Annotated in this window: 94 protein-coding genes, 1 tRNA gene and 5 pseudogenes (2 of these 100 running past the window's edge); 36 read left to right on the top strand and 64 right to left on the bottom strand. The window is 66.8% G+C overall.

The genetic code is table 11. The features are described 5' to 3' along the window. From kdpB to IPN02_09385, 8 genes are all read right to left on the bottom strand, one after another. Positions 1–1,694, bottom strand: partial view of a potassium-transporting ATPase subunit KdpB gene (gene kdpB, locus IPN02_09420; protein MBK9297038.1) — the 5' portion only. 415 nt of this gene lie to the left of the window's left edge; 1,694 of the gene's 2,109 nt are visible here — the first part of the coding sequence; it begins with the start codon at positions 1,692–1,694; its stop codon lies off the left edge, out of view. 5 nt (positions 1,695–1,699) lie between these two features. Next, positions 1,700–3,436 (bottom strand): potassium-transporting ATPase subunit KdpA, encoded by a 1,737-nt coding sequence (kdpA, locus tag IPN02_09415; protein MBK9297037.1) that lies wholly within the window; start codon positions 3,434–3,436, stop codon positions 1,700–1,702. After that, the gene (gene kdpF / locus IPN02_09410; GenBank protein ID MBK9297036.1) at positions 3,436–3,525 is read right to left on the bottom strand and encodes a K(+)-transporting ATPase subunit F; all 90 of its coding nucleotides are present in this window, start codon (positions 3,523–3,525) and stop codon (positions 3,436–3,438) included. Before kdpF ends, kdpA begins: the two co-directional genes overlap by 1 nt. Beyond that, positions 3,522–3,689 carry a hypothetical protein gene (locus IPN02_09405; GenBank protein ID MBK9297035.1) on the bottom strand — a complete coding sequence of 56 codons (168 nt, stop codon included), beginning with the start codon at positions 3,687–3,689 and terminating at the stop codon, positions 3,522–3,524. The genes kdpF and IPN02_09405 overlap by 4 nt, the downstream gene beginning before the upstream one ends. 169 nt (positions 3,690–3,858) lie before the next feature. Further along, a complete protein-coding gene (locus IPN02_09400) occupies positions 3,859–5,187 on the bottom strand; it encodes a cytochrome P450 (GenBank protein MBK9297034.1) in 1,329 nt (442 codons plus the stop codon). Next, positions 5,184–6,320 (bottom strand): nitronate monooxygenase, encoded by a 1,137-nt coding sequence (locus IPN02_09395; protein MBK9297033.1) that lies wholly within the window; start codon positions 6,318–6,320, stop codon positions 5,184–5,186. The genes IPN02_09400 and IPN02_09395 overlap by 4 nt, the downstream gene beginning before the upstream one ends. A 43-nt stretch (positions 6,321–6,363) precedes the next feature. Then, positions 6,364–6,984, bottom strand: coding sequence for a helix-turn-helix transcriptional regulator (locus IPN02_09390; GenBank protein MBK9297032.1), 621 nt, complete (start codon positions 6,982–6,984; stop codon positions 6,364–6,366). A 127-nt stretch (positions 6,985–7,111) separates the two neighbouring features. Next, positions 7,112–8,089, bottom strand: a complete 978-nt coding sequence (locus IPN02_09385) for an LLM class flavin-dependent oxidoreductase (protein ID MBK9297031.1) — start codon at positions 8,087–8,089, stop codon at positions 7,112–7,114. Between the two features lie 387 nt (positions 8,090–8,476). Here IPN02_09385 and IPN02_09380 point away from each other — a divergent pair, with 387 nt between their 5' ends. The 6 genes from IPN02_09380 (at position 8,477) to ugpC (ending at position 14,714) form a co-directional block, all read left to right on the top strand. Beyond that, positions 8,477–9,463 carry an ATP-binding cassette domain-containing protein gene (locus IPN02_09380; GenBank protein MBK9297030.1) on the top strand — a complete coding sequence of 329 codons (987 nt, stop codon included), beginning with the start codon at positions 8,477–8,479 and terminating at the stop codon, positions 9,461–9,463. Then, complete coding sequence (locus tag IPN02_09375) at positions 9,460–10,350, top strand: ABC transporter permease (protein MBK9297029.1); 891 nt, start codon at positions 9,460–9,462, stop codon at positions 10,348–10,350. Before IPN02_09380 ends, IPN02_09375 begins: the two co-directional genes overlap by 4 nt. Before the next feature lie 167 nt (positions 10,351–10,517). Next, positions 10,518–11,774 carry an ABC transporter substrate-binding protein gene (locus IPN02_09370; protein MBK9297028.1) on the top strand — a complete coding sequence of 419 codons (1,257 nt, stop codon included), beginning with the start codon at positions 10,518–10,520 and terminating at the stop codon, positions 11,772–11,774. 65 nt (positions 11,775–11,839) lie between these two features. Then, positions 11,840–12,679 carry a sugar ABC transporter permease gene (locus IPN02_09365; GenBank protein MBK9297027.1) on the top strand — a complete coding sequence of 280 codons (840 nt, stop codon included), beginning with the start codon at positions 11,840–11,842 and terminating at the stop codon, positions 12,677–12,679. Position 12,680: 1 nt separating this feature from the next. Continuing rightward, positions 12,681–13,526 (top strand): carbohydrate ABC transporter permease, encoded by an 846-nt coding sequence (locus IPN02_09360; GenBank protein MBK9297026.1) that lies wholly within the window; start codon positions 12,681–12,683, stop codon positions 13,524–13,526. 9 nt (positions 13,527–13,535) lie between these two features. Beyond that, on the top strand, positions 13,536–14,714 hold the full coding sequence (ugpC, locus tag IPN02_09355) for a sn-glycerol-3-phosphate ABC transporter ATP-binding protein UgpC (GenBank protein ID MBK9297025.1): 1,179 nt from the start codon (positions 13,536–13,538) through the stop codon (positions 14,712–14,714). 19 nt (positions 14,715–14,733) lie between these two features. Here ugpC and IPN02_09350 read toward each other — a convergent pair. Further along, positions 14,734–15,693 (bottom strand): annotated as a pseudogene (locus IPN02_09350) (sigma-70 family RNA polymerase sigma factor). Between the two features lie 56 nt (positions 15,694–15,749). On the opposite strand from IPN02_09350, the gene IPN02_09345 reads away from it, so the two are divergent. Beyond that, positions 15,750–16,793 carry a 1-aminocyclopropane-1-carboxylate deaminase gene (locus IPN02_09345; GenBank protein ID MBK9297024.1) on the top strand — a complete coding sequence of 348 codons (1,044 nt, stop codon included), beginning with the start codon at positions 15,750–15,752 and terminating at the stop codon, positions 16,791–16,793. A 74-nt stretch (positions 16,794–16,867) separates the two neighbouring features. On the opposite strand, the gene IPN02_09340 is transcribed toward IPN02_09345, so the two are convergent. Continuing rightward, the gene (locus IPN02_09340; GenBank protein ID MBK9297023.1) at positions 16,868–17,935 is read right to left on the bottom strand and encodes a Rho termination factor N-terminal domain-containing protein; all 1,068 of its coding nucleotides are present in this window, start codon (positions 17,933–17,935) and stop codon (positions 16,868–16,870) included. Positions 17,936–18,070: 135 nt separating this feature from the next. After that, positions 18,071–18,670, bottom strand: coding sequence for a pentapeptide repeat-containing protein (locus tag IPN02_09335; protein MBK9297022.1), 600 nt, complete (start codon positions 18,668–18,670; stop codon positions 18,071–18,073). Positions 18,671–18,768: 98 nt separating this feature from the next. Between IPN02_09335 and IPN02_09330 the strand changes: the two genes are divergently transcribed. Next, positions 18,769–20,631, top strand: a complete 1,863-nt coding sequence (locus IPN02_09330) for an NAD(P)/FAD-dependent oxidoreductase (GenBank protein MBK9297021.1) — start codon at positions 18,769–18,771, stop codon at positions 20,629–20,631. Positions 20,632–20,659: 28 nt separating this feature from the next. Here the strand turns inward: IPN02_09330 and IPN02_09325 are convergent, their stop codons facing one another. After that, positions 20,660–22,030, bottom strand: a complete 1,371-nt coding sequence (locus IPN02_09325) for a hypothetical protein (GenBank protein MBK9297020.1) — start codon at positions 22,028–22,030, stop codon at positions 20,660–20,662. Here IPN02_09325 and IPN02_09320 point away from each other — a divergent pair. After that, entirely contained in the window at positions 22,029–23,063 is a 1,035-nt protein-coding gene (locus IPN02_09320; GenBank protein MBK9297019.1) for a hypothetical protein, read from the top strand. The genes IPN02_09325 and IPN02_09320 overlap by 2 nt on opposite strands. A gap of 6 nt (positions 23,064–23,069) precedes the next feature. Here the strand turns inward: IPN02_09320 and IPN02_09315 are convergent, their stop codons facing one another. The 3 genes and pseudogenes from IPN02_09315 to IPN02_09305 form a co-directional block, all read right to left on the bottom strand. Then, complete coding sequence (locus IPN02_09315; protein ID MBK9297018.1) at positions 23,070–24,146, bottom strand: DUF2817 domain-containing protein; 1,077 nt, start codon at positions 24,144–24,146, stop codon at positions 23,070–23,072. Between the two features lie 36 nt (positions 24,147–24,182). Next, positions 24,183–25,625, bottom strand: a complete 1,443-nt coding sequence (locus IPN02_09310) for a glycosyltransferase family 39 protein (GenBank protein MBK9297017.1) — start codon at positions 25,623–25,625, stop codon at positions 24,183–24,185. A 149-nt stretch (positions 25,626–25,774) separates the two neighbouring features. Next, a pseudogene (locus IPN02_09305) lies at positions 25,775–27,678 on the bottom strand (HNH endonuclease). 293 nt (positions 27,679–27,971) lie between these two features. Here IPN02_09305 and IPN02_09300 point away from each other — a divergent pair. The 5 genes from IPN02_09300 to IPN02_09280 all read left to right on the top strand — a co-directional run bounded on the left by IPN02_09300 (position 27,972) and on the right by IPN02_09280 (position 32,971). Beyond that, positions 27,972–28,454 (top strand): transcriptional repressor, encoded by a 483-nt coding sequence (locus IPN02_09300; protein MBK9297016.1) that lies wholly within the window; start codon positions 27,972–27,974, stop codon positions 28,452–28,454. Between the two features lie 44 nt (positions 28,455–28,498). Next, on the top strand, positions 28,499–29,446 hold the full coding sequence (locus IPN02_09295; protein ID MBK9297015.1) for a zinc ABC transporter substrate-binding protein: 948 nt from the start codon (positions 28,499–28,501) through the stop codon (positions 29,444–29,446). Between the two features lie 80 nt (positions 29,447–29,526). Then, the gene (locus IPN02_09290; protein MBK9297014.1) at positions 29,527–30,390 is read left to right on the top strand and encodes an ATP-binding cassette domain-containing protein; all 864 of its coding nucleotides are present in this window, start codon (positions 29,527–29,529) and stop codon (positions 30,388–30,390) included. 62 nt (positions 30,391–30,452) lie between these two features. Beyond that, the gene (locus IPN02_09285; protein MBK9297013.1) at positions 30,453–31,292 is read left to right on the top strand and encodes a metal ABC transporter permease; all 840 of its coding nucleotides are present in this window, start codon (positions 30,453–30,455) and stop codon (positions 31,290–31,292) included. Between the two features lie 101 nt (positions 31,293–31,393). Next, positions 31,394–32,971: a DUF3459 domain-containing protein gene (locus tag IPN02_09280; GenBank protein ID MBK9297012.1), complete on the top strand. Its 1,578-nt coding sequence runs from the start codon at positions 31,394–31,396 to the stop codon at positions 32,969–32,971. A gap of 29 nt (positions 32,972–33,000) precedes the next feature. On the opposite strand, the gene IPN02_09275 is transcribed toward IPN02_09280, so the two are convergent. Further along, a complete protein-coding gene (locus IPN02_09275; GenBank protein ID MBK9297011.1) occupies positions 33,001–33,708 on the bottom strand; it encodes a hypothetical protein in 708 nt (235 codons plus the stop codon). A gap of 97 nt (positions 33,709–33,805) precedes the next feature. On the opposite strand from IPN02_09275, the gene IPN02_09270 reads away from it, so the two are divergent. Both IPN02_09270 and IPN02_09265 read left to right on the top strand, forming a co-directional pair. After that, positions 33,806–36,004, top strand: coding sequence for a helicase-associated domain-containing protein (locus IPN02_09270; GenBank protein ID MBK9297010.1), 2,199 nt, complete (start codon positions 33,806–33,808; stop codon positions 36,002–36,004). Further along, positions 36,001–37,674, top strand: a complete 1,674-nt coding sequence (locus tag IPN02_09265) for a DEAD/DEAH box helicase (protein ID MBK9297009.1) — start codon at positions 36,001–36,003, stop codon at positions 37,672–37,674. Before IPN02_09270 ends, IPN02_09265 begins: the two co-directional genes overlap by 4 nt. Positions 37,675–37,722: 48 nt before the next feature. Here IPN02_09265 and IPN02_09260 read toward each other — a convergent pair. Continuing rightward, positions 37,723–38,978 (bottom strand): annotated as a pseudogene (locus IPN02_09260) (S-layer homology domain-containing protein). 242 nt (positions 38,979–39,220) lie between these two features. Between IPN02_09260 and IPN02_09255 the strand changes: the two are divergent. After that, on the top strand, positions 39,221–41,305 hold the full coding sequence (locus tag IPN02_09255) for a cellulase family glycosylhydrolase (GenBank protein ID MBK9297008.1): 2,085 nt from the start codon (positions 39,221–39,223) through the stop codon (positions 41,303–41,305). An 8-nt stretch (positions 41,306–41,313) separates the two neighbouring features. Here IPN02_09255 and IPN02_09250 read toward each other — a convergent pair whose 3' ends face one another. Then, positions 41,314–42,123, bottom strand: a complete 810-nt coding sequence (locus tag IPN02_09250; protein ID MBK9297007.1) for a sugar phosphate isomerase/epimerase — start codon at positions 42,121–42,123, stop codon at positions 41,314–41,316. After that, complete coding sequence (locus tag IPN02_09245; protein MBK9297006.1) at positions 42,120–43,577, bottom strand: NADH:flavin oxidoreductase; 1,458 nt, start codon at positions 43,575–43,577, stop codon at positions 42,120–42,122. Before IPN02_09245 ends, IPN02_09250 begins: the two co-directional genes overlap by 4 nt. Before the next feature lie 222 nt (positions 43,578–43,799). On the opposite strand from IPN02_09245, the gene IPN02_09240 reads away from it, so the two are divergent. Then, a complete protein-coding gene (locus tag IPN02_09240) occupies positions 43,800–44,051 on the top strand; it encodes a hypothetical protein (protein ID MBK9297005.1) in 252 nt (83 codons plus the stop codon). Further along, a complete protein-coding gene (locus IPN02_09235; protein MBK9297004.1) occupies positions 44,048–44,347 on the top strand; it encodes a type II toxin-antitoxin system PemK/MazF family toxin in 300 nt (99 codons plus the stop codon). Before IPN02_09240 ends, IPN02_09235 begins: the two co-directional genes overlap by 4 nt. 82 nt (positions 44,348–44,429) lie before the next feature. On the opposite strand, the gene IPN02_09230 is transcribed toward IPN02_09235, so the two are convergent. Both IPN02_09230 and IPN02_09225 read right to left on the bottom strand, forming a co-directional pair. After that, positions 44,430–45,353: a dihydrodipicolinate synthase family protein gene (locus tag IPN02_09230; GenBank protein MBK9297003.1), complete on the bottom strand. Its 924-nt coding sequence runs from the start codon at positions 45,351–45,353 to the stop codon at positions 44,430–44,432. 131 nt (positions 45,354–45,484) lie between these two features. Continuing rightward, the gene (locus IPN02_09225; protein MBK9297002.1) at positions 45,485–46,465 is read right to left on the bottom strand and encodes a hydroxyacid dehydrogenase; all 981 of its coding nucleotides are present in this window, start codon (positions 46,463–46,465) and stop codon (positions 45,485–45,487) included. A gap of 177 nt (positions 46,466–46,642) precedes the next feature. Here IPN02_09225 and IPN02_09220 point away from each other — a divergent pair, with 177 nt between their 5' ends. Beyond that, positions 46,643–47,293, top strand: a complete 651-nt coding sequence (locus IPN02_09220) for a DUF1206 domain-containing protein (protein ID MBK9297001.1) — start codon at positions 46,643–46,645, stop codon at positions 47,291–47,293. Positions 47,294–47,531: 238 nt separating this feature from the next. Here the strand turns inward: IPN02_09220 and IPN02_09215 are convergent, their stop codons facing one another. The 8 genes from IPN02_09215 to IPN02_09180 all read right to left on the bottom strand — a co-directional run bounded on the left by IPN02_09215 (position 47,532) and on the right by IPN02_09180 (position 58,561). Continuing rightward, a complete protein-coding gene (locus IPN02_09215; protein MBK9297000.1) occupies positions 47,532–48,017 on the bottom strand; it encodes a hypothetical protein in 486 nt (161 codons plus the stop codon). After that, on the bottom strand, positions 48,014–49,294 hold the full coding sequence (locus tag IPN02_09210) for a prepilin-type N-terminal cleavage/methylation domain-containing protein (protein ID MBK9296999.1): 1,281 nt from the start codon (positions 49,292–49,294) through the stop codon (positions 48,014–48,016). Before IPN02_09210 ends, IPN02_09215 begins: the two co-directional genes overlap by 4 nt. Continuing rightward, a complete protein-coding gene (locus IPN02_09205; protein ID MBK9296998.1) occupies positions 49,291–52,731 on the bottom strand; it encodes a ricin-type beta-trefoil lectin domain protein in 3,441 nt (1,146 codons plus the stop codon). The genes IPN02_09210 and IPN02_09205 overlap by 4 nt, the downstream gene beginning before the upstream one ends. Beyond that, positions 52,721–53,353 carry a prepilin-type N-terminal cleavage/methylation domain-containing protein gene (locus tag IPN02_09200; GenBank protein MBK9296997.1) on the bottom strand — a complete coding sequence of 211 codons (633 nt, stop codon included), beginning with the start codon at positions 53,351–53,353 and terminating at the stop codon, positions 52,721–52,723. Before IPN02_09200 ends, IPN02_09205 begins: the two co-directional genes overlap by 11 nt. 171 nt (positions 53,354–53,524) lie before the next feature. Beyond that, on the bottom strand, positions 53,525–54,307 hold the full coding sequence (locus IPN02_09195) for a hypothetical protein (protein ID MBK9296996.1): 783 nt from the start codon (positions 54,305–54,307) through the stop codon (positions 53,525–53,527). Next, positions 54,304–55,179, bottom strand: coding sequence for a DUF1295 domain-containing protein (locus IPN02_09190; GenBank protein MBK9296995.1), 876 nt, complete (start codon positions 55,177–55,179; stop codon positions 54,304–54,306). Before IPN02_09190 ends, IPN02_09195 begins: the two co-directional genes overlap by 4 nt. Positions 55,180–55,284: 105 nt before the next feature. Continuing rightward, a complete protein-coding gene (locus IPN02_09185; protein ID MBK9296994.1) occupies positions 55,285–55,881 on the bottom strand; it encodes a hypothetical protein in 597 nt (198 codons plus the stop codon). 724 nt (positions 55,882–56,605) lie between these two features. Beyond that, entirely contained in the window at positions 56,606–58,561 is a 1,956-nt protein-coding gene (locus tag IPN02_09180; protein ID MBK9296993.1) for a CRTAC1 family protein, read from the bottom strand. A gap of 107 nt (positions 58,562–58,668) precedes the next feature. On the opposite strand from IPN02_09180, the pseudogene IPN02_09175 reads away from it, so the two are divergent. Continuing rightward, positions 58,669–60,098 (top strand): annotated as a pseudogene (locus IPN02_09175) (transposase). Between the two features lie 448 nt (positions 60,099–60,546). Continuing rightward, the gene (locus IPN02_09170; GenBank protein MBK9296992.1) at positions 60,547–62,040 is read left to right on the top strand and encodes an IS1380 family transposase; all 1,494 of its coding nucleotides are present in this window, start codon (positions 60,547–60,549) and stop codon (positions 62,038–62,040) included. 265 nt (positions 62,041–62,305) lie between these two features. Here the strand turns inward: IPN02_09170 and IPN02_09165 are convergent, their stop codons facing one another. From IPN02_09165 to IPN02_09120, 10 genes are all read right to left on the bottom strand, one after another. Continuing rightward, positions 62,306–62,779 carry a hypothetical protein gene (locus tag IPN02_09165; protein ID MBK9296991.1) on the bottom strand — a complete coding sequence of 158 codons (474 nt, stop codon included), beginning with the start codon at positions 62,777–62,779 and terminating at the stop codon, positions 62,306–62,308. 89 nt (positions 62,780–62,868) lie between these two features. Beyond that, entirely contained in the window at positions 62,869–65,754 is a 2,886-nt protein-coding gene (locus tag IPN02_09160; GenBank protein ID MBK9296990.1) for a prepilin-type N-terminal cleavage/methylation domain-containing protein, read from the bottom strand. A 48-nt stretch (positions 65,755–65,802) separates the two neighbouring features. Next, positions 65,803–67,551 (bottom strand): PKD domain-containing protein, encoded by a 1,749-nt coding sequence (locus IPN02_09155; protein MBK9296989.1) that lies wholly within the window; start codon positions 67,549–67,551, stop codon positions 65,803–65,805. Between the two features lie 67 nt (positions 67,552–67,618). Next, positions 67,619–68,704, bottom strand: a complete 1,086-nt coding sequence (locus tag IPN02_09150; GenBank protein MBK9296988.1) for a type IV pilus twitching motility protein PilT — start codon at positions 68,702–68,704, stop codon at positions 67,619–67,621. Between the two features lie 158 nt (positions 68,705–68,862). Further along, positions 68,863–69,249, bottom strand: a complete 387-nt coding sequence (locus IPN02_09145) for a type II secretion system protein (protein ID MBK9296987.1) — start codon at positions 69,247–69,249, stop codon at positions 68,863–68,865. 94 nt (positions 69,250–69,343) lie between these two features. Next, positions 69,344–70,561 carry a type II secretion system F family protein gene (locus IPN02_09140; protein MBK9296986.1) on the bottom strand — a complete coding sequence of 406 codons (1,218 nt, stop codon included), beginning with the start codon at positions 70,559–70,561 and terminating at the stop codon, positions 69,344–69,346. Continuing rightward, positions 70,558–72,516 (bottom strand): type II/IV secretion system protein, encoded by a 1,959-nt coding sequence (locus IPN02_09135; GenBank protein ID MBK9296985.1) that lies wholly within the window; start codon positions 72,514–72,516, stop codon positions 70,558–70,560. Before IPN02_09135 ends, IPN02_09140 begins: the two co-directional genes overlap by 4 nt. Before the next feature lie 262 nt (positions 72,517–72,778). Then, positions 72,779–73,411, bottom strand: a complete 633-nt coding sequence (locus IPN02_09130) for a hypothetical protein (protein MBK9296984.1) — start codon at positions 73,409–73,411, stop codon at positions 72,779–72,781. Positions 73,412–73,860: 449 nt separating this feature from the next. Further along, entirely contained in the window at positions 73,861–74,004 is a 144-nt protein-coding gene (locus tag IPN02_09125; GenBank protein MBK9296983.1) for a hypothetical protein, read from the bottom strand. Between the two features lie 632 nt (positions 74,005–74,636). After that, positions 74,637–76,157 (bottom strand): M1 family metallopeptidase, encoded by a 1,521-nt coding sequence (locus IPN02_09120; protein ID MBK9296982.1) that lies wholly within the window; start codon positions 76,155–76,157, stop codon positions 74,637–74,639. A 57-nt stretch (positions 76,158–76,214) separates the two neighbouring features. Between IPN02_09120 and murA the strand changes: the two genes are divergently transcribed. Continuing rightward, positions 76,215–77,618, top strand: a complete 1,404-nt coding sequence (gene murA / locus IPN02_09115; GenBank protein ID MBK9296981.1) for a UDP-N-acetylglucosamine 1-carboxyvinyltransferase — start codon at positions 76,215–76,217, stop codon at positions 77,616–77,618. Between the two features lie 183 nt (positions 77,619–77,801). Here murA and IPN02_09110 read toward each other — a convergent pair whose 3' ends face one another. The 7 genes from IPN02_09110 to IPN02_09080 all read right to left on the bottom strand — a co-directional run bounded on the left by IPN02_09110 (position 77,802) and on the right by IPN02_09080 (position 83,028). Beyond that, the gene (locus tag IPN02_09110) at positions 77,802–78,185 is read right to left on the bottom strand and encodes a type II toxin-antitoxin system VapC family toxin (protein ID MBK9296980.1); all 384 of its coding nucleotides are present in this window, start codon (positions 78,183–78,185) and stop codon (positions 77,802–77,804) included. Further along, on the bottom strand, positions 78,186–78,443 hold the full coding sequence (locus IPN02_09105) for a hypothetical protein (protein ID MBK9296979.1): 258 nt from the start codon (positions 78,441–78,443) through the stop codon (positions 78,186–78,188). Between the two features lie 46 nt (positions 78,444–78,489). Next, positions 78,490–79,467: a ParA family protein gene (locus IPN02_09100; GenBank protein MBK9296978.1), complete on the bottom strand. Its 978-nt coding sequence runs from the start codon at positions 79,465–79,467 to the stop codon at positions 78,490–78,492. Positions 79,468–79,481: 14 nt separating this feature from the next. Beyond that, the gene (locus IPN02_09095; protein ID MBK9296977.1) at positions 79,482–80,258 is read right to left on the bottom strand and encodes a TetR family transcriptional regulator; all 777 of its coding nucleotides are present in this window, start codon (positions 80,256–80,258) and stop codon (positions 79,482–79,484) included. A 160-nt stretch (positions 80,259–80,418) separates the two neighbouring features. Then, a complete protein-coding gene (locus tag IPN02_09090; GenBank protein ID MBK9296976.1) occupies positions 80,419–81,390 on the bottom strand; it encodes a prepilin peptidase in 972 nt (323 codons plus the stop codon). 141 nt (positions 81,391–81,531) lie between these two features. After that, on the bottom strand, positions 81,532–81,843 hold the full coding sequence (locus IPN02_09085; protein MBK9296975.1) for a hypothetical protein: 312 nt from the start codon (positions 81,841–81,843) through the stop codon (positions 81,532–81,534). Between the two features lie 120 nt (positions 81,844–81,963). Continuing rightward, positions 81,964–83,028: a DNA-protecting protein DprA gene (locus IPN02_09080; protein MBK9296974.1), complete on the bottom strand. Its 1,065-nt coding sequence runs from the start codon at positions 83,026–83,028 to the stop codon at positions 81,964–81,966. Between the two features lie 107 nt (positions 83,029–83,135). On the opposite strand from IPN02_09080, the pseudogene IPN02_09075 reads away from it, so the two are divergent. The 4 genes and pseudogenes from IPN02_09075 (at position 83,136) to IPN02_09060 (ending at position 88,996) form a co-directional block, all read left to right on the top strand. After that, positions 83,136–85,398 (top strand): annotated as a pseudogene (locus IPN02_09075) (NADP-dependent isocitrate dehydrogenase). Positions 85,399–85,440: 42 nt separating this feature from the next. After that, a complete protein-coding gene (locus IPN02_09070; protein ID MBK9296973.1) occupies positions 85,441–86,721 on the top strand; it encodes an FAD-binding oxidoreductase in 1,281 nt (426 codons plus the stop codon). Positions 86,722–86,777: 56 nt separating this feature from the next. Continuing rightward, a complete protein-coding gene (locus tag IPN02_09065) occupies positions 86,778–87,569 on the top strand; it encodes a class II aldolase/adducin family protein (GenBank protein ID MBK9296972.1) in 792 nt (263 codons plus the stop codon). A 125-nt stretch (positions 87,570–87,694) separates the two neighbouring features. Continuing rightward, entirely contained in the window at positions 87,695–88,996 is a 1,302-nt protein-coding gene (locus IPN02_09060; GenBank protein ID MBK9296971.1) for a DUF222 domain-containing protein, read from the top strand. A gap of 32 nt (positions 88,997–89,028) precedes the next feature. Here the strand turns inward: IPN02_09060 and IPN02_09055 are convergent, their stop codons facing one another. The 10 genes from IPN02_09055 to dnaA all read right to left on the bottom strand — a co-directional run bounded on the left by IPN02_09055 (position 89,029) and on the right by dnaA (position 100,760). Then, the gene (locus IPN02_09055) at positions 89,029–89,997 is read right to left on the bottom strand and encodes a hypothetical protein (GenBank protein MBK9296970.1); all 969 of its coding nucleotides are present in this window, start codon (positions 89,995–89,997) and stop codon (positions 89,029–89,031) included. A 210-nt stretch (positions 89,998–90,207) separates the two neighbouring features. Continuing rightward, positions 90,208–90,281, bottom strand: a tRNA-Ile gene (locus IPN02_09050). 77 nt (positions 90,282–90,358) lie between these two features. After that, on the bottom strand, positions 90,359–91,339 hold the full coding sequence (locus tag IPN02_09045; protein MBK9296969.1) for a DUF3566 domain-containing protein: 981 nt from the start codon (positions 91,337–91,339) through the stop codon (positions 90,359–90,361). Positions 91,340–91,349: 10 nt separating this feature from the next. Next, positions 91,350–91,721: a hypothetical protein gene (locus IPN02_09040; GenBank protein MBK9296968.1), complete on the bottom strand. Its 372-nt coding sequence runs from the start codon at positions 91,719–91,721 to the stop codon at positions 91,350–91,352. Positions 91,722–91,775: 54 nt separating this feature from the next. Then, complete coding sequence (gene gyrA, locus IPN02_09035) at positions 91,776–94,319, bottom strand: DNA gyrase subunit A (GenBank protein MBK9296967.1); 2,544 nt, start codon at positions 94,317–94,319, stop codon at positions 91,776–91,778. A gap of 12 nt (positions 94,320–94,331) precedes the next feature. Continuing rightward, positions 94,332–96,332: a DNA gyrase subunit B gene (locus tag IPN02_09030; GenBank protein MBK9296966.1), complete on the bottom strand. Its 2,001-nt coding sequence runs from the start codon at positions 96,330–96,332 to the stop codon at positions 94,332–94,334. Between the two features lie 135 nt (positions 96,333–96,467). After that, on the bottom strand, positions 96,468–96,827 hold the full coding sequence (locus IPN02_09025; GenBank protein ID MBK9296965.1) for a DUF721 domain-containing protein: 360 nt from the start codon (positions 96,825–96,827) through the stop codon (positions 96,468–96,470). After that, complete coding sequence (locus IPN02_09020) at positions 96,824–97,939, bottom strand: DNA replication/repair protein RecF (GenBank protein MBK9296964.1); 1,116 nt, start codon at positions 97,937–97,939, stop codon at positions 96,824–96,826. The genes IPN02_09025 and IPN02_09020 overlap by 4 nt, the downstream gene beginning before the upstream one ends. 21 nt (positions 97,940–97,960) lie before the next feature. After that, positions 97,961–99,055: a DNA polymerase III subunit beta gene (dnaN, locus tag IPN02_09015; protein MBK9296963.1), complete on the bottom strand. Its 1,095-nt coding sequence runs from the start codon at positions 99,053–99,055 to the stop codon at positions 97,961–97,963. Positions 99,056–99,287: 232 nt separating this feature from the next. Further along, positions 99,288–100,760: a chromosomal replication initiator protein DnaA gene (dnaA, locus tag IPN02_09010; protein MBK9296962.1), complete on the bottom strand. Its 1,473-nt coding sequence runs from the start codon at positions 100,758–100,760 to the stop codon at positions 99,288–99,290. Between the two features lie 341 nt (positions 100,761–101,101). On the opposite strand from dnaA, the gene rpmH reads away from it, so the two are divergent. From rpmH to IPN02_08965, 9 genes are all read left to right on the top strand, one after another. Next, positions 101,102–101,236, top strand: a complete 135-nt coding sequence (gene rpmH, locus IPN02_09005; GenBank protein ID MBK9296961.1) for a 50S ribosomal protein L34 — start codon at positions 101,102–101,104, stop codon at positions 101,234–101,236. Further along, positions 101,233–101,562, top strand: coding sequence for a ribonuclease P protein component (rnpA, locus tag IPN02_09000; protein MBK9296960.1), 330 nt, complete (start codon positions 101,233–101,235; stop codon positions 101,560–101,562). The genes rpmH and rnpA overlap by 4 nt, the downstream gene beginning before the upstream one ends. Then, the gene (gene yidD / locus IPN02_08995) at positions 101,562–101,861 is read left to right on the top strand and encodes a membrane protein insertion efficiency factor YidD (protein MBK9296959.1); all 300 of its coding nucleotides are present in this window, start codon (positions 101,562–101,564) and stop codon (positions 101,859–101,861) included. Before rnpA ends, yidD begins: the two co-directional genes overlap by 1 nt. Next, complete coding sequence (locus IPN02_08990) at positions 101,854–103,020, top strand: YidC/Oxa1 family membrane protein insertase (GenBank protein MBK9296958.1); 1,167 nt, start codon at positions 101,854–101,856, stop codon at positions 103,018–103,020. Before yidD ends, IPN02_08990 begins: the two co-directional genes overlap by 8 nt. 2 nt (positions 103,021–103,022) lie before the next feature. Further along, positions 103,023–103,922 (top strand): Jag N-terminal domain-containing protein, encoded by a 900-nt coding sequence (locus IPN02_08985; protein ID MBK9296957.1) that lies wholly within the window; start codon positions 103,023–103,025, stop codon positions 103,920–103,922. Between the two features lie 141 nt (positions 103,923–104,063). Beyond that, entirely contained in the window at positions 104,064–105,200 is a 1,137-nt protein-coding gene (locus IPN02_08980; GenBank protein MBK9296956.1) for a hypothetical protein, read from the top strand. 43 nt (positions 105,201–105,243) lie between these two features. Beyond that, the gene (locus tag IPN02_08975) at positions 105,244–106,380 is read left to right on the top strand and encodes a hypothetical protein (GenBank protein MBK9296955.1); all 1,137 of its coding nucleotides are present in this window, start codon (positions 105,244–105,246) and stop codon (positions 106,378–106,380) included. A gap of 260 nt (positions 106,381–106,640) precedes the next feature. Then, entirely contained in the window at positions 106,641–107,492 is an 852-nt protein-coding gene (locus IPN02_08970) for a ParA family protein (protein ID MBK9296954.1), read from the top strand. Then, positions 107,479–108,459, top strand: a complete 981-nt coding sequence (locus IPN02_08965; GenBank protein ID MBK9296953.1) for a ParB/RepB/Spo0J family partition protein — start codon at positions 107,479–107,481, stop codon at positions 108,457–108,459. The genes IPN02_08970 and IPN02_08965 overlap by 14 nt, the downstream gene beginning before the upstream one ends. Before the next feature lie 80 nt (positions 108,460–108,539). Here the strand turns inward: IPN02_08965 and trxA are convergent, their stop codons facing one another. From trxA to IPN02_08925, 8 genes are all read right to left on the bottom strand, one after another. Further along, positions 108,540–108,866, bottom strand: coding sequence for a thioredoxin (gene trxA / locus IPN02_08960; protein ID MBK9296952.1), 327 nt, complete (start codon positions 108,864–108,866; stop codon positions 108,540–108,542). An 80-nt stretch (positions 108,867–108,946) separates the two neighbouring features. After that, a complete protein-coding gene (gene trxB / locus IPN02_08955) occupies positions 108,947–109,912 on the bottom strand; it encodes a thioredoxin-disulfide reductase (protein MBK9296951.1) in 966 nt (321 codons plus the stop codon). Continuing rightward, entirely contained in the window at positions 109,909–110,262 is a 354-nt protein-coding gene (locus IPN02_08950; protein MBK9296950.1) for a hypothetical protein, read from the bottom strand. Before IPN02_08950 ends, trxB begins: the two co-directional genes overlap by 4 nt. Positions 110,263–110,323: 61 nt before the next feature. Further along, positions 110,324–110,851 carry a hypothetical protein gene (locus IPN02_08945; protein ID MBK9296949.1) on the bottom strand — a complete coding sequence of 176 codons (528 nt, stop codon included), beginning with the start codon at positions 110,849–110,851 and terminating at the stop codon, positions 110,324–110,326. Next, on the bottom strand, positions 110,848–111,498 hold the full coding sequence (locus IPN02_08940; protein ID MBK9296948.1) for a sigma-70 family RNA polymerase sigma factor: 651 nt from the start codon (positions 111,496–111,498) through the stop codon (positions 110,848–110,850). The genes IPN02_08945 and IPN02_08940 overlap by 4 nt, the downstream gene beginning before the upstream one ends. Beyond that, positions 111,495–113,033, bottom strand: a complete 1,539-nt coding sequence (locus IPN02_08935; GenBank protein MBK9296947.1) for a serine/threonine protein kinase — start codon at positions 113,031–113,033, stop codon at positions 111,495–111,497. Before IPN02_08935 ends, IPN02_08940 begins: the two co-directional genes overlap by 4 nt. A 41-nt stretch (positions 113,034–113,074) precedes the next feature. Next, positions 113,075–115,249, bottom strand: a complete 2,175-nt coding sequence (locus IPN02_08930; protein ID MBK9296946.1) for a hypothetical protein — start codon at positions 115,247–115,249, stop codon at positions 113,075–113,077. A gap of 44 nt (positions 115,250–115,293) precedes the next feature. Next, on the bottom strand, positions 115,294–115,343 hold the final stretch of the coding sequence (locus tag IPN02_08925; GenBank protein MBK9296945.1) for a GNAT family N-acetyltransferase. The gene runs 685 nt beyond the window's last position; 50 of the gene's 735 nt are visible here — the last part of the coding sequence; the start codon falls outside the window, past its right edge — the gene reads right to left on this strand; the stop codon is at positions 115,294–115,296.

The following is a 115,343-nucleotide window of genomic DNA, read 5'->3' as shown; positions in this document are numbered from 1 at the left end:
GCCTCCTTGGCGGCCTGGGTGCCGGTGTTCATCGCCACCCCAACGTCCGCCGCCGCCAGCGCCGGTGCGTCGTTGGTGCCGTCCCCGGTCATCGCCACCAGGCGGCCACCGGCCTGCTCGGCTCGGATCAGCTCCATCTTCTGCTCCGGGGTCGCCTCCGCCAGGTAGTCGTCGACCCCCGCTTCGGCTGCGATCGCCTTGGCGGTCAGCGGGTTATCGCCGGTGATCATCACCGTGCGGATGCCGAGCGCCCGCAGCTCGTCGAAGCGCTCGCGCATGCCGGGCTTCACGACGTCCTTGAGGTGCACCACGCCAAGCACCCGGGTGCCGTCGGCCACGACCAGCGGTGTGCCGCCGGAGTTGGAGATGTCGGCCACATGGGTGAGCAGCTCCGGGGGCGTCGACCCGCCGAGCTCCTCCACCCATCGACGCACCGAGTCGGCGGCGCCCTTGCGCAGCTGGCGACCGTCGACGAGGTCGACGCCGCTCATGCGGGTCTGGGCGGTGAACGGCACCAGCTCGGCGCCCGCCTCCAGCTCGGCGGACAACGAGAACTGTTCGGCGGCCAGGTCGACGATCGAGCGACCCTCCGGGGTCTCGTCGGCCAGGCTGGTCACCAGCGCCGCCTCGGCCAGCTCGGCATCGCCGACGCCGTGCACCGGCACGAACTCGCTCGCCCGGCGGTTGCCGAAGGTGATCGTGCCGGTCTTGTCCAACAGCAGGGTGGACACGTCGCCGGCGGCCTCGACCGCCCGGCCGGACATGGCCAGCACGTTGCGCTGCACCAGGCGGTCCATGCCGGCGATGCCGATCGACGACAACAGGCCGCCGATCGTGGTGGGGATCAGGCACACGAGCAGGGCGGTGAGCACGATCAGCGACTGCCTGTCGCCCGAATAGGTGGCGAAGGGCTGCAGGGTGACCACCGCCAGCAGAAAGATGATCGTCAGGCCGGACAACAGGATGCCGAGCGCCACCTCGTTGGGGGTCTTCTGGCGTTCGGCGCCCTCGACGAGGGCGATCATCCGGTCGAGGAACGACTCGCCGGGACGGGTCGAAATGCGCACGACGATCTCGTCGGACAGCACCCTGGTGCCGCCGGTGACCGCCGAGCGGTCGCCGCCCGACTCGCGGACCACCGGTGCGGACTCGCCGGTGATCGCCGACTCGTCGACGGTGGCGATGCCCTCGACGATGTCGCCGTCACCGGGGATCACCTCGCCGGCGACGACCACCACCTCGTCGCCGATGTCGAGCTCGGTCGAGGCCACGTCAGAAATGCTGCCGTCGGCGTTGCGGCGGCGCGCCGAGGTCTCCTGGCGGGTGGCTCGCAGGCTGGCCGCCTGCGCCTTGCCGCGGCCTTCGGCCATCGCCTCGGCGAAGTTGGCGAACAGCACGGTGAACCACAGCACGACGGTGACGATGACGTTGAAGACGTTCTCCGACGCAGACGAGCTGCCCATGCCGGTGAACAACAACACGGTGGAGAGCGCAGCGCCCACCTCGACGATGAACATCACCGGGTTCTTGGCCATCGCCCGCGGGTCGAGCTTGCGCACGCTGTCGCGGAGAGCGGGACCGATGATCGATCGATCGAGCACCGAGGCCTTGGCCGGGCGCCGGGTGTCGCCCGGATCGTGGGCTACCGGCTCGTCAGGGGATTGGGGTGTTGGAATTGCGGTGGCGGTCATCAGGCTCCTCAGCGCATCGCCAGCGCCTCGACCACCGGGCCGAGCGCAAGTACGGGAAAGAAAGTGAGTCCGGCGACGATCAGCACGACGCCGGTCACCAGGCCGCCGAACAGCGGGGTGCCGGTTGGGAACGTGCCGGCGGTGATCGGCACCCGTTCCTTACGGGCCAGCGATCCGGCGATGGCCAGGGCCGGGATGATCAGCCCGAAGCGGCCGAGCAGCATGGCGATGCCCTGGGTGATCGTCATCCAGTTGGTGCTGGCGTCGAGGCCTGCGAACGCCGAGCCGTTGTTGTTGGCGGCCGAGGTGAAGGCGTAGAGCACCTCGCTCAGGCCGTGCGCCCCCGGATCCTGGATCGACTGGTCGAGCACGGTGCCCAACCGGATGCTCACCGCGCTCAGGCCCAACACGGTGAGGGGCATGACCACGATGAAGAGCACCACCAGCTTCATCTCGGTCGCTTGGATCTTCTTGCCGAGGTACTCCGGCGTTCGCCCGACCATCAGCCCGGCGATGAACACCGCCAGCAGGGCGTAGATCAGCAGCCCCATCAACCCCACTCCCACGCCGCCCGGGCTCACCTCCCCGAGCAGCATGTTGACCATGGTGACGCCGCCGCCGGCGCCGGTCATCGAGTCGTGCATGCAGTTGACCGCGCCGGTGGAGGTTCCGGTGGTGGTGCCGGCAAAGAGCCCACAGGTCCCCGGGCCAAACCGGGTCTCCTTGCCCTCCATGTTGCCGCCCGACTGCTGGGCGGCCACCGCCTGGTCGGCGCCTCGATCGGTCAGCATCGGGTTACCGGCGGTCTCGGCAGTGCTGGCCAGCAGCACCGACCCGAGCCACAGCACCATCATCACGCCGAGCAAGACGTTGCCCTGTTTGCGGTCCTTCACCATCCGCCCGTAGGCGAGCGGGATGGCCAGGGGCAGCGACAGGATCAACCAGATCTGCAGCAGGTTGGTCCAGCCGTTGGGATTCTCGAAGGGGTGGGTCGAGTTGGCGTTGAAGAACCCGCCGCCGTTGGTGCCCAGCTGCTTGATCGCCACCTGCGAGGCCGCCGGGCCACCGGGGATCGACTGGGAGACGCCGGCCACGCCCGACACCGTTTGGGTCCCCGAGAAGTTCTGGATGACGCCCTGGCTGACCAGCAGGATCGCTGCGATGAACGCCATCGGCACGAGCACCCGCACGACGATCCTGGTGAGGTCCACCCAGAAGTTGCCCAGGGTGGACGACCCCCGCCGGCTGATGCCCCGGATGATCGCCACGATCACCGCCATGCCGGCGGCCGCCGACACGAAGTTCTGCACGGTCAGGCCCACCATCTGGCTGAGGTGGCTCATCGTGGTCTCGCCGCCGTAGGCCTGCCAGTTGGTGTTGGTGAGAAACGAGATGGCCGTGTTGAACGCCACCGTCGGGCCGACGCCCGGGCGGCCATCGGGGTTCAGCGGTAGCACCCCTGGCAATCGGAGCAGGGCGTACAACCCCACAACCGATGCGAGGCTGAACGCCAGGAGCGACATGGCGTACCCGGTCCAGCGCTGCTGTGATCCGGGGTCGATGCGACAGGCCCGGTAGATCATGCGCTCGATAGGGCCAAACACCCGCTCGCCGGGGGTGGGCTCGGGCTCGCCGCCCAGCTCCGGGTCGCCGAACACCCCCGCCAGGTAGCGCCCGAGCGGCGGCACGGTGACGCCGAGCAACACCAACAGGACCAAGATCTGAAAAATGGCTGCGGCGGACATCAGAAGCGCTCCGGCCAGATCAGGGTGACGACCAGGTAGACGAACAGTCCGGCGGCGATCACCAGGCCGGCGATGCTCTCGAGGTTCACGATCCCTCCCCTGCGGCGGGGCTCGCCACCGACGCCGAGGGCGTCGGTGGCGACGTCACGTCGACATCGTCGTCCGGACCGACGATGCGGTCGCACACGGTCACGTAACCGGCGAAGACGGCGAAGGCACCGATCAGCAGGATCAGCAGCAGCACATCTGTCATGCGAAGAGGTCTAGGCGCCCCTCGTCCTGCTGGGAATGGCCTTCACGCCTTCTTCACGGCCAATCGCCACATCTTGGCGTCGTGTTCGCGCTCGCCCAGCGTGGATGCCGACCTTTGGGATGATGACGGGCCAACAGGTGACCTCCAATCGTCCCAAAGGCGCACCGCCTCAGGCGTAGCGCACCGGAAGGCCCTTGATGCCGTTGATCCAGGCGCTGCGCAGCCGGCGGGGGTCGCCCAGCGGCTCGATGTCGGGTGCCAGGTCGGCGATGGCGTTGAACATCAGGTTGATCTCCATGCGGGCCAGGTTGGCGCCGATGCAGTAGTGCGCTCCGCCCCCGCCGAAGCCCACGTGATGGTTGGGGCTACGGGTGATGTCGAAGCGGTGCGGCTCGTCGAACACGGTCTCGTCGAAGTTGGCCGAGCTGTAGGACAACCCCACCCGCTGACCGGCCTTGATCTTCGTGCCGTGGATCTCGTGGTCGGTCGTGGCGGTGCGCTGGAAGATCACGATCGGGCTGGCCCAACGCACGATCTCATCAGCGGTCGTCTCGGGCCGTTCCCGCTTGAACAGCTCCCACTGGTCGGGGTTCTCGAAGAACGCCTGCATACCGTGGCTGATCGCGTTGCGGGTGGTCTCGTTGCCGGCGACCGCCAGAATCAAACAGAAGAAGGCGAACTCCTCCGAGGTCAGCAGCTCGCCGTCGAGGTCGGCGGTGAGCAACCGGGTGGCGATGTCGCCCTGCGGGTCCGCCTTGCGGGCCTCGCCCAGCCCCATGGCGTAGCCGAGGATCTCGGCGGCGGCGACGGCCGGTTCCACCTCGTACTCCGGGTCGTCGTAGGCCACCATCTGGTTGGACCAGTCGAAGATCCTCTTGCGGTCCTCCTGGGGGAACCCGACCAGGTCGGCGATCGCCTGAAGCGGCAGCTCACACGACACATCGGCCACCAGGTCGCCGCTGCCCTTGGCCACGGCGTCGGACACGATCTGACGCGCCCGCTGGTCGAGCGCTCCCTCGATCCGGCCGATCGCCCGGGGGGTGAAGCTGCCCCGGCCGATGATGCCCCGCAGCTTGGTGTGCCGGGGCGCATCCATGTTGAGGATCATCTCTCGCTGCATCGCCCGCTCGTCGGGGCCGACAGTCGCACCGTCGAAGCGGACGACCGCCGTGTTCTCCTCGGACGACCAGCCGTCCCGGGCGCCGGAGATCGCCCTCACGTCGGCGTGCCGGGTGACCATCCAGAAGCCGCCGTCGTCGAAGGACGACTCCTCGCGGGTCTGCGGGTTCCAGAAGATCGGGGCGCTTTGGCGCAGCGCGGCCAGCTCCTCGAGCGGGATGCGGTCGGCGATCAGATCGGGGTCGGTGAAGTCGAAGCCCGGCTCGACGGCGACCGGTTCGATCGGCCCACGGGCGACCGCGCCCGTGAAAGGACAGCCGCCGGTCGCGGGCGAACCGATCCCCTCGTCGCGGGAATCGGGGCTCGTCGTGGCGGTCATGCCGACGCCTCCGTGGTCGAGTTCATGAGGCCCTGGAGGCGCTCGGTGGCATCGATGCACTCGCTCACCAGGTCGAACACCACCTCGCGTGTCGGCCGCATCTTGTTCATGCGGCCGACGATCTGGCCGACCGGGTTGAAGTTCACGTCCTTGGCCTGCTCGGGATAGAGGTGGCCCCGCTGCACCGCGTTGGAGGTGACCATGAACTGCATCGGCATGCCGAGCGGCTTGGGGTTGCCCTCGGCCTCCCAGGCCTCGGTCCACTCGTTGCGCAGCATGCGGCACGGCTTGCCGGTCCACGATCGCGAGCGCACCGTGTCGCGGCTGGTCGCCTCGAGCAGCGTCTTCATCTGCGCCGGTGGCACGTCGGCCTCGTCGACGGTGAGCCACAGCGACCCCGTCCACACGCCCTGGGCACCCAGGGCCAGCGCCGCCGCCATCTGGCGGCCGCTGCCGATGCCTCCCGCCGCCAGCATCGGCGTGTCGCCGATGGCGTCGATCACCTCGGGCCACAGCACCAGCGAGGCGACGTCGCCGGTGTGGCCGCCACCCTCGGTGCCTTGGGCGATCACGATGTCGACGCCGGCGTTGGCGTGGCGGGTGGCCTGCGAGGCCGTGCCGCACAGGGCGGCGACCAGGCGGCCGGACTCGTGGATCTCGTCGATCACGTCCGGCGGCGGCGTACCCAGGGCGTTGGCGAGCAACTTCACCTTGGGGTGCGACAGCGCAACCTGCACCTGCGGGCCGGCGGTCGCCTCGGTCCAGCCGAGCAGCTCTTGCATCTTGTCCTCGTCGGGGATGTCCGGCACGCCGTGGTCATGCAGGATGTCATCGACGAACTTGCGGTGCTGCTCGGGGATCAGGTCCTTCAGCTCCTGCTCGAGCTTCTCGGCATCGCCCTCGCCCATGCCCTCGTACTTGCCGGGGATGACGATGTCGACGCCGTAGGGCAGGTCGCCGATGTGCTCGTCGATCCAGGTGAGCTCGGTCTCGAGCTGCTCGGGCGTGAACCCGACCGCACCGAGCACGCCGAAGCCGCCCGCCTTGCTGACGGCGACCACGACGTCACGACAATGGGTGAAGGCGAAGATGGGAAACTCGATACCGAGGCGCTTGGCCAGTTCGGTCTGCATGGGATGGCTCCTGGATGGTGATGTGTCGGGTGTGGACGGGTGGTCAGATGGTCAGACGGGCCGGCTCGGGGGTCAATTCAAGAAGCCGGCGCAGCCCGGCGAGAACCGCCCCGGTCGAGATCGCGTCCGGGTCGAGCCGGTGCTGAAACGCCATGCCGGTCAGCAGGGCGATCAGCTGCGACGCCACCTCGTCGCTCGGGCCGGGAAGGTGGAAGCCGAACTCGATTGCCCAGTCCTCCAGCGCCCCGGCCAGTCCGGTGCGCATCTGACGGAAGCGCTCGGCGCCGATCTGGCCGATCTCGGGGTCGCGGACGGCGTGCAGCCACAGTTCAAACTCGAGGAGCAGCCAGGCGTCAGCGCTGGCGTCGTCGCTGGCGATCAGCCCGGTCCACATGCCGGCCAAGCGACCATCGAGGTCGGACAGGCTGGGAAGCCCGGCGGTGAGGCCGGCGACCGTCTGGGCGATCCAGTCCTCGAGCAGGGCGACCAACAGGCCGGACTTGCCGCCGAAGTGGTTGTACAGCGCTCCGGTGGTGCGGTCTGCCGCGGCGGCGACCGCCTCGACCGAGGTGGCGTGATAACCCTGCCGGGCAAACAGGTCGGTGGCGGCGTCGAGCAACCGGCGACGGGTCTCGGCGCGTCGTGCTTCCTGGGTGCGGCCCACGGCCGGACAGGTTACATAATGGTCGCTACGTATGTCGACCGCTTGATATATCTGCGGCTGGTCGGTGTGGCCGCCCGAGGTGCCTCGGGGCCGATGAGCCCTCACGAGTTACGCCCGTTCGAGGCGATCAGTTGGCGCGCAGACGAGGGAGTACGTCGGACTCAAACAATTCGAGGCTGGCCCATGACAGGTCGGGGTCCAGCCCGCCCATCAGCGGGTGCAGCGTCAGGGTGTGCACCTGCCGACACAGCTCGACGCACTCGTCGGGGGTGACCACCCGGTAGGTGCCCTCCAAGCGCAGATCGTGCAGCGTGGTCGCTGCGGAATCGACCAGCGAGCGGTTGCCGGCGGTCTGCCACGAGGCCATAACGGCGGCGTCGTCGAGGGCGATGGGACCGATCCGGGCCCAGTCCCGCTCGGGGTCGTCGCTGACGTGCACGAACATCGGACCGGACGGGATCATCGTCCAGCCGCCCTCGTGGCCCAGCCGGGCGCACTCGGCCTGATAGATCTCGCCCAGCTCCGGGTCGTTGTGACCGGCGAACAGCGGCAGCCCCAACCGCGCCGCCCGCTTCGCCGACGCCGCCACCGATCCGCCGACCGCCAGCATCGGCCCGCCCGGGGTGAGCGGCAAGGGCCGTACCACGATCGTCGCACCTCGGAACTCGAACGGCTCCCCCGCCCAGGCCTGGCGCAGCACGCCCACCAGCTCCTCGAGCAGCGGTCCGCGACGGCTGCGGTCGGCGCCGAACACCTCAAACTCGATCGGGCGATAGCCGATGCCGAGCACGGCCAGCACCCGGCCACTCGCCAGGTGGTCGAGCACCGCCAGGTCCTCAGCCAGGCGGATCGGGTGCTGCAGGCCGGCAACCAGCGCGGCGAGCATGATCGTGATGCGATCGGTCGCCCCGGCCACCGCACCGGCCATCACCAGCGGCGAGGGCAGATAGCCCTCCTCGCTGACGTGGTGCTCCGACAACACCACCGCGTCCAGCCCGAGCTGATCGGCCCAGCGGATCTGATCCATGGCCGTTTGGTAGAGCGCCTCGTGGTCCGCCCCGGTCGGGGTGGTCCGCATGTCGTAGCGAAGGGCGATGAAGGTCATGCGGTCCATCATCGCAAGAACTGCAAGGCGGCGCGCTCAAACGGGCACCGTCTCCCTGGTCACCGACCAGGCACGGCGGGAGAACCTGCCGACGTCACGACGATCACGCGGACACGGCGATCACGGTTGGAGACGGGGATGACGCAGCTCCCGGTGCTGCTGTCCCTTCGTGCAAAACTCTGACCGCCGATTTATGCATGGTGGTCATGCACAACTCGGCGGTCAGGCTTCTGCACGAAGGCTCCGGCCACCCACCCCGACGACCTCGTCCGTGCCGAGAAAGGAAGCCGCTGTGAGAAAAGCGGTCGCGCGTCGTCGGTTACTCGTGCCAGCATTTTCCAGTCCCGTTCGCACGTGGCGACGGGACGTGATCGTGGAGTCGCCCTCATGACATCTTCCTTAGCGGTCGAGGCCACCGGCCTCGTCAAGCACTACGGCGAGACGGTCGCCCTTTCCGGGGTGGACATCGACGTGCCCACGGGCACCGTCACCGGCGTGCTCGGCCCCAACGGGGCCGGCAAGACGACGGTGGTGCGTATCCTGACCACGCTCGCCCAGGCCACCGCTGGAACGGCGACTGTGGCCGGATTCGACGTGGCCACTCACCCGACCGAGGTGCGCCGCCGCATCGGTCTCGCAGCCCAGGACGCAACGGTGGACCCGCTGCTCACCGGCCACGAGAACCTGGTGATGAACGGTGAGCTGCACCAGCTGTCGGGCCGGGCCGCCAAGGCGCGGTCCCGGGAACTGCTGGAACAGTTCTCACTCGCCGATGCCGGCGACCGCGTGAGCTCCGGCTACTCGGGCGGCATGCGCCGGCGCTTGGACCTGGCGGCGACGCTGGTCGGCCGTCCGTCGGTGCTGTTCCTCGACGAGCCGACCACCGGGCTGGACCCCCGGGCCCGCACCGAGCTGTGGGGCGTGCTCGAGACGCTGGTCGGCGACGGCACCTCGATCCTGTTGACCACCCAGTACCTGGACGAGGCCGATCGTCTGGCCGACGACATCCTCGTCGTCGACCATGGTCGGGTGATCGCACGCGGTGATGCGCGCAGCCTCAAGCGTCAGGTGGGTGGCGACAACATCGGCGTGACGATCAACGATCCGTCGCAACTCGATGAGGTGGCTGCCATCCTGGCCCGAGTCACCGGCACCCATCCGGTGGTCGACCGCCCCGCACGCACCGCCACCTCACCCACGACCGAGGGCGTCGCCGCCCTCGCCTCGGTGGCCAACGCGCTGGCCGACAACCGGGTCGCCGTCGAGGACCTCAGCCTGCGCCAGCCCACCCTCGACGAGGTGTTCCTCACCCTGACCGGTGCTCCCGCCGAGGCCGACCAACCATCTGACGAGGCCGAGGAGGCCCACCGATGACCGCCATCACCAATCCAATCGAATCGAACGGCCGCCACGCCGCGAGCCGAGAAGGCGGCGAGGCCTTACCGAAGCCCAGAGGGGTGACCCACGACGTGTGGGTGATCGCACGGCGCGGCCTCATCCACATGCGTCGCCAACCCGAACAGCTCAGCGACGCCACGATCCAGCCGATCATGTTCGTCATCATGTTCGCCTACGTGTTCGGCGGCGCCATCGTCGTTCCCGGCGGAGGTGAGTCCACCCCACAGCGCTACCGCGAGTTTCTGATGGGCGGGATCATGGCCCAGACCCTGGTGTTCACCGCGTTCGGCGTGGCCCTCAGCATCGCCAACGATCGCAAGAACCAGGCGGTGGACCGGTTCCGGGCGCTGCCGATCTCCCGCGGTGCGGTGCTCGGCGGACACGCCGTCGCCAACGTCATCAAGGCCCTGTTGCCGATCGCGCTCATGTCGGCCACCGGCTACGTCGTCGGGTGGCGGATCCGCGGCAGCCTGTTCGACACGCTCAGCGCCTACGCCCTGATGGTGGCGTTTGCGTTCGCCATGATCTGGATCGGCGTGCTGTTGGGCAGCCTCGTTGCCACCCCGGAGGGGGTGAGCGGGATCGCGTTCGTTGCGCTGTTCCCGTTGACCTTCGTCGCTTCGACGTTCGTGCCGATCTCGTCGATGCCCGGCCCGCTGCGCACGGTCGCGTCGTGGAACCCGATCACAACCGTGGCCGACGCCCTGCGGACCCTGTTCGGCAACCCAAACACCCCGACCGAACCGGGCGCACCGTGGTCGCTCGTCCACCCGGTTGCGTACTCGTGGATCTGGATCGTCGCCATCGTCGTCATCTGCGCGCCGTTGGCGGTGCTCGCCTACCAGCGCTCGATCGACTCCTGACCACACGCCCGTGAGCGGCGAGGGGTGTGGAGGTGCCGGTTGTCGGCGCCTCCGAGTCACAACGATCGGGTTTGTTGTTTGGACGTTGCGACAGTGGGGTAGGTATTCGTCAGCTCCCCCCGGCTGTGCCCACTGTCACTCACTGTCCAACTCAAGGAAACTATGCGATGAGTCCCCGGGGACGTCCGCTGTGCACTGCGATTCTGGCGCTGGTCACGCTCGGTCTGAGCCTGTCCGCTTGTGGTGGCGACGAGGGCGGAGCCCCGACGCTCAACTGGTACGTCTTCGATGAGCCCGGCGGCTCGTTCACCAACGCCGCCAAGAACTGCTCGACCGACAGCTATGACATCAAGGTGCAGGTGCTGCCGGCAGACGCCGACCAGCAGCGAGAGCAGCTGGTGCGTCGCCTGGCCGCCGGCGACACGTCGATCGACCTGATCGGCATGGACGTCATCTGGACCGCAGAGTTTGCCGGCGCCGAGTGGATCCTGCCGCTGGAAGGCAAAGCGGCCGAAGCGGCGACCAAGGGCAAGCTCGAGGCCGCCGTCGAGAGCGCCACCTATGAGGACGAGGTGTACGGCGTCCCCTTCACCTCGAACACCCAGCTGCTCTGGTACCGCAAGGACCTGGTGAAGACACCACCCACAACCTGGGACGAGATGCTCGACATGTCGGCGAAGCTCGAGCAGGAGGGCAAACCCCACCTGATCCAGACGCAGGGCCAGCGCTACGAGGGGCTGACCGTGCTGTTCAACACCGTGTTGGCGTCGTCGGGCGGCAGCATCCTCAACGACGACGCCACCAAGGTGTCGCTCGAGGAGGAGCCCACGCGCACAGCGCTGGAGGTGCTGTCCAAGTACGCCCGCTCCGATGCGGCACCCGACACGCTGTCCACGTCGATCGAGGACGACAACCGGCTGAGCTTCGAGGCGGGCGAGTCGGCGTTCATGTTGAACTATCCCTTCGTCTATCCAAGCGCCGAGGCCAACGCCCCGGAGGTGTTCAAGAACCTGGGGTGGGCGATGTTCCCCCGGGTGACGGCCGACGAGCCGGCCCACGTCACGCTCGGCGGGGTCAACATCGGCGTCGGCGCCATGTCGAAGCATCCCGACGAGGCCTTCGAGGCGGCGGCGTGCCTGGCCGGCGAGGACAATCAGGTTTACGCCGCCACCAACGGCGGACTGCCCCCGACGATCGAGTCGCTCTACTCCGATGACACGGTGCGGGAGACCTACCCGTTCGCCGACGAGCTGGTGGCGACGTTCAAGGAGGCGACGCTCCGGCCCCAGACGCCGCTGTACAACGACGTGTCCCTGGCGGTGTCGGGAACGCTGCATCCGCTGGAGGACATCGACCCGGAGGCCGACGTGGACAAGCTGCGCGACGCCGTCACCCGGGCGCTCAACGGGGAGGGGTTGCTGTGAGTTCAACCGAGACGGCACACGAGGGCCGCAGCGCCCGGGCCAACGCCGAACGCCGCCTGGGGTGGATGCTGTGCGCTCCGGCGGTCACCGTCATGTTGGTGGTCACCGCCTACCCGATCGCCTACGCGGTCTGGCTCAGCCTGCAGCGCTACGACCTGCGCTTTCCCGACGACCGCGAGTTCATCGGCCTGGCCAACTACGCCTCGGTGCTGTCGGCCTCGCAGTGGTGGGACTCGGTGCTGAGCACGGTGATCATCACCGTCTTCTCGGTCATCATCGAGCTGGTGCTCGGCTTCACCCTGGCCTGGGTGATGCACCGCGCCATCTTCGGGCGCGGCCTGGTGCGGGCATCGACCCTGATCCCCTACGGCATCATCACCGTCGTCGCTGCGCTGGCCTGGAAGTTCGCCTTCGACCCGACCACCGGGTTCGTCAACGGGCTGCTCGGCACCGACACGGCGTGGTTCGGTGCACGATGGTCGTCGTTCTTCGTCATCATCCTCACCGAGATCTGGAAGACCACGCCGTTTATGGCCCTGCTACTCCTCGCCGGGCTGACGCTGGTACCCAACGACCTGTTACAGGCCGCACGGGTGGACGGAGCATCGGCATTCCAGCGGTTCACCCGGGTGACCCTGCCGCTGATGAAGCCGGCCATCCTGGTGGCGCTGCTGTTCCGCACGCTGGACGCCTTCCGGGTGTTCGACTCGGTGTACGTGCAGACCCGCGGCGCCGAGGGCACCGAAACCGTGTCGATCACCGGCTACAAGACGCTGATCACCCGCCTCAACCTCGGCCTGGGGTCGGCGGTGTCGGTGCTGGTGTTCATCGCCGTGCTGCTCATCGCCGCCCTGTTCGTCAAGGGCTTTGGCGCCAACCTCGATCAGCAGCAAGGAGACCTCTGACATGGCCAGCGACACGAAGGAGCGCACGGCGAAGGAGCGGGTGCTCTGGGCCGTCGGCCTGGCGGCGGTGATCTTCTACGCCCTTATCCCGGTGGCCTGGATCGTCTCGCTGTCGCTGAAGCCGAGCTCCCAGTTGACCGATGGAAAATTCTTTCCCCGCTCAACGACGCTCGAGAACTACCGGGCCATCTTCGAGGACTCCCAGTTTCCCTCGGCGCTGCGCAACTCGATCGGCATCGCGTTGATCTCGACCGTCCTGGCGGTGACGCTGGCGATGTTCGCTGCCTATGCCATCGTGCGGCTGGACTTCCCGGGCCGCAAGTTGGTGCTGGCCGGCGCTCTCGCCATCGCCATGTTCCCCCCGGTGTCGGTGATCGGTCCGCTGTTCAACATGTGGCGAACGCTGCACCTGTTCGACACCTGGGCGGGCCTGATCATCCCCTACATGACCTTCACGTTGCCCTTGGCCATCTGGACGCTGTCGGCGTTCTTCCGGGAGATCCCCTGGGACCTCGACCGGGCCGCCCGGGTCGACGGGGCCACCCCGTTTCAGGCCTTCCGCAAGGTGGTCGCACCGCTGGCCGCTCCGGGCGTGTTCACCTCGGCGATCCTCGTGTTCATCTTCGCCTGGAACGACTTCCTCTTCGCCACATCGCTCACGTCGACCAACAAGGCCCGGACCGTACCGGCGGCGATCGCCTTCTTCACCGGCAGCAGCCAGTTTGAACAACCAACGGGATCGATCGCCGCCGCCTCGGTGGTGGTGACCGTCCCGATCATCATCATGGTGCTGATCTTCCAGCGCCGCATCGTGTCCGGGCTGACCTCCGGCGCCGTCAAGGGATAGGAGCCCCACGTGGGAGAGATCCAGCTCGACAACGTCACCAAGCGGTTTGCCGACGGCACCGTTGCCGTCGACAAGGCCAACTTCACGATCGAGGACGGCGAGTTCTTCATCCTCGTCGGGCCGTCCGGTTGTGGAAAGTCGACCCTGCTCAACATGATCGTCGGGCTCGAGGACATCTCGGAGGGCACGCTGCGGGTGGACGGCAAGGAGGTCAACGACGTCGACCCCAAGGACCGGGACATGGCGATGGTGTTCCAGTCCTATGCCATCTACCCACACATGACCGTCCGGCGGAACATGGGGTTCCCCCTCGAGCTGGCCAAGGTTGACTCCGACGAGATCACCCGTCGGGTGGAGGAGGCCGCCGAATCCCTGGAGCTCACCGAGCTGCTCGACCGGAAGCCGGCGGCGCTGTCGGGCGGTCAGCGTCAGCGGGTGGCGATGGGCCGGGCGATCGTCCGGGAGCCCCAGGCATTCCTGATGGACGAGCCACTGTCCAACCTGGATGCCAAGCTGCGGGTGCAGATGCGCACCGAGATCTCCCGTATCCAGCAGCGCCTGGGCACGACGACGGTGTACGTCACCCACGACCAGGTCGAGGCGATGACCCTCGGCGACCGGGTGGCGGTGCTGCGGCGGGGCATCGTCCAGCAGGTCGACTCGCCGCGCACCCTGTACAACCGGCCCGACAACCTGTTCGTCGCCGGGTTTATCGGTTCACCGTCGATGAACTTTCTCGCCGGCGAGCGGGGTGATGACGGCACGATCGAGTTGCCGATCGGCACGATCACCGTTCCCGAGTCGCTGCGCGAGACGCTCGACGGCGCATCGGATCGCATCATCGTCGGGATCCGTCCGGAACACATCGAGGACGCGTCGTTGGTCGAGGACCGCGACGATCACCTCCGCTTCTCGGCCACGATCGACGTCGTCGAGTGGATGGGCTCGGAGCTCTACGCCCACTTTCAGACCGAGGGCTCCCAGTCCGACGAGCTCGAGGAGCTGGCCGAGGAGCTCGATCAGCCCGCGTTGGGGGCCGGGGACCGGGCCGAGATGGTGGCCCGTCTCGATGCCAACTCGAAGGCCGCCGAGGGTGAGGAGCTGGAGATGGTGGTCGACTCCGACCGGGTGGTGCTCTTCGACGCCGAGACCGGCGCCAACCTGTTCGTCGACGACCAGCGCGACTGATCGCACCGGCGACCACGTGTCAGTCGGTGAGAAACGGCGGCAGGCCGAAGTCGGCGAACAGCTCCGGGTAGAGGAAGTTGTGGTGGCCGGTAATCTCACCGTCGACCACGTCGATCACCTGCAGCGCAAACGGCCCCAACCGCCGTCGCCGGCCGGTCGGTAGCTCCCGAACGCCGCCATGCCGTTGGCGTCGACACGGATCGGCTTGGACCCGGCGCATCCGTGCCCGGGGCCGGACATCCACCCGGTGACCTGGTCGGCGCCCCTCAGCCACAGGTCGTGGGGCGGCATGGAGATCACCGCGCCGGCGCAACAGCTCGGCAAGGGCGCCCATGTCGTAGCGCTCGAAGGCGTCGACGTAGCGCCCGAGCAACGCCTCGTGCTCGGGATCGAGCGTCGGGTCGAGCGCCTCGATATCGAGGCTCGTCAGCGTCGCGCGCGCCCGCTGCAAAGCGCTGTTGACCGAGGCCACGCTGGTGTCGAGCAGCGGGGCCACCTCGGACGCCTGCCACTTGAGTACCTCGCACAGGATGAGCACCGCCCGTTGACGGGGCGCCAGGTGCTGGAGGGCGGCCACGAATGCCAGCCGGATCGAGTCTCGGGCGATGGCCACCTCGGCGGGATCGCCGTCGACGTCGATCACCCGACGGTCGGCGACCGGCTGCACAAACGTCGACTCGGGCAGCGGCACCAGCTGGGCGGTCGCCAGCGTCGACGGACCACCGAGGTCCATCGGGCGGGCCCGCCGCTGGGGCGCACGCCCCATGTCGATGCACACGTTGGAGGCGATCCGGTACAGCCAGGTGCGCACCGAGGAACGGCCCTCGAAGCGGTCGGCCGCCTTCCAGGCGCGCAGGATCGTCTCCTGAACCGCATCCTCGGCCTCCGCACCCGAACCCAGCATGCGGTAGCAGTAACCGGTGAGTTCGCGCCGCCGCAGGTCGAACTCGGCGGTCAAGTCGAGCGTCGCCGTCTCCATGGGGTGAACACTACGACGACGAGCGGCGATGTCTCGCCGTGCGGTTGACTGGCTACATGTTGCTTGCCGACTTTCCTCGCACCTCCTTGCTCTTTGGACCTTCGCCCATCCATCCCCTGCCGCGGCTGAGCGAAGCGCTCGGAGGCCAGGTGGAGATCTGGGCCAAGCGGGAGGACTGCAACTCGGGTATCGCCTTTGGCGGCAACAAGGTGCGAAAGCTGGAGTACCTGGTCGCCGACGCGTTGGAGCAGGGCTGCGACACGCTGGTCTCGATCGGCGGCATCCAGTCCAACCACACCCGGGCGGTCACGGGCGTGGCCCGCCACCTGGGCCTCGGGGCCGTCACCGTCCAAGAGGGTTGGGTGGACTACAACGACATGGCCTACGACAAGGTGGGCAACATCCAGCTGACCCGCATCATGGGCGGCGACGTGCGCATCGATCCGGCCGGCTTCGACATCGGCGTCCGGGACAGCTGGAAGCGGGCGTTGCAGTCGGTGATCGACGCGGGCGGCACGCCGTACCCCATCCCCGCCGGCGCCTCCGACCACCCGCTGGGCGGTCTGGGCTTCGCCAACTGGGCGGTCGAGGTTGAGGCCCAGGAGGCCGAGCGCGACACCTTCTTCGACACGATCATCGTGTGCACGGTCACCGGATCCAGCCACGCAGGCATGGTCGCCGGCTTTGCCCTGTCGGACCGGCCAGGTCGGCGGGTGATCGGCATCGACGCCTCGGCGACACTCGACCAGACCACCGAGCAGGTCCACCGCATCGCCACCAACACGGCCGACAAGATCGAGCTGGGCCGGCCGCTCCGCGACGATGAGATCACGATCGTACCCGGCTACGAGGGGCCTGCCTACGGGGTGCCCGATGCCCAGACGGTGGAGGCGATCCACCTGGCCGCCCGCACCGAGGCCATGCTGACCGACCCGGTGTACGAGGGAAAGTCGATGGCCGGGCTGATCGGCATGATCCGTTCGGGTGAGATCCCGGCGGGATCCAAGGTGCTGTACTGCCACCTCGGTGGCCAGCCGGCGCTGCCCGCGTACGCCGGGTTCCCCGGCCTCGGCTCACCGGAGCGCGAGCTGTCCTGCTGACCGAGCCACGACGAACTGGCCGGCGTGCGATGACGCCGGCCAGTTCGGTTCTCGTGCTCTCGACCAGAGTTACATCAGTGGTTGCGCAGCGCTTCGATCAAGTCGCGCTTCTTCATGCCGGCGCGGCCCTGGATGTCGAGCTCCTGGGCCCGCTCGTACAGCTCGGCCCGGGTCCAGGTTTCGTACCCGCGGTCGGGCGAGGTGCCCTCGACCCGATCGGTGACGTCCTGGGCGGCCGCAGTGGTCGTCTTGGACGCATCGTCGGCGGCGTCTGAAGCGGCGGAGCGCAGCTTCTTGGCCTCGGTCGTTGCGGTGTCCTTCACCCGCTTGGCCTGGGCCTTGGTCTGACCGGACGCGGTCTTGGCTTGGGTCTCTGCCGTGTCACCCACGCGCTTGGCCTGGGCACGCACCTGGCCGGAGGCCGTCTTGGCGTCGGTCTTGGCGGTCGCCTTCGTGTCCTTGGCGGCACGTTGCGCCTGGCCGACCACGGTCTTCGCCTGCGTCGATGCTTCGTCGCTCACGCTCTTCACAGCGCTACGGGTCTGGTCGGCGACGGTGTGGGCGGCGTCGGTGGCGGTCTCGATGGTGTCCTCCGCGGCGCTCCGGGCCTGATCGGCGACGGTGTGGGCGGCGTCGGTGGCGGTCTCGGCGGCGCTCCGGGCCTGATCGGCGACGGTGTGGGCGGCATCGGTGGCGGTCTCGACGGTGTCCTCCGCGGCGCTCCGAGCCTGACCAGCAACCGTGCGGGCGGCATCGGTGGCGGTCTCGACGGTGTCCTCCGCGGCGCTCCGAGCCTGACCAGCAACCGTGCGGGCGGCATCGGTGGCGGTCTCGACGGTGTCCTCCGCCGCGCTGCGAACCTGCCCGGATGCGGTGCGGGCTGCGTCCTTGGCGGTCTCGACGGTGTCCTCGACCGCACGGACCGTCTGTCCCTTGGCGGTGGTGGCGGCGTCGCTCCCGGTCTTCAGCACCGTACGAGCGGCGTCAACGAACAGCTCGACACCCGAGTACGCAGTGCGCGCCGTGGCGCACACCAGCGAGCGCTGCAACGCGACCAGGCTGGCCGGCAGCGCGGGAAGGCGCTCTTCCAAACGATCGAGGCGCTCTTCCAAGGCATTTGTGGTCTCGGTTGATGCAGTCATGTCATCTCGCTTTCGAGCAAATCGCTCGTCGATGCGGCCCGTCGGCACGGACCTCTTCATACATTGTTCAGTGCCCGCCCTGCTTTTACATAAAACGCAGCGCTTGTCACATGTCACGTCTGCCAGCACTGCCCGCTACTCGACGGTGATGTCGAGCCCGTTGAGCAGCCGAACCGCCTCGGGCATCGAGAACGTTGCGCCCTTGATCAGCTTGGTCGTGACGTCGAGGTCGTAGCCCTGCGCACCACGAAAATCGGCCTCGGTCAGCCGTGCGTTGTGGAAGCGTGCTCCCGACAGGTCACAGCCGGCAAAGCTCGCCCCGGTCAGGTCGGCATCGCTGAACTCGGTCTCCCGCAGGTCGCTGTTGGCAAACTTCACCCGGGGGAGGTGCGCCGCCATAAACACCCCGTAGCGGAGGAAGCACCCGTCGAAGCGAAGCTGGTTGCCCAATCCCGCTCCCTTCGGGGCACGCCAGTCAACGCCCTGCATGCGGCATCGCTCGAAGGCGACGTCGCGCCAGACGCAGTCGTCGGCCAGCAGCACCCCCAGGTCGCAGTCCCTGAACACGCAATCGACGAAGGAGCAGTGCACAAGCCGGGTCGACTCGAGTGCCAGGCCCTCGAAGACACAGTCCTCGAAGCTGACCGATGCCAGCACCGCGTCGGCGGCATCGGTTGCGTCGTAGGTGACCTCGACGTACTCCTCGCCGTCCGCGGCGGTGGTGAGAGCGACCATCGGTTGACCGTACCCCCGACGTAGCGGGTCGACGACCCGGGCGCTGGTTCCTACGATCGGGCGGTCGACGTTCCATCGTCGCCGCCAGGGGGTGCCAGATGAACACGACCAACGCCGTCGAGCCGCCGGATCGCACAGCACTGCGGGCGCGCTACCGGGCCGAACGCGACAAGCGCCTGCGCAGCGACGGCTCGGACCAATACATCGAACCGACCGGCCGCTTCGCCCACTTTCGCGAGGACACCTTCACCGAGCGGGTCGAGCGGGACCCGGTGACCGACGAGGTAACCGTGGCGATCATCGGCGGCGGGTTCGCCGGCCTGACCACCGGCGCCCGCCTGGCCGAGGCGGGCGTCACCGACGTGCGACTGATCGAAGGCGGCGGCGACGTCGGCGGCGCCTGGTACTGGAACCGCTACCCGGGCGCCATGTGCGACACGGCGGCGATGGTCTACCTGCCGCTGCTCGAGGAGACCGGGCACATGCCCACCCAGAAGTACACGATGGGCCACGAGAACTTCGCCCACGCCCAGCGCATCGCCACCCACTACGGCCTGTACCAACGGGCCTTGTTCTCGACCGAGGTCACCTCGCTCGAGTGGGACGAGGCGACGTCGCGCTGGCTGATCGGCACCGACCGCGGCGACGCCATCCGGGCCCGCTTCGTGGCGATGGGCACCGGCCCGATGCACCGCCCCAAGCTGCCGGGCATCCCCGGGCTCGACACCTTCGAAGGGCATTGCTTTCACACCAGCCGGTGGGACTACCCCTACACCGGTGGCAGTCCGTCGGGCGAGCCGATGGACCGGCTGGCCGACAAGCGGGTGGGCATCATCGGCACCGGAGCGACGGCGGTGCAGGCGATCCCGCACCTGGCCCGGGACTCGGGCGAACTGTTCGTGTTTCAGCGCACGCCGTCCTCGATCGACGTCCGCAACAACCGGCCGACCGACCCCGCCGAGTTCGATGCGCTGGAAGCGGGCTGGCAACGGCGCTGGCTGGACAACTTCGCCACCCTGCAGACCGGCGGGTTCACCGACGAGGACCTGGTGATGGACGGCTGGACCGACATCGCCAAGCGCATCCGCGACCGGGTGGTCCTCGAGATGACCTCCACCGGGGAGGCGTTCACCCCCGAGTTGGTCGCCCGCGCCTATGAGGACTCCGACGATGAAAAGATGACCGAAATCCGGGCCCGGGTGGACACGATCGTCGCCGACGAGAGCGCCGCCGAGGCACTCAAGCCGTGGTATCGCCAGCTGTGCAAGCGGCCCTGCTTCCACGACGAGTACCTGCAGGCCTACAACCGGCCCAACACCCACCTGGTCGACACCGACGGGCAGGGAGTGGAGGCGATCGACGCCGCCGGGATGTGGGCCGCCGGCGAGCACTACCCGCTCGACTGCCTCATCTTCGCCTCGGGGTTCGACGTGCACCTGGCCCATTCGGCCACCTATGAGACCACCGGCCGAGACGGTCTCTCGCTGTCCGAGCACTGGGTCGACGGCATGTGCAGCCTGCACGGCACCCATGTTGCCGGGTTCCCCAACCTGTTCATCGTCGGGCTCAACCAGGGCGCCAACCTGATCTCCAACGTCACCCACAACCTCACCGAGGCCGCCACGTCGATCGCCGCGGTCGTCGCCCACGCGCTCACCATCGGCGCATTGGAGGTGGAGGCCACCGCCGAGGCCGAGCAAGCCTGGGTGGCCCAGTTCGAGAGTTCCACCCGGGGGTTTCTCGGCAACCCGGACTGCACCCCCGGCTACTACAACAACGAGGGCGCCGAACCGACTCCGGCGCAGCGCCTCAACGCCAGCGGCTACCCGGACGGCCCGGTGGCCTTCTTCGCGCTGATCGACCGCTGGCGCACCAGCGGCAGCTTCGACGGCCTGGCGTTTCGTGCCCCGGGTTCCGCACCGCTCGGGGGCGGCGCCACCACAGCCCACGAGCCCGGTTGATCAGCGCCCCGTAGGGGAGGCTGTTCCCTCAGTCGTCCAGGTCGTCCAGGTCGTCGAAGTCGTCCGGGTGGCCGACGTCGTGGCGGGGCGCCAGCGCCCGCCGGCGCAGGTAGGCCAGCACCGTCGTGACGCCGGCGTCGGTCAACGCCACCCGGCTGGGTTCCAGCTCCTCTTGGGTGGCGGAATCCCACACGGACCAGTGGTGATCGACGATGTTCAGCGCAACCCACACGCGCAACCGCTCCCACAGCGCTTCACCCACGTCCCTCGGGGAGATCTCGCCGTCGGTTCGACGCCACCCCAGAGCAGCGAGCACCGAGGCCAGCTCCCGCTCGAGTTCGTCGTCGACCGCATCGCCGTGCAACAGGCTGAGGGCCAGCAGCTCGGCAACGATGCCCTCGAACTCGCTCGAGCCGCCGATCGTGTCGACCAGTCGTCGCCACAACACGGCCGGGTTGGTCAGCGCCGCGACGCCGGACTTGGTCAGCTTCAGGTCTCGGCCGGTCCGGCGAACGAGGCGCAAGTCGGTGGCAACCTCGCGGAGGTCAAGCAGCTGGGGGACGTCGGCCTCGGAACGGGGAGGACGATCGAAGGGCCACCAGTCGAAGCGTTCGACGCCCTCGCGCACCACCGCCGGCGGAAGGTAATGGCTCTGGGTGAGCCGCAGGCCATCGGCCGCCTGTTCGAGCACCCACGTCATCGGCGCCACCATCGCCTCGGCCCCGTCAGGCGGATCGATCGGGCTGAGCAGTCGGTTGGCCACCGCCCCCCGCCAGGCCGCCACCCGGGGCTCGCGAACCCCATCGATCCAGCTCTCCACCCGCTCGGTGACGATCATCGTGAACAACGACTGGCCTGGTGGAAACTCGAGCGAGGCGTCGAGGGTCGCCTCGGTGGTCTCCTGGGCGGCCCGCTTCCACGAGCGGCCCTCCGGGTCGACCCCGCTCCTCACCAGGCGATCCTCCAGCGCTCGCTCGATCGCATCGAGGGCGGTCGCCTCCTCGCCACCCATGATCGATCCCCAGGCGAGCGCATCGGTGTCGGGGGCAACCAGACCGCTGGCCTCGCGAGCGGCCGCGGCAGCACCGCTACCAACCGCTGGTCCCTCCCGCCAGGCGTCGAGGATCCGGGTGGTCGTGTCGGAGCGGGCGATCTGGGCGTACCGGTCGAGGCCGAGCTCGCCAAGCAACGCCGCCGTGCCGGCCACCGCATCGTCCCAATCCTCCGGATCGAGCCGCTTGGGTACCCGCCACCACAGGGTGTCCTGCAGGTACGCCTGGCTGAGCACGTCGATCTCCTCGCCGGCGGTGAGCATGTCGGCCGCAAGCTCCGCGTAGGGGCCAAGGCCGGGATCTCGCTTGGTGATCGTCGCAACGGCGCTCTCGACGGAACCGGACATGACCCCATGTTCCCACCGCCGCCGAGTCGGCGCCCACCGTTTGGGTGACCGACCGGTGACCGGCGCCGTCGACCTCTCCTACGCTGGGTCGATGCGAGTCGCCTTCGTCACCACCGATGACCCGAGCGTCACCGACGAGGACGTCGATCGCCCGGCCCACGAGCGGGCCTTCGCAGCTGCCGACATCGACCTGGAGTACCGCAGCTGGACCATGGCCGCCGACTGGGATGCCTACGACCTGGTGGTGATCCGCTCACCCTGGGACTACCCGGAAAGGACGGTGGACTTCCTGGCCTGGTTGCGTTCGGTCGAGCACCTACCCACGCTGATGAACCCGGCACCGCTGATCAGCTGGAACCTCGACAAGCGCTACCTGGCGGAGCTCGACCACGCTGGTGTGCCGACGGTGCCCACCGGGTTTGCCGACTCGTTGCGCCGGGTCGATGCCCTGCTCGGCGCCCAGGCCGACCGTTCACGGCCCGGCGGCAGCTCGGGCGAGGTGGTGGTCAAGCCGACCATCTCGGCGGGCAGCCGCAACACCGGGCGCTTCGCCGTCGACGACCCCGCCGCACGAGCCCTGGCAGAGCTGATCCTCGGTGCCGGTGGCACGGTGATGATTCAGCCGGCGATCGCTTCGGTGGCCGAGCGCGGCGAGGTGGGCGTAATCGTGTTCGACGGCGAGATCTCCCACGCCATCGTCAAGGCCCCGATCCTCGACGTCGGTGGAACGCTCCTGGGCGGCAGCTACCGGGAGGCGATCACCGCTGCCGACCCCACCCCCGCTCAACGGGAGGCGACGATGGCGGCCGTCGACGTCGTCGCCTCGATCGCTGCGCACAAGCGGTGGCTGAGCGATGACGAGCCGCTCCTGTACGGCCGCTACGACCTGGTGTCGCTCAACGACGGCACCGAGGCGCTGCTCGAGGCCGAGCTGTTCGAGCCGTCGTTCTTCCTCGATACCGACCCCGACTCGCCGGCCAGATTCGTCGAGGCGGTTCGCCGCCGGGCGATCGCGGTGGCCGAGCGCCGCTGACGCCGTTCAGCCCTCAAAGGCCCGCAGCGCGTCGTCGAGCACCGCACGGCCCTGATCGAGCGCGTTGGTGGCCCACTCCGGGTCGTCGGGCGTGTAGTTGCGACGGTTCCTCACGATGATGTCGACCCCCTCAGGCGTCCCCCGATCGCCGTGGTGGTGCACCCAGTTCTCCAGCCGGGTGGTGACGACCTGATGATCGGTGGAGCGCGTGCCGAACTCGAGGACCACCGAGCGGTGCTCGCTGTCGGTGAGCACGTCTGCCAGGCCGGCGCCGAGGTGGCCGCGAGGGCCTTCGGGGCTGGACCTGGCCCGGCCCGAGATCTCGTCGGCGGTGAAGCGGTGGCGAATCCAGCGGTCGTTGGGGGTGCCGACGCGTGCGCCGGTGAGCAGCGTGTGGGTGCCGTGCGGGCCATGGCCGGTGTGCACATCGACGCTCAGCGACCGGACGGCAGCAGCAGCGTGCCGGGCGACGACGTCGGCAAGGATGCGGGTGGACTGCTCGGTGCGATCGCCCCCAAAGTAGAAGCCATCGGCATGGGTGAATTGGCCGACGCTGATCACGTCGCGCATCCAGGTGCGGCCATGCTCGGTGACCAGCGCCATCATCTGCTCTCGAAACTCCTCGAGCGTGGGAACGGTTGCGGTGTCCGGACACAGCAGCGGGTGGACGAGTTGGTACCCCTCGTTGACCGGCGGGTCGACGTGATCCCGGTTCCAGTTGCGGTTGAGGTCGACGTTGTTCTCGTTGGCCCGCCGCCACCACGCCATGCCCCACGGGTTGACGCCGTGCACCAGCACGATCCGCAGGTTGTCCGGTGGTGACAGCTCGTCCAAGCGGTCCACAAGGTCGCATTGCAGCGCCGACGCGACCGGGGCTTCGACCCCGTGCACGCCCGACAACACGATCAGAGCGTTGGGGGCATCGCCGGGACCGAAGGCGGCCACGTCGACGGTGAGCTCCTGCCCCTCCGGGCCGCTGGCGTCGATCGGATGCACCTCGATGCTCAGCCCAGCTCGGTGAACCGCCAGACGAAAACGGGCCCGCATCTCGTCATAGGTCAGCGGCAACAAGGGCAGGGCCATCGCCCGATCCTGCCATCTCGATCGCGGGGTTTGCCTCTAGCCAGCCTCCTGCGGCATGGCAGGGGCAAACCCAGCATCCCGATCCACACCATCCGCCTCCGGCGAGGCGTCACGCGGCACCGTCTCGCCGCCCGGGAGGAGATGATCGACCAGCACCGCCGCCAGCACGACGATCGCCACCTCGGCGGGCACCCGAAAGCGGGTCAGCCCGTAGAGCACCATCGCAGTGATGGTGACCATCACAAAGGTGGCCGCCAGCGGCCAGAGGGGCGTCCGTCGCCGGATGAGCACCACCGCGCCCGCCACTGCGGCGACGACCAGCGGGTAGTAGACGAAGGTGCCGATCAGGCTGAGCGCACGCTCGCGGCCCTCTGCCACGCTGTAGTCGGCCATCTGGACGGGCTGAAACACGCTCCACACCCGCCCGACCCGTGCTGCGACCACCGCCGGCACGCGGTCGAGGTGGTCGCCGATGTAGTCGACCGCTGCGCTTCGGTAGGCGGCCGAGGCCCGCGATTGATCGCCGCCAGCGGGGACATCCTCGGCACAGAAGGCGTCCCACAGCCCGATGCGGGAACCTGAGTACACGCCGTCGCAGTTGGCGCCGATCAACGTGAGCCCGTCGTTGGTCGACACGAGCACCGGCCGTTCGAAGCGGGTGGCGTTGTAGATCGTCCACGGTGCGAGCACAGCCAACGTTGCCGCACCGGCGACGACCAGCCGCACCAGCCTCGCCCGCAGGTCGATGTCGAGTCGCCACAGCACCACCGGTACGACGACCAACGGCAGATACAGCGCCAGTTCGGCCCGGGCGAGCACGCTGAGGCCGACCGCTGCGCCAAGCCAGGCCGTCGTGATCACGCTTGGGGAGCGGATCAGCCGGTAGGTCAACCACAGGCACGTCGCCATGCCCAGTGCGGTGAGCGACTCGCTCATCGCGACCCCGTCGTTCATCCACATGTTGGGGTACAGCGCCGCGATGCCCGCTGCGATCAGGCCGGCCCGGTCGCCGGCCACGGCCCGTCCGAGCAGCCCGATCATCACCACTGCGCCGGTGCCCACGAGCGCCATCGTCAACCGTTGGGCCATGGTGTTTTCGCCGGCGAGCATGGCTGCGGGGGTGGCGACCAGCGCGGTCAGGGGTGGGTGGTCCGCGGCCTCCCCACCCGTGAAGGGCCGTTCGAAGCCGTCCCCCTGGGCAATCACCTCGGCTTGCAGGCTGTAGTAGTAGGCATCGCCGCATACCTTCTGGCCGCAGGCGTCGCCGTCGCTCTTGGCCACGAGGATGTAGGCCACGCGCACGCCCAACCCCACCAGACCGATCAGGGCCAACCCGACTACAAATCGGCGGGTCCAGCCTGCGGGGACCGTCGCTTCGGTGGTCGCACGGGCCCGTGCATCAGCAACCTCGACATCGGGCAGCCCGCTCGCCGCAGGTGCTCCGGGCTCCGTCGGCGAACTGCCGGCCGGCTGGGTCATTGCGTGACTTCCCCTTCAAGGAGCCGAGGGAGGGCCCGGCGGTATGTGGCGGCGTCATCGTAGAGGGCTTGGGCCGTCGTCGTTGCACCGTGCTGGCGACGCCCACCCCCTACCATCCGCCGATCTCACCGCCTGACCTTGCGGTCGGGTCAGGGGATGAATTCGCCGTGGCGTTGGGACCACAGGACGTCGCCGGAGGGGCTGATCCAGCGGAACGTGCCATCGGGCTGGTTGTGCGGGTCGTGGTTGCACAGCATCTGCCAGTCCCGCCGGTGGGTGACGTCGTGGTGGGTGGTGCACAGCAGGCCCATCGAGGCGAGATCGCTGCGGCCGCCTGTGGACCAGTGCACGACGTGGTGTGCCTGGGTCCAGCCGATCGGTGCATCGCATCCCTGGAACACACATCCGCCGTCGCGCATTCGCAGGGCACGTCGTTGGGCGGGGGTGGCCAGACGGACCGCCCGGCCCATCTGGAGGATCTCGTGGGCCGAGTCGGTGACGAACGTGTGGATGACCGGGTTACACAACAGCCGCCACAGGTTGGTGTCAGCCAACCGGGCGGTGCCGGCGAGCACGTCACCGCGTTGGCCCAGCACCCGCCGGAACCAATCCCGGGACAGCTCCCCCACCGGCGGACGTCGATTCAACCCGGCAGGTTGGGCGAGGTTTCCGGCAGGGGCACCATCGCCGGGGACCGCTTGGCCGGCCGGCGCTCCGCTGGACTCGTGCGGAATCGAGCACCCGAGCGGACCAGCGTGACCGTCGGCGCGCTGGTCGGCACCCACGGGGTCGGTGTCGGTCTCGGCCGTGTCGTCGGTGCCGGCGGTGCCGGAGACGGCGCAGTCGGTCTCGTCGGTCTCGTCGGTGTCAGCGGTGCCGGTGTCAGTGTCGGCTCTGTCGGTGGTGTCAGCGGTGCCGGTGTCAGTGTCGGCGCTGTCGGTGTCGGTGTCGGTGTCGGTGTCGGTGTCGGTGTCTTCGGCTGGCATCGGGGCCGCTTCGACATCCAGGTTGATATGAGTCTCCGGACCGCCACCGCCCCCACCCGACGAACCCCACCGCAACAACTCCAACACCGCACGAGCCCGCAACACCCCACGCGACGGCACCCCCAAATCCGGAGTCAACCTGGCATCCCGCCGGGCCAGACGCACCAACCGATCGGTGTGTGCCTCCACCAACTGTCGGACCTCCTCAGCGGTCGACCCCGAAAACGTGCCCCTCAGATCGACCAGCCCATCCAGGGTCTCAGACAAAACACCTTGTCATCCCGCTCCACCACCGGCTCAGGACCATCCGCGTCCAACAACGCACACACCGCCGACAACTCCCGCCGCCACGCACCAAACCGGCGGCCAGGAACCCGAGCCAACAACTCGTCCTGCAAATCGACCAACGCGTCTTCGATCCGCTCGTTCGACGCCCGCACCAACGCCGCGCAATACGAATGATCAATCTCACCAGCAGCCAACGCCCCAGCAAACCTGTCGAACGTCGAATCCAACGCAGCCGCCACCCTCGTCGTCTCAGCCGCCTTCCACCCCGGCAACCCCTGCGTACGACCCAACCACGCCGTCGTCCGCTCACCACGCGCCTTCACCGACGCCTCCGCATCCTCCAACCGGGCCACCATCACCGACTCAGCCGCCGCCAACATCCGCCGAGCCCGACCAACCAACTCGACCGCCACCATCACATCACCAACATCCACAACACCAGCCCCAACGGACCCAGCCCCGGAAGCACCGGCCCCAACACCGTCGGACCCATCCCCATCCGAAACACTGCCGTCCGGACCAACCCCACCAACCCCACCGGCACCGCTGGACCCGCTGGCAGGATCATCCCCACCCACGCCACCGCGACGAGCAGCAACCCCAGGACCCGGATCGGCCACCACACCCCGCTCCACCAACACCGCCACCGCATCAACCACCGAACCCGCCACGATCGACACCGGAGCCCGCAACTCCCGATCCGGATCACGCCGCGCCTCCGCCTCAGCAAACAGCGCCCTCGCATCAGGCAAACCGGACGTATCGACGAAGTCGAACATGTGTCCAGTATGAAGAGGGCCTGTGACAACGAAGCGGGCTGAGTCCCGCTCCTCGAGAAACTTCCGTCCTCCGAGACTCAGCGAACCGCCCCTCTCACCCCACCACCCGGCCAGCTGCTCCCTCACGCCACGACGCGCAGCGAACCGCTACGCCTGAAGTCACCCCAGGGAGGAAAGCACCGCCAACGCGAGCGAGCTGCACGGCGTGCACCGCCGCCGTGCCCCGGCAGTCCCAACGCGCATCCAGAACAGACCAGACCGAAGCGATGTCGTGGCTACGCTGACGGCGCCCCATGAACCTGCGCCACCACCACACCGACTCCGGCGGGCCCCCGGCCTCGATCGACGAGATCCACGACGGCGTCGCCGTGGCATTGGCCACCGTCGAACAGCAGTACACCGCCAACCGGCGGACGCTGGTGACACTGCTTGCGTCGATCGGCCAGCCGGTAAGCCTTCCCGAGATCATGGAGCGCGAGCCGCAGTTGGCCCAGAGCTCGGTGTATCGAAACCTGGGCGTGCTCGAGCAGGCCGGCGTGGCGGTGCGCATCGTCACCAACGACGAGTTCGCCCGCTTCGAACTGGCCGAGGCCCACGGCGGGCACCATCACCACCACCTGATCTGTTCGTCGTGTGGGGCGGTGGAGGACTTCACGTTGTCGAGCGGGGTTGAGGCCACCATCGTTCGGGAACTCGAAGAGTTGGCCCACCGGCACGGGTTTGTCCCCTCAGAGCACCAGGTGGACCTGGTCGGCCTGTGCGCCGACTGCCAGTAGGGGCCGACCGCGTACGCTGCAATGAGAATGGGTATCATCCTTGGATGCACCCCAGCGCCCCCACCCCCAACCATCGGCGTGGATGGGCGCTGCTTGCCTTTGGTGTCACGGCACTCGGTCTGACGCTCGGCGCCTGCAGCTCAACCGACACTGCCGACGCACCGCGCGGCGACTGCCCGGTGGAACCCGTCAGCGTCGTGGCCACCGTCAACCAGTGGGGCCAGATCGTCGAGCAACTTGGCGGCGACTGCGTCACGGTCGACTCGATCATCTCCGGTTCGGCCGCCGATCCCCACGACTACGAGCCGACACCCGCCGACAGCGCCGCCTTCGAGGACGCCGACCTGGCCGTGCTCAACGGCCTTGGCTACGACAGCTGGGCACAGCGGGCCCTCGACCAGGTGGGCGACGGCCCGGCGGTGATCGTTGCGGGCGATGTGGCCGGCCGCACCACCGGCGACAACCCCCACATCTGGTACTCGCCCGAAGCGGTGCGCGCCATGACCGAGGCCATCACCGGTGAGCTCGCCCAGCTCACCCCCCTCGGCCCCGATGCTGGTGGCTACCTCGGCGAGCGATTCGACGCCTGGATGGAATCGCTCCAGTCGTACGACGACGCGATCGACGGCCTGGCGAAGGCGGGGGACGGCGCAACGTTCGCATCGACCGAGCCGGTCGCCGACGACCTGTTGGAGGCGGCCGGCCTGAGCAACGTCACTCCGCCCGGGTACCGGTCAGCGGCACTGAACGAGACCGAACCCTCCCCCTCCGACCTGGCGGCGTTCGACGACCTGCTCGCTTCGGGCAAGGTGGACCTTCTGGTCGTCAACCCGCAGAGTGAAGGCCCGGTGGCCGATCAGCTGCGCCGCAGCGCGGACGGCGATCAGGTGCCGGTGGTCGAGGTCACCGAGGCGGTGCCGGACGACGCCGACGGGTTCGTCGCCTGGCAGGTCGCCCAGCTCAACTCGCTCACCGCTGCCCTGGGCCAATGACGCTGCCCGATAACCCCCGCCCGATGACGCTGCCCGATGGAGACCATCCCGATGAACGCTGTCTCGATAAAGGCCTCCCGATGATCGACCCCAGCAGTGACGACCGCGCCTCCGGTGATGTCGCAGCGCCTCCTGCCGTGCTCAGGGTGCCGGCCGAGGACATCGTCGTCGGGACGAGCCCGGGCGACACGGTGGTTCACCTTGAGGACGTCGCGGTTGCTCGGGGCGGCCGCGAGATCTGGTCAGAGGGCACCTTCGATGTCCCCCGGGGTTGCATCGTCGGGGTGATCGGCCCCAACGGCTCCGGGAAGACGACCTTCCTGCAGTTGCTGATGGGTCTGCTGACCCCGAGCGCCGGCAGCCTCGAGGTCTTGGGCGAGACCCCTCGCCGCGGCAATCCCTGCATCGGGTACGTACCCCAGAACTACACCGCAGCCGTCGGCGACGCGGTGCGCTGTCGCGACCTGGTGCATCTGGGGTTGGTGGGCACCCGATGGGGCACGGGCCACGGAAACCTGGAGCCCGGCAAGCTCGTCGATGAGGCATTGACCGCCGTCGACGCCATGGGCTTCGCAGACGAGCGCATGTCCGAGGTGTCCGGAGGGCAGCAACAGCGGGTGGCGATCGCCGCCGGGCTGGTCAACTCGCCAAAGCTACTGCTGCTCGACGAGCCGCTGGCCAACCTCGACATGCGCAACCAGCGCGAGATCGCCGCGTTGCTCGGCCGGCTCGCCGCCGAGCGGAACATGACCGTGTTCGTCGTCGCCCACGAGCTCAACTCGCTGCTCGAGGTGCTGACGAGCGCGGTGTACCTGCTCGATGGTCACGCCCACTACGACGTGATCGGCAAGGTGGTTGACGCCGAACTGCTCAGCCACCTGTACGGCACTTCGATCGGGGTGGTTCGAACCCCCCAGGGTGACCTGTTCACCCGCAACGCCTGATGGGGCTGCTCGCCGGGATCGGCTATCAGCAGAACTGGATTGACGTGCTCGGTGCCACGTTCATGCGCCACGCGTTTATCGGCGGCACGCTGGTGGCGCTGGCCTCCGGGCTGATCGGCTACTTCGTCGTCGTCCGCCGGGATGCCTTCGCCGCCCACGCCCTGGCCCACATCGGCTTTCCCGGGGCCACCGGCGCGGCGCTGGTCGGGGCGCCGGTCACGCTGGGTCTGGCGGTGTTTTGTGTCGCCGGAGGCCTGGCGATCGGCGCCTTCGGCAAGCGGGTGGATCGCCGGGAGGTGGCCACCGGCACCGTGCTGGCGTTCGCTACGTCGCTCGGCGTGCTGTTTGCCTCGATGGCGACCGACAGCGCCGCCAGCGTCACCAGCGTGCTGTTCGGCAACCTGTTGGCCATTTCCACCGATCAGCTGATCGTGTTCGGTGCGATGACCGTCGTGCTCGTCGTGGCGATGGTCATCATCGCCCGGCCGCTGTTGTTCGCATCGATCAGCCCGGAGGTGGCCGAGGCGCGGGGCGTGCCGGTGCGGGCCTTGGCCATCGCCTTCCTTGTGTTGCTGGCGCTGGTGGTGGCCATGGCCACCCAGGTGGTGGGCACGCTGTTGCTGTTCGCCCTGGTGGTCACCCCGGCCGCTGCTGCGCTGGCGCTGACCGCGCGCCCGGTGGTCGTCGTCGCCGGGGCAACCGCCATCGCCCTGGGCAGCGTGTGGGGCGGGCTGGTCATCTCGGCGATGTTCAACCTGCCGCCCAGCTTTCCGATCGTGTCGCTGGCCTTCGCCACATGGCTGGCCGCGCTGGCCCGCAGCCGGTCGGTGGAGCGCACCGGGCGCGTCGCTCCCGCTCCCGCCTCAACAACGTCCACCGCCACCGCCACCGAACGCGTCTGAGCGGCGCCGGGCGTCCCGCCGCCGAAACCCGCCCGCCGCCACCGCACCGCCCGCCGGCGAAACCCCGCCCGTCGCCGTATCACCGCCTCTAGGTTGGGACGATGACCACCGAACCGGGCCCGTGGTGGCGCAGCGCCGTCATCTACCAGATCTATCCCCGCAGTTTTCGGGACACCTCCGGCAACGGGGTGGGCGACCTGCGGGGCATCATCGACGGCCTCGACCACATCGCCACGCTGGGCGTCGATGCCATCTGGCTGTCGCCGGTCTTCACCTCGCCGATGGTCGACCACGGCTACGACGTGGCCGACTACTGCGACATCGATCCCTCCTTCGGCACGTTGGACGACTTCGACGAGCTGGTCGCCCGGGCCCACGACCGCAACCTGCGGGTGATCCTCGACTGGGTGCCCAACCATTCGAGCGATGCCCACCCCTGGTTCGTCGAGTCGCGCTCGTCGCGGGACAACCCCAAGCGTGACTGGTACCACTGGCGCGACGGCACACCCGACCGGCTGCCCAACAACTGGACCCGGGCCTTCCCGCCCGACGAACCGGCGTGGACCTGGGACGCCCGCACCGATGCCTGGTACCTCAACCTGTTCAGCCCCGAGCAGCCCGACCTCAACTGGGCCAACCCCGAAGTGCGCTTGGCCATGGCCGACACCCTGAGGTTCTGGTTGGACCGTGGTGTGGACGGGTTTCGCATCGACGTCGTCCACGGGCTGGGTAAGGACCCCGCACTGGCCGACGTGCCCGAGGAGGTGGCCGGCCTGCCCGCCGTCGCGCTGATCGACACCGAGCTCACCCACGACTACGTGCGGGAGATCCGTTCGGTGATCGACGAGTACGACGACCGGGTGGCGATCGGCGAGGTGTTCCTGCTGGAGTCGGCCCGAATCGCCAAGTACTACGGCACGGGCGACGACGAGTTGCACCTGGCGTTCAACTTCCCGGCGATGTTCGGGCCGTGGGAGGCCGAGGCGTGGCGGCGCAACCTGGACGGCGCCGAGGAGCACTTCACGTCCAAGGGCTTCCAGACCACGTGGGTGCTGTCCAACCACGACAACCCCCGGCACCGCACCCGCTTCGGGGGCGATGAGGCGGTCGCCCGCGCCGCAGCCGTGCTGCTGCTGGGGCTGCCGGGCACGCCGTTCCTCTACGCCGGCGAGGAGCTCGGCCTCGAGGACGCCGAGGTGCCACCCGAGGCGATCGTCGATCCGTCCGGCGGGCGACGCGACGGCTGCCGGGCGCCGATCCCGTGGACGATCGGGCCCGGCCACGGCTGGGCCTCGCCCGGCACCTGGCTGCCGTTTCCGCCCGAGGCCGACGAGCACAGCGTCGAGGCCCAGAGCGCCGATCCCTCTTCGACGCTGGCCCTGTACCGCAGGTTGCTGACGCTGCGGTCGGCGTCGGATGCGCTGCGCCTGGGCGGCCATGAGATCGTGCACGATCACGACGGCGTGCTCGCCTGGCGCCGGAGCGTCGGCGGTACTGACGACACCAACGGCGCAGACGACGTGCTGGTCGCGGTCAACTTCACCTCGGAGCCGGTGGTGTTCGAGGGCTTCGCCGACTGGAACTCGCTGGTCTCGTCGCACCCCGACCGTGCGGTCGCCCAGGTAGTCGGGGGCCACATGATGCCCGACGAAGCACTCTGGGCCGCTCCGCCTCGGTGAGCGGCAGCGCTCAACGAGGGTGGACGGGCCTAATAGTGGCCGATCTCGCCAAAGTTGAGCTGTTGGCCGGGGCTGAGGTGGCCTGCAAACACGCCCGATTCGCCGCCGGTCGCAAGACCTCGGGGGAGCGTGACCGATCCGCCGAAGTTGGGGTCTCCCCACGCGGGCTCACGCGTGCCCGACTTCCAGATCTTTCCTTGCAGGGAGTTGCCGATGGTTCGGGCGCAGACCCGCCACGGCAGGGCCGGCATGCGCATGCTCTGCCGGTAGAAGCCAGGTGCTGAGATCGATCCGAGGAGCGCATAGGTCGGGCGACGCCCGCTGTCCATGTAGTGGACGTTCCAGTTCCACCGTGCACCCCACAGGACATTGTTGGTCAGCGTGATGGCGGTGGTTCTGCCGCCGGCGGTTCGAACGTGCAGGGCGACCCCGGGCTGGGCAAAAGCGGTGAGCCCGCCCGGCATGGGCTTGATGGTGGCGCAGACCGAGCTCCCTGGGCTTCCGGACTCGGTCACGATGATTCGTGTGTCGGCGCCCCGCCTGGAGCCCCCGTTCCTCACCGTCAGCACCCCTCGGGACACACCGACCGTGTAGGCGCCGTCGTTGGAGATCACCCGCGCTGTGAAGTTACCCGATCCGGGCCGTGGCACCGGGGCGCAGGCAGACGAAACGACCACCAGCACCGAGACGACCAGGGTGAGCGAGGCGCCGCGCCCACGGTTCCGTTGAATGGACATCGTCGCATCGTATGTGAAGCGTCAACCTGCGCCCGGGTGCCCAGCGACGGGGAGCCGGTGGGGGATCGTCGGGCACCACACGTAGGCTGTCTGCTCGATGTCGCCACTGTGGAACCTCAACGATCCGCCCTCCGGCGACGATATTGCTGCGGCGCTGCAGGCGTTTCCCGTCGTGGCCGATGTGTTGCGGGCCGCTGCGAAACCCCCGGACCGGGTGCTGCCCTTTCATCACGTCTGCGGGTTCGACGAGCTGTTCCCCTGCCTCAGCCCGTTGGGCCTCCGGTTGTTGCAACTCGATCGATTTCACGGCGGCGTCAGCCGCGACGCCGCCCTTCAGGAAACGTCCGAGGTGCCTCCGGAGCTGGTCGACCGCGAGGCGTCCAACCTGGTCATCGCCGGGTTGGCGGTCTTCCGCGGCGACCGGCTGCGGTCGCACCCCGACATCGCCCGGTACATCCCGATGCCGCTGCCGATGCTTGAGAACGCAGTGAACTCGATCAACAGCGACCGCCTCGCCACGGCCTGCCGCCGGATGGGCATACGGTCGGGCACCACCAAGGCCGAGCGGAGCGAGGCGGTGCTCGCTGGCCTGCGCCAGCCAACGACGATCGAGAAGGCGCTGTCGTCGGTGAGCCCCGAGGCCAGGCGACTCTTCGGGCGCATCGTCGAGTTGACCTCCGTCGATCGATTTGGGTTCACCGACTCCGATGAGGCGCCGGGATCGGTGCCACTCGACAGCCTGATGAACGCCAACACGGTGCAGTACCGGGCGGCCTCGCGCGATCTGCTGTCGCTGTATGCGCCCGTTCGGGGCAACATGACGCCGCTCGGCGAGCTGGTCGAGGCCCTGCTGATCACCGCCTCGATGGGGTGGGGCGACAGCGTGACGCTGTTCATGGAGGTCGCCCACGGGTGCGGCAAGGCGTTGGGGCCTGCGCTGGTGCCGCCGCCCGACGTCGTTGGTGTTCCCGTCCAGGAGACCCCGATGGGCCCCACCCGCGTGGTGGCCCAGCTGGGCGACGTGGTGGGCCACCTGGGCGACCATCCGGTTGAGGGCAAGAAGTCGGGCGACCGTCGGGCGCCGGTGGCCACCTGGCGCAGCGCCGCCAAAGCGACCGGCATCGACAAGGACCTCGGGGTGCTGCTCGGGGGCCTGGCCGCCGACCTGGGCCTGATCTACGCCCAGGCGATGCCCGCTCGGGGTCGCGGTCGCAAGGTGTTCCACCCCGTGCGGTGGCGTCCCAACCTGCGCCGCATCGCCGAGTTCGACCGGCTCGAGGTGGGCACCCGCTGGCTCAGCCTCGTCGAGGCGTGGCTGGAGGGTGGGCGGGGTGAGGACGCGTACGCCCAGTCGGTCAAGCGGTCGCTGTTGGTGTCGGTGCTCGCATCGATGCCCGAGGGTCGGGCGATCGAGCGTGGCGACTTCATGGCGCTGGCCACCGGGCGACACGTGGCGCTGAACGACGTCGACGAACTCAGCGAGCACCTGACCACCGCCGCCGCCTTGGGCCTGATCGGCGACCCGGGACGTCCGGGGCTGACCGAGGCCGGGCGTGCGGCCATCGGCGGGGCCGACGCGGTCAACGCTGTGGTCGGTGGCGGCGACCGCAGTTTCCTGGTGCAACCCGACCATTCGGTGGTGGCCCCGCCGAACATGGCCCCCGACGTGGTGGCGCAGCTGATGCGCTACGCCGACCTGGAGAGCGAGGGCGGCGCCTCGGTGTGGCGGCTCTCGGCCCGGCGCCTGGCCCAGGCGGCGCCCACCACCTCCCCCGAGGAGGTCCAGCGGTTTTTCGCTGACGGGTCGTCGGTGCCGGTGCCCGACGCCGTGCTGCGTTTCATCGACGATGCAATGGGGTCGGTGTCGCCGGTGACGGTCACCGAGGTGGGCTGCGTCATCACCGCTGCCGACCCGATGGTGATCTCCGACGCCGCCCGTCACAAGCCGGCCAAGCTCACCGTGGTGGCGGCCGGCGTGGCCACCTCGCCGCTCACCGCCGCCCGTGTTCGGGACGTGCTGGCCACCAGGGGCGTGATCCTCGCCTCCTCAACCCCGGCCGAGGCGACCATCACCTCGATCGGGAGCGCAGCTTCGGCCGACCCGAGCGCACCATCCACGGCGTCGCCGACGGGCACCGATGCGCTGCTGCCCCCACCGGTGGACGATGCCATCGCCGGGTGGATCGTCGACCAGCCGGACCCGGCGGATCCTCTGCCCTCCCCGAAGCCGATCGGCTTCGACGACCACCTGGTGGCGGCGCTGACCGCGTCGATCTCACAGCGAGCGAGCACATGAGCGACCCGACCAACCCCCTGATCGTGCAAGGCGACCTGTCGGTGCTGGCCGAGGTGTCATCGCCGCGCTTCGACGAGGCCCGGGCCAAGCTGGCACGGTTCGCCGAGCTGGACAAGGCCCCCGAGCACATCCACACCTACCGGATCACGCCGCTGTCGCTCTGGAACGCTGCTGTGTCCGGGCTGAGCTCGGGCGACGTGGCCGCCACGATCACCGGCCTGGCCAAGTACCCGGTGGCGCCGTCGGTGCTGGCCGAGGTGCACGACCAGATGGGCCGTTACGGCCGCCTGCGGCTGGTGCGCGACCACGACACCGCCGCCCTGGCGCTCACCTCGGCCGAGCCGGCCTTGTTGGAGGAGGTCAGCCGGGACAAGCAGGTGGCCGAGCTGTTGGGTAACCGCCTGGACGGCAACCGCTTTGCGGTGCGCAATGGCGACCGGGGCGTGCTCAAGCAGGCGCTAATCCGCCTCGGCTGGCCCGCCGCGGATGAGGCCGGGTACGCCAAGGGCACACGGCTGGAAGGGGCCGAGCTCACCGCCGAGCTGCGCTCCTATCAGAGCGATGCGCTGGCCGCCTGGTGGCACGAGGGCAACATCGAGGGCGGCAACGGTGTGCTGGCCCTCCCGTGCGGCGCGGGCAAAACCATCATCGGCCTGGGCGCCATCGCCACAGCCGGAACCCACACGCTGATCGTCGTCACGTCGATCAGCTCGGCGCATCAGTGGCGCCGGGAGCTGCTGGCCAAAACCAACCTGACCGAGGACCAGATCGGCGAGTACTCGGGCGATTCCAAGGAGATCCGTCCGGTCACGATCGCCACCTATCAGGTGCTCACCTGGGCCAAGCGGGGCGTCGGGGCCGACGCCGACATGTTCGACCGCCACCCGCACTTGAAGCTGTTCGACGAGCGCGGTTGGGGGCTGGTGATCTACGACGAGGTGCACCTGCTGCCCGCCCCGGTTTTTCGGGCCACCGCCCGCATCCAGGCGATCCGTCGCCTGGGGCTCACCGCCACGCTGGTGCGGGAGGACGGCAAGGAGGGCGACGTGTTCAGCCTGATCGGGCCGAAGCGTTTCGATGCCCCGTGGAAGGAGTTGGAGGCGATGGGCTGGGTGGCCCCCGCCACCTGCACCGAGGTGCGGGTCAGCCTCACCGACGAGCAGCGCATGGCCTATGCGGTGGCCGAACCGGCGGAGCGCCACCGGCTGGCCGCCACGACGCCGTCGAAGCTGGTGGCCCTCGACGAGCTGATGACGGCCCACCAGGGCGACCGGATCCTGGTGATCGGGCAGTTCCTCGATCAGCTGGCCAAGGTCGCCGAGCGCCTCGGCGCCCCGCTGATCACCGGCAAGACCCCCCAGAAGGTGCGCGACGAACTGTTCGAGGGGTTCCGTTCGGGCGAGATCGACGTGCTGATCGTGTCCAAGGTGGCCAACTTCTCGATCGACCTGCCCGAGGCCAACGTGGCCATCCAGATCTCCGGGCAGTTCGGCTCCCGCCAGGAGGAGGCCCAGCGCCTCGGTCGCATCATGCGCCCCAAGGCCGAGGGCGGCTCCGCCGAGTTCTACACGATCGTCGCCGCCGAGACCGTCGAGCAGGCCTTCGCCCTCAACCGCCAGCGTTTCCTCGCCGAGCAGGGCTACACCTACACGATCGTCGACGCCGCGTAGCGAGCTTGACTCAGCTCAACCCATGATGGCGTGCCTTGAACGTTGTGTTCAACCCCTCACGGCTACCGCTGCGGGGCCGACGTTGCTGAACCTGAATCCTTGACCGGCTTGGAGGTGACCCGCATACACACCCGATTCGCCTCCTGTGGCCAGCCCTCTCGGGATCGAGACAGAACCTCCGAAGTTTGGATCCCCCCACGCAGGCTCGACGGCTCCTGCGTTCCACACCTTTCCTTGCACGGTGTTGCCGACGGTTCGAGCGCAGACCCGCCAGGGGAGGGGCGGCAACGGTTGACCTTCCCGGTAGAAGCCGGGCGCCTCGAACGACCCGAGACCGGTGAAACCCTCGCTACTTCCACTGTCCATGTGGTGGGCATTCCAAATCCACCTAGCGGTCGCCCAGACGTTGTTCGTCAGCGTGAGTGCGGTGGTTCTCCCCCCCGCAGTTCGAATGTGCACGGCAACCCCAGGCTGAGCGAAACCAACGATCGCGCCGGTCACCGACTCGATCGTGGCACAAACCGAATCGGGAGGACTTCCCCTCTTTGCCACGACAACCCGCGTGTTCGCCCCCCTCCCAACTTGGCCGTTGGTGACCTTCACCACCCCATTGGACTCGTCCATCGAGTAACTCCCGTCATCGGTGATCGTCAACATGGTGAAGTCAACGGGGGGTGGCGGGCAGGAGGAGCGCCAGAGGAAGACGGCCATTTGTGCGCGGGTGACCATGTTCGATGGGGAGTATCTGCCGGGTGAAGTGCCGGAGGTGATCCGGTCGCCGACGAGCCACCCGACCGCCGTTCCGGCGAAATGTCCGGCGGGAACGTCGTTGAACCCGTGCGGCCCCACCGGGGTGGGCCCACCGGCTGCTCGCCACAGGAACACCGCCATCTGTGCGCGGGTGACCGGTTGCGACGGCGAGTACGTGCCGGGTGAAGTGCCGGAGGTGATGCCGGCTCCGACCAGCCACCCGACCGCCGTTCCGGCGAAATGTCCGGCGGGAACGTCGTTGAACCCGTGCGGCCCCACCGGGGTGGGCCCACCGGCTGCTCGCCACAGGAACACGGCCATCTGTGCGGGGTGACCGGTTGCGATGGCGAGTACGTGCCGGGTGAGGTGCCGGAGGTGATGCCGGCTCCGACCAACCAGCCGACCGCCAGGTTGGCGAAGTGGTTGGTGGGAACGTCGTTGAACCCGTGGGTTGCAGGCGCCGCACACGACGACGCCGCCGCATCCTCGAGTCCGGACGGGCCCGGTGGCGGACTGCCTTGGGCGCCCGCCGGCACGCCGAAAGTCACCACCATCACCAACGACCAGCCCATGAGCAAACGAACTGTGAGAAGGCGATTCACCGGTTGACTGTATCCGTTCATCCGGTCAGGGATGCGACTCCACCAAGGCGCTCACGGCAGCGGAAACGAAGTGGTGATCGAGCCTTGGTGCTGAGATTCGAAAGAACTGATTGCTTTCCAGGCGACCCGGGCTACTCTTCGGGAGAGCGTAATTCTCATTCGAGATAACGGGGTTTCACACCCAAGGGGTACGCATGAAGGCTCACGCCCAACGGCTCGCAGCGTTGCTGTTTGCCGTGATCATCGGAAGTGCGGCTCTCCAGCTGAGCGGTGTCGCCAGCGCGGCGCCACTGGCCCCAAACCTGACGGAGGTGGTCGTTCAACCGGACCAACGCACCGTAGAGGTGACCTGGCAACACACGGGGCAGACACTGGTGAGCTACGAGATCTGGTGGCGGACCTCCGGAACGTCGACTTGGCAGTGGGTGTCATCGTCGGCCGGTGGAACCAACAGCTCATGGGTCCCGTACGCGTCGGCACAGAGCACCTACGTCGAGCGGCTGAAGATGCCCGCGTCGGTCGCCAAGACCAAGGTCGACATCGGCATCAAAGCGGTGCAGGGGACCTGCCCGCCCGACTCCAACTGCTCGAATCTCGACGACGCCAAGATCACCAACATAGGAATGAAAGCCGCCCCCAAGGTCACCCTCACTTCGGATCCGACGTCCATCCAAGTCAACTGGACCGCAGCATCGGGCTCGTTCCCATTCGTGTCCTACGACGTGTTCTTGAAACCCACCTCCTACCCCGGCCCGATCGAGGACTGCTGGAGCACCTGGGAGGGCACCCGCAAGAACACGACGAAATCACTCACCAGCGTGCCGGCCGGATGTGGCGGCGGAGCAGTTCAACCTCAGACCCAATATCAGGTTGGAGTCCGAACGATCCAGCAGACCGGCGCCAAGCCCGTTTGGACCACCGTCCGGGTCGCCACAGCCACCACACCGTCGGGCTTGCCGGCGCACTGCCAGTCTACCGACGAGCTGTTTTGCACCGACTTCCCGAACGGGTTCGTGAAGACAGCAGCCTGGCCTGCCGCCCAGCAGGGTGACCCGGTCACCCTGAACGGGGCCAACATCAAACACGCCCCATACCTCAACGGCTCCAACTGGACCACGCCGGCCGTGGTCGACGAGATCAACAACGGCTTCGGGTCCAGCTCGGCACCCGACTGGAACGTCATCAGGCTGAACATGGACTGGCCGACCTACCAGATCGAGCAGGGCGGATCTGTCACCGTCGACCCGGTGGCACTCCAGGAGCTGGACACCGTGATTGACGCAGCCAAGGCCCAGGGGCTGTACGTCATCCTGGTGCCCGCCCATACAAGGTGGCCCGGATCGCTGTGCGGCATGAGCACCCGGATGGCCGATGCGACCCATGACATCCCGAAATGGATGTGGGACATCGTCGCTCCCAGCCTGACTCCGGAGTGCAAGAAGTGGTCGACAACGGCTCAGGACCTCGAGGATGAGGTCTTCGCCCGTCCTGAGTTCAAGACCTACATCCGAACTCTTGCGGACCGTTACTCGGACTTCTCGACGAGCGCCAAGGCTGACAGGTCCGAGACCGTGGTGGCTCTGGATCTGATCAACGAACCCAAGGGTGACGGCGGGGTTCAAAGCAAGCAGTCAAAGATGATCGCCAACTACACGGCGATCGTCCAGGACGTTCGGGCCAACAGCACCGCCACCAACAAGATCCTGATGGCCGAGCCAACCCACGGCGACACCTCGCTGGCTCAAAACAGTGCGGACCTGGCGACGTTCGCAGCGTCGAGCAAAAACCTCATGTGGTCCTTCCACGACTACTTCGGTGGCGGAACCGACGGCAGTGAACCACCGACCGACCCCATATGGGGCTATGGCCGCAGCAGCTATGGCTTCCCGAAGGGGCAAGATCGAACCGACAGCAACCCACGGCCATACACGTACGGCAACGAGGCAGCCCAGCACCGCACCTACGTTGAGCAAGTGATCGGCTGGTCTACCGCTCAAGGTCTTCCGGTGTACATCGGCGAGTATGGCGTCTACAACCCGTGCTGGGGCAACGTTGAATCGGAAGCGATGGAGTACGCCACCCAGACCAGGGACCTGTACGACTCCATCCCGATCAGCCCGGGCTCCAGCACCACAGCCCCTGTGTCCCGCACGTGGTGGATCAACGGGTCAAGCAACGCCGCCAGCGCTATGGAGCTCCGACGAGCCAGCACGGCGGGGCCAGCGGGTTGTGGCCCGGAGGTCGGTGGCTATTTTGCCCACGCAGCGGGAACCACCTAGGCAACGTTTCAGGATTCATGAAGCCGGGAGATCCACCCGTTGAGGGTGGCGGCGTCCCGGACGACCTGTTCGGGGTCGTCGTCGGCGACGTACTCGAGCAGGCCATATCGGGGCAGGTCGCCGGGCAGCGGCGGAGCATCGGCGGCGATGGCGAGGACCGGCTGCCAGAGTTCGGCGCCGTCGGCCAGCGGATAGCGCTCCCCGATGCCCCCGGGACCCCAGACGAACACGTGCAGGTAGGCGAGCGAACCGGCGACCAGCTTCAGCTCGTCCAGCGCTTCGGCCGGGGTCAGCGCCGGGTCGGGTTGCCAGTGGGTGCGCAGCGCCGGGTGATCGACGGCTGCCAGCACGCTGTGAGCGCCGGCGGCGGTGTGGGTCAGCGTGCCCGGATGGAACTCCAGTGCCACGCCCAGGCCACGGGCATCGGCCGCCTGAGCGATGGCGGCGGTCGTCTCGATCACCCTCGCCCGGTCGACCCCGGGCGCATCGCTCTCGATGCCGAACGCCGTCCATACCCGCAGGAGCGGAGCCCCGAGCGCTTCGGCCGAGTCGAGCGCTGCCGCCAGCTCGTCGGGCGGCGAGTCCGGATCGTCGAAGGGGCCGATGCCCAAGTAGGTGCCGTAGCTGGTGACCGCCACCCCGGCGTCGGCACAGCGGCGGGCCACCGCCTGGGCCACCGAGGTCTCGCCGGGCGGCACGTGCCCGTCGGCGCCCCACTCGATGCCGGCCAGCTCGGCCCGCACCGCCAGCGCGATCACGTCGTCGGTGGCGAGCTGGCGCATGGTGATCGAGCACATGCCCGACTCGATCACCCTCATCTCCGAACCTTCCGTCCGACGTTGCGTTTGATCGCCACCAGCTGGCGACGTTCGGGTCGCTCCTTGTAGTACTCGTCCAGCGGGTAGCAGCCCGAGATCAGCCCGTGGCGGGGGCCGGTGGTGCAGTCGCTGAACGTGCGGCACACCAGCCGGGTGCGCAGCTCGGCCCCGGCGAGCAGGTCGGCGGGCATCCACGGGTAGCTCAACATGTTGCGGCCGATGCCCACCGAGGTGACCGCGCCGGTGCGCACCTGGTGCTGGGCGACGTGGCCCAGCCACTGCTGGAAGTACGAGTAGCCGCTGCCGATCACCGCCAGGTTGGGGTGCGCCCGGGTCAGCCGGGCGGTGGCCTCCACCATGACGGCGGCATTGATCAGCGGGTCGCGCGGTGGGGCATATCCGTCGGAGGGCGGGAAGTAGGCGGGCCGCTGGGCGTGCGGGTTGTAGTACGGGCTGCCGGCGGTCAGGCACACCATGCCGACGCCGAGCTTCTCGCACTGTTCGAGGAAGCGGTGGGTCTCGGTCAGGTCGATGCCCGCGCCGGTGTCGTCGGCGCCGAAGGGTCGATCCCGATCGCCCTCGGCTGCGGTGACCGGCGCGCCGATGCCGTCGTCGTCGGGAGCGAAGGGCACCAGGTCGTAGGCGGACAGCCGCACCCCGATCGCCAAACCGGGTACCCGCCGGCGGATGCCGTCGACGACCGCTCGAAGAAACGCGGTGCGCCCCTCGAAGTCGCCGCCGTAGCGACCCGGGCGTTCGTAGGCGCTGAGCAGCTCGTGCAGCAGGTAGCCGTGGCAGTGCTTCACGTCGACAAAGGCAAAGCCGGCCTGATGCGCCCGTTCGGCGGCGACGACGAAGTGGTCGACCAACTCGTCGAGCTGGCCGTCGGTCAGCACCTCGGCCGCGCCGACGCCGAGGCGACGGTCGAGCTCGCCGTGGGTGTGGGCGCTCTGGGGCAGCGGATCGCCATGCGGTCGCGACCATCGGCCCGAATGGGTCAGCTGCAACCCCACCACCAGGTCGTCGGTCGACCCGTGCGCCTCGGCGTGGGCGTCGACCAGCCCGGTTCGTAGCCCGGCCAGCGCCTCGGTTGTGGCGTCGTCGCTGACCAGCTGGTGGGGGTTGGCCCGGCCGTCGGGGTGCACCGCCACCGCCTCACCGCCCCAGATCAGCTTGGCCCCGCTTTCGCCGAAGCGTCGCCAGCGGCGGGCGACCAAGTCGGTGGGCGCCCCGTCGGTGGTGCCGTCCCACCCTTCCATCGGCAACGCACAGAACCGGTTGCCCACCACCAGCTCCCCGGCGGAGGAGTCGCTCACCGTGAACGACTCGGCCAGCGGTCCCCCAGGCTCGACCTCGACATCGACGCCGATCAGGTCGTCGATCCCCAGCTCTCCCAGACGCTCGGCGAACTCGTTGATATTCGACAGCCGCTTGACCTGTTTGATGTCAATCACCAGTCCCCCGTTCGGTGTCGCGACCCGCCACTCTTACAGCAAACGATGTACCTCCGTCGCCGCGACGCGTCCGGCGTCGTCCAGCGGGTTGGTGATGGACCACACGTTGTTCTCGGCGGTCATCGATGCGTTGACCCCCGACTTCCCTTAACCTGGGCACGTCCGTCCTTTGGCCGAAGCACCTTGGCACCCATCAGTCAGACCGGTCGGTATAGTGGCGGTATGACACCGGCGGTAGCTCGATCATCAACCACCATCAAGCTCAGCACCGAGACACGCGATCGCATCCGGGCATTGGATGGCGACACCTACGAGGAAACGATTGTCGAAGCGCTCGATGCGCTCGAGGATGCTCAGTTCTGGGCACAAGCCGAGGCGGCGGCTGCATGGGAGGCATCTCTGCCGGAGGAGGAACGCAGACGCCTGAGGGCCGAGACCGATGCCATCGACGCTGCATTTGATGGCATCGGGTGATCGACTTTGGCGATATTCATCTCGCCGACCTCAACGAGGAACGGCGGCGCCTGGTGTTGGTGGTTTCGACGAGTCGCTTTCACCAACTTTCCGGACGTGCTTTGGTCGCTCCACAGGCAATGGGCCCCAAACGGGAGGTACCGCCTCCCTGGCGGATCCAGGTTGATGGCATCGAGTTCGCGTTCGACACCATGAGGACCGTATGGCTCGATCGCCTACTGGAACGGGTCGACCGAACTCCGGCCAGCGCGACCAGAGCAGTTCGCAGAGCGGTCCGTAGCATCACCGAGGGCTGAGCTGGCACGACACTCCATTTTCGTGGGTTGCACCGAACCCATCGCGGCAAGCCGATCGGCGATGTCGGCGAGCACCGCCCGATCACACGATCGCGTCGAGGCGTTCCGCGATGTCGGCGAGCACCGCCCGGTCACTGTCGGGCCGGGTGGGTGCACCCGCGGGTGTGGCGTCGCTGTCGATCCAGCCCCGCAGCGTGAGAAACATGGCGGCGTCGTGGCGGTAGCCGGGCACCGGCGCACGGAAGGCGAAGAACCCCAAGTACTGCAACAGGTCGTTCAGCTCGTGGAACGATGCTTCCTCTGCGGCCCAGCGTCGGTCGCGTTCGGCGAACGCGTCGGGGGCAAACGCCGACAGGCCCAGCAGGTAGTCCGAGCCGTAACACACCATGTCGATCGCCAGGTCGTTGCCGGTGAACACCGAGAAGTCGGCCCGCACCTCGTTGCGCAGCGCCAGGCGATCCCACTCCGCCTGGCGGGACAGCGAGCTGTGCTTGGCGCCGATGCAGCTGGCGATGCCGAGCAACCCGCGATACGCCTCGAGGGAGTAGATCCGGCCGTACGGCACGAACATGTCGCCCAGTTCGAAGGCGATGAATCGGTCCAGCTCGGCGCCGAGCGACGCCTGGGCCTCAACCCAGCCCTCCTCGCTCAGCGACGCCAGGCCCCAGGATGGGAACACCACCGGCGTGCCGCCGGCCTCGGCCACCTCAGCTGCGGCCCGGTTGTAGGCGGCGGGGTCGTACCCGTCACCCTGGGTGTCGGGGACGAAGGCACCGGCGGCAAACCCGCCGGGCCCGGCCAGCGATGCTGCGGTGGCCAGCACCCGCGCCCGATCGGGCTCGGGGAGCAGCTGCACGTAACCGGTGTCCATGTTGACCGCCGGGATCAGCCCGGCGTCGAGGGTCCGGCCCAGCAGCGACTCGAAGCCAACCCAGTCCACCTCGCCGCCATCGGTGTGGGGCAACAGCACCGCCGAGTAGCCGACGATGCGACGGCCCGGCACCAGGGCAGGTGTCGGCCCCGGCGCTGCGGCGCCGCCCGCACGCTCGGCGCTGCCCTCCACCTCGGCCCCGCCTTCAAACACGACGCCTGGCGGTCCCCAGTCGTCGGGGTAGACGCTGACCGACCGTTCGTTGCTCATGCCAGCAGGCCGAGGTCGCCGGCCCGCACCTCGTGGTTGAGCGGCCGTCCGGACAGGAACCGGCCCACCTCACCGGCGGCCAGCAACCCCATGCGTTCCGCCTCGTTGCCCATCGACCCGGCGATGTGGGGCGTCAGCACGGCGTTGGGCAGATCCCACAGCGGCGACGTGGGCGGCAGCGGCTCGGGGTCGGGGGTATCGATCCACGCCGCCAGCCGCCCGGAGGCGCATTCGGCCTCGAGCGCAGCGGTGTCGACGATCGACCCTCGGGCGGTGTTGATCAGCCAGGCCCCGTCCCGCATCAGCGCCAAACGCTCGGCATCGATCATGTGGCGGGTGGCGGTCAGCTCGGGTGCGTGCACGGTGACGATGTCGGACCAACTACACAGCTCGTCGAGCCCCATCGGGGTGGCGCCCAGCTCGTCGACCTCCTCCGGGTCGAGATACGGGTCGCGCAACCCCACCTCGACGTCCAGTGTGCGCAGGCGCTCCAGCACCAGCCGCCCGATCTTGGAGGCGCCGATCACCCCCACCTTCAGCCCGTGGGTGCCCAGCGGCCCGGCGGGGCCGACACCCGACACCCAGCCCTCGCCGCGGTTGGCGCGGTAGGCGTCGCGCACCCGGAGGACGTCCTTGGCGATCATGACGATGGCGGCGAAGGTGAACTCGGCCACCGGTACGGCGTTGGCTGCAGCGGCCGACGAGACGGCGACGCCCCGGGCCCACAGCTCGTCGGTGACCACCGCCTTCACCGTGCCGGCGGCGTAGGCCAACAGCCGCAGCGCCGGCAGCCGGTCGAGCGACGCGGCGTCGAGCGGCGCACATCCCCAGCTGCCGATCAGCACCTCGACCGCTTCCAGCTCGGCGAGGGGCGTCGACATCAGGTCGATCGGGGCATCGTCGACCAGCGTGACCACCTGGGCGAGGGCCGCCCGCACCTGAGGGGTGATCACCAGATCGTCGACGCCCGGCCACATGATCAGCGCCGCGTTTGGTCGTGTCGTCATCAGCAACCTCCTGGCCAACAGAGGAGCCTGCCACATGCCCCGGCGGCCTCGCCCGAGGTCCGCTCACGGCCCGGGGTCGTTTGGCCGAAGCGAGGCGCGGGTAGTCCCAGCGCCGTGGCGGAGCGCCACGAGGGAGCGCTGTTGCACATGACCGATCCAAACTCGTCGTCCAACGGCGCTGCCGGCACGGCGCAACGCGCCAACGACGCCGCCGGCGACAAGCTGGACGACGTCGCCGACAAGACCAACGAGAAGCTCGATGAACACCCGTGGGCGGAGTGGCTGCCCAAGGCGGGCTGGCTGGCCCGGGGCTTCGTCTATGCGTTCATGGGCTGGACCGTGCTGTTGATCAGCTTCCAGAAGGATTCGGCCGACGAGGCCTCCTCCAAGGGGGCGGTGGTCGCCTTGGCCGACCAGTCATATGGCCGTATCGCGATCGGTGCGCTGGCGGTCGGTTTGGTCGCGCTGGTCGCGTGGCAGGCGCTGTCCCTGGCGCTGATCCGCGACACCGACGCCAAGTCGTGGCTCAAGCGGCTGAGCGCTGCGGGCACCATGATCTTCTACGGTGCGCTGGCCTTCACGGCCACCCGTACCGCGCTCGGCATGGGCGCCGACAAGGGCGGCGGCATCGAGCGGTTGTCGAAGGGCTGTTGTCCTCCACCCCCGGCCGCATCGTGGTCTTCGTCGGCGGAGCGATCGCCCTCGGCGTCGCCGGCTACCGGGCCTATAAGGGCTGGGAGCACAAGTTTCTCAAGCACCTCGACCTGGACGGCTGCGATCCCCGCCGTCGCAAGCTGATCGCCCGTCTGGGTGCCGTCGGCTGGATCGGGCGTGCCTTCGTGGTGGGGCTGGTGGCGGTGTTCTCGATGTGGGCGGCGGTCACCGCCGACCCCGACAACGCCGTCGGCTTCGACCAGGGCCTGCGCAAGGTGTCGGTCACCGCGTGGGGCTTCGTTCTGGTGGCTCTGGCCGGGTTGGCGCTGATCGCCTATGGGCTGTTTTGCGTGGTCTCGCTGAAGTACCGCGAGATCCGAGATTAACTGCCGACGCGACGTTCGAGTTCCTGGGCGACGGCACCCGGCTGGTCGCCGTTGAGGTCGATCAGCTGCACCTTGGTCCACAGTAGGTCCTTACCCAGGTAGCTGCCGGTGCAGCTCACCGTGCGGTCGAGGAAACCCCCGTCGCCGCCCGGGTTGGGCGCACCGCTGCCGGCCACGGCCGCGCAGGTGGCCGCAGCGTCGCCGTAGGCGGCATCGACCGATTCCGTGCCACCGATGCTGCCTAGGGTGCGGTCATCGCGAAGCTTCGTGATCGCCACGTCAACCGCGTCCGAGGCGGCCTGAAGCCGCTCCGTGGAGGTGGTGTAAGCCGACGCGCTGCGGAGGCTCACCGTGGTGTAGCCCATCAATGCGACCACAGTGAGCATGCCGATCACCATGATCGCCATCGCCATGATCAGGGAGCTGCCCCGCTGGCTCCGGTCTTCCTGCACTCGGGAACGGAAGGCGCACATCGGGTTCATGATTTTGGATCCCAGGTCACGACGAGCTTGGGCACGTCTTCTTTCCGCTCCTTGGACGCGAAGCGCCAGCCGCCCTTCTGGATGCTGCCCCCCTCGTTGCCGGTGTGCTCCCGGTCGATGAGCCAGCCGTTGTTCACCGCCGTCCCGTCATACCAGCGTTGCACTGCGCCGAGCACCGGAATGTCAACGTCGACCGGGGGTGCGTCCGAGCCGACCCGAAAGTCGCGGAACGAGTCGGCGTCACCGTTGGGGCACGGCAGGCTGAGCAGCGGCGGGGGCGGATCGGGCAACGCCGGAGGCTGCCGGCCGCACACATCCATGGTGTTACTCGTCAGCCGGTACTCGTTCCAGATGAACCACTTCGGGAGCATGGTCAGGCGGAAGCTGTCGTTCCCGCTGATGCCGGCGCCTTTGCCCGTCAAGGTCACCGAGAGGTCGGCCGACTGCAGGTCCTTGCCACCCGGAAGGAATCTGGGCTCCCCGGTACCCAGGCACGGGGACAGCAGGTCGATCTTCAGGAACGCCTTCTTGGAGTTGCCGCCGCTCTGGACGACGAACTCGGCGTCCCGTCCGTAGATGTTTGACCTCTCGCTCCCCGCCTCGACGACGTAGGTGTCAGCGCTCACGACCAGGGTGCACTGCGGTTTGGTCGGCGCTCCCGACTCCAGTGGGGTCTCCACCGTGTTGCGTCGTCCGTCCACCGTGAACACCAGGTTGGTGGCAGTCGTGACCGTCATCGACACCAGGCGACACTGGTAGTCGCCCTCCGGGGTGAGCGGCGCCGGGCTGGCAACGGCCGACGCCCGGCAGGTGACCGGCGGCCGTTTGGTGGGATCCAGGTCCCGAACCACGGTACCCACCTGAGCGGCACTCTGAAGGGCCTGGTCCTGGTCGGGCCCGGTGCAGACACGACGCTCCAGCGTGTCCCCACCCGCCCCGATCGAGTAGCTGCGCACCTGCACGTCGGGTCCGTTGCGGGTCACCGCACGCACCACACTCTTGTCGTCGCCTCCACAACCGGGCGTGTTGCGGGTGACCGCCAGCTCGCCGGTTTCGGGGCCGGCCGATTGGATGTCGTCGGCAAACGTCGAGCCGGTCTGAAACGCCGAGGCGGAGCTGGTCAGCTGAGCGACCGTTTCCGGCGGGGTGCGCATCAGGAGGATCAGCGCCCCTCCCAGCGCCCCCATGATCGTCATGCTGACGACCATCGCTACCAGCAGTTCGATCAGGGTCAGGCCGGCCTGGCCCCGGCGTCGCGCAGCGACCCCGCCGATCACAGGCCCGCCTCCGGAACGAAGGTCCACAGCTGCCTGGGGTTCGTCGGGTTAATGGCGCACGCCCGCTGTCGCAGGACCAGCCCCGACCCCGGCGCCTCGACGCACAGTTGGCTGGCCACGCTGCTCAGCCAGGCGTTGGTATCGATCACCCATCGCTGGGGCGTGCCGGCGTTGTCGGTCGGCGAGATGCAACCCAGGGTCCTGGGCACGGCCCCATCGGTGCCGCCGTTGGCGTCGAGACAGAACCCGAGGTTGCCCACCGGGCGGTACTGGCCGCTGTTCAGCCTGACGAAGCGCTGCTGGGTCCGTCCGCTGGCGGCGCACGGCCAGCCCCAGGTCGAGAGCGGATCGTTGCCCTGGGCCGCGTTGGGCTCGAGGCACAGGTTTGAGGACGGGGTGCGCAGGCGCCCGACCGCATCGGCGCGGGCCTTGGATCCGTGCACCTCGGAGATCCACTGCTCGTCGGTGGTGGAGCAGTTGCCCATGATGGCCTGGACGCCGTCGATGCCGCCCTGGATGCAGCGGCCGCGGGGGACGCCCGCCTGGGTCACGTTCTTGATCTGACCGTTCTCGATCTTCCAGCGCTGATCGTCCTTGTTGGCGGCGCAGTCCCAGAGCACGGGTCGACCCAGCGAGCCCAAGGCTGCGTCGAGGCACTTGTCGGGGCTGCCGGTCGAGCGGATCAGGCCGTTGCTCATCAGCCGGAACGACTGGTTGGTCCGAGCGGCACCCAGGCACGGCATGATGATCAACCGGTCGTTGTTGGCGTAACCGGAGCGCGTGGTGCCGTCGATGTCGAGGCACCCGTCGAAGCGGTCGCCGGCGGTGCTGGCGCTGCGGAACTGAAGCGCACTCGATGAGGCGCCGTCGACGTCCTCGACCGCCCAGGCCTGGTTCGGCCTGTTGCACGGCTGCACCTGGGCGGTGTTGGAGCCGGGGTTGAACTCGGCGCAACGCCCCGAGCCCACCTGCTGAAACTGCGTGCCCTGAACCCTCCACTGATGGCTCGCCACCGGGTTTTTACAGGCCCAGGGAAGCACCGCCGCACCGTTGGAGTAGCCGGCGTCGATGCACAGGTTGGCGTTGGAGGCCGCCGAGGCGAACGCACCGTTGTTCAGCTGCACGAACGACTGGTTGGGCCGGTCTCCACCCGAACAGGGGAAGCCGGTGTAGGCCTGGTTCTGGGTCACCGTGCCGACGACGTCCAGGCAGTTGCCGGTGTCGATGTTGCGGATCCGCTTTAGCTGCCGGGTGTCGGTCGGCGCCTCAAACTCCCAGCGCTGGGCGGCTGCGGTGCTGCAGTCCCTCATCGCCAGCGGGGCGTTGTCCAACCCGCCCTGGAGGCAGCGGTTGCCGGGAGCCTTCGTCTTCAGCTGGCCGTCGGCCGACAGCGTCCAGCGCTGGTAGGCGCCGTAGTTGCAGCCGATCGGCGCCACGGCCGCGTTCTCGGTGCCACCGTTCTGCACGTCGAGGCACAGGTTGGGGTTGTCGGCCAGCCGCAGCTCGAAGTCGTCGCCGACCTTCGCCAGCAGCACCCCCTGGATGGCCCGGTCCGGCCCGCCGCACGGCCAGGCGATGGCGTTGGCGCCGGTTCGCAGGTCGGCACAGCTATTGCTGTCGAGGTTGCGCATCTGGCGGAGCTGCGACGTGGCCGTCCCGAGCTCCTCGGGGCTCCACTGCTGCGCGGAGATATCCCCGCTAGTGGCACACCCAACCTGGGTGGCGTACTGGAAGTTGCCGTTGCCCTGGGCGCAGGTTGCGACGGTCGCCCGCTTGAACTGGCTCAGGTTGGTGGTCGTCCACTGCTGCGTCGGGTTGTTGGGGACGGTGTTGGCGTCACCAATGAGTCGGGCGCACTCCGACGCCTGCAGGCCGGCGCCGCCACGCGTCGTGATGCACATGGCCGGGTTGGCCAGCGACACCCACTCGTTGGTCTTCAGCTGGACGAAGGACTGGGCCGGACGGTCGAGGCCGCCGCAAGGCTGGGTCCATATCCATTGACCCTCGGTGACCGCCCCGTTGGTTTCCAGGCAGTCGCCGTGCTTGTTGTTGCGCAGCTGCACGGCGGTGGCCATCGCCGGGGCATCGAAGGGGTCCAGCGACCACGCCTGTCCGGTGCGGTTGGGGTCGCAGTTCGCCAGCTCCAACCATTGACGGCCGCCAAACCCGGTGAGGCAGCGGTCGACGCCGGCCGCCCTGCTCGCCTGGATGTTGCGGATCTGGGTTCCCTCGACCACCCACAGCTGTCCGCCGCCCTGCTTGCACACCTCGACCGCCGCGATCTTGCCGTCGTAGCCCAGGCAGTTGCCGGGGAACTTCTTATTGACGAAACGGCCGTCCGGAGACATGTTCCACTGCTGGTTGGTTCGCGCTGCCCCCAGGCACGGGAACGTCTGGGTCCACCGAACCTCCGGGCTGTGCCTGGGGAACGGGTCGTCTCCTCGACGAACCTCGATGTCGGCGCAGTCACCAGTCGCCTGTCCGCCTGTGTCGAGGGCCGTCAGCCGGATGGCTGGGCTGGGCACCGACGTGGCGGGCGGCCCAAAGGCCCACTGCTGCTCCGGCAGGCCGTTGCAGGTCTGGACGACGAGTGGGCTCCCCAACTTCTTGCCGGCGGCCAGGCACAGGTTGGGGTTGGACCGGGACTTGATCTCCAGGCCAACGATGTCCCAGCGCTGCTGGGTGGAACCGCCGTTGCAAGGCTGAATCGAAACCGCCGAGCCGTTGGCCCGCAGGCAGAACGCCGAGCTCACGGCCTCAAATTGCCCCTGACCAGCATCCGTGCCGGCGGTGTACTCCCACAGCTGGTCCGGACGACCGGCGCAGCCCAACGAGATCAGCGACACACCATCCGCGAAGTTTCCGTTGTCGATCGAGGCGCAGGCGTTGTTGCCCAAGTTCCGCAGTTGCAGACCTGCGTCGTTGTTGGGCATGAACACGATCGACAGCACCGGGCGCTGCGACTCGTTGGGCCACTCACGGGTGCGCATCCGGAAGCCCGGTGCATCGGCCTGGCAGTCCAGGCCGGACGGCCCGCAATCCTGCTCGATCGACCAGCCACGGTTAAACGCCGCCGCCTGGTAGAAGAGCGAGGTGTCGTTGTCCAGATTGGCGCCGGTGATCACCTGGTGCCGCGGCGGTGAGTCGCCGGCGCCGGAGCCGTGCTTGAACTTGGCGGTCGGGTTGGCGTCCACCATCGGGGCGCTGCCCCAGGTTGCCGTGCCCTGGTTCCAGTCCCCGGTCACCCGGCGGAGGGCGTGGTTGCAGGCCGTGTCGCAATTGGGAGTCCCCGTCACCTGCCAGGTGTAGAGGCGCAGCTCGACAGATCGAACCGCCCTGTTCTTGGGGATGGGCGTGCCGTCGTCGCACTTGGCGTCGCCGGGACGAAGGTCGAAGTGCACCAGCGCCTGACGCTTGGCCCCAGCCTCACCGGCCACGTCCCGACACTGCGCCGCCGTGGTTGGCGCCAGGAGCGGCCTGATCCAGGAAGGTGTCCTCGTCTGCTGTGATGTTGCAGCGGACCCCCGGCGCCGGCACCTGCTGGTTGAGCTCCGAGAGGGTTCCGTCGTAGCGCTTCAGCATCGAGTGCTTACGCGTTTCCAGCCGTCCCTCGCCGGCGTCCATCGACACCGAGTACTCGATCCGTTGCAGGCCGGTGTCGGCCCGGGCGTTGGCGCAGTTGGATGCGAACGCCGCAAACGTGGCGGGGTTGGAGCCGTCCTCCCAGCCGGTGACGGCATCGACCTTGATGTCGAACCCGGTGATCGGTTTGAACGCGTCGGCGTAGTCTGAGGCCTTGGCGCAGGCGACGTACGGGGCGTCGTTGAAGGCCTCGGAGAGGTTGCGAAGCTCCACCTGGGAGATGGCCGAGCGCCGCTGAAGGGCGCTGGACTTGAGGGCGGTCATCACGCCGCCCATCAGCCCCACCACCACGATCGAGGTGATCGCCACCGACACGAGGCCCTCGATCAGTGTGAATGCGGCCTGGCGACGGCCGCCGCTGCGGGCAGCGCGCTTCTTCAGCCGATGGATCATCGAGGAGACCTTGAGGTCTGGCATGCTCAGGCCTTCCCGGGGCCGCAATCCGCCAGATGGCTGGGGGATTGGACGCACAGTACACAGGCGTTCACTTAAACGCTATCAGTGACGGAACTCACCCCAGCTCGGCGTGAGAAGTCGCACACGGCCGGAGAAGGCGATTCAGCGAACGACCGAATACCCAACAGGGTGTCAGATGTGGAGCAGCTCGACCAATGGGTCGTGCAGCAGGCCGTTGGTGGCAAGCCCGTGGCCACGATCGGCGCCCTCGTGGCCGTCGAGCGCCGTGAATCGGCCGCCGGCCTCGGTGAGGATCACCGACATTGGGGCCACGTCCCACTCGGCCACGACCGGGTCGACCATCGCGTCGGCCACTCCAGTGGCCACCATCGCATATCCGTAGCCGTCGCCCCAGGTGCGCAGCAGCGCACCAGAGGAGTGCGCCGCCTGGACCTGCTCGGCGTTCCACGACCCGAAGCCGCTCGTGCACAGCAGGGCATCACCAATCGTTGCGGTGGTGCTCACCCGAGCGGGCCGCTCGCCCCGCGAGTCGGCAACAAAACAGCCAAGGCCGCGGCCGGCAAACACGGTTTGGCCCAGCGCCGGCAGCTCGATGATGCCCACCGCCGGGCCGTGTTGGTCCTCGACCGCCACCAGCGTCGAGTACAACGGCACGCCCCGGGTGAAGGCCTTGGTGCCGTCGATCGGGTCGATGATCCAGCGGCGCTCGCCCGAACCGGGGCTGTGGCCCTCCTCCTCACCGAGGATGGTGTCCTCGGGGGCGAACTCGCCGATCAGCTGGCGCAACCGGGCCTCGGACGCCTTGTCGGCGGCGGTCACCGGCGTGCCGTCACCCTTGTGCTCCAGGTCCAGTTCGCCGCTGCGAAACCACTCAAGCGTCACCGCACCCGCCTCGGCGGCAAAACGGCGGGCGGCCGCCAGCAGGTCTGGGTCGGCGGGAGGCGTGTTGGTCACGAGGGGTCATCCTTGCTGTCGGGGGCACTCGATGCGTCGGGAGCATCCTCGGCGACAAAGCTCTCGGTGTCGAAGTCGCCCGTATCGTCGTCCTCGCTGGCGGACGACGACTTGGGCGGCCAGGGGAAGAAGGTGGACGTGCGGGCGATGTAGTCGGCGTAGCCGGGCCGACGCTTGGTGATCGTCCGCTCCAGCATGGTCACGCCCGACACCCGCAGCAGGAAGGTGCTCATCACGATCGGCCCGATGATGCCCCACCAGCCGCCGGCGGCGAGGGACACCAGGAACAGCCCCCACCACACGGTGAAGTCGCCGAAGTAGTTGGGGTGGCGGGTGTAGCGCCACAGGCCCTTGTCCATCACCTGGCCCTCGTTCTCCGGCTTGGCCTTGAAGCGGGCCAGCTGGGCGTCGCCCACCGTCTCGAAGGTGAAGCCCACCAACCACACCGCCACACCCAGCCAGGCGACCCACCCCAGCGCCACGTCGTCGCCGGCGGCGGTCAGCTGCACCGGCAGCGACACGATCAGCACCAGCGCGCCCTGAAGCGCGAAGGTTTGGATCAGGCTGAACCACCAGAACTTGTCGCCGAAGCGCTTGCGCATCGCCACGTAGCGCTTGTCCTCGCCGGTGCCCCAGTTACGCCACAGCAGGTAGCCGGACAGGCGGAGCCCCCAGACGGTGACGAGTGCTGTCAGCAGGTCGATGCGTGCGTTGGGGTCGCCGGCCGCCCGGGCGGTGTGGGCGACGATGACAAACGCCAGGCCCCACACCAGGTCGACGATGCTCACGTCGGAGAGAAACACCGACGCCACCCAGGTGACGAACATCAACACGATCACCGCAACGGCGCTGGCGCCAAACACGGCGCCCATCAGCGGACTATCTGCATCGTCGGGTTCATCGCTGCGGTGTTCCTCCGGCTCGGTCGACCTGCTCAGTCTGGCCGCTGCCCAAGCGGGTGCCGTAGCCCGTTGGCCTCAGGCCAACGTCCCCATCCTGGGGCCGAGGCCAAACCGATGACGCTCGTTGTCGGTAAACGGCTCGGTGAGGAAGTCGTAGAAGTCGGGGCGCTGGGCGCGCAGGCCGGCCTCAAGCAGGCCCAGCTCCTCCCCGACCGTCAACGAATCGAAGCCCAGGCGGGTGGTGATCGGGCCCAGTGCCCGAAACAGAATGCCGTACTCCTCTCGAAAGATGTCGAGGGTCATCGGGTCGACCGCTGCAACCAGGTTCTCTGCGCCGTGTCGACGCGCAAAGACGTACACCGATCGGTACAGCAGCTCGGTGGTGCCCTCCGGAGCCCCGGGGACGACGGCGATCGACGTGCACTCGCAGATGAGGCCGTGGGGCTGCTTATCGCGCTCCATCCAAGCCCCGAGGGACAGCTGGTCGAGAGTGCCAACCGTGGCCTGCATTGCGCCCGCCGGTTCGGCCGAAGGCGCCACCACCACGTGAAACGAAGTGCGGCCAAGTGGCCGCAGCGGCGGTGGCACCGCGCCCGCTGCCCCCTCCACCCCGGCCTCGATCAGTCCTTGGCGATACAGCTCGGTGGCTCGCGACAACAGCGGGTCGCCCATGACGACATGGACGCTCGGTTCGATCGCTTTTGTTGATGGCACCCTCTGCCTGAAAATCATTGAATCCCCGTTCAACAGTGACCTTCTCTCGCAGCCGACTATTCAGTGTACCCAACTGCTCGAATCGAACCTACAGCTGAGTAAAGGCACCCTAACTCAAACCCCATCCCCCACAAGTTCACGCCGTCTCTTGCCCGACCAAAGCACCAAGGCGATCGCTTATCGTGTCGGGCCCTTCACCCCCCTTATAGGAACGCTCAACAGCACCAGTTCCGCCTTTGGTCCCGATCAAGCTCCGCCATCAACGGAGCTGATAGCGCAACAGCTTCGCTCGAACAGGTCGCCTGTCGCCAACGCAGAGTGTGATATGGGGAGCGTCAGTCATGCTGGGCTCGGCCTTCTGCCCTCCGTTCCTGCTTCCTTTGACTTTACGCTGAACAACCCACCAGTGCTGGGACGACTAGGACCACCCTAAGAAGCAATGCTCTGACTACCCAATTGTCCACCTGCGGATATCTATTGCTCGGAAAATACTCATTGAACCATACCGATTGCGCCCCTCACCCGTCATCCCTCGGAATGCTATCCCGCAATCGGCTCAGCAGCATACGGCTCGCAAGCATTGTGCCCATACCTGCAAGTGTTGTGCCCGTACCTGATAGCACCTATCATCCAAGGATCCACTGACGTAAGCCAGCATAGCTCCTAATCTTAACCATCAACCCTATTCGTTTCTCGTGATGAAGACCAGGCGGTCAACTGAGCCGACTTTGTATTGTTCATACACCTCACTATCTGGCCACCGAACCTCAAACGAGTCGACGTAGGACGTATCTCCCAACCCAATGTGCAACGCTCCAGGCCCCGAACTCTGGTATCCGCTTCCGGTTCTTACCTCCCCAATCCACTCAGGGGCGCCCTTCTGTGCTACAATACGAACCCGAGCACCAACGGCCTGAGTATTGGATGTCGTCTCATCTCGCAATACGATTTTCAGCCAGTGACCGCCACCTTCCGTCGTATTCAAAAGCAAGCTGGGCGCTCCATCGCTATTGGCCACAAGAAGATCGAGCAATCCATCATCGTTTTGATCAAAAGGGATCAGGGCCTTGGCGTGCTGTGGGCTGATGGCTCCGGACGTCAGACCGCTCTCGACCCATGGACTAGCAGCCGAATTGCGCCAGATATGAGACTGCCCAGCTTCGAAGAAGCGGGACGCCTCGGCGATGCTCGGGTCTCGGTCGATCCCGGATCCAGCGTCCTTGTAGCCACCTACAACTACGAGATCTCGACGACCGTCGTTGTTGAAATCCTCACCGGCCGAGCCCCAAGCCCAACCCGCGTCACGCACCCCAAACTCGTCCGTAACGTCCTCGAACCCGCCCAGACCATCTCCAAACCAAAGCCGGTTGCCGCTGCAACCCACCTCCGGTCTTGCCTTTACACACCCAACTCCATTCACGCCAGGGGCGATGCCGCTCACAAACCAGTCCATGTGACCATCCTGATTAAAATCATCCACCACCGACCCCATGCCGTTCTCATCCGTTCCGAGTCCAGATTTGACCGTAATATCTTCAAACCCATCGCCGGTATTTCGCAAGAGGCGGCTTGTGCAGAAGTCGCCGGTTAAGAACAGGTCTGGCCAGGAATCATCGTCGAAGTCCGCAAATACCGGCGTGAATGCAGACACGCCTCGTAGATCAACGCCCATCTTGTCAGTGACATCACGGAAGGTTCCGGAGCCATTGTTCTCCCAGAATCTGGACGTGGCCCTCTCGTGATAATTCAAAGCTTCACCTGACAAGCTGTCTCCAGGACGCTCTTTCGCGCAAATACTATTCCCTGAGGTGGGACCAGTTTGATCAGCGACAGTCCAAAGGGGTGGCTGCCAATGCGCCGACATCAGATCTAGATCTCCGTCCTTATCCCAATCAGCAAATGCTGAGCCAAGAACCGTGTGTGCCGCGAAAGGCTGGCTCTTGGTCACGGTGAACATGTCGGCGACTCCCCTACGCTCTGCCTCCTCCGTGAAGCCTCCGGCTCCATCATTCACGTAGAGTTGGTTCGCCTGGTCGCCCACTCCACCAACGAATAAATCCAATGCGCCGTCGCCGTCAATATCAGCCCAGACCGATGCCGCCGAGCCGACGCCGTCGGCCGGTGACCCAGTCCTCACAATCAATCCAGAATCTGCAGTGACATCAACGAAGTTTCCTTCTGGGGTAGCACGGAAGAGGCGATCAGAGATGCTGAAGTTTGTTAAAAAGAGGTCGAGTTTCCCATCGCCGTCGTAGTCCCCCACCGATGCACCACCAACAAACGCCCCGATATTACTCGGAGCTTCTTCCGGAAGATCTCGAAGACCAATATCTGATGCCACCTCATCAAACTTGAAGTATCCGCCGCCGATGAGGTCACTGGGTCTTTCACTCGCAACCCCGTTATCTGACGTGGTTGTAGTTTCGCTAGGTGGCTGGTGTCTTTCGCGTCGGGGTTGAGGCTCGCGATTTAGGTTCGGGTCTGGCAAAATGGTGCCCATGTTGGGCGATGTTTGGTGTGGGTTGTGACGGTCGGGGTGACTCCCCGGCAGGCTGACGTTTTCCGGTCGACGACCGGGTTCGTTGGTGACGCTGTTGCCGACGATTCGGTCTGGTCGGTGTTGCATCGGGAGTGTCATGTGTTGTTTCCCGATGAGGCGTTTGCTGATCTGTTCCAGGCCACTGGGCGCCGGTCGGTGCCACCGAGGATTGTTGCGGTGGTGATGGTGTTGCAACGGTTTTGGGGATGTCGGATCGTGAGGCGGTGTCGGCGTTCCAGTTCGATGCCCGCTGGAAATACGCCTGTGGTGGCCTCGATTTTGACTATCCGGGTTTGCTCACACGGTGCTGGTCGACATGCGGTCGCGGCTTGCCCGGTCGGCTGCTCCGGATCGGATTTTTCGAGGTGACGTTGGGAGTCGCTCGTGAGGCGGGGCTGGTCGGTTTGAAACGGGTGATGGACTCAGCGCCGATCTATGACGCGGTGTCCACTCAGGACACCGTGACGATGATCCGTTCCGCGATCCGGGGTCTGCTCAAAGCCGCCAGCTCCGGCCTGGAAGGCGAGTTGCGGGCTGTCCTTGTCCGCGATGATGACTACACGGCCGCGGGGAAACCGGTTTGTGATTGGGACGACCCCACGACCGGACCGTGTTGGTCGACGCGCTCGCGGTCGACGCGCTCGCATGCCTCGATTTGTTGGACGGCCAGGAACTCACCGGGCCTGTTACTCAGGCTGCAGGGTTGTTGGCGACGGTGGTCGGCCAGGACCTCGAGACCGATGATGACGGCAGGTTTGTGATCGCTTGGAGAGTCGCGAAGGACCGGGTGATCTCCACTGTTGACCCCGACGCGAGGCATGGCCACAAGACCGCAGCCCGGAGCTTCGACGGATACAAGGGCCACATCGCCGAAGATCCTGACTCCGAGATCATCACCGCCACGATCGTCACCCCCGGCAACGTCGGTGATGCTGCGGTCGCCAACGACCTCATCGACGACATCCTCCCCACCGACACCGACACCGACACCGGCGACAGCGACGGCGACGGCGACGGCGACGGCGACGGCGACGGCGACGGCGACGGCGACGGCGACGATGAGGCTGAGGTGCCGGTTGTTTATGGGGACTCCGCCTATGGGACCGGCGGGATGCAACAAGCCCTCACCGACGCGGGTGTCGAGTCGAGGTGTCGAACCCAGCAGCCCGTCAACCGGAACGGCCGGTTCTCGAAAGCCAAGTTCAACATCGACCTCGACGCTGACACAGTCACCTGCCCAAACAACGTGACCGTCACGATCCGTCGCAGCAACGACGGCACCAACGGGACCGCCGCGTTCGGTGTCGTGTGTGGCGAGTGTCCGCTTCGTGAGGCGTGCACCACCTCGAAGACGGGGCGGACGATCAGCGTCGGACAATTCGAAGCAGCGTTGGCTGCCGCCCGGCAACGACAGACCGACAGCGGTTGGCAGGCCGACTACCGGGCAACCCGATCCAAAGTCGAACGGAAACTCGCGCACCTGATGTTCCGCAAACACGGAGGCCGGCGGGCCAGAGTCCGAGGCCAAACGAAAGTCGCCGCCGACTTCGCGCTGCTCGCAGCAGCACGGAACATCGCCAGACTCGGCGCGCTCGGAATCAGATCAACACCCACCGGATGGACCGCAGCAACCTAAAAGACCAAGAGAAACCCCCGACGGCGCCCCCACGCCCCCACCACAGCATCACGACCGGCCCGACCCAACTCCCACCCAGCCCAAACACCCGCCAGCCAGCCCAGCCAAGCGCTGTCACAGCCAGCCCCACCATCCGGCCCAGCCCTCAGGCCACCCCGAAAGACACCAGCCACCTAGGGGCCGTCGTGGCCCTTGTAGCATCAGCCCTGTCGGGTGATTCCTCACTCATGTCACGGGTTGCAGCCCAAGCAGCCAGCATCGTTGTCGCCATCAATGCCCCGGCGGCAATTCGGAGTCGAACCCCCGATTTCCTGTCAAGCCAACCAGACGACATTTCGGCTCTAGCCTCGATCCGGCACGCTGAGACCGTGAAGAATTAGGTTCGGACGCGACAAATGCGCTCCGTTCCAGCAAACTTGAGGGTGTTGAGAACCACAAGGAGGCTGGGATGGGACGCATCTGTCAGGTGCAACATAGCGCGTCGGAATCGGTGCGCTATGACGGCGAGGTTGAGACCGACAAGATCGTCGCGTTGGCTGGCCTGGGGCCGGTCGCCGAGTACGCCGACCGCCTCGGTTTGACCGGCGGATTCGCCGGCGCTGTGCCCTATTCGGGCCCGGGGATCCCGGTCGTTGACCGGGGCGGTTTGTTGGTCCACAGCTTGTTGATGTTGAACGCCGGCGGGGATTGCTGCACCGATCTCGGGATGCTGCAGGCCGCAGGAGGCGTGTTGGGTGATGTTGGTTCAGACACGACGTTCCGGCGGATGGTCGCCGACCTCGCGGAGACACCCGGGGCGACCAACGCCGTCGGCGGCGTGATGCGGCAGGCCCGGACCAGGGTGTGGGCTGAGCATGGCTGGTCCGATCCCGGCCGTCGGGTGATCTTGGATATCGACGCCACCCTCACCCCGGTGCACTCAGAAAAAGAAGACGCGAAGGGCAACTACAAACGCGGGTTCGGGTTCCACCCGGTCGCGTGTTTCGCTGACTGCTCCGGCGAGGCCCTCGCCGTTGAGCACCGGCCTGGCAACGCCGGCGCCAACACGATCGTCGATCTGGTTGGGATCATCGACGACGGCTTGGACGCGTTGCCCGAGAGTGTCGCCCGGTCACATCGCCCCGGCGCCGTCCCAACCGAAGCGGCCAACGAGATCCTGGTTCGTTCCGACTCGGCCGGTCACACCCTCGGATTCTTGTGGGACATGTCGGACCGCAACCTGCGGTTTTGTGTGACCGGCAGGTCGAACAACATCTTGAGCTCGGTGATCCTCGGTTTCGGCGACAACACCGGCTGGGAGAACGCTTTGCGGCCCCGGAACGTCGACTGGGACGGCAACGATCCCGATGTTGACGCCCGTGCTGCGCAGGTCGTTGAGGTCACCAACTACCCGTCGATCGCGAAATGGGTGGGCCTCAAAGGACGTCCCAAGGACAGCCTCGATGTTCACTACCCGCCAGGCACCCGGATCGTCATCCGACGCGAACCGTTACACCCCGGTGCCCAACAGCGGATGTTCGACACAAACGGCTGGCGCCACACCATCATCATCTGCGATCTCCCCGACGATTCGGCACTCGAGATCGACCGGCTTCAACGCGAACACGCCCACGTCGAGGAGAACATCAAACGCCTCAAAACCACCGGGCTCGAACGGTTCCCGTTCCCCGACACCGCCCGCAACAAGGTCTGGACCTCAATGGTCGGCTGGGCCCACACCCTCTGCCGCTGGTTCCAACTCGACCTCCTCGCCGGCACCGAGTTCGAACACGCCCACCCCAAAAAGTTGAGACGTTGCCTCTTCGGAACCCCGGCGATCCTCCGGGTCCGCAACCGGCAAACCTGGACCCTCTGGCCCCAACACTGGCCATGGAACCCCCACCTCCGAACAGCCGGACAACGACTCCGCACCATGGCCACCCCCACACCCCTCCGGATCTGACCGCCCGCTACCCCCGGCAAATCAGCGACCCGCCGGGAACACCCGGCCGGGCTGCTTCACCGACCCCACACACCAACCCGAACAGCCCTCACCACACCAAACAGGCAGCCACCAACACCCCAAACCCACCCCGAGCAGCCCAGCACACCCACACCCACCCGCCATCACACCAAAACAGGCTTCAGACCGCCACCAACGAAGAAACGTGCCGGATCGCGGCTAGCTTAGGAAGCCACAAAAAGCTATGAAACGAAGGTACATTAGTCTAGGGACCCGCCGACACGTTGGGACATTCGGCCAAGGGCTCTATATCTTTACCCAATTGCCAGTCACACACCAGCATTTCGAATCCTGGCTCAGGGTTGGCACCAAGCATATCAACGTACCGAACCCGAGACTCCCCAAGCTTGGTCGAACCGACATACGCTTCGAGGTCCAGCACCCGACCCGCATCGTTCATCTTCTGTGTGGAACAGCGAACTTGGATGGCAAAGTCGCCCTGGCTCGGTCGAGATTGTTCTCGATCAAAGTTGGCCGTCGATGCCAGAGGATCACCTTGGCAGCCTCCACCCGCCCTTGCGGCACCTGGACCGAGGCGTATCTCGCTGATGACATCAGACATTGCGCCGTCGACGGCGCGTAGGTTCTCCTGGCCCAAAGCGTTGCCGCTTGCTTGACGAGCGGAGACCAAAGTCGCCTCAGCGATGACAACCATAGGAACGGTGAGGGCGAGGAGCACGAATGCAATAGCAATCGTTGAGAAAGCTCCACTGGACCTCAATGCTGCCCGGCGCCGCAGAGCTGACGCCAGGCTTCGTGATGAACTTCTCATTGGATCAACGTCCGTGCCCCTAAGCCCGGATCTCCTGCCGTACCTGGCGCGCCTGGACTACCACTAGGCGCCCGAACTGGCGCCGGCCCGTTGGGATAGTCGGTGGTTCCGCCAAGGCCTCCCACGCCACCGCTAGATCCTGATCCCCCCATTCCACCTGATCCAGGAGTGTCATAAGTTACAGATGATGGATTCAGGGTTGGCGGGACTGTGTGCTCTCGTACGTAGATCCCAATAGACGGGCCGCCTTCCGCTCCGCCTGCCCCTCCGCCACCGCCGCCACCCGCGCCGCCGCCGCCCCCGCCGCCGCCCTCATGAAGAGTTGAGTCGTTAGCGCCGTTGCCACCAGCTCCAGCGTTGCCGCCGGCTCCACCGGTCTGACCGAATCCTCCCTGCCCACCTCGTCCAGCCTTGAACTCACCTCCCACCACAGTCAGATTGGACTTATAGGAGTAGACAGCAAATGACCCACCACCGGGGTCGCCGACCTCCGTGCCCGCCTTGCCTTCGCCGCCACCCCCACCGCCTGCACCACCGCCACCCGCGTTGGATTGGGTGCAGTTGCCGCCGCCGCCGCCACCACCACCACCGCCGCCGCCTTTGCCTCCTGAACCTCCCGCGCTCCCGACGTGGCCCACCCAGGTGGCGCCGGAGGCTGGCGGGGCAGTATGAAGAACGCCATTGGCGCCTCCGGGACCGGCGGAACCTCCCACCGAGTCACCGGCACCCGCCGCTTCCCCACGGAGGCCGGGGTCCCCACCCCAACACCCGTTGGCGCCCCCTAATCCACCTGAGCCTCCCGAAGGACCACTCCCCTTCACCCCCGGATCGCCAGAAGTACGATCATCGCCCCAGACGTTAGTTCCAGAAAGCCCACCAAGTCCGCCGACCCCGCCGCCACATGTACTGGTACCCGCAGTGCGATCCGACGTTCCACCGCCAGGGCAAGCGACTGCAGGGGCTGGTATCCCGGCAGGTCGGCTGATCGGCAATCCAGACAGTCCAGCGGACGCCTTGTAGTTGCCTCCCTCAATGGCGACCGTGGAACTGTCGACCCTCAAACCATAGGTGGACGAACTCGCTTCGCTAGCCTCAGGAGAGTTGGCGGTCACTTCCTTTAGGTCCACGACCGAATCCTTGATGAGGATTGCTGCAGACTCGTTGCCCTTTCCTCGGCCCCCATTGACATCTTCGCCACCCACTACGTTCTCCAGCGTTACCTTACCTCCGGCGCCCTTGCCGCTGCCATCGATAAAGATCGCTTGCGTGCTTCCACTCGATACGACTGGAGTCCGCACTACGAATCCGCTGACCTTCGCCCTTACAACGCCGGAGAGCACAATCCCCGCTGGGTTACCGGTATTGTCACCGGAGACAGTAGAATTACCGCCCACACCATTAAAGTCCTCTGAGAACCTTCCCTTAACCTCAATATTGCTCTTCATGTTGAAGCGGTCGTACGTTCCTGCTGCGACGTAGACACGCGGCTTACTGAGGTCCTCAGCCCGCTCTATTCCTTTGTTAATGGTTTTGCAGGGTTGGGTGATCGCCACACCACAGCCGCCAGGTTGATCATTAGAGCCTCGAGTTTCGCTCACGTAGATGATATCAGTCTCAACCTTGACGGTAACCTGGGCACTAGCTCGCTTCCCATTTGAATCTACAACCGTGACTTTAACAGTAAAGCTGCCAATATTAGGAAAAGAATGCTTCAATGTTTGAACGCAGGGCGAGGGGCTTGCGGGACAGAAACCTTCCGTATTTGGCTGACCATCACCCCAGTCTATAGTCGTCTGCTGAATAGTTGCCTTCGAAAAGGTTTCTAAGGTCGGGGTGAACTCAACCAGCGTGTTGCGGTTAACGACAACTGGCGGCACAGGCTTTAGTGCCGCCTTGGGAGCCTTAGCATCAATATCCACATTGTGGGTGACTGAGTTGGTCAGACCTGACTCGGAGCTACGAACCTTCAGAGTGGCGGTCATCGGCGAAACGGCCTGATCCAGTATTCGCTCCGGAATGACCTGGCTGGTTGTCTCAGGAATCACGAAACCTTGGGGTGGCGCAGGTGGCGCAGGAACCGCCGGCACGTTCCCATTCACGGGAGCGCCGAACGACCACTGATAAGTCAGGTTACCGCCTCTTGGGTCGCGTGAACCGGTCGCATCGAAGGTGACCGTGTCTTTGTCAGCTACGTTCGCCGGGGCATAGGAGAAGCGTGCAATCGGAGGAGTGTTGGGCGCAGCGTAGGTGTCATTGCGGCGGGTCGCCTGAACCACTACGGCGGCCCTCTTATTGCCCGCTCCAGATGTACTCGCAGACTGTAACCGCAAGGTAACCAGCCTGCACTCGGCACTCTGACCGCCATCACCGTTCGGGCAGGAGCTGGCTGCGCTCAAAAGGCGTTGACCAATAATTGCTCCGGTCGTGTCGTTGGCGACCGCTGGGACAACCTGGAGGAGAGGATCACTCAATGGGGTGCCGGAAACGACACTCTGATTAAGACACTCTCGACGCCATAGATTATCACCCATGGCTGTGCCGGATGACTCAAGACTGTAAATAACGCGATGGTTCTGTGATGTGACCAGTGCCATGACTACGGAGCCGCCCCAACCGGGTCCACCCGGGCAGTCATCAATCGTTTGCGGGTTGCCGCTTGCATCAACCGTCGCGGCCACCGCTTTAGCATTGCTAACATCCCGCACGACCGCAAGGTCGACCGCGGCCAAGTTAGACGTCTCAGTGTTGAGAAGCCTGGCCGTGGCTTGCTCGCCCATAGTCAACGTAACGAAACCCATCGTTGGGAGGAGAACCGTGGCGGTTATTACCATAGCGATCAGGGTCTCCAGCAAAGTGATGCCGTTTTGTCGTGGTCGCGTCACCCGACGAAGAACCGCTGATCTTAAACAGCGCTTCATCACATTTCTCATTTATACACCCCGGTACTGGATCGGTGAGTCTGGCCCTGGATTCACACCAGTCATTCTGGGAGCATTCTTATTGAAGAGACGGGCACGATACGGATAGGTTGAACCGGCGCAAAATGTTTTACCGAGATTCAACAAATTCAGGTTCGGTTCTTCCCACCGATAACGTCCGCTAGACTGTATGATCCCATCACTATCATTTCTGGTGAATCCATCCCAGCACAGGCTAGAAGGTGCGGGTTGAATCTCGATCTCTAGCACCAAGTTCTCCCCTGGTGCAGACTGCACTGGAGTCCAAGCGAAATCTATGTAGCCGGTACGGATCCAAGGGATCTTGGCGCGTGAACCTGTTGCCCTGAAATTGCTGGGCGGGCTCAGCGGCTTGACCATTACAACCTGCGTAACTGAAGACGTTTGACCGCTCGCGTCCTTCACCGTGAGTTCCACCACATAGGGGTTGGCAGTGCTGTAGGCGTGAGTCACAATTCCACCAGTCGCCGTAGTCCCATCACCGAAGTCCCAATAGTATGAAGAAACAGCAACGTCGGGATGTGCCCGGGAGGAGGTCCCGTCAAAGCTGATGGGGGTGTAGGGGTGGAACTCGCCAGGTGCAGGTGACGGCTCCGGAAAGCTCGCAAGAGGAAGAGGAATGTCGATTGGATCGATCGTGATTGGCACGTTTGCGCTTGATGTCAAACCCAATTCGTCTGTTACGGTCATCGTCACGACATAGTTGCCTGCCCAATAGAAGGTATGGGACGGGTTCTGCGAAATCGAGCCGTTGGACGATCCGCTTTGTGGGTCACCAAAGTCCCAGGAGTAGTTCAGCGGAGTTCCATACGGCGACAAAGTGCCCGCCGAAGAAAAGCTGAAGCTGGCTCCGGGGCTGCCAGTGGAGCCACCTCCAGACGCCACGGCCGCTGCTGCAACCGGCGAGAGCCGAGGTTCGGTTCGTTTCGGTACTGTGATGGTGACTGAGTCTTCGCTCGATTGCTCCTTATCATCGGTCACACGCAGCTTGACCGTGACCTCCTTGTCGTTTGGCCCGGCCGTGTACTCGCAGAACATCTGATCGCCGGGAAGCTCTGTTTCATCCGTCACTGCCGTCCCTGGGACCGATACCCCGGCAGGGGGGGCGGTGGCATCGCAGTTCCATTCGAATTTATACAAAGGGTAGAACGAGGTCGACTGTTTTGCTGTGAACGAGAAGACCATGCGGATATCGCCGTCTTTCGTCTGCGGAACAGATGGATCGATACTTGCTATCGGGAGGCGCAGCCGACGAGTTTCGTCGAATTTCGTCACCTTCGCAGTGCGGGACTTGCCGTTGTTCGTGACCTTCAAATTCACCTTTTGCCGACCGTTGTCTCCCGCCGGAGTTCCGCAAGTTTCGCTCTCGACTGACGTGACTTCGATGGTGGGCTTCCCCGAAGCGGTCTGTCGGGAGAGATTTTGATCGTCTAAACGAGCATCGTCTGCGACAAGGATCGCGTCCTGGTAGGTCGCCTCGTTTGCGCACTCTTGGTACGGGGTCTCTCGCAGGGCTTCGCTGGCGCCTACCACAACGGCATCCATCCGTGCAGTTAGATTCGCTTCACGCGATGCACTTTGAAGAGTCCGCAAGCCTGTGGCGCCAGCGCCGATCAACAGCGCCACCATGACCATGCCGATGATCGCCTCGAGCATGCCAAAGCCGCCCTGGCCTCGATGTGCTCTAGCGCTTTTCCGGTCGAGTTGCGTCGAGTTGGTCATGCCCAACACCTTCCCCGAGTCGAATCCGACGTAGTTGAACGTAGGGCTGAAACCACTAAATGTGTCGTCACGTCCGGCCAACCACTTGCTGCTTATAGACAACCTCGTCCGGATACATCGAGATCGCCTGGGCATCATCCAAGGTGATTGCACCTTCGGACACCAGCCCGCTGAGAGAGCTTTCCAAAAGCCGCATGCCATCCCGACTCGACGTGGTCATGACGTTGCGGATCTGACGGACCTGACCCTCGCGGATGAGGTTGGAGATGGCCGGCGAACCGGTCATCACCTCGAAGGCGGCCACGCGGCCACCACCGATCCGAGGAATCAATCGCTGGGCAATTACCGCCACCAGCGACATCGACAGCTGGGTACGGACCTGGGCCTGCTGATCGTGAGGGAAGACGTCGATTAAGCGGTCGACGGTCTGGGCGGCGTCGTTGGTGTGCAGTGTGCCGAACACCAAGTGGCCCGTCTCGGCCAAGGTGAGCGTGAGGGAGATGGTCTCTAGGTCGCGAAGCTCGCCGACCAGGACGACATCGGGATCCTCCCGAAGCGCAGCGCGAAGGCCCTGGGCGAAGTCGGGCACATCAGTGCCCACCTCGCGCTGGTTGACCAGTGCCATCTTGGAGTGCTGCATGTACTCGATCGGATCCTCGATCGTGAGGATGTGGCAGGCCCGGGTGGCGGCGATCTCAGCGATCATCGCCGCTTGCGAGGTGGACTTACCTGAGCCGGTGGGACCGGTGGCCAGCACCAGGCCGTGGGGCTTCTTGACGATCTTCTGCCACACGTCGGGCAGACCCAACTGCTGGGGTGTGGGGATGTCGGTGGGGATCAACCGAAGCGCAACCGCCGGCGAGTTTCGCTGGTAGTAGGCGTTGGCCCTGAAGCGGGCCTGGTCGCCCCAAGGGAACGAGAAGTCGAGTTGACGATCCTCGTTGAACCGGTCGAGGTCGTCCGGGCCGATCAGCCGGTCGACGATCACCTGCGACTCCTCAGGCGTGAGCACTTCCGAGCCGTCGATAGGCAGAAGCGAACCGTCGATGCGGATCATGGGGTGCGAGCCGGCTGCGATGTGCAAGTCGGTGGCGCGTCGTTCCATCAGTTCGTTGAGGTAGGGCTCGATGTGGGAAACGTCTGCGGTGTACACGTGCGACCTCTATAACTTGCCGGCGAGTTAGTTGAGCGAATGGGAATGTAGCGAGACTCGAGGGTGAGCCGGCGTGGGCGGAATCTCCCGCCCACGCCTCCTCACGCAAGTCACCTAGCGACGAATGAGCATCGAATGCTCCCTTGTAGCGCCTAGCATCAGGCGTTCAACGAGGTCGTCTCGATGTCTGCGCAGTCGCCTGCTGGCACGGCGGTGGTGGTAGTACCATCGCGAGAAATCTTCACCGGAACCTTGGTACCAGCGGCGGGCATCGTGAAGTACTTGGTGTTGGAGTTCTCCAAGTAGTCGTCCCATGACTCGTCGTTGCCGGAGACCTTGTTCGACGTTGCCGCAGCGTTCCACGCGGTAATAATCGCCCCACGCTCAGTATCGCAGGCCGCCTTGCCGGCGTTCTTGGTCGAGTTGCCGACTGCGAACACGACAACCCCGGCCAGGATGGCGAGGATGGCGATGACGACGAGGAGTTCGATGAGCGTGAAGCCCGATCCGCTGCGTGCCTGGAGCCGCTTCAATGTGTTGTGCATGGGGTTTCTCCCTGTTTGTGAATTGACACCGGTGTTGGTGCCGCCGTTGTGACCAACGAATTGTGCGCTCGAAAGCGCTGGACCAAGGAACTCATCAGAGCTCCACTTGGCCGTAGATTCCGTACATCGCGCTGACCATGGCCAGCGCCACGAAGCCAACGACGGCGCCGATGAAAATGATCATGATCGGCTCGAACCACTCGGTCATCTTGTCGACCGCGTAGTCCAGCTCGTCGTTGAAGAAGCCGGCCACGTTGTCCAGCTGCGCAGCCAGCTCGCCGGTCTGCTCGCCCACCTTGATCATCTGCAGCATGGTGTTGGGGAAGATGTTGGCCTCGGCCATCGGCTCGGCGAACCCATCGCCCTGCATCACCAGCTGGGTGGCCTCGTCCAAGCGATGCTTGAAGACCAGGTTGTTGGAGCAGTCCGCTGCGCTGGGCAGGGCGTCGGACAAGGGAACGCCCGAGGACAACAACACGCCCAACACCCGGGCGAATCGCTCCGTTGACGAGTAGACGATCACCTTGTTGATCAGCGGCATCTTCAGCAACACACCGTGCCACCAGTAGCGGCCCTTGCGGGTACTGATCGCACCGAAGAACGCCAGGATGGCGACGACGATCAGGCCCAGCGTGATCAGGCCGGCGGTCGACTGCACAAAGTCAGCGATCGCCATGAGCATGCGGGTGGGCAGGGGCAGTTCGGCGCCGAACCCCTCGAAAAACTCGGCGAACCGAGGAATGACGAACACAACGATGATGGCGACGACTGCGATCGAGACGACCATCAGGATCATCGGGTAGATCAGCGCCTTGCGTACCTGCTTGCGCAACGACACATCGCGCTTGATGTAGCGGTGCAGCTCGTCGAAGGCCCGATCCATGCGACCGGTGAGGTCGGCCGAGCGGATGATGGCCACGAAGTAGGGCGGAAACACGTCGGCGTGACGGGCGGCGGCGTCGCCGACGGTGGAGCCGGTGCCGATCTGATCGATCATCTCGTCGAGCACGATCTTCAGCTGCTTGTTGTCGCAGTCGTCGCGCAGGCTGCCCATCGCCTCCGTCACCGGGACGCCTGCGCGCATGAAGCTGGCCATCTGCCGACAAAAGTGCATGATCTCGATGAGGGGAACACCCTTTTTGGTGATCTCCATGTTGAGGCCCTTGCGTTCCGTCAGCTTGGAAACGCGGGTGCCGTTGAGAGCCAGCTCGTTACGGGCAGCCAGCGACGAGGGCGCCTTGATTTCGCCCTTGACCGTTTCGCCCTCGACGGTTTCGCCCTCGTAGCGGAACCTGACCATCGTGTCGGTCATCTCGCTGCCCCTACCTTGTCCTGCTCATCCGCATCGGCGGGGTTGGTCTCGCCAGCATGGGCGGTACCGTTTGTCGTGGCCTCAGTCGACTTGTGCTTGTTCGATGACACCGTCTCGTCGAACACCATCTCGTCGAGCGGCGCATAGACGGTGCGCTGCACCTCTTCAAACGTGGTGACGCCGGCGTTGACCAGCGCGAAGCCCTCGGACTGCATGGTCCGCATGCCGTCGCGGGCCGCCGCCTCGTGCAGCGCATGGTGCGACCCCCGCTCGGAGATCAAGGTGCGGATCTCGTCGTTTACCCGCAGCAACTCGTACACGCCGATGCGGCCCAGGTAGCCGGTGTGGTTGCACTGTGTGCAACCGACGCCCTGCATCCACTGGTCGGCCTTGGTGCCCAGCACCCGCTCGACCATCGCTGCCTGAGCGGGGTCGGGGATCACCGGCTCCTTGCAGGCGTCGCAGACACGACGCAGCAGGCGCTGGCCCATGATGCCGTTGACGGCGGAGGCCACCAGGAATGGTTCCATGCCCATGTCGATGAAGCGGTGCAAGGCCGACACCGCATCGACCGCGTGCAGCGACGACAACACCAGGTGACCGGTGAGCGCCGACTGCATGGCGATACGGGCGGTCTCGGCATCGCGGATCTCGCCGACGAGGATGACGTCGGGATCCTGACGCAGCGTGCCCCGCAGACCATCGGCAAAGGTGAACCCGCCGGCCTCGTGCACCTGCATCTGGTTGATGCCGGCAAACTCGTACTCGACCGGATCCTCAATCGTGACGACGTTGCGGGTGTCGTCCTGGATCTCGGTGAGGGTGGCGTACAGGCTGGTCGTCTTGCCCGAGCCGGTGGGGCCCGTGCACAGGAACATGCCGACCGGCACGTTGACCACGCTGAGGTAACGCTTCACCAGGTCGGGGGGCATACCCAAGCTGTCCAGACCAATCAGGCTTCGGGTTTTGTCCAGCAGCCGCAGCACCACCTTCTCGCCGTGGATCGTGTTGACGACCGAGGTGCGGATATCGATCGGGCGGCCGTCGACCTCGGTTGAGAACTGCCCATCCTGCGGGCGGCGACGCTCGACGATGTTGAGGTCGGCCAGCACCTTGATACGCGAGGCGATCGGCGAGCTCATCTTGGACGGCAGCTGGATGGCCTCGGTGAGCGCACCGTCGACGCGGTAGCGCACCCGCACGGCGTGCTCAAGCGACTCGATGTGAATGTCGGAGGCCCGCTTGCGGACGCCCTGGACGATGATCTGATTGACCACCTTCACGATCGGCGAGCTCTCGTCGACCGCCGCTCGGGTGGAGGCGGCCTCGAAGTCGGCCGAGTCGTCCATGAGCCCAAATGCGGCGATCGCCGCATCGGCGTGATCGAGGGCGTTGTAGGTGCGGTCGAGCGAGCGCTCAATCGATGGGCGGGCGGCCACCATCAAGCCGATGGCGCCGCAGCTCTCGGTCAGGTCGGCGAGGGCGACGGCATCGACCGGGTTGGCCGTGGCCACATACACACGGCCCTGCTCCACCTTGAAGGGGAGAACGCCATGGCGACGGGCCAGTTCCTCGGGCACCCGGGCGATCGCCTCAGGCTCGGCCGCCTTGGCGTCGACCTGCGCCACCGGCAGGTCGAAGCGGGTAGCGAGTGCAGCGACCCACGGGCCCTCGGCGATCACGCCGGCGCCAACCAACGCCTCGCCGATGTCCTTGCCCGCAGCGTGGGCGTCGGCGGCAATCGTGGTGGCGGTCTCGATGTCGTCGACCCCGGCGTCCGCCAGCGTCTCGGAGAGGGACGGCCGGTGAAGATCGATCCAGGCGTGGACGCCTTCGGCGTTCATCTCGCTCGGATGGGTCGAGGCCCCTACTTCTGAGGCCGAAGCGGTCGGCTGGTCGCCGCCGCCCTCGGTCGTCGAGTCCTCGGTCTGGGCGCGCCGCTGCTGGTTCGACACGTCAACCTCATCGACCTCGGTGCGCTTAGACCTGCGTAGCACTTAGCCGCGATCCGGCACGTTTCTTCGTTGGTGGCGGTCTGAAGCCTGTTTCGTGTGATGGCGGGTGGGTGGGTGTGCTGGGCTGCTCGGGGGTGGGTTTGGGGTGTTGGTGGCTGCCTGTTTGGTGTGGTGAGGGCTGTTCGGGTTGGTGTGTGGGGTCGGTGAAGCAGCCCGGCCGGGTGTTCCCGGCGGGTCGCTGATTTGCCGGGGTAGCGGGCGGTCAGATCCGGAGGGGTGTGGGGGTGGCCATGGTGCGGAGTCGTTGTCCGGCTGTTCGGAGGTGGGGGTTCCATGGCCAGTGTTGGGGCCAGAGGGTCCAGGTTTGCCGGTTGCGGACCCGGAGGATCGCCGGGGTTCCGAAGAGGCAACGTCTCAACTTTGGGGTGGGCGTGTTCGAACTCGGTGCCGGCGAGGAGGTCGAGTTGGAACCAGCGGCAGAGGGTGTGGGCCCAGCGACCATTGAGGTCCAGACCTTGTTGCGGGCGGTGTCGGGGAACGGGAACCGTTCGAGCCCGGTGGTTTTGAGGCGTTTGATGTTCTCCTCGACGTGGGCGTGTTCGCGTTGAAGCCGGTCGATCTCGAGTGCCGAATCGTCGGGGAGATCGCAGATGATGATGGTGTGGCGCCAGCCGTTTGTGTCGAACATCCGCTGTTGGGCACCGGGGTGTAACGGTTCGCGTCGGATGACGATCCGGGTGCCTGGCGGGTAGTGAACATCGAGGCTGTCCTTGGGTCGCTTCTTGAGGCCCACCCATTTGGCGATCGACGGGTAGTTGGTGACCTCAACGACCTGTGCAGCACGGGCGTCAACATCGGGATCGTTGCCGTCCCAGTCGACGTTCCGGGGCCGCAAAGCGTTCTCCAGCCGGTGTTGTCGCCGACACCGAGGATCACCGAGCTCAAGATGTTGTTCGACCTGCCGGTCACACAAAACCGCAGGTTGCGGTCCGACATGTCCCACAAGAATCCGAGGGTGTGACCGGCCGAGTCGGAACGAACCAGGATCTCGTTGGCCGCTTCGGTTGGGACGGCGCCGGGGCGATGTGACCGGGCGACACTCTCCGGGCAACGCGCCAAGCCGTCGTCGATGATCCCAACCAGATCGACGATCGTGTTGGCGCCGGCGTTGCCAGGCCGGTGCTCAACGGCGAGGCCTCGCCGGAGCAGTCAGCGAAACACGCGACCGGGTGGAACCCGAACCCGCGGTTGTAGTTGCCCTTCGCGTCTTCTTTCTGAGTGCACCGGGGTGAGGGTGGCGTCGATATCCAAGATCACCCGACGGCCGGGATCGACCAGCCATGCTCAGCCCACCCTGGTCCGGGCCTGCCGCATCACGCCGCCGACGGCGTTGGTCGCCCCGGGTGTCTCCGCGAGGTCGGCGACCATCCGCCGGAACGTCGTGTCTGAACCAACATCACCCAACACGCCTCCTGCGGCCTGCAGCATCCCGAGATCGGTGCAGCAATCCCCGCCGGCGTTCAACATCAACAAGCTGTGGACCAACAAACCGCCCCGGTCAACGACCGGGATCCCCGGGCCCGAATAGGGCACAGCGCCGGCGAATCCGCCGGTCAGACCGAGGGGGTCGGCGTCTCGGCGACCGGCCCCAGGCCAGCCAACGGGATCTTGTCGGTCTCAACCTCGCCGTCATAGCGCACCGATTCCGGCGCGCTATGTTGCACCTGACAGATGCGTCCCATCCCAGCCTCCCTTGTGGTTCTCAACACCCTCAAGTTTGCTGGAACGGAGCGCATTTGTCGCGTCCGAACCTAATTCTTCACGGTCTCAGCGTGCCGGATCGAGGTTAGTTGTCCCCTGGTCCCCGTGTGGGCGTTCGTATGTGCACTGCGACGGCCGACCAAACGAAGTCGACGCCTTCGATTTCCAACCGTGATGTTTGGCTCATGACCGCTCCGGGAATCCTGCTGATACTCAGGAGTGGAGCGAGAGCCTCCTGTCACTGACGAGAAGCATTGTAGATCCACGAGCCTCACCTTGTAAGGGGAGGACTCGACGCGTTCACCTGTGAAATCTCACGCGGTTTCTCAGAAACCCTCGCTGAACGGATATTACACCCTTCAGGGCGGCTCGGGGTCGGTCAGCCACGCCTCGACCAGCCGGCGAGTGTCGGCTCCGTCGGAACGCTCGACCAGGTTGAGGAAGTCGTCGGTGGTGGCCTTGGCCAGGGCGTTGTCGGTGGCCCACGTCGTCATGATTGCGAAGAACGCCTTGTCGCCCACCTCGTCGCGCAGCGCCTTCAACGTGAGGCCGCCCCGCTGGTACACCGCCGGGCCGAACAACCCAGCAACGCCCGGGTCGAGCGGCGGGTCGAGCGAGGACCCCGACGACAGCGGTGGCCCGCCCGTGCCGCCGTCGCTCTCCGCCCACAGCCACTCCCCCATCGTGGCGAACCCCTCGTTCAGCCAGATGTCTTCCCAGGCCTCGAGGCTCACCGAATCGCCGTACCACTGGTGCGCCAGCTCGTGGGCCTGGATGACGGGTTCGTTCCACGCGTCGGACCCGAACAGCGACCGGGTTTGGGTCTCCAGCGCAAACCCAAGCGGCTGGTCGACGACCAGGATCCCGTAGATCTCAAACGGGTAGGGGCCGAAACGGCCCGCAAACAGCGTCATCATGCCCGGCAGTTGCCCGAGCAGCGCCTCGACCTTCGCCTTGCCGCCGGCCTCCACCACCTCATCGGCCACCGCGCTCAGCAGTGGGATGCCACCGAGGGCGGTGCCCTCAAAGAACGTGTACTGCCCGACCGCCACCGTGGCCAGGTAGGTGGCCATCGGATCGCGCGGCGACCACGTCCACGTGGTGCGACCCCCCTCGGTCGTCATTCCGGTGCGGGTGCCGTTGGCCACCGCCTCCACCCCCTCCGGGGTGGTGATCTCGAACTTGAAGGTGGCCTTGTCGCTCGGGTGGTCGTTGGCCGGGAACCAGTTGCTGGCCCCGTCGGGCTCGGACGCGACGTAACTACCCACGTTGGGCTCACCGATCCAGCCCACCTCGCCGAGCATCCCCGAGCCGCGTGGCTCCGGGGTGCCCTCGTAGTCGACGATCACCACCACCGGCTCGTCTGCGGGCAACGGCGCCTCGGGGGTGAGCACCAGGTCCAAACCGGCACGGCGATGCTCCACCTCGTCCCCATCGATCGTCGCCTTGGTCACCGTCAGGCCATCCAAGTCCAAGCGCAGCTCGTCGAGATCCTCGGTGGTGCGCAGGGCAATGGTGGCAACCGCCTCGAAGCTCACCAGGTCGTCCTTCATATCGAGGGCCAGGTCGTAGGAGGCCACGTCGTAGCCGGGGTTGCCGCTGTCGGGGAAATAGTCGTCGCCGATGCCGAGGGCCCCGTCGTCGGCGGTTCCGTCGTCGTTGGCTCCGGGGCCCTCGGAGGTGGTGGTCGCGCCGTTTGAGCGATCCGGCGACGAGTCTGCCCGTGTGGTCGACGCCTCAGTCGCCACACGGTCGGCCGCCTCGGAGGCCGACGACAACCCCGCCCCACAGCCGGCCAGCACCGTCACGCAGAGCGCGCCAATCACTCGCTGGCGCAGGCCGGCGGCGCCGCGGCGCCGGGTCTCAGCTCGGGGTGGCATGGGGCCCATTCTGTCCGCTGCCCAATGACGATTCCGGGCAGGAGTAGCCTTAACGCCATGGCGATCACCGACACAGACCTCACCCCGGTGCCCCAGCCAACCCAATCTGAGCCTTCCACCCCCATGGCGTCCACCTTCGGCGCCGGTCATGCCGAACGCTGGCGGATCACCGGTGGATCACCCGTATCAGGCGAAGTTCGGTCGGCCGGGGCAAAAAATGCCGTCACCAAGGAACTGGTGGCCACGCTGCTCACCGACGAACCGTGCACGTTTACCAACGTGCCCCGCATCGGCGAGATCGACGCGACGCTGCCCATGCTGGCGCAGCTGGGCACCAAGTACGAGTGGGTCGACGACCACACGCTCACCCTGCACACACCCGAGATCACCGGCCAGATCTCCGAGGAGTACTCGGGTATCAACCGCATCCCCATCCTGTTCATGGGGCCGCTGCTCAACCGCATCGGTGAGGCCGAGGTGCCGCTGGTGGGCGGCTGCACGATCGGCCCCCGACCCGTCGACTACCACGTCGAGGGGCTGCGGGCGATGGGCGCCGAGATCGACATCTCACCGCACCGCTTCCGCGCCACCACCGACCGTCTGGTCGGCATCACCCACCGGCTGCCCTACCCGTCGGTGGGAGCCACCGAAAACCTGATCCTCGCTGCGGTGACCGCACGGGGCACCACGGTGATCGAGAACGCCGCCATGGAGCCCGAGGTGGTCGACCTGGTGCTGTTCCTCCAGAAGATGGGGGCCAACATCGCCGTCGATATCGACCGGCGCATCATGATCCAGGGGGTGGACCGCCTGGGCGGCGCCACCCACCGTGTGATCGAGGACCGCATCGAGATCGCCTCCTATGCTGTGGCCGCCGTCGCCACCGGCGGCGAGGTTGAAGTGCTTGGTGCCCGCCAGGAACACCTGCTGACGTTCCTCAACGCGCTGCGCCTCGTCGGGGGCAACTTCGAGGTGCACGACCAGGGCATCCGCTTCTGGGCCGAGGGCCCACTGACCTCCCACCACATCGAAACCGACGTTCACCCGGGGTTCATGACCGACTGGCAACAGCCCTTCGTCGTGCTGCTCACCCAGGCCGACGGCCCCTCGGTGGTGCACGAGACCGTGTACGAGAACCGGTTCGGCTACACCAAGACCCTGTCCCGCATGGGCGCCAACATCAGCCTCACCAGCCAGTGCCTGGGCAGCCGCACCTGCCGCTTCGCCAACCGCGACTTCAGCCACTCGGCCGTGATCTCGGGGCCCACCCCGCTGCAGCCGAGCGACCTGGTGATCCCCGACCTGCGGGCCGGGTTCGCCTACGTGCTCGCAGCCCTGATCGCCGAGGGCACCTCGACACTGCACGACATCGGCTACCTCAAGCGCGGCTACGAAGACATCCCCGGCAAGCTGGGCGCCCTGGGCATCACGGTTGAGGAACTGAACGCAGCCGACGCCTGAGGTTCAGGTCTTCCTCCGCCGACACACCCGTGCCGCAACTCGGGAGCCCAAACGACCGCCAGACCGCGCTCTGCACTCCCCACTACACGCCCGAGCCGCAACTGGGGAGCCCAGACAACCGTCAGACCGCGCCCTGCACTCCCCGGTTGCTGCCTTCGGCGGATCGGCACCGATCCAGAACCCTCAGGCCCGAGCGTCCTGTAGGTCAACCTCGTAGACCTCGAACGCTCGGTCTGCGGTAACCAGCGTCAACCCGTCGCAGAGACATTGGGCGATCAGCATCCGGTCAAACGGATCGCGATGGTGCAGGGGCAGCGCCGGCGCCGCTTCGGCGTGGACCGACGAGATGCTGAGCATCGAAAAGCCGTTCGCCTCCACCTCGTCGACGAGCCCGTCGGGAAAGGACAGCTTGCCAAGCGCCTTCTCAACCCCGAGCTCCCAGGGCGTGACCACCGAAACCAGCACCTCGGGCGAGACGGCGATCAACTGGCGCGTCCCCTCCCCCAGCATCGGGTGGTCATCCAGCCACCACCGGACGACATGGCTGTCGAGGAGGAGCCCCGCCACCTACGCCACCCCGGCGGCCTCAGCCGACTCGTCGAACGCGGCGAGCGCCTCGGGATCGGAGGCGATGGCGTCCTCCTTGGACTCGTGCACTTCAAACCGCCCTGCCCACGAGCCAGGCGTCCGGTTGGGCCGGCGTCGCTGGTCGAGGTAGGTGCGAATCGCCTCGGCGTAGAGCGCGCTGCGGGACGCACCGGACTCCTGACGCAACCGTTCTGCCTCCTGAAAGATCTCATCGGGGATGGAGACGGCGGTCTTCATGAGCGAAAGTATAACCGGTACTACTACTCTTTGGGTGCCGGATGCACTACGACGCGACCGGCAGAGGAATATTCGCGGCTGACATCACGCTGTTGGCTAGTTGCTCAAACTCCCGGTAGCAGGTCTGAACCAGCCGGCTGGTTGAACCGAGCGCTCCGTCCGCCGCCCGCAGGTCGAACATGGGTTTCCGAGCGTCCTGAGCCAGAGGTACCAGACTGCGATAGTTCCGGACCGTAGCAAGTTGATAGGCATCCCCAGACGAGGTCACCGTCGGATCAGATTCGCCGAGCACCGACCTGTGGAACTCGGTTGGGATTCGACGAAGCCAGCGGTCATAGGCCTTGACCGGCCGATCCAACCGCACCGCGTGTTGCAACACGACGTAGCCGAGCGGCTTCATCAATCCACTTGGTGCATCGATATATTCGGGCACCTTTGGCAGCCCCAACTCCTGCCAAAAGTGGCGCCAGTCTCGCAAAGCCGGACCGAGATTGCGCAGGCCTTGAAGCGAGAACAGGTCTGCGGCAAGTGGAATAGCCACATCGTCCGACGCCAAGAGCGCCGAACGGTTGAGCGCACCCAGGTTGGGACCAACATCGAGCAACACAACGTCGGCACCAACCCGAGATGCGGCTTGACCGACGACTCGGTGGAAAGCCGTCGTCACCCGGATAGCACTCTCGTCGCCCATCAAGCTCCTGGGCCATGCATCGGACAGGCGGTCCTCGAAGCTGCTCAAACCGAGATCCCCGGGAAGAAGCCACAACCGTTCCGCTGCTTCGTGCGGCATGGGGACGTCTATATCGCCAAGCCCTCGGATAAGGGGCGAGATGGCAGACAGCACCGTGCCGTTGCTCATCGGCTCCCAGAGCGACTCGAGTTTCTGTTCATCAAAGAACGCCGAAGTGAGATTGGCCTGCGGATCGAGGTCGACGGCTAGGACCCGCCAGCCGAGGCGCGACACCATGTGGGCCAAGTGGTAGGTGAGGGTCGTCTTGCCAACACCGCCCTTGTTGTTGAACAGAGCGATCGCTGTGCTCACGACCCCCTCCTGACGGTGACGGACCAGTAGTTGTCCTCTACCTGGTACTCCGCTGGTGGGTTACCGTTGGCTTCGAGTAGGCCTTTCACCAGCGTGATGCCTCGGCCGAACCGGTTGACATAGCCAAGGTTCTTCATGGCGGCCGCCAACGACGGGTTTCGGTAGTCGTTTCGCTCGGCGAACGTCTCTTTGGTGACGACACCGTAGGGCCCTCCGGGGCTTGACACCTCGATGCGATCCTCAAACCACGCCAGCCGAATGGGCGCGTTGAAGTGCTCGTAGTCCCGGTGAGTCAACGCGTTGAGCACCAACTCCCTCAGCGCAGCGGTGGGATAGTCGGGCCGATTCTCTTGGCGCAGGCCCCCGACATCGATGACCGACGTCCGGATGTTTGAACTCAACAGCCGACCCAGCACATCAAGTTGGCCGATCAGGTTTCCCCGAAGCTCCTCCTGGTCCATGACATGAGACGCTTCGTCCGAGCCTTGGTAGCGAACGAACTGCACGTAGGCGCCGGGAACAAAGCCTGTGGGATCGAATCCAACCACGAGCAAGCCAAGGACGCGGACCTCAGCTGACTCCGGGTCCAACATGCCCAGTGATGACAGCTGCTGGTCGAGGACCCGGTCGTTCTCGGCCAACACGTCCGGATCGATGGCGGACGGCAGGTAGGTGGAACGAAACAGCTCGACATCGAGATCATCGATACTCGTACCTCCAACCGGGTGCTGATCGAACAGCACATCCCCGGCGCGACTGCGCTCGGTCAGCACGATCTCTTCTTCGCGGCTTGCCCGCCTTGTACTTGGACCCACCCGGACGTAGACGACCCCATCTAGACGAACTGGTCGCATGCGAGCGGGTTCGACGGTGTGTCGCGCTTCCACTCAACGTTGTCCTGTTCGGGCCTATCGATGAGAGTAGCGAAACCGCTCATAGTCCCAGGCTATAGATCAGCTGCGGCGAGGCGGCGGCGACGATCAGGGCCGCCGCCAGCAGCGCCGGGCCGAAAGGCACGGCCAAAGTGCTGATGCCCGTGGCCTCCGGCTCGTCGCCGGCGACGGCGGCTGCTCCCTCCATCGCCTGGGCGGAAGCCTCGGTTGGGAGGTCGTCATCCGGGGACCGCTGTTCGGGTGACGATGCGGTGACGGGCATGACCGGAGCAGTGCGACGGTTGCCCTGCGCCCACAAGACACCACCGAGTATCAGGCCCACGAAGGCGGCCACACCCATGGTGAGCACCACCGAAAACACAACCAGGATCATGCCGCCGGTACCGACCAGCGCACCGATGTGCAGCCCGATCAGCACGGCCAGGCGCACATCGCCGAAGCCCAGGCCGCCCGGCTTGGCAAACCAGATGACGAACAGCGCCCCGCTGAGCACCGCCGCCCCCAACAGCGCGCCCACCACCACGGCGGTCTCGCCTAGGCCGACCGCCGAAGCGGCGATCAGCACGACCGAGATACCGGCCGCCGGCCACACCAACTTGGTCGGCACCATCAGGGTGCGCAGGTCGATCACCCCCACGATCACGGCGACGGGCACGAACCACAGCATCGGCACCAGCGTCCATCCCCAGCCCAGCGCCCACGCCAGCGCCAGCCACAGCAGCGGCACGCTGGCCTCGACCATCGGGTGAAACGCCCCGATCGACGCGCCGCAGTTCTTGCATCGGCCCCGAAGGAACAGCCAGGCGAACACCGGCACGTTGAGGTGAGCAGGCACGTCGGTGCCGCAGGCCGAGCACCGGCTGCGACCCCCGGCCACCTCGGCCCAAGGCCGCATGGTGAACCGCTCGCCAAACTCGTTGGGCTCATCGAGGGGTACGGGCAGGCGATCGATCACCACGCAGCTAAACGACCCGATGGCCAGGCCAAACAGCGTTGCCATCACGATCAACATGACGGTCTCCATCACACCTCGCCTGGTCCTCGCGTGTCTGGTGCGAACGGGTTCAACGCAGATCGCGGAGCAGGCTGCGTTCGAAACCGCTCGGACCTTAGCTAAAGGCTGGCGGACCAGCGCCGAACTCCTCCCACCACCTCAGAAGAGACTACCGGCGTTTTGTTGTTCCCCATCGCAACGGCAGCAGCGGGCCTCATCCCACACCCTCTCCTTGAGCCACGACAGCATTGCCAACGATGGCCCAAAAGTCGGCTGCACGTGTCGACCCAGAACCAGCGGACCGACGACGGTCGCGCCTCCGTCTCTTAGCGCGGCGACGGCACTGAACATCGACCCTCCCCGCGTAAAAGTGTCGTCGACCAAAAGCACCCGCTCACCAGCGACTGAGCGTGTGAGGCGGAAACGATCCGGTCGGAGGTCCGTGTGCCCGCTGGAGCCGTCAGTCGCCATAGTTTGGAGGGCAACTGCTGTGACAAAACCGACAGATGCCGGGTTGACCAGCTGCTGGAACGGGAACCAAGCCTGGGCGGAGGGGCCGGAGAAGCTGCTGTGCGTCGGTCATGGGCGGCGCTAGATCAGCACGTCGTCAGACTCCATGACCTCAGCCTCAATGTCGGCCACGATCTGGTCGATGTCGTCGATGGCTAGCACTCCTGGAAGGTCGGCCATCTCCCGAGCCCAGGCTTGAGCTGAGACAAGTCGCCGCAAAAGGTACAGACGTTTGCCGTGCCGTAGCGCGTGGTCAGCCTGCTGCCTGGCACCGGAGGTTGGGCCGGCCTCGACGACGACTGTGCCAAGTGACAACCCGGAGGTCACGATATTCCTCACGGGGAAGCTCCATCGCGTCGGCCCCATGTCCGGCCAGAACTGCGAAACGACCGCTCCCGAGCGCTCGATAGACCGTGCCAGGCCTCGGTTCGAAGCCGGATAGACGCGATCTAGCCCTGACCCCAGCACAGCGACAGTGCGACCTCCAGCAGCAAGAGAGCCCCGGTGCGCAGCCGTGTCGATCCCAATCGCCATTCCCGAGACGACTGTGATGCTCAGATGAGCCATCTTGGCGGCGATGTCCCTCGCCGCAGCCAGCCCTTCCTCCGACGGCTTTCGGGTTCCGACCACCGCTACCGCTCGCTCATCAGCTCGTTCCATCGAGCCTCGAACGAAGAGGAACGGCGGATGGTCGTGAACCATTCGCAGGTTGGTCGGGTACTCATCGTCGAGCACCGAGACCAGCCGCACATCCGACTCTTCGAGCACCCGGCCCCAGTGCTCGACACGCTGTCGATCGATCTTCTGAATCTCGACCGCTACGTCTGCCAGGCCTTCGAAGTCATTGAGATCGAGGCCTGCATCGAGAGCTTCCAAGGCAGCAGCCAGTCGAAACGAGCTTGGACCGTTGAGTGATGGGCAGACTCGCTCGGCCAGGGCAAGAACGACTGCCGGGTGTGAGATGAGGTCGCTCGAATCCATGGTTCCCTCCTTGAGTCGACCGTACCGGCGTCGCAGCCTTGACCGGCATTGTGGCCTGCCGCGCATCAAGTTAGCGCCCGCTGGCGTGCCCCTATGCGGGTCGCACTGATCGAACAGTAGTTCGCTGTCGGGTTTTTGACAATCACTTTGGTGGAACTCGCTCACGGTTGCGCCACATCCGTCGCGCCACATCGGCATCTCAGCATCTCGACGGCGACGGCTCGGCACTACCCTCAGGAAACGCCTCTACTCCAACGCAGAACAGGATGCCCATGAGCGACTCCGCCAAGCCCGACGCCTCGACGATCATCTACACCCTCACCGACGAGGCCCCGGCGCTGGCCACCCGCTCGCTGCTGCCGGTGATCGCCGCATTCGCCGGTGCGTCCGGCGTGGACGTCGAAACCCGTGACATCTCCTTGGCCAACCGCATCCTGGCGGCCTTCAGCGACCTGCTGCCCGCCGACCAGCAGCGCCATGACGATCTGGCCGAGCTGGGCGAGCTGGCCACCCGGCCCGAGGCCAACATCATCAAGCTGCCCAACATCTCGGCGTCGCTACCGCAGCTGAAGGCGGCGATCGCCGAGCTCCAGGCCGACGGTTACGGCCTACCCGACTACCCCGACGACGCCCCCGACGGGGAGGCCTCGGGCGACGACGCCGACGTGCTGGCCCGCTACGCCTCGGTGATGGGGTCGGCGGTCAACCCGGTGCTGCGCGAGGGCAACAGCGACCGGCGCGCCCCCGCAGCGGTGAAGAACTACGCCCGCAACCACCCCCACTCGATGGGCGCATGGTCGGCCGACTCCCGCACCCGGGTGATCACGATGGACTCGGGCGACTTCCGCTCCACCGAGCTGTCGGTCACCGTGCCCGACGCCGACGAGCTGACGATCCGCTTCACCCCCACCGACGGCGACGCCTGCGAGCTGCGCTCCCCGGTAAAGGTCGCTGCCGGCACGATCGTCGACGGGTCGGTGATGAGCGCCGCCGCGCTCGACGCCTTCCTCGCCGAAGCGATTCGCCAGGCCAAGGCCGACGGCGTGCTGTTGTCGGTCCACCTCAAGGCCACGATGATGAAGGTGTCCGACCCGATCATCTTCGGGCACGCCGTGCGGGCCTTCTTCCCCGACCTGTTCGATGCCTACGGCGAGGTGCTCGCCGAGGCCGGCTTCAACCCCAACAACGGGCTGGCCACCCTCGACGAAGCGCTCGCCGAGGTACCCGCCGACACCCGTACGTCGGTCGAGGCCGCCCTGGCCGCCGGCTACGCAGCCGGACCCGAGCTGGCAATGGTCAACAGCGACAACGGCATCACCAACCTGCACGTGCCCTCCGACGTGATCATCGACGCCTCGATGCCCGCCATGCTGCGCACCTCCGGGCAGATGTGGGGCCCCGACGGCAACCCGGCCGACACCCTGGCCGTCATCCCCGACCACAGCTACGCCGGCGTCTACGCCGAGGTGATCGAGTTCTCCAAGGCCCACGGTGCGTTCGACCCGACCACGATGGGCTCGGTGCCCAACGTCGGCCTGATGGCCCAAAAGGCCGAGGAGTACGGCAGCCACGACAAGACCTTCGAGCTGGACGCCGACGGCGTCGTCGAGGTGCTCACCCGCTCCGGCGACGTGTTGTTCGCCCACCAGGTGGGCGCCGGCGACATCTGGCGGATGTGTCTGGCCGCCGACGCACCGGTGCGCGACTGGATCGGCCTGGCTGTCCGCCGCGCCCGCGCCACCGGCGCCCCGGCCGTGTTCTGGCTGGACGAGACCCGGGCCCACGACGCCCAGCTGATCGCCAAGGTCAACACCTACCTCGCCGACGAGAACACCGACGGGCTCGACATTCGCATCATGGCGCCCGAGGACGCCACCCGCTTCTCGCTCGAGCGCATCATCGACGGAAAGGACACCATCTCGGTCACCGGCAACGTGCTGCGCGACTACCTCACCGACCTGTTCCCCATCCTCGAGGTGGGCACCTCGGCCAAGATGCTGTCAATCGTGCCGCTGATGGCCGGCGGCGGCCTGTTTGAGACCGGCGCCGGCGGTTCGGCCCCCAAGCACGTGCAGCAGTTCGTCGCCGAGAACCACCTGCGCTGGGACAGCCTGGGCGAGTTCCTCGCCCTCGGCGCCTCGCTGGAGCACCTGGCCGACACGGCCGACAACGCCCGGGCCCGCCTGCTGAGCACCACCCTGGACACGGCCACCGCCCGGGTGCTCGAGGAGGGTCGCTCGCCCTCTCGCAAGGTGAACGAGCTCGACAACCGCGGCAGCCACTTCTACCTGGCCCTCTACTGGGCCGAAGCGTTGGCCGCCCAGGACACCGACGCCGAACTGGCCGCCATCTTCGCCCCGCTCGCCCAGCAGTTGGGCGACGACGAGTCGACGATCGTCGAGGAGCTCAACGCAGTGCAGGGCAACCCGGTCGACCTTGGCGGTTACTACTGGCCCAAAGCCGGACGCGGCCACCGCGGCCATGCGGCCCAGCGCTACGTTAAACAGCATCCTCGAAGGCTTCGGCGGCGCATAGGCCGGGGGCCTCGGGGGCGACACCACCTCGGGGGGACCGGCAATGGCGTCACACAACGACAGTCACATCAGCGACGGTCACGTCAGCGACAGCGACGTCGCGGACATAGCGATCATCGGCGGTGGCATCGCCGGGGTATCGGCGGCCTACTGGCTGGCGCACCACCCCAGCGCTCCGTCGGTCACCGTGCTGGAGGCCGAGGACACCCTCGCCCACCACACCACCGGTCGGTCCGCCGCCCAGCTCATTCCCAACCTTGGCGCCATACCGCTACGTCCGCTGACGTTGGCCTCGGTGCCGTTCTTCCACGCCCCGCCCGAGGGCTTTGCCGAATTTCCGCTCGTCACCCCTCGGGCCGTCGTTACCGTGGCTCCGCCCGGCGACGAAGCCGCCTTCGAAGCACAGCTCGCTGCTGCCCAAGCGGTCGACCCGAACACGCGCGAGATCGACGTCGACGAGGCATGCGCGCTGTTCCCCGGGCTGCGACCCGAGGCGTGCGGACGGGCGATGCTGGAGCCCTCCGGCGACGACATCGACGTGGCGGCCCTGCACCAGGCGTTCACCGTCGGAGCCCGGCGCGCCGGGGCGACGATCGAACGCTCCTGGCGCCTCGAGACGGCCGAACGATCTGTTCTCGAGGGTGATGCGTCCTCGAACGGGACGTTCGAGCGACAGGCCGGTGGGGGCTCGGCCGACCGCTGGTTGCTGGGCTCCGACGACGGGCGGACGATCACCGCACGCATCGTGGTCAACGCAGCGGGGGCCTGGGGCGACGTCGTGGCCGGCATCTGCGGGGTGGCCGGCGTCGGCCTGGAACCGCGTCGCCGCACGGCATTCATGACGCCCAGCACCTTCGACGGCTCGTCGGAGTGGCCGATGGTGGTCGACGTGGCCCACCGCTGGTACGCCAAGCCCGACGGCACCCAATTTCTGTGCTCGCCCGCGGATGAAACCCTGTCGCCGCCCTGCGATTCCAAGCCGGAGGAGCTCGACGTCGCCCTCGCCATCGACCTGATCAACCAGGCGACCACCCTGGGCATTCGCACGGTCAGCTCCGCCTGGGCCGGCCTGCGGACCTTTGCTCCGGACGAGTCGATGGTGATCGGCCCCGACCCCGAGGTGCCCAGCTTCGTGTGGTGCGTCGGCCAGGGCGGAACCGGCATCCAAACCGCGCCGGCCGCAGGACGTCTGCTGGCCGACCTGACGCTCGACGGGGCTCCATCGCCGTTCTTCGACCCCCGACCCGAGACGAACCTCGCCGTCATCGACCTGGCCGCGCTCACCCCGGAGCGGCTGGTCCGCAGGCCGGTCGTGACCGCCTGAAGCCCAACCTGGCATACGAAGCCACCCCTCCACATGCGGATGCCAGACTGGTGCGCATGGCCGACAGCACGCAGGACAGCCCCACCACGCGCACCCCGCACAACCCGTTCGTCGAACGATCCCCCGAGGATGAGCAACTGCACCGCAAGCAGCGCCTGGCCATGGCGTTCCGCATCTTCGGTCGCCTGGGCTTCGACGAGGGCGTCGCCGGGCACATCACCGCCCGCGACCCGCTGCGCGAGGACTGCTTTTGGGTCAACCCCTTCGGCATGTCGTTCAAGCAGATCCGGGTGGCCGACCTGATCCTGGTCGACCACGACGGCCAGGTCGTCGAGGGCCACTGGCCGGTCAACCAGGCCGCCTTCGCCATCCACTCCCAGGTGCACGCCGCCCGTCCCGACGTGATCGCCGCCGCCCACTCCCACTCGGTGCACGGCAAGGCGTTCTCCAGCCTGCACCAGCCACTGCGGCCCCTCACCCAGGATGCCTGCATCTTCTTCGAGGACCACGTGTTCGACCCCGACTACGGCGGGGTGGCCAACGACATCGAGGAGGGAAAGCGCATCGCCACCGCCCTCGGCGGCAACAAGGCGGCGATCCTGGCCAACCACGGCCCGCTCACCGTCGGCGAATCTGTCGACGAGGCCACGTTCTGGTTCGTCACCCTGGAACGCACCTGCCAGGCCGAACTCCTGGCGATGGCCGCCGGCGAGCCTGTCCCGATCCCCGACGAGGTCGCACGCGGCGTCAAGGATCAGGTCGGCTCGTCGCTGGCCGGCTGGTTCTCCGCCCAACCGTTGTTCGACTGGATCGCCGCCGAGCAGCCCGACTGCCTCGACGGATCCTGACCGGGCCGACGCGAGTTAATCCAGCTTGTACGCGGTCAGGTTGGCCTCCCGCCGGGAGGACGGTTCCGCTTGATCGGGGAGAACAACCCGTTGTCTTGTAAATCGAACAGGTGTACGATAGACATATGTTCTCCGACGGGAGCGATCTCAACGAACCGAGCCAGCGGTCCGGCGTTGAAGCAAACCACTTCCTCCGTTCGCACGACCTGGCGACCGAGGGCTCACCCGAGCTGGCCGAGCTGATCGACCTCGAGGCGCAGCGCAGGCGGATCGACCACCGCCAGGCGGTGCTGCTCGCCGAGGTGGCCGCGTCGGGTGTCTGCGACATCGCACACGGCCACACCACCCCGATGTGGCTGGCCGATCGCACCCAGCACAGCCCCCAGGTTTGCCGAAGCCAGGTGAACATCGCAGCCCGGCTGCAGCGGCGCTACCCCAAACTCGCTGAGGCTCTCGAGGCCGGTCGGGTCGGCTGGCAACACGTCAAGGTGGTCGACTCTGCCGGAAACGACCGCAACTGGCAGGCCCTGGCCGACCTGCTGCCGGCCTTGATCGACCTGGCCCAAGTGGCCGGGTTCGAGCGCTGGGCCCGAGAAGTGCGCGGTATCGCTCAGCGTCTCGACCAGGACGGCGGCTACGACCCCGCCACCGATCCGGCCAACAACCACCTTCACCTGGTGCCCACCACCGACGGCATCACCTATGTCTCCGGCCAGCTGGTCGGCGAGTTGGCGTTGACGATCCGCAAGCTGATCGACGGCGAAACCGATCGCGTGCTGAAGCGCTACCGCGCCGACGCCGAAGCCACCGGCGGCGACACACCGGTCCCCAGCCGAGGACAAGCATGCGCCGAAGCGCTCGGCGAACTCCTCGACCGAGGCTCCGGGGTACCCGACGGCAAAGGCAAGCTCCCCGAACCCGAAATCGTTGTGATCCTCAACGACACTGGCGACACCGAGGACGGCGGCGAACTCACCGACGACGACGGCAACCACCTCTCACCCCACATCCTCCGGTTCATCATCGCCGCCGGGCTCATCCGGCCGATGGAGGTCTCCGGCGCAGGTGACCCGCTGCGTATGGGCCGCACACTCCGCTACGCCAACCGCCACCAGCGCCGGGCCCTCCTCGCCCGCGACGGCGGCTGTATCTTCCCCGGCTGCGACCGACCCCCCAGCTGGTGCGACGCCCACCACGTCGATGAATGGGACGACAACGGCCCAACCGACATCAACAACCTCGGGCTTTTGTGCCGGCACCACCACCGGGTCACCCACCGACCCGGCTGGACAATGACCCGAACGGAACAGCCGAGAGACCCCGACGCCGCCAACCCGGATGAAGTGAGATTTCGATGGCGAACTCCCACCGGGAACCTCGTCGACTCCCAACGACACCACCAGCGCAGCCACCCGACTGCGGCGTGAACCCGCGACCGCCCGGTCAGTGACTCGGTGAGTTACGCGGAATCGGGCTCGCCGAAGCGAGCGATGCTGACGCCTCGGCGAGCAAGGGAATCGAGCATCGTTCGGGGTGGCGCAAGCTGGCCGGCGGTGACTGCGCCGTTCGGGGGCTGCTCCAGCTGCTCGCCGCAGGTGGCGATCAGCGCGGCGACCGCCCCCTCGAGCCGGTCGACCACGCCCAGCACCACCGCAGTGGTCGTCGACCCCTGACGGCCCCTCGCTTCCACGATCGCTGCACCCATTCCCGATGGCTTCTGCGCACTGGGCAGCGGCGGCAGTCCGACCGCCACGGACATGCGCTCCCGTCGGGTCATCGAAATGCGAGCGGTGAGCCGCTCCAACTGCGGATGGGCTGCGTGCAGGGTCTGCACCTCGGCCAGATCCGCCCGATAGGTGTCGCGCCCACCGACCGGCTCCGGGAAGAACCACAGCTCCCGACCCGAACCCGCTGACCGCTCCACCCAGGCGCCGTCGCGCCACACGCGACCGGCGCGTCGAAGCGCCTGCGAACGGGCCTCGGCGCAGGCCGGTCCCCCAACCCCATGCCGGGCCACGTGCAGTTCGGTGGCCTCCTCCAACAGCGTGGCGGCATGGGCGGCCATCACGTCGGTCAGCCCGGGCGACAGCGCCGCACCAACCACAACCGGGGTGCTGGAAAGCTCACCATCGAGTAGCTCTGCGATGAGCTCGGGGTCATCACAGCACGACACCGCCGGAACATCGGCCTCGGCGGTACGGCGCAACGCCGTCCGTTGGGCCGATGCCTCCACGGTGATCGCCGCCCAGTCGGCATGCACCGGCTGCCCCGGCCGCACGATCTCCACCCGTTCGAGGCCACCCACCTGAGCGGCGGCCACCTCGTGACGCCGGCTGCGAACCCGCACCAACTCCACCGAGGGCGTGGACAACAATTCGGTGAGCAGTCGACGCCCCACTGCGCCCAGGCCGACGACCTCGACGATCATCGCTTGGCTCGTCTCATCAACCCATCCCGCATCTCAGCGGTACTCGGGCCCCGCCAGCTCACGCCAGCCACCCTCCTGGGGCGGAAGACCGCCGATGCCCCGAAGCCGCAGCACGAGGGTGACCATCCCAGCGATGACCATGGCGATGACCCCTCGTCTCAGTGCGCTGATGATCGCTTCCTGTTCACGAGCCGTCGGATTGGCATGTCGTGGGGCTAGCTGGATTCGAACCAGCGACCTCACCCTTATCAGGGGTGCGCTCTAACCAACTGAGCTATAGCCCCGAGTCACTCGGTCAGACGAAGTTAGTCGCTTCGCCCATGTTCGAGCGAACGCCCAACCCGGATGTGGCCGGGAGCGCCTACAGCGGCTCGGCCGTCTCCTCTTCGATCACCGACACCCACACGCCGCCGATCAGATCGGAGATCAGGTTGAACAGGATGGAGCCGATCACCGCAGCACCGGTGAGGGCGAGCGTGATGATCAGGCCGATCAGCGAGTACACCCGAAACAGCAGATCGGCATCGATCGACACGTCGGTCAGGCTGAAGGACTGGGCGATGAACTTCTCGAAGTTGTCGATCGTGCCCGACGATCGGGCGACCGACCACATCGTCACACCGGCGACCAGGAAGATGAACCACATACAGACGTTGAGGACAAGCGTCAGCTTGAAGACCGACCACGGATCGACGTGGCGCACCAAGCGCCGGACCCTGCGGGCACGAAACCGTTCGCGATGGCCGAAACGGCCTCGCGACTCGACGACCATTGAGTCGTCGGCGTCCGCATCAGCATTGGCATCGTCCGTGCTGGTCGTCTTCAGCGTCGCCGTGCGCGCAACGACCGCAACCGGTGCGGCCACCGTCTTGGGAGCATCCTCGGCCGGTGCCGGGCTGGGCTGTGCCGGCTTGACCACCGGGGCTGCCTTGGCCTCCGGGGACTTGGCAGGCGGCGTGGGCTTGACGTCTGGGGTCTTGGCAGGCGGAATTGCCTTGGCGTCGGGGGCCTTGGCCTCTGCGGGTGCAACAGCCTGGGGCTTGGCAGGTGGAGTGGGCTTCACGTCCGGCGCTGGCGGTGCCACAACCGTCGACGAGTTCACGTCGGCGTCGGTGCTGGCCGGCGGCTTGGCCGGTGCCGATTTGGGCGAGGCGGTGCGTTTGGTGACCTTCGGGGTGCTCTGCGGCGGGTCGTCGCGTTGCCAGCGAGCTTCTTTGGGCGTCGAATCGGTACCGGGCTCGGGTGCGGGGACAACCGCCGTGCGAGGGCCTGGTTTGGCGGGGGCACCGCCGCTTGGGGCCGCGGCGTCAGTGCTGGACCCCTCGTCGGACGATGGTGACATTTGCGAGAGTCTAGGGCGAAGTGGAGCCGGAGGCGTGAACGGGCTCGGGCTCGGCGGCGGCCGTCGCTTCGATGGGACCCTTCGCCACTCGGACCCGCCACCGTCGGCCGCCCGACACCGTCGGTTGCGAGTTGGCCGACGTCAACGAACAGCCGTTGCGGGCGCTGATGACCTCGGCCATCGCCCCGGCCGAGGGGGACCCCGACTCGTCGACGCCCACCGCCGCCAGCGCCGCCAGGTCGGCGACCGCCTGCGCCTGCGCCGCCCGCACCGACCCCTGGGCAACCAGCACCAGACCGCTCAACATGACGAGCGCACAGCCGACGACCGCCACCGCCCACCACACGACCGAACCTCGGTCCGACCCTGGTCGCCTGAACATGGCCCCATCGTGCCCGCCACCGTCGGCGGGCACCACGGGGATCGCTCCCCGGGGCTACTCCGCCGAGTTCTCGTCCGGTTCATCGGCGGGATCGTCACCGTTCTCGGTGTTGACCACCGGCGCCACCGCAGCGACCTTGGTGTCATCATCCAAGCGCATGACCGTGACGCCCATCGCGTCCCGGCCGTACTCGCTGATCGCCGCCACCGGCGTGCGAATGATCACGCCGGCATCGGTGATCAGGAAGATCTCGGCGTCGTCGTCGACCAGGTTGGCCGCCACCACCCGGCCGCGGTCGCCGCGGATGCGGTGGGCGCGGATGCCCTGCCCGCCCCGGCCCTGACGGGTGAACTCGTCGGGGTCGGTTCGTTTGCCGTAGCCGGCGTCGGTCACGGTGAGCAGACGGGTGTCGGGCGTGAGCACCGCCGCGCCGATCACCGTGTCGCCACGCTTCAGGCGCATGCCGCGGACGCCGGCTGCGCTGCGGCCCATCGGCCGAACGTCGGACTCGGCGAAGCGGATGCCCATGCCCGACGAGGAGATCAACATCACCTCGTCGTCGTCGTTGACCGGCAACACCTCGACCAGCTCGTCGCCGTCGCGCAGGTTGACGGCGATCAGCCCGTCCTGGCGCGACGAGTCATAGGCGTTGAAGCGTGTCTTCTTCACCACGCCGAGCGCGGTGGTGAACATCAGGTAGCGGTGCGACTCGTAGTCGCGGGTGTCGATGACCGCCTGCACCCGCTCGTCGGAGGCGAGGCGCAACAGGTTGACGATCGCCGTGCCCTGGGCGCCGCGCTCCACCATCGGGATGCGGTGCACCTTCAGGCGGTACACCTTGCCCCGGTTAGTGAAAAACAACAGGTAGGCGTGGGCGGACGTCTTGATCAACGTGGTGATCATGTCCTCGTCGCGCAGCTTGGCCCCCGCCACGCCGCGTCCGCCGCGGCCCTGGGAACGGAACGCGTCCAGCGACGTGGTCTTGATATAGCCCCGGCTGGTCATGACGACCACCACATCCTCGTCGTCGATCAGGTCCTCGACGTCGAGGTCGCCCGGGTCGTGCACCATCGGGCTTCGCCGGTCAACGGCGAAGCGTTGGCGAATGTCGGCGAGTTCCTCGCGAATCACGGCGTCGAGCCGGCTTTGGTCGGCCAGGATGGCCTCGAGCTCGGCGATGATGCGTCGCAGCTCGGCCAGTTCCTCGTTGAGCTCGGCCCGGCCCAAGCGGGTCAGGCGTCCCAGGGGCAAATCGAGGATGTGGTTGGCCTGGATCTCGGAGAACTCGAAGCCCTCACCCATCAAGGCGGCGCGTGCGCCCGAGCGGTCGGCTGACGCCCGGATCGCTGCGATGATCTGATCGATCAGGTCGAGGGCGCGAACCAGCCCCTCGACGATGTGGGCCCGGCGCTGGGCCCGACCGAGGCGAAACTCGGTGCGACGGCGGACGACCTCGCGTTGGTGATCGAGATAGTGCACCAGGGCATCGCGCAGGTTGAGCGTGCGGGGCACGCCGTCGACCAGCGCCACCATGTTGGCGGCAAAGGTGGTCTGCAGTGGGGTGTACTTGTACAGGTTGTTGAGCACCACCATCGGCGAGGCGTCCCGCTTGAGCTCGAACACCAGCTTGATCTGACCTTTGGCCGAGCTGTTGGTGATCGCCCGGATGCCCTCGAGCTCCCGGTTGTTCACCAGCTCGGCGGCCCGCTCCTCGATCACCTCGGGTGCGGTCTGATAGGGCACCTCGGACACGATGATGCTGTTGCGGCCGTTGGCGTCCTCAACGATCTCGGCCTTGCCCCGCAGCTTGATCGAGCCCCGCCCGGTTCGGTAGGCCGAGTTGAGCCCGGCCCGACCCAGGATCTCGCCTCCGGTGGGAAAATCGGGGCCCAAGACCAGCTCCATCAGCTCGTCGATGGTGGCGTCGGGGTTGTCGATCAGCAAGTCGACGGCGTCGATCACCTCGCCCAGGTTGTGGGGCGGGATGTTGGTGGCCATGCCCACGGCGATGCCCTGAGAGCCGTTGACCAACAGGTTGGGAAACCGCGACGGCAACACGGTGGGCTCTTCGGTCGAGCCGTCGTAGTTGGGGATCCGATCGACCGTGTCCTCGTCGATCTCGGCCAGCATGGACATGGCGAGCGGATCGAGGCGGCACTCGGTGTAGCGGTAGGCGGCGGGACCGTCGGAGAGCGAACCGAAGTTGCCGTGCTTGTCGATCAGCACGTGCGACAGGGAGAAGTCCTGGCCCATGCGCACCAGCGCGTCGTACACCGAGCTGTCGCCATGGGGGTGGTACTTGCCGATGACGTCGCCGACGACGGTGGCGCACTTGCGGTGCTGACGGTCGGGGCGCAGCCCGGCCTCGTGCATGGCCCACAGGATGCGGCGGTGCACCGGCTTGAGGCCGTCACGCACGTCGGGCAGCGCCCGGCTGACGATGACCGACATGGCGTAGTCGAGGAACGACTGCTCCATCTCGGCCTGGATCTCGATGGGCTCGATGCCCTCGCCGCTGAAGTCGATCAGCTCGACCGGCACGATCGGGTCGTCTGCTTCTGGGTCGTCTGCTTCTGGGATAGGCGGCTCGTCAGACATGGAAACTCCGGATCAGATATCGAGAAAGCGGACGTCGTTGGCGTTGGTCTGGATGAAGTGCTTGCGGCTCTCGACGCTCTCGCCCATCAGCACCGAGAACACCTGATCGGCGATGGCCGCCTGCTGTGCGGTCACCTGCAACAGCGTGCGGCGCTCGGGGTCCATCGTCGTTGCCCACAGCTCGTCGGCATCCATCTCGCCCAGGCCCTTCAGCCGGGCAAAGTCCTCGGAGTGCTTTGGGCGCCCGACGAGGAACTGTCGGCGTGCCTCATCGTCCTTGAGGTACACCGTCTCCTTGCCGACCTTGGTCGAGTACAGCGGCGGCTGGGCGATAAACACCCGGCCGGCCTCGACCAGCGGCTTCATTTGACGGAAGAAAAACGTGAGCAGCAGGGTTCGAATGTGGCTGCCGTCGACGTCGGCGTCGGCCATCAGCACGACCTTGCCGTAGCGGATCAGCGAGAGGTCGAACTCCTCGCCCATCCCGGCGCCCACCGCCTGGATCAGCGACGTGACCTCGGCGTTGCGCAGCATGCGATCCGGGCGGGCGCGCTCGACGTTGAGGATCTTGCCGCGAATGGGCAGGATCGCCATCGTCGCGGGGTCGCGGGCGTCCTTGGCCGAACCACCCGCGGAGTTGCCCTCGACGATGTACAGCTCGCACTCATCGGGGTTCTTCGACGAACAGTCGGCCAGCTTGCCGGGCAGCCCGGCGCCGTCGAGTGCCGACTTGCGGCGGGTGGCCTCACGCGCCGAGCGGGCCGCCTCGCGGGCCCGGGACGCTGCGACCGCCTTGGCGACGATACGCCGGGCCTCGTTGGGGTGCTCTTCGAGCCACTCCCCCAGCCGGTCGTTGGTCGCCCGCTCCACCATCGAGCGCACCGGCACGTTGCCCAGCTTGGACTTGGTCTGACCCTCAAACTGCGGATCGGCCAGCTTCACCGAGATGATCGCCGTCAGCCCCTCGCGAATGTCCTCGCCCTGAAGGTTGGTGTCCTTGTCCTTCAGGTGACCCTTCTCGCGCGAGTAACGGTTGAGCGTGTTGGTGAGGGCCTTCTTGAAGCCCTCCTCGTGCATGCCGCCTTCGATCGTGTTGATGCCGTTGGCAAAGCTGTGCATGCCGTCGGAGTTGTAGCCCGAGTTCCATTGGAACGCGACCTCCAGCTGCATCGGGGCGCCGGCCGCCTCCTCACTCCAGTCGTAGCTCCCCACTTCCTCGAACAGTGTTTCTTTCGACGAGTTGATGTGAACGATGAAGTCCTGGACGCCGTTCTCATAACAAAAAACGGTGTGTTCGGGCTCGTCACCGCGCTCGTCGGAAAAGGAGATCGTCAAACCGGCGTTGAGAAACGCCATCATCTGCAGACGTTCCATCAGCGTCTGGCTTCGAAACGTGACGTCATCGAAGATCGTCGGGTCGGGCCAGAACCGCACCGTGGTGCCGCTCGGCCGGTCGATCCCGTCGGTGCTCGCCGGCGTGGGGCCCACCTGGCGCAATGGCTGATCGGGCGTCCCGCCGTCGCGGTAGCTCATCGACCAGCGCTCGCCCCCCCGGTCGATGTCGACCTCGGTACGCGCCGACAACGCGTTGACCACCGAGATGCCCACGCCGTGAAGGCCACCGGACACCTTGTAGCCGCCGCCGCCGAACTTTCCTCCGGCGTGCAACACGGTGATGGCCACCTCGGCGGCCGACATGCCCGGGTACTTCGGGTGCGGATCGGTGGGGATGCCCCGGCCGTTGTCGACCACCTGGCAGCAGCCGTCGGCCCCAAGGGTGACCTCGATGTGATCGGCATAACCGGCCATCGCCTCGTCGACCGAGTTGTCAACCACCTCGTAGACCAAGTGATGCAAACCACTCGGGCCAGTGGAACCGATGTACATGCCCGGTCGTTTACGGACCGCCTCCAAGCCCTCGAGTACCTGAATCTGATCGGCGCCGTACGTGCTGGTTTCAACTGTCACGTGGGTGACCTCTGTGGGTGCGAAAGAGGGGTATATGGATCGAATGACAACGCTTGCCGTTAAAGAACACACAGGATGTGGATAACCATGTGGAAACAATGTGGCTGTCACACCATCCGGCCGCTGGGGCCGGCGATCATCATAGCCCATCGTGAAGGTCCCGCCGACCGGTTGACCCGCTCAGCGCCCGTCTGGGGCCCCCGGGGCGCCCTCCCCGGGGGCCCCACCAGATCGACCCTCGGAAGTAACACGCACCCGTACGGTGGCGACGACGTCGTCCCCGACCAGTCGATTGAGCGTCCCGGCCAGCTCGCGGCTGATCAGGTTGAGCTCCTCGGCCACCACGGGATCGGTGGTACTCACCACCAGCTCGCCGGACACCAGCTCGCTCGGCCAACACCAGCCGGCGAGGCGAGATCCCACGATGGTGGCCCACTTGGTTCGAATCACCTCGTGGGCGTCGACCGACGGCCGTCCGAGGTGGGCCAGCACCGCATCGAGCGAGTTGGACACGTGGCGCGATGAACGGCGGGGCCTCATCGCCAGCTCACCTCGCCGGCACCGACCACTTCGAGCACGGCCGACGGCGAGATCTCGTCGGGCAGGTCGGCGGCGGTGGTCAGCAGGGTCTGACCGGCGGGCACCGCCCGCAACAGCGCCGAGCGCCGCTGAGCGTCCAGCTCGGAGAGTACGTCGTCGAGCACGAGGATCGGCGGGGTGCCGTAGCGGTCGGTCAACAACCGGTGAACCGCCAGGCGCAACGACAAGGCCAGGCTGCGCTGCTCACCCTGGGAAGCATGGGTGCGCGCCGCCATCTGCTCCAGATCGATCTGGAGCTCGTCTCGGTGCGGCCCAACGAGCGTGACGCCCCGCCGCAGCTCGTCGCGACGGGCCTGCTCGAGCGCCACCTCCAGCCCGGCTGCGCGCCAGGGCGCTTCGTAGGTGAGCGTGACGTCGCAGGTGACGCCGGCGAGCTCCTCGTAGGCGGCGCTCACCAACGGCGACAGCTCGGCGCACAGGCTGGCCCGCTCGTCGCCCAGCCGGGTGCCGCGATCGACCAGCTGGGCGTTCCACACCTCCAGCGTCAGCTTGGCCGCCTCGTCGAGCGAACCCTTGGACTGGCGCAGCAACGCGTTGCGCTGGCGCAGCACCTTGTCGTAGTCCGCCCGAACGGTGTCGAGCCGGGGATCACGAGCGACCAACGCGTCGTCGAGCAGGCCCCGCCGCTCCGAAGGGCCGCCCTTGATCAGCACCAGGTCGTCAGGGGAAAACACGGTGACCCGCCCGACGCCGGCCACGTCCCGACGCCGCGCACCCGACTGCCGGTTGAGCAACACCCGGCCCCGGCCGCGCGCCGAGATCTCGCTCTCGATCAGCGCCCGGCGGGCTTCACCGCTCGCCTGCCAGGCACCATCGGGGCCCGGCTCCTCCAGCTCGGCGCGCACCACCGCTGCCTCGGCCCCCCGGCGCACCAGGGCCTCGTTGGGGACGCCGCGCACGCTGGTCAGCAGCAACGGCCAAGCCACCGCCTCGACCAGGTTGGTCTTGCCGATGCCATTTGGGCCCACCACGGCGGTCAATCCGATCGGCAGATCGAGCGTCAGCTCCTCGTAGGTGCGGAACTGACGCAGCTCCAGGCGGCGAAGAAACATGTGGCGGCCGGCCCCGCCGGCTCAGGACACGCGTACGGGCATCAGCAGGTACAGGAAGTCGTCGGCCTCCGAGCCGCGCAGCACCGCCGGCTTGTTGTCGCCGATCGTCTCCACCCGAACCTCGTCGCCGCGGGCGGCGTCCAGGCCATCGAGCAGGTAGTCCGGGTTGAAGGCGATCGTCAGGCCCTCGCCCTCGAAGCTGACGTCGAGCTGCTCGGAGGCATGACCGACGTCCTGGGTGACCGCCACCAACTCGAGCGCGTTGTGGGTCATCTCCAGCCGAACCGGGGTCGATTCGCGAGCCATCAACTTCACGCGGCGGACGGCGTCGATCAGCGCCTGCCGATCGACGGTGAGCGTGTTGGCCTGGGTATCGGGGATCAGGCCGCGGTAGTTGGGGAAATCGCCGGTGATCAGCCGGGTGGTGACCCGTACCCCGCCGATGCGAAACGTGGCGTCCTGGGCGCCGAGCACCAGGGTGACCTCGCTGGCATCGCCAAGCGAGCGGATCACCTCGGCAAGGGCGCGCGACGGCACCAACACCGACTGGCCATCCTCGAGCACCGACTGGCCGGCCAGGTCCCTCACCGCCAAGCGGTAGCTGTCGGTGGCCACCAGGCGCAGCCCGTCGCCCTCGGCGGCCAACTGCACGCCGGTGAGGATCAAGCGGTTGTCGTCGTTGGACGCGGCCGGCACCACCTGACGCAGCCCGTCGGCGAGCGCTGCCGCCGACAGGGTGACCGAATCGGCGGTCGGCTCGGCGATCTGGGGGTACTCCTCGGGGGGAATCACGTTGACCGAGAACTCCGAGCGGCCCCCGGTGATCGTCGCCTCGTCGGCCTCGACGGTGACGTTGACCGCCCCGGGCTCGAGGGCCCGGACGATGTCGGCCAGCAGGCGGGCGGGAATCACGGCCACACCGTCGTCGCCACCGGCCACCTCGATCTCGGCGGTGACGGTGAGGTCGAGATCGGATCCGGTGACCTCGAGATGGTCGCCCTCCAAGCGCAGGCGAAGGCCGGCGAGCACCGGCAGCGCACCGCCGCGTCCTGAGGTTGCTCGACCGGCACTGCCGACCGCGTCTGCCAGCACATCGCGTTCACATCGGAACTTCACGGTTCGCCTACTCCTTCTGCTGTGATGAGATGACTACTCCAGGTAGGTGAAGTAGTAGGGCCTGTGGATTGTGGAGAACCTAGCCCAAAGCCTTGTGTTTGCTGGGGAGACGCGTCCACCGTTCGTCCACTGCGATCCCCAGGCGCGCCGGGGTCGGCGCGGTCGCTGTGGGGACGGCCGGCCGGATGTCCCCAGGCCGAGGGCGGTGTGCCCACAGCCCCGTCCCCAGGGGTCATAACCCGTTCTTGATCTTCTGGATCAGCGACTGAACGTCCTGATAGATCTGCGGGCGCTCGGCCATCAGCGCCTTGATCTTCTCGAAGGCATGGATGACCGTCGTGTGATCCCGGCCCCCGTAGATCTTGGCGATCTGCGGGTAGGACAGCTCGGTGAGCTCCCGGAACAGGTACATGCCAACCTGCCGGGCGGTCACCAGCGGACGACGACGGCTCTTCGACTTCAGCTCCTCGATGCTGAACCCGTAGAACTCGGCGGTCGCCTCGAGGATGCGGTCAGGGGTGACGATGCGCCCCCCGCCGGCCGAGAGGTCGCCGAGCACCTGCCGGGCGCTCTCCATCGTCACCGGTGTGCGGGTGAGGTTGGCGTACGCGGTGACCCGGTTGAGGGCGCCCTCGAGCTCGCGGATGTTGTTGGTGATGTTGGTGACGATGAACTCGAGCACCTCGGCGGGCAGGGGGAACTCGGACTGCTCAGACTTCTTGCGCACGATGGCCAGGCGGGTTTCGAAGTCCGGCGGCTGAATGTCGGTGATCAGGCCCATCTTGAAGCGGCTGCGGAGGCGGTCCTCCAGCGTGGCGATCGAGTCCGGCGGGCGGTCGGAGCTCAACACGATCTGACGGTTGGCCTCATACAGCGTGTTGAAGGTGTGGAAGAACTCCTCCTGAAGCTGTTCCTTGCCCTCCATGAACTGGATGTCGTCCACCAACAGCACGTCGTTTTCGCGATAGCGGCGCTTGAAGTCGGGTTGCTGGTTGTTGCGGATGGCGTCGACGAACTCGTTGAGCAGTTCCTCGGTCGACAGGTAGCGCACCCGGTAGGAGGGGTAGTTCTCCGACACGTAGTGGGCGATCGCCTGGAGCAGATGGGTTTTGCCCAGCCCGGCCGAGCCGTAGACGAAGAGCGGGTTGTAGGAGCGGGCCGGCGTCTCGGCAACCGAGAGCGCAGCGGCCTGAGCGAAGCGGTTGGATGGGCCGGTGACGAACGAAGCGAACGTGTATCGGTTGTTCAGCCCACCGGCGCGCAGGTTGCCGGGAGCGCTGTCCACCCCTGCGCCGGGCGTCGGGGAGACGTTCGCTTGGCCGGGCCCCGCCGGTCGGTTCATGCCCGACTGTTGACCGGACCCACCGGTCTCCGGCGGGCCGGGGTGGGGAGGCTCGTGGTGGTTGGAGTCGGGGTCGACCTCGACCGCCAGGTCCACCCCTTCCATGCCCAGGTCGGCGATCACGCCCATCAGAAGCGGACGGAAGCGATTGTCGATGCGATCCCGCAGCACCAGGCTGGGTGCCACGATCGTCAGGGTTACCCCGTCGAAATCGACGGCGCGCACCTCACTGAAGGTGGTACGCCACACCACGTTGGACACCTGGTGTGTCACGCCGCGGGCGACGGCTTCCCAGACCGATGTGGCTTCATCCTCCATGGAGCGGCGTTTCACCTCAGACTTTGTCCACAAGGCAGTCCACATACTGTGGATGAGCCGTCATGGACGACAAACTGGCGAGATTCTCGAGTTGTTCTGCGGCTCGTGACGTGTGACCGCCAAGACGGACTGGCCGCTTCGTGTCAAGGGCGTCCCGTAGCTGCGGACCGGAGCGACGACCGTACCATCAGCATGTGAACGGCTCCACCCCCGGCCTGGTATTCCGGCCAATGAGGCCGCGGGTTGCCTAGGGGTGCGGGCGACCCGTAACGTTGAAGGTCCCTGTGTCGTCTCGGCGCAGACGGCCATTCCCATCCCCATACAGGCCGGCCCAGTCGGCACCGCCCCCAGCAAGCTTGTCCGGGGCACCATTCAGGAGGATCCAGGTGAAGCGCACCTACCAACCAAAGACGCGCCGTCGTGCGCGTCGTCACGGCTTTCGTCATCGCATGTCCGAACGTTCGGGTCGCTCCATCGTGAAGGCCCGGCGGCGCAAGGGCCGCGCACGCCTGTCGGCCTGACGTGGCGTCTTACCGGTCGCCAAGCCTTTCGGTCACTGCGTCAGGCGGGGCGGAAGGGTCACAGCGGACCGGTCACGGTGATCGCAGCCCCATCGGACGCAGCGCGTCCACGGGTGGCCTTCGCCCTCGGTCGCAAGCTGGGTCCGGCGGTGACGCGAAACCTGATCCGGCGCCGGCTTCGCCATCTGCTGGCGAGCCTGGAACAGGGTGGGGAGCTGCCGACGATGGACTACCTGATCATCGGATCCCCCGGCATTGCGACGCTGACCTTCGAGCAACTCCGAGCCCACCTGAGTCGGGCGATCGCGGCAGCCACCCGTCGGTGATGGCTCGTCTTCTCGGCCGGATGGTCCACGCCTACCAGGTGATGACCGACGGCCGACCCTCCCCCTGCCGATATGTGCCCAGCTGTTCGTCCTACGCTGCAGAGGCGCTGGAGACCCACGGAGCCCTGCGTGGTGGGTCGATGGCCGTCCGCCGCATCTGTCGCTGTCACCCCTGGAGTTCCAGCGGCTGGGACCCGGTTCCCGACGCTTCGGGACACCAGGCCCCGGAGCCACAGCTCGGTGATTCTCAGCCGTCCGCTATCCCCCGCTCACGAAACGACGTGAAACCAGATGCCTGACCTGCTTGGTCCCTTCTCCCCGCTGTTCGAGTTCTTCGGCTCCATCGTGGCCGCCATCTACAGCGTGATCCCCTCGTTTGGGATGTCGATCGTGTTGTTCACCGTGCTCGTGATGCTCATCGTCACGCCGCTCACGGTGAAGAGCACCAAATCGATGCTGCAGATGCAGCGACTCCAGCCCGAACTCAAACAGATTCAGGCCAAGTACAAGGGCGACCGGGAGCGCCTCAACACCGAGTTGATGGTGTTCTATAAGGAAAACAACATCAGCCCGGTCGGTGGCTGCCTCCCCGTGTTGGCCCAGGCGCCCGTGTTCATCGTGATGTACCACCTGATCCGTGGTCTGACGAACCGTTTGGGTGGGCCCTCCGCCGGTGTCGGTCACATCGCCGAGCAGGTAGCCAACAACACGTCGCCCCTGACGTCCTGGGTGTTCACCGACCAGACCTTCAACCCCGAGCACGTCAACACGGCCACGGCGTTCTATAAGACCCTGAGCACTCAGAACACGATGCCGTTCTTCAACCGGGTGTTCACGCTCGACCTGGCGAAGACGCCGGCCGAGGCCTGGGCCCAGGGCTTCGTGTCGTTTGCGCCCTACCTGGTGTTGTTGATTCTGATCCTGGTCATCCAGGTGATCCAGAACCGTCAGATCCAGGCCCGCAACCCGGCGGCAAACGCCAACCCTACCCAGGCGATGATCCTCAAGGTCATGCCGTTCGTGTTGCCGGTGTTCGCCTTCAACTTCGCCGGTGCTCTGGCCGTGTACTGGGGCGTGCAGGGGCTGATGCGGATCGGCACCCAGAGCTACATCACCAAGGAGCTCTACGGGAAGGACGGCCCCGGCGTGCATCATGTGCCGGGCAAGGGCAAGGGACATCTCACCGAGGCCGAAGCCGACGCCAAGGCGAAGAAGAAGGCCCCCAACCCCCGCAGCGAGAGCGCCAAGGCCAAGTCGAACGGCTCCAAGCCCGCTGTGGCGGGCCGGCCTACCAAGTCGGGTACGGCCCCCAAGGGCCGCACGCGTAACACACCCAGCCGAGCGAAGAGCGGTAGCGCTCGACGGACCTCGGCAACCACATCTGGTGGGAAAAGCACAACCGGCGGCACAGGCCGCCGATCAGGAGACCCCCGCTCAGGGGACGAACAAGGGAAGTAGCTATGGAGTGGATCGAACTGACCGGCAAGACGATCGAGGAGGCCCGTGATCAGGCTCTCGACAAGCTGGGTGTGCACGAATCGGAGGCGGAGATCGAGGTGCTCGAGCACCCGAGCGTCTCGATGTTTGGCCGTGTGAAGTCGATGGCCCGCATTCGTGCCCGTGTCGCCCCGGTGGCGGCTCCGGCGAAGGAAGAGCGTCGTCGCAAGGGTGGATCGCGCAACGACGGTGGCGCGAAGGCGCCGGCCAAGCAGGCCCAGGCCAAGCAGAGCCCAACGTCAGCTCCGGCCGAGCAGAGCGACACCGCCGCCGGTCAGACCGGTGGCGGATCCGGCAGCGGCCGCAGCGACAGTGGACGCTCCGGCGGCCAGCGTCGTCAGCGCCCCGCCGGCCGGGACCGCGACACAGCGACCACAGACGACGGGCCCACGCCCGACCCGATGACGGCCGACGAGGTGGCCTCCACCGTCGAAGAGTTCCTCGGTGGGCTCATGTCCGCCGCAGGGCAGACCGTCACCACCAGCAGCGAGATCGACGGTGACCGTGTCGATGTGACGGTGGCCGGTGATGATCTCGGCGTGATGGTGGGCCATCGCGGCGCCACTGCCGACGCGGTGCTCGAGCTGTCCAAGGCCGTGATGCTGAAGGTGGCAAAGGGTGGCACCGAGGTGCGCCTTGGTGTCGACGTCGCCGGTTACAAGGGCCTGCGACGCGAAGCGCTCGAGGGCTTCGGTGGTGACCTGGCCCGCCAGGTGGCCGAGTCCGGCGATGCGCTGGTGCTGGAGCCGATGGGTTCGATCGACCGCAAGATCGTGCACGACGCCGTCAACGCCGTCGACGGCGTTCGCACCGAGTCCGAGGGCCAGGGCCGTGACCGCCGCGTGGTGATCCGCCCGGCCTGATCGGCACCCACAAGTTCAGAGTACGAAGCGATGCCCCGGTCACCGTGCCGGGGCATCGTCGCGTTTCACGTGAAACATCCCGCGGCAGGGTATTAGGATCCGCTGACGGCCCCGATGGGTGTCCGACAAGGGGGAGCAATCATGCGTGTTCGCTTGTTCGCAGTGGTCCTGGCGACGGTCTTTCTGGTTGTTGGGTGCACCGGTCAACCCCCTGCCGGTCCGGTCGTTGGGATCTCCGCCGGCGGCAACCACACGTGTGTCGTGCGCGGCAATGGCACGGTGGCCTGTTGGGGCGACAACGCCGCCGGCTGGCTCGGCGACGGCACGACGACCGGATCGAGCGTGCCCGTCGGAGTCGTCGGCATCACCGACGCCATCGCCGTCACCAACAGCGACTATCAGTCGTGTGCGCTCCACGCCGATGGGCGGGTGTCCTGTTGGGGTTTCAACGGCCAGGGTCAGCTCGGTAACGGCACGACGACCGCCTCGAGCGTGCCCGTCCCGGTCACCGGCGTCACCAACGCCACCGCCGTGGCCATCGGCAACACCCATTCGTGTGCGCTGCTCGCTGACGGCGGGGTGTCGTGCTGGGGCTATAACGTCAACGGCGAGCTCGGCAACGGCACGACCGTCCCCCTCTCCACCGTTCCCGTCCCGGTCACCGGCATCACCAACGCCACCGCCTTGGCCGCAAACGCCTTTCACTCGTGCGCCGTGCTCGCCGACGGCGGGGTGGAGTGTTGGGGGGGCAACAACTACGGCCAGCTGGGCAACGGCACGAGTCTCCAGTCCAATGTGCCGGTTGCGGTCACCGGTCTCACCGACGCCACCGACCTCGCCGTCGGTTACTACCACTCGTGTGCGATCGTAGGTGGCGGCGGGGCGGCCTGTTGGGGGCAGGGTGGTTACGGCCAACTCGGCGACGGCGTGCGGCCCTCGTTCGCGCTGGTGCCGGTTGCGGTCAGCGGCATGACCGACGCGACCGCCCTGATCGCCGGCGATCGGCACACCTGCGCGATCCTGGGCAATGGTGACATGTCGTGTTGGGGGTCCAACTGGTTCGGGCAGCTGGGCAACGGCACAAACGACGAATCGATCGCGCCCATCGCCGTCCCAGGGATCACCGGAGTCACGGACCTGGCGGCGGGCACCGGCCACACGTGCGTCATTGTCGACGACGAAGCCGCGTCCTGTTGGGGGTACAACGCCTCTGGTCAATTGGGTAACGGCACCACCATGTCGTCGAACGTTCCTGTCCCGGTTCCAGGGTTGTCCTGATGGTGTTCACTTCGCTGGGTGACGTCTGACAAGGGGAGCAATTATGCGTGTCCGTTGGTTCATGGCGGTCCTGGCGACCGTTCTTCTGGTTGTTGGGTGCACCGGTTCGCCCCCTCCCGAGCCGATCATCGCCGTCGCTGCTGGTGGCGACCATTCGTGTGCACTGCGTGGTGATGGCACCGTGTCGTGTTGGGGCGAGAACTTCACTGGGGCGCTCGGAGACGGTACGACCACCGATTCGAGGGTGCCCGTCGCAGTGATTGGCATTGCCAATGCCACCGCCATCGCGGCCAGCAACTTCCAGACGTGTGCGCTACTCGCTGACGGTGGGGTGTCGTGTTGGGGTTTCAACGGCGAGGGTCAGCTGGGTAACGGCACGACGACCGATTCGAGCGTGCCCGTCCTGGTCACCGGCATCACCGATGCCACCGCCGTGGCCATCGGCAACTCCCACTCGTGTGCGCTGCTCGCTGACGGCGGGGTCTCCTGCTGGGGGCGCAACGACTACGGCCTTCTCGGCGACGGCACGACCATCGACTCGAGCGTGCCCATCCCGGTCACCGGCATCACCGACGCCACCGCCATCGCCTCACACGGCTATCACTCGTGTGCGCTGCTCGCCGACGGCGGGGTGTCGTGTTGGGGGATCAACCAATGGGGTCAGCTCGGCAACGGCACGGCCTCCTGGTTCTCCAATGTGCCGGTTGAGGTCAGCGGTCTCAGCAATGCCACCGGGCTGGCCGTCGGCTACGCCCACGCGTGCGCGATCGTGGATGGCGGCGGAGCGGTCTGTTGGGGGCAGGGTGGTTACGGCCAACTCGGCGACGGCGTGCGGCCCTCGTACGCGTTGGTGCCGGTTGCGGTCGCCGGCATGACCGACGCGACCGCCCTGATCGCCGGCGATCGGCACACCTGCGCGATCCTGGGCAATGGTGACATGTCGTGTTGGGGGTCCAACTGGTTCGGGCAGCTGGGCAACGGCACAAACGACGAATCGATCGCGCCCATCGCCGTCCCAGGGATCACCGGAGTCACGGACCTGGCGGCGGGCACCGGCCACACGTGCGTCATTGTCGACGACGAAGCCGTGTCCTGTTGGGGGTACAACTATTTTGGTCAGTTGGGTAACGGCACCACCATGTCATCGAACGTTCCTGTCCCGGTTCCAGGGTTCTCCTAAGTTGACCGAGGATCGGTTCGGCGACCGATCGTGCGTTTCACGTGAAACCATCAAGACCGGGCTCGCCCGTACGCCCGAGTGGCATCGCCCCAGGAGGCGTTTCGGTTTCACGTGGAACGTTTCGCTGAACGCAGCCCGTCCGCCGTCATTATCTGGGTGGGATGCACCAGCATTCATCAGGGATGCCGTAACCTCAGGAGCGATCGGTTGAACTTGAGGCGGAGACCGGTTCGACCACGACAGGCATTGAGCCGAGAAGGATGGCCAGCGTGAGCGAGGAAGTACTCGACCATCGCCAAGTTGAGGTCAACGCAACGGACGGGCGTGCTGCCGAGCCGACGCAGACGCCGCGTGTCATCGCCATCGCCAATCAGAAAGGCGGCGTGGGCAAGACCACGACCACGGTCAACTTGGGAGCGACGCTCGCCGAGTTGGACCTGCGGGTGTTGGTGGTCGACCTCGACCCTCAGGGAAACGCCTCGACCGGACTCGGGCTGGACAGCCGAACGGTCGACGTGTCGATGTACGACGTGCTGTTGCACGACCAGCCGATGGAGGACTGCATCGAGCCCACCTCGGTGAAGGGCCTGTTCGTCGCACCCTCCAACCTCGATCTCGCGGGCGCCGAGATCGAGCTCGTTCCGGCCTTCAGCCGAGAGCAGCGGTTGAAGCGAGCCATCGACTCGGTGGTCGACCGCTTCGACTACGTGCTGATCGACTGCCCACCTTCGCTGGGGCTGCTCACGGTCAACGCCTTCGCCGCCGCTTCGGAGGTGCTGGTGCCGATCCAATGCGAGTACTACGCACTGGAGGGGTTGGGACAGTTGATCCGCAATATCGACCAGGTTCAGCGCAACCTGCACCCCGATCTGAAGCTTGGCAACCTGGTGCTGACGATGTACGACGGCCGGACCCGCCTGTCCGACGAGGTCGCAACTCAGGTGCGCGAGCACTTCGGCGACAAGGTGTGCCGCAATGTCATCCCCCGGAGCGTTCGCCTGTCGGAGGCACCCTCCTACGGCATGCCGATCACGCTGTTCGATACGTCTTCCCGTGCCGCCGTGGCCTATCGGGAACTGGCCAGGGAGGTTCATGAACGTGGGGCGCCGTAGTGCATTGGGACGGGGACTGGATTCCCTGATTCCGCCGATGGAAGAAGCCGAACCCTCAACAGACGCCGAGGTGGTGTCCGATGCTGGTTCCGCTTCCGTTCCGCAGGGGGTGCAGGAGGTACCCCTCGACGACATCCGAGCCAACCCGTACCAACCGCGCGTGGACTTTGATGATGAGGCACTTGGTGGGTTGGCCGCCTCGATCGAGGCGCTTGGCGTGCTCCAACCGCTGCTGGTGCGGCCGGCAGATCACGGGACCTATCACCTCATCGCCGGCGAGCGACGCTGGCGGGCGGCACGTCGCGCCGGACTGAGTACCGTGCCGGTGCTCGTGCGCCACGGCGACGACCAAGCCGCGCTGGAAGAGGCGCTGGTCGAGAACCTGCACCGGGAAGACCTCAACCCGTTGGAGGAAGCGGTCGGCATCCAGCAGTTGATGGATGAGTTTGGGTTGTCACACTCGGCCGCCGCAGCCCGGTTGGGGCGCAGCCGACCGGCGGTCACCAACCTGTTGCGCCTGCTTCAGTTGCCCGCCGAGATCCAGCGGCTCGTCCGGGACGGAGCGCTCAGTGCCGGGGCGGCGCGAGCGGTGCTGTCGCTGCCCGACGAGCCATCGCAGACGTCGGTGGCCCAGCGCGCCGTCGACGAGGAACTGTCGGTGCGGGCGGTTGAGGAACTGGTGCGGGCGCGCCACGATCTGGCCGAGCGGGTCCCAAGCGGTCGGGGGCGTCCACGGCCCAACTCGCCCGCTACCGACCATCGCCAGAACGGGTCGACGACCAACGAGCCCGACCTTGCACCGGAGGATCGTCCCGCCGGCGTGCTCGAGCTGGAACAGTTGCTGTCCGACCGGCTGTCGACGTCGGTGGCGGTCGAACTCTCCGCCAAGAGAGGGCGCATCCTGGTCGAGTTTGCCGACCTGGACGACCTGGAGCGGCTTTACCGGATCGTGATCGGCGACGAGTAACCCAGGTCGTCCTCCACAGCTGTGGATAACCCTGTGGTCTCTTCGGGGACAACGACCGAAACAGTGGGCAACCCAGGTGGTTACAGGTAGCTGGCGAGCTTGTCTTCCAGCTGTGGCTTGCCCATGGCGCCGGTGATGCGCAGGTCGGGCTCGCCGCCGGAGAAGACGATCATGGTGGGGATGCCCTGAATGCCGAAGCGCATGGCCAGGGTCTGCTCGGAGTCGACGTCCACCTTGGCGATGCGGATCTTGCCGGCATGCTCTTGGGCGATCTCCTCAAGCACAGGAGCGATCATCTTGCACGGCCCGCACCATTCGGCCCAGAAGTCCACCAACACAGGCGTGTCGCTACCAGCGACCTCTTCGGTGAAGTTTGCCTGGGTGAGATGAGTGATTCCTGCAGCCATCGGTCCTCTTTCAGATTGGGGGTTTCCAAGATGGGGTCGCCCTGTGTAACCGGCGCGTCACCCTTGGCATTCCCCGGGGGTCACTCTCCCCGGGTCTCCAGCCAGCGCTCGGCGTCGATCGCTGCCATGCAACCGCTTCCTGCGGCGGTGATCGCCTGGCGGTACGTCTCGTCCTGAACGTCGCCGCAGGCAAACACGCCTTCGACCGACGTGCGGGTTCCGTCGGCGACGGTCTCGATGTAGCCGTCGTCGTCGGTGGCCAGCTGGCCGAGGAACAGGTCGGTGTTTGGACGGTGACCGATGGCGACGAAGAATCCGGCCATCGGCACGGTGGAGACAGCGTCGGTGGTGAGGTCACGAAGCTTGACCGCCTCGAGCGTCTCGTCACCGACCAGGTCCTCGACCACCGTGTTCCACATGAACTTGATCTTGGGGTGTTCCATGGCGCGCTCGGCCATGATCTTGGAGGCGCGCAGCTCGTCGCGACGGTGGATCACCGTGACCGAGCCTGCCATGCGTGCGAGGAAGAGGGCCTCCTCCATCGCCGAGTCGCCTCCGCCGACCACAGCGACGTCGCGGCCTCGGAAGAAAAACCCGTCACAGGTGGCACACGTCGACACGCCGCGTCCCATCAGGTCCCATTCGGCGTCGATCCCGAGCATCAACGCCTGTGCTCCGGTGGACACGATGACGGCATCGGCGGTGTAGGTGGGCTCGGGGGCATCGGGGTCGCCGACCCACAGGCGGTGTGGCGGGCCGGACAGGTCGACCCTGGTGATCTTTGCGGTGATGATCTCGGTGCCGAAGTGCTTGGCCTGTTCGCGCATGGCGAGCATCAGCTCCGGGCCCTGCACCTGGTTGGGAAAGCCGGGAAAGTTCTCGACCTCGGTGGTCAGCATCAACTGGCCGCCCGGCTGATCCGAGGTCGAGGACGGCTCACCCTCGACGAGCAACGGTTGCAGCTGGGCCCGGGAGGTGTAGATGCCTGCGGTGAGACCGGCGGGACCCGAGCCGATGATGAGGACCTTGCGATGAATGATGCTCATTTCGACCGTTTCGACCAGAGGAGGGCCCCGGCGATGACGAAGACCGCGCCAAGGATGAGGTAGGGAGCCCAGACGCCACTTGGGATGAAGGCATCCAACACCCGAACCAGCAAAACGAGCGTCAACACGAGGAGGGGCAGCGCGAGGACTGCGACGATCACTCCATAGACGACGTACTTGGCCAACGCCTGCGCCGGGGTGACCGTGCGGTCGCGCACCCGATCGACCCCGTCGACGATCAGGTCGGCGATCTGGTCGGCCCAGTGGGCATCGGTGCCGTCGGCGGACGGCTGAGGGGTGGTAGCACCCGTGGTGACGGGTTTGGATGTGGTGGCAGACGGCTTGGCCATGATCCCAGCCTACGAGGAGTTGGGGACCCGGTGCCTACCGTGGGGCCGAACGGCCCGCCGCTCACCGCGCGCACACGTCCACACCCAGGCGTGCGGTCAGCTCGCACAGCCACTCGGGAAGCGTTGCGAGGGCCTGGGCGGCGGCCTCGGGTGCGGCTTCGGCTGCGGGTTCGGCGCCGCCCGCTTTGGTCTGATCGGCTACGCCGCGTTCCGCCCGGGCAGCCTCGTCGGCGTTGGTGGCGCCCCCTTCGGCCTGGTCGCTGGCCTCGCTGGTCATCTGTTCTCCGGAGCCACCGATCACCTGAGCGGCGAGGGCGCCGCCGGCGCCAAGGACCAGCAGGACCGCCGCAGCGGCCAGCCAGCGCTGCGGAGCGCTCCGACGTCGGCCCTTCGCCCGGCGACGACGGTCCAGGTCGTCACCACCCTCGGCTTCGGCAGCAACGTCGGCCTCACCTGCGGGGGTGAGGACGCCGTCGACGATCAGGTCGTCAAAGTGGGCCAAAGCGTCGGCGATGGCCCGCTCTCGGGCGCTGGCGTCGGGTTGCGGCGGGGTCCCGAGCCCGTTTGAGGGCCGTGTTCGATCGGTCATCGCAGCGACTCCCCGTAGAACCCCAGCTGTCGACGGGCCCGGGCGATCCGGCTGCGCACGGTGCCCACCGGGATCTCGAGCGCCTCGGCGATCTCGGCGTATTCCAGGGCGCCGTATTCGGCGAGCACCAGGGGGACCCGGAAGTCGTCGCTCAGGCCGGCCAGGGCGGCCTCGACCACTTGACGATCGACGACCCGCTGCGCCGGGTCGCCATGGTCGAGACTGCCCTCCGGGGCATCGGCACGTGGGTCCATTGGCTGCTTGGACGTTGCGCGCAGGGCTTCGAGTTCCCGCCGATGGGGATGCCGGGCGTCACCGCCACCCTCGATGGGATCGTGGGGTTGGGGCCGGCGTGCGCGCCGCCGCAGCTCGTCGAGTGCGGCGTTGACCGCGATGCGGTGGCTCCAGGTGCTGAAGCGGGCCCGGTGATCAAATCGGGCGAGGCCCCCCACGATCGACATGAGTGTCGCCTGGGTGGCGTCGTCGGCATCGCTTTGTCCGACCACGCCGCAACAGACCGCATGGAGCCGGTCGTGATGGCGGCGCAGCAGTCGCTCCATCGCCGCACGGTCTCCGGCCTGGGCCGATCGGACCAGGCCGGCATCGACCGCATGGTCGTCGGTGCGGCGGTCGGCGGCCGGGCTCACCCCTGGGTGACAAGGATCTCGGCCTCGTTGATCCGGACCGAATACGGCAGATCCTGGCCCGATTCGGCGTCGCCCAGGTCGGTGATCCACAACAGGACAACCTCGCCCTGTCTCGCCTGCAGGTTGAGCTCGACCGTCCCGGTGGTCACCGGACCAATCGAGGTTGCGACCACGTTGGCCTCGGGGTCGAAGTCCACCAGGTCCTGTTGGCGTTCGAGCACGTAGACATCGGCCGACCATCCCGTCGATGTGGTCGTGAGGTTGAGGCGTTCGATCTGAGCGGGCTTGACGACCCAGCCGATGCCGACGCCGGGCTTGTTACCCAGGTTGGCCGACCCGTAGCTCTCGGTGGACCAGAACGTCTCGTCGTTTTGATCGAAGCTGTTGGGGAGTTCGTCTGCGTGCTCGGCGTCGTCGCCGTTGGGATCGACATCCTGGGCTCCGATGATCTTGGCGACAGCGGGCGGCGCGTCGTCAGCGGGACCGATCAGGTCGGCCTGATCGCCGCCTCCGCTGAGCAGCGCATACGCAATCATCAGGGCCGATCCGACCAAGGCGATCACCAAGGCCGGCACCAGCCAGCGGCGCTCGGTGGAGAAGTTCGAGGTCTCGTTGGTCGGGGTCCGGTCGTCGCCACCCGGTTCGGCGACGGGCATCGCCTCCAGCGTGCCCAGATCGCCGGTGCCGGCCTCGAGCAGCGCCCGGCGCATCGACGCGGCGTCCTGGTAGCGGTCGTCGGGCTCCTTGGCCAGGGACTTCGCAATCACGCCGGCGGTCGCCCGAGGAACGGCGCTGCGCACGCGATGTGCGTTGGGTGGCGTCACGCGCAGCCGGGCCAGCGCCACGGCTGCGTCGCTGTCACCGGTGAAGGGCAGCGAGCCGGTCAGCGCCTCGTAGAGCACCAAGCCGAGCGCGTACAGGTCGGTTCGACCGTCCACTCCCAAGCCTTCCACCTGCTCTGGGGCCAGGTAGGCGGCGGTGCCCACCAGCGTGCCCTCCCGGGTCAGGCCGTCGCCGACGGCGGCCTTGGCGATGCCGAAATCGGCGATCTTCACCCTGCCGTCCCGGCACAACAAGATGTTGGCCGGTTTGATGTCGCGATGGACCAGGTGCGACCCATGGGCGGCAGCCAGGGCGTCGCACACCGAGGTGCCAATGTGCAGTGCATCGTCGGGGCTGAGGCGCTCGTGACGGTCGAGGTGACGCCGCAGGGTGGTGCCGTCGACCAGCTCCATGACGATCGCCTCGACCCCGTCGGCGGAGATCGTGTCGAAGATCGAAACGACGTTGGGATGGGCCAGGCGGGCCGCCGCGATCGCCTCGCGCCGGAAGCGGGTGACCGAGGTGTCGGTCGCCAGGTGGGGGTGGAGGATCTTGACCGCCACCCGGCGATCCAGGACCAGATCGGAGGCCTCCCACACCTGGGCCATGCCACCGGTGCCCACCTTGCGCTCCAGGCGATAGCGCTCGCCGAGCATCGTTCCCGCAGGATAATCGGCCGACGGGGACGGCGAGTCGGTGGCGTTCCCGGGCATGGGGGTGAAGGTTACTGGCCGAGCGGTGCTCGGCTGGGCCATCACTGGCCTTCGGCGTGACGCTTTGCTCGTGCGGTGCGGATCCACCACAGGGCCAACACGGCGAGGGACGCCACCGACAGCGTCACACCCACCCCCGAAAAGGCGCGCGAGCGAACCTGAAACTCCTGGCGTTCGATCACGTCGGATCCCGTCGGCGTCAGGACGTCGGCGGTGACGCTGAATACGCCCGAGGTGACGACCTCGACCGAGACCTCCGATGTGGAGGCGCCAGGTGGCAGCGTCAGCTCGATGCGTCCGTCAGGGTCGGCGTCGGTGAACTTCAGGCGGTCGGATTGAACGCGAAGCGAGACGGTGACGGGGTCGGCCAGTTCGTTGCGGAACCGAAAGGGAACCTTGCTTCGGCGGGCTGCGAGCGTGATCGTGGACAGGTCGCCCAGCGACACCGAGTCGAGCACCGCCTGGGCCCCGCCGCGGCCGGCCAACGCGTAGGCCTCGGACTCGTCGGGGGACAGGCCGAGGTGGGGCGCCACCAGCAGCTGGCGCTGTGCCAGCTCGGCCGCCTCGTTGCCCGGGTCGAGCGTTGACGCCGCGTTGACCGCCTGCTGACCCCGGTAGGTGGCGAACTCCAAGGCCCCGAACTGGGTGACGGTGGCGTTGCGCAGGACGACCTCCGACTCCTTGGGTGGCCCCCCGTTTGATCTCGAAGCGGAGCTGGCTCGACCGACCGCCTTGACGAGCCCGTCGGCGTCGACCGGGGCGAGCACGCCCGTCGCCTCGCTCAACGAGGCGACGAGCGCTCCGAGCTGCCCGTCGGCCAAGGAGTCGGGCACGCGCAGCGCCACGACGTCGAAGGGGCCGGTGGGCCGGTCGGCGTCGGACCCGTCGGTCGGGTCGCCGAGCCGTTCCTCGTTGGCCAGGGGCGCGGCGCTGAGCAGCGCCAGCTGCCGGGCCACCCCGACGGCATCCACCGTGGGGTTCGTGTCGGGGTCGGCATCCGATCGATCAGTCTCGGTTGTGAGGTCGAAGTCGCTCACCGTCAGCGCCGGCAGCGACGCCTTGACGCTGCCCGTGTTGGTGTCCTCGGGTTGCTCGGTCTGGCGCGTCCGACGGTCGGCGGCGTTCACCGTCGTGCCTTCCACCGACGTCGCAGCGCCGGGTTGGTCTCCAGAACGGACGACGTTGGGATCGAGGAGCACGGTCGTGGCGCCCCGGTCGGCGAGGAACCCGACTGTGGGCGCGGCCAGCGTCCAGTCCGGCGGAACGAGGGCATCGTTCACCTCGACGTCGAGCAGGTCGGACAGCCGCCGCTGCGCCACGTCGTAGCTGATCGTCAGCGCCGGATTCTGGGCGACGTCGGCGGCTGCCCACACCCCCAGGTTGAGGGGCACATACGGGGAGGACAACCAGGTGGCACGATCGGCCACTTTCGCCAGCCCGTCGACGACCTGTGCCTCCTCGGGGGACCCGGCGATGGCCAGGGTGTCGAGCAGTTCGGCCGGCAACGACACCGACAGCGCCGATGTGTCGGCATCGGCGGGCACGGTGGCGAGCTGTTCGGTCAGCGCTCTCAGCTCGGTCAGGTCGCCGGTCGAGGGCTTGGCGGCGCCGTCGAGTTGTAGCGAGGGTCCACCGGAGATCGTGCGAATCAGATGAACCAGGCGGGGACGATCGGTGGGGGAGCGACCGAGACGAATGAGTGGCAGCGTGACGGTGTCGAGCTCGTCGCCGTCCTGGAGCAGTCGGACGCTGACCGGATAGATGCCGGCGTCGGGCAGGAAGACCCGGTCGCTGTCGCCGGCCTTCGAGCGCACCGGGATGGTGACGGTGGCGTTGCGGCGACCGTCCCCCGGGGTGGAATCGGGCACTTGACCGCCGACCAGTCCGAGCTCGGCGATGGTGGCTCGTTGTTCGGATCGGAGTGGCGGGCCGGGCTCGCCGTCGAGCGCCGACTCGATCGCTTCGGTCGTGTTGGGGATGAGGCTGTGCACCGTCCAGGCCAGCTCGTCGGTGAGGCGGAGGTCGGCGGTATCGACGCCGAAGCTGAACGTCCCGTCGGCGGGGACGAAGGTCGACGTGTCGACGATGCGCAGCGGTGGCGCGGAGGGGGCGCGCCCGGCTACCCCGGTACCGGCCTGCGCCGCGGGGAGGGGGCCGGCGAGCAGGCCGAGGCCTAACCCCACTGCGAGGCCGACGCCCACCTTCAGACGCGCCATCAGGGGGCGTCGGCCGCATGGCCGGGGCACCGCCGGGCCGAGGTTCATCGGCCCGCCGCAGCGTCGTCGGGGCGATCGTCGAGCCACAGGCCCA

Origin of the sequence: Candidatus Microthrix subdominans (genome assembly GCA_016719385.1) — a bacterium.
GTDB lineage: Bacteria > Actinomycetota > Acidimicrobiia > Acidimicrobiales > Microtrichaceae > Microthrix > Microthrix subdominans.
This window is presented reverse-complemented; position numbering and strand designations above follow the sequence as displayed.

Bases quoted from the DNA above. Each gene is read 5' to 3' on its own strand.
- IPN02_09070 (MBK9296973.1), top strand. From the start codon at position 85,441: ATGGCGTCACACAACGACAGTCACATCAGCGACGGTCACGTCAGCGAC.
- IPN02_09140 (MBK9296986.1), bottom strand. From the start codon at position 70,561: ATGACCGACACGATGGTCAGGTTCCGCTACGAGGGCGAAACCGTCGAG.
- IPN02_09310 (MBK9297017.1), bottom strand. From the start codon at position 25,625: ATGACCCAGCCGGCCGGCAGTTCGCCGACGGAGCCCGGAGCACCTGCG.
- IPN02_09345 (MBK9297024.1), top strand. From the start codon at position 15,750: ATGTTGCTTGCCGACTTTCCTCGCACCTCCTTGCTCTTTGGACCTTCG.
- IPN02_09340 (MBK9297023.1), bottom strand. From the start codon at position 17,935: ATGACTGCATCAACCGAGACCACAAATGCCTTGGAAGAGCGCCTCGAT.
- IPN02_09105 (MBK9296979.1), bottom strand. From the start codon at position 78,443: ATGAAGACCGCCGTCTCCATCCCCGATGAGATCTTTCAGGAGGCAGAA.
- IPN02_09360 (MBK9297026.1), top strand. From the start codon at position 12,681: ATGGCCAGCGACACGAAGGAGCGCACGGCGAAGGAGCGGGTGCTCTGG.
- IPN02_09270 (MBK9297010.1), top strand. From the start codon at position 33,806: ATGTCGCCACTGTGGAACCTCAACGATCCGCCCTCCGGCGACGATATT.
- trxB (MBK9296951.1), bottom strand. From the start codon at position 109,912: ATGAGCATCATTCATCGCAAGGTCCTCATCATCGGCTCGGGTCCCGCC.
- IPN02_09190 (MBK9296995.1), bottom strand. From the start codon at position 55,179: ATGGGCGCCGTGTTTGGCGCCAGCGCCGTTGCGGTGATCGTGTTGATG.
- IPN02_09155 (MBK9296989.1), bottom strand. From the start codon at position 67,551: ATGACCAACTCGACGCAACTCGACCGGAAAAGCGCTAGAGCACATCGA.
- IPN02_09375 (MBK9297029.1), top strand. From the start codon at position 9,460: ATGACCGCCATCACCAATCCAATCGAATCGAACGGCCGCCACGCCGCG.
- murA (MBK9296981.1), top strand. From the start codon at position 76,215: ATGGCGATCACCGACACAGACCTCACCCCGGTGCCCCAGCCAACCCAA.
- IPN02_09370 (MBK9297028.1), top strand. From the start codon at position 10,518: ATGAGTCCCCGGGGACGTCCGCTGTGCACTGCGATTCTGGCGCTGGTC.
- IPN02_09200 (MBK9296997.1), bottom strand. From the start codon at position 53,353: ATGCCAGACCTCAAGGTCTCCTCGATGATCCATCGGCTGAAGAAGCGC.
- IPN02_09315 (MBK9297018.1), bottom strand. From the start codon at position 24,146: ATGGCCCTGCCCTTGTTGCCGCTGACCTATGACGAGATGCGGGCCCGT.
- IPN02_08950 (MBK9296950.1), bottom strand. From the start codon at position 110,262: ATGGCCAAGCCGTCTGCCACCACATCCAAACCCGTCACCACGGGTGCT.
- IPN02_08985 (MBK9296957.1), top strand. From the start codon at position 103,023: ATGGAGTGGATCGAACTGACCGGCAAGACGATCGAGGAGGCCCGTGAT.
- IPN02_09220 (MBK9297001.1), top strand. From the start codon at position 46,643: ATGACCGATCCAAACTCGTCGTCCAACGGCGCTGCCGGCACGGCGCAA.
- IPN02_09405 (MBK9297035.1), bottom strand. From the start codon at position 3,689: ATGACAGATGTGCTGCTGCTGATCCTGCTGATCGGTGCCTTCGCCGTC.
- IPN02_09380 (MBK9297030.1), top strand. From the start codon at position 8,477: ATGACATCTTCCTTAGCGGTCGAGGCCACCGGCCTCGTCAAGCACTAC.
- IPN02_08975 (MBK9296955.1), top strand. From the start codon at position 105,244: ATGCGTGTCCGTTGGTTCATGGCGGTCCTGGCGACCGTTCTTCTGGTT.
- IPN02_09280 (MBK9297012.1), top strand. From the start codon at position 31,394: ATGACCACCGAACCGGGCCCGTGGTGGCGCAGCGCCGTCATCTACCAG.
- IPN02_09395 (MBK9297033.1), bottom strand. From the start codon at position 6,320: ATGCAGACCGAACTGGCCAAGCGCCTCGGTATCGAGTTTCCCATCTTC.
- IPN02_09320 (MBK9297019.1), top strand. From the start codon at position 22,029: ATGACCCCATGTTCCCACCGCCGCCGAGTCGGCGCCCACCGTTTGGGT.
- IPN02_08945 (MBK9296949.1), bottom strand. From the start codon at position 110,851: ATGACCGATCGAACACGGCCCTCAAACGGGCTCGGGACCCCGCCGCAA.
- IPN02_09060 (MBK9296971.1), top strand. From the start codon at position 87,695: ATGTTCTCCGACGGGAGCGATCTCAACGAACCGAGCCAGCGGTCCGGC.
- IPN02_09300 (MBK9297016.1), top strand. From the start codon at position 27,972: ATGAACCTGCGCCACCACCACACCGACTCCGGCGGGCCCCCGGCCTCG.
- IPN02_09025 (MBK9296965.1), bottom strand. From the start codon at position 96,827: ATGAGGCCCCGCCGTTCATCGCGCCACGTGTCCAACTCGCTCGATGCG.
- IPN02_09275 (MBK9297011.1), bottom strand. From the start codon at position 33,708: ATGTCCATTCAACGGAACCGTGGGCGCGGCGCCTCGCTCACCCTGGTC.
- IPN02_09400 (MBK9297034.1), bottom strand. From the start codon at position 5,187: ATGACCGCCACGACGAGCCCCGATTCCCGCGACGAGGGGATCGGTTCG.
- IPN02_09330 (MBK9297021.1), top strand. From the start codon at position 18,769: ATGAACACGACCAACGCCGTCGAGCCGCCGGATCGCACAGCACTGCGG.
- IPN02_09265 (MBK9297009.1), top strand. From the start codon at position 36,001: ATGAGCGACCCGACCAACCCCCTGATCGTGCAAGGCGACCTGTCGGTG.
- IPN02_08970 (MBK9296954.1), top strand. From the start codon at position 106,641: ATGGCCAGCGTGAGCGAGGAAGTACTCGACCATCGCCAAGTTGAGGTC.
- IPN02_09225 (MBK9297002.1), bottom strand. From the start codon at position 46,465: ATGTGGCCGGGCGTCGACGATCTGGTGATCACCCCTCAGGTGCGGGCG.
- IPN02_09290 (MBK9297014.1), top strand. From the start codon at position 29,527: ATGATCGACCCCAGCAGTGACGACCGCGCCTCCGGTGATGTCGCAGCG.
- IPN02_09065 (MBK9296972.1), top strand. From the start codon at position 86,778: ATGGCCGACAGCACGCAGGACAGCCCCACCACGCGCACCCCGCACAAC.
- IPN02_08935 (MBK9296947.1), bottom strand. From the start codon at position 113,033: ATGCCCGGGAACGCCACCGACTCGCCGTCCCCGTCGGCCGATTATCCT.
- IPN02_09120 (MBK9296982.1), bottom strand. From the start codon at position 76,157: ATGCCACCCCGAGCTGAGACCCGGCGCCGCGGCGCCGCCGGCCTGCGC.
- IPN02_09125 (MBK9296983.1), bottom strand. From the start codon at position 74,004: ATGCTGCAGGCCGCAGGAGGCGTGTTGGGTGATGTTGGTTCAGACACG.
- IPN02_08980 (MBK9296956.1), top strand. From the start codon at position 104,064: ATGCGTGTTCGCTTGTTCGCAGTGGTCCTGGCGACGGTCTTTCTGGTT.
- kdpA (MBK9297037.1), bottom strand. From the start codon at position 3,436: ATGTCCGCCGCAGCCATTTTTCAGATCTTGGTCCTGTTGGTGTTGCTC.
- IPN02_09285 (MBK9297013.1), top strand. From the start codon at position 30,453: ATGCGCCACGCGTTTATCGGCGGCACGCTGGTGGCGCTGGCCTCCGGG.
- IPN02_09240 (MBK9297005.1), top strand. From the start codon at position 43,800: ATGACACCGGCGGTAGCTCGATCATCAACCACCATCAAGCTCAGCACC.
- IPN02_09090 (MBK9296976.1), bottom strand. From the start codon at position 81,390: ATGTTGATCGTGATGGCAACGCTGTTTGGCCTGGCCATCGGGTCGTTT.
- IPN02_09365 (MBK9297027.1), top strand. From the start codon at position 11,840: ATGCTGTGCGCTCCGGCGGTCACCGTCATGTTGGTGGTCACCGCCTAC.
- IPN02_09085 (MBK9296975.1), bottom strand. From the start codon at position 81,843: ATGGCGACTGACGGCTCCAGCGGGCACACGGACCTCCGACCGGATCGT.
- IPN02_09020 (MBK9296964.1), bottom strand. From the start codon at position 97,939: ATGTTTCTTCGCCGCCTGGAGCTGCGTCAGTTCCGCACCTACGAGGAG.
- IPN02_09385 (MBK9297031.1), bottom strand. From the start codon at position 8,089: ATGACCTTCATCGCCCTTCGCTACGACATGCGGACCACCCCGACCGGG.
- IPN02_09335 (MBK9297022.1), bottom strand. From the start codon at position 18,670: ATGGTCGCTCTCACCACCGCCGCGGACGGCGAGGAGTACGTCGAGGTC.
- IPN02_09250 (MBK9297007.1), bottom strand. From the start codon at position 42,123: ATGAGGGTGATCGAGTCGGGCATGTGCTCGATCACCATGCGCCAGCTC.
- IPN02_09325 (MBK9297020.1), bottom strand. From the start codon at position 22,030: ATGTCCGGTTCCGTCGAGAGCGCCGTTGCGACGATCACCAAGCGAGAT.
- IPN02_09295 (MBK9297015.1), top strand. From the start codon at position 28,499: ATGCACCCCAGCGCCCCCACCCCCAACCATCGGCGTGGATGGGCGCTG.
- yidD (MBK9296959.1), top strand. From the start codon at position 101,562: ATGGCTCGTCTTCTCGGCCGGATGGTCCACGCCTACCAGGTGATGACC.
- trxA (MBK9296952.1), bottom strand. From the start codon at position 108,866: ATGGCTGCAGGAATCACTCATCTCACCCAGGCAAACTTCACCGAAGAG.
- IPN02_09045 (MBK9296969.1), bottom strand. From the start codon at position 91,339: ATGTCACCATCGTCCGACGAGGGGTCCAGCACTGACGCCGCGGCCCCA.
- IPN02_09170 (MBK9296992.1), top strand. From the start codon at position 60,547: ATGGGACGCATCTGTCAGGTGCAACATAGCGCGTCGGAATCGGTGCGC.
- IPN02_09255 (MBK9297008.1), top strand. From the start codon at position 39,221: ATGAAGGCTCACGCCCAACGGCTCGCAGCGTTGCTGTTTGCCGTGATC.
- IPN02_09215 (MBK9297000.1), bottom strand. From the start codon at position 48,017: ATGAACCCGATGTGCGCCTTCCGTTCCCGAGTGCAGGAAGACCGGAGC.
- IPN02_08930 (MBK9296946.1), bottom strand. From the start codon at position 115,249: ATGGCGCGTCTGAAGGTGGGCGTCGGCCTCGCAGTGGGGTTAGGCCTC.
- IPN02_08990 (MBK9296958.1), top strand. From the start codon at position 101,854: ATGCCTGACCTGCTTGGTCCCTTCTCCCCGCTGTTCGAGTTCTTCGGC.
- IPN02_09185 (MBK9296994.1), bottom strand. From the start codon at position 55,881: ATGGGCGACCCGCTGTTGTCGCGAGCCACCGAGCTGTATCGCCAAGGA.
- IPN02_09055 (MBK9296970.1), bottom strand. From the start codon at position 89,997: ATGATCGTCGAGGTCGTCGGCCTGGGCGCAGTGGGGCGTCGACTGCTC.
- IPN02_09180 (MBK9296993.1), bottom strand. From the start codon at position 58,561: ATGACACTCCCGATGCAACACCGACCAGACCGAATCGTCGGCAACAGC.
- gyrA (MBK9296967.1), bottom strand. From the start codon at position 94,319: ATGTCTGACGAGCCGCCTATCCCAGAAGCAGACGACCCAGAAGCAGAC.
- IPN02_09145 (MBK9296987.1), bottom strand. From the start codon at position 69,249: ATGCACAACACATTGAAGCGGCTCCAGGCACGCAGCGGATCGGGCTTC.
- IPN02_09040 (MBK9296968.1), bottom strand. From the start codon at position 91,721: ATGTTCAGGCGACCAGGGTCGGACCGAGGTTCGGTCGTGTGGTGGGCG.
- dnaA (MBK9296962.1), bottom strand. From the start codon at position 100,760: ATGTGGACTGCCTTGTGGACAAAGTCTGAGGTGAAACGCCGCTCCATG.